111 protein-coding genes, 2 tRNA genes and 2 riboswitches are annotated in these 113,154 nt (G+C 59.5%); of the genes, 70 read left to right on the forward strand and 43 right to left on the reverse strand.

All coding sequences use genetic code 11. The annotated features are described in order from the left end of the window. Positions 1 to 1,217 (forward strand): cobyric acid synthase (locus AC2FF7_RS14685; protein ID WP_496905846.1); only part of this gene is annotated, 1,217 nt, incomplete at its 5' end. A gap of 3 nt (positions 1,218 to 1,220) precedes the next feature. Here the strand turns inward: AC2FF7_RS14685 and AC2FF7_RS14690 are convergent. The 3 genes from AC2FF7_RS14690 to AC2FF7_RS14700 all read right to left on the reverse strand — a co-directional run bounded on the left by AC2FF7_RS14690 (position 1,221) and on the right by AC2FF7_RS14700 (position 4,183). Next, entirely contained in the window at positions 1,221 to 1,940 is a 720-nt protein-coding gene (locus tag AC2FF7_RS14690; protein WP_480865921.1) for a hypothetical protein, read from the reverse strand. A 74-nt stretch (positions 1,941 to 2,014) separates the two neighbouring features. After that, positions 2,015 to 3,433, reverse strand: coding sequence for a TolC family outer membrane protein (locus tag AC2FF7_RS14695; RefSeq protein WP_480865923.1), 1,419 nt, complete (start codon positions 3,431 to 3,433; stop codon positions 2,015 to 2,017). 96 nt (positions 3,434 to 3,529) lie between these two features. Further along, the gene (locus AC2FF7_RS14700; protein ID WP_496848914.1) at positions 3,530 to 4,183 is read right to left on the reverse strand and encodes a protein-L-isoaspartate O-methyltransferase family protein; all 654 of its coding nucleotides are present in this window, start codon (positions 4,181 to 4,183) and stop codon (positions 3,530 to 3,532) included. Between the two features lie 227 nt (positions 4,184 to 4,410). Here AC2FF7_RS14700 and AC2FF7_RS14705 point away from each other — a divergent pair. The 3 genes from AC2FF7_RS14705 (at position 4,411) to AC2FF7_RS14715 (ending at position 5,608) form a co-directional block, all read left to right on the forward strand. Continuing rightward, positions 4,411 to 4,484 (forward strand) — tRNA-Cys (locus AC2FF7_RS14705). Between the two features lie 376 nt (positions 4,485 to 4,860). Further along, positions 4,861 to 5,178, forward strand: coding sequence for an HPF/RaiA family ribosome-associated protein (locus AC2FF7_RS14710; RefSeq protein WP_157707881.1), 318 nt, complete (start codon positions 4,861 to 4,863; stop codon positions 5,176 to 5,178). An 82-nt stretch (positions 5,179 to 5,260) separates the two neighbouring features. Further along, complete coding sequence (locus AC2FF7_RS14715; RefSeq protein ID WP_157707882.1) at positions 5,261 to 5,608, forward strand: hypothetical protein; 348 nt, start codon at positions 5,261 to 5,263, stop codon at positions 5,606 to 5,608. Positions 5,609 to 5,723: 115 nt separating this feature from the next. Here AC2FF7_RS14715 and AC2FF7_RS14720 read toward each other — a convergent pair whose 3' ends face one another. The 8 genes from AC2FF7_RS14720 to AC2FF7_RS14755 form a co-directional block, all read right to left on the reverse strand. Beyond that, entirely contained in the window at positions 5,724 to 6,236 is a 513-nt protein-coding gene (locus AC2FF7_RS14720; RefSeq protein WP_496821965.1) for a hypothetical protein, read from the reverse strand. Positions 6,237 to 6,312: 76 nt separating this feature from the next. Then, positions 6,313 to 6,450, reverse strand: a complete 138-nt coding sequence (locus AC2FF7_RS14725) for a hypothetical protein (protein WP_198389299.1) — start codon at positions 6,448 to 6,450, stop codon at positions 6,313 to 6,315. A gap of 128 nt (positions 6,451 to 6,578) precedes the next feature. Next, the gene (locus tag AC2FF7_RS14730; RefSeq protein WP_217626486.1) at positions 6,579 to 7,385 is read right to left on the reverse strand and encodes a transglutaminase-like domain-containing protein; all 807 of its coding nucleotides are present in this window, start codon (positions 7,383 to 7,385) and stop codon (positions 6,579 to 6,581) included. 367 nt (positions 7,386 to 7,752) lie between these two features. Further along, entirely contained in the window at positions 7,753 to 8,232 is a 480-nt protein-coding gene (locus AC2FF7_RS14735; protein WP_496905847.1) for a hypothetical protein, read from the reverse strand. 219 nt (positions 8,233 to 8,451) lie between these two features. Further along, positions 8,452 to 9,540 carry a protease modulator HflC gene (gene hflC / locus AC2FF7_RS14740; protein WP_496905848.1) on the reverse strand — a complete coding sequence of 363 codons (1,089 nt, stop codon included), beginning with the start codon at positions 9,538 to 9,540 and terminating at the stop codon, positions 8,452 to 8,454. Continuing rightward, entirely contained in the window at positions 9,537 to 10,604 is a 1,068-nt protein-coding gene (gene hflK, locus AC2FF7_RS14745; RefSeq protein ID WP_496668429.1) for an FtsH protease activity modulator HflK, read from the reverse strand. The genes hflC and hflK overlap by 4 nt, the downstream gene beginning before the upstream one ends. 107 nt (positions 10,605 to 10,711) lie before the next feature. Continuing rightward, entirely contained in the window at positions 10,712 to 11,056 is a 345-nt protein-coding gene (locus tag AC2FF7_RS14750; RefSeq protein WP_073038017.1) for a hypothetical protein, read from the reverse strand. Beyond that, on the reverse strand, positions 11,053 to 11,367 hold the full coding sequence (locus AC2FF7_RS14755) for a hypothetical protein (RefSeq protein WP_246162179.1): 315 nt from the start codon (positions 11,365 to 11,367) through the stop codon (positions 11,053 to 11,055). The genes AC2FF7_RS14750 and AC2FF7_RS14755 overlap by 4 nt, the downstream gene beginning before the upstream one ends. 115 nt (positions 11,368 to 11,482) lie before the next feature. Between AC2FF7_RS14755 and AC2FF7_RS14760 the strand changes: the two genes are divergently transcribed. The 3 genes from AC2FF7_RS14760 to AC2FF7_RS14770 all read left to right on the forward strand — a co-directional run bounded on the left by AC2FF7_RS14760 (position 11,483) and on the right by AC2FF7_RS14770 (position 12,879). Next, positions 11,483 to 12,067, forward strand: coding sequence for a hypothetical protein (locus AC2FF7_RS14760; RefSeq protein ID WP_496905849.1), 585 nt, complete (start codon positions 11,483 to 11,485; stop codon positions 12,065 to 12,067). Next, positions 12,064 to 12,477, forward strand: coding sequence for a hypothetical protein (locus AC2FF7_RS14765; protein ID WP_496668433.1), 414 nt, complete (start codon positions 12,064 to 12,066; stop codon positions 12,475 to 12,477). Before AC2FF7_RS14760 ends, AC2FF7_RS14765 begins: the two co-directional genes overlap by 4 nt. A 213-nt stretch (positions 12,478 to 12,690) precedes the next feature. After that, on the forward strand, positions 12,691 to 12,879 hold the full coding sequence (locus AC2FF7_RS14770) for a hypothetical protein (RefSeq protein WP_496905850.1): 189 nt from the start codon (positions 12,691 to 12,693) through the stop codon (positions 12,877 to 12,879). A gap of 56 nt (positions 12,880 to 12,935) precedes the next feature. Here the strand turns inward: AC2FF7_RS14770 and AC2FF7_RS14775 are convergent, their stop codons facing one another. Further along, positions 12,936 to 13,670 (reverse strand): Crp/Fnr family transcriptional regulator, encoded by a 735-nt coding sequence (locus AC2FF7_RS14775; protein ID WP_496905851.1) that lies wholly within the window; start codon positions 13,668 to 13,670, stop codon positions 12,936 to 12,938. Between the two features lie 151 nt (positions 13,671 to 13,821). Here AC2FF7_RS14775 and AC2FF7_RS14780 point away from each other — a divergent pair, with 151 nt between their 5' ends. From AC2FF7_RS14780 to istB, 12 genes are all read left to right on the forward strand, one after another. Next, complete coding sequence (locus tag AC2FF7_RS14780) at positions 13,822 to 14,058, forward strand: hypothetical protein (protein WP_157707891.1); 237 nt, start codon at positions 13,822 to 13,824, stop codon at positions 14,056 to 14,058. 133 nt (positions 14,059 to 14,191) lie between these two features. Continuing rightward, complete coding sequence (locus AC2FF7_RS14785; protein WP_496905852.1) at positions 14,192 to 14,479, forward strand: co-chaperone GroES; 288 nt, start codon at positions 14,192 to 14,194, stop codon at positions 14,477 to 14,479. A gap of 44 nt (positions 14,480 to 14,523) precedes the next feature. Beyond that, positions 14,524 to 16,161, forward strand: coding sequence for a chaperonin GroEL (gene groL / locus AC2FF7_RS14790; protein WP_496905853.1), 1,638 nt, complete (start codon positions 14,524 to 14,526; stop codon positions 16,159 to 16,161). A 105-nt stretch (positions 16,162 to 16,266) separates the two neighbouring features. Further along, positions 16,267 to 16,401, forward strand: coding sequence for a hypothetical protein (locus AC2FF7_RS14795; RefSeq protein WP_263720905.1), 135 nt, complete (start codon positions 16,267 to 16,269; stop codon positions 16,399 to 16,401). 287 nt (positions 16,402 to 16,688) lie between these two features. Continuing rightward, a complete protein-coding gene (nhaA, locus tag AC2FF7_RS14800) occupies positions 16,689 to 17,999 on the forward strand; it encodes a Na+/H+ antiporter NhaA (RefSeq protein WP_496905854.1) in 1,311 nt (436 codons plus the stop codon). Positions 18,000 to 18,394: 395 nt separating this feature from the next. After that, positions 18,395 to 18,520 (forward strand): hypothetical protein, encoded by a 126-nt coding sequence (locus AC2FF7_RS14805; RefSeq protein ID WP_268888901.1) that lies wholly within the window; start codon positions 18,395 to 18,397, stop codon positions 18,518 to 18,520. Positions 18,521 to 18,536: 16 nt separating this feature from the next. Continuing rightward, the gene (locus AC2FF7_RS14810; RefSeq protein WP_496808648.1) at positions 18,537 to 18,923 is read left to right on the forward strand and encodes a DUF302 domain-containing protein; all 387 of its coding nucleotides are present in this window, start codon (positions 18,537 to 18,539) and stop codon (positions 18,921 to 18,923) included. Between the two features lies 1 nt (position 18,924). After that, a complete protein-coding gene (locus AC2FF7_RS14815) occupies positions 18,925 to 19,608 on the forward strand; it encodes a TVP38/TMEM64 family protein (RefSeq protein ID WP_496808647.1) in 684 nt (227 codons plus the stop codon). 64 nt (positions 19,609 to 19,672) lie between these two features. Next, complete coding sequence (locus AC2FF7_RS14820) at positions 19,673 to 22,006, forward strand: heavy metal translocating P-type ATPase (RefSeq protein ID WP_496905855.1); 2,334 nt, start codon at positions 19,673 to 19,675, stop codon at positions 22,004 to 22,006. Positions 22,007 to 22,045: 39 nt separating this feature from the next. After that, complete coding sequence (locus tag AC2FF7_RS14825) at positions 22,046 to 22,525, forward strand: DUF411 domain-containing protein (RefSeq protein ID WP_496905856.1); 480 nt, start codon at positions 22,046 to 22,048, stop codon at positions 22,523 to 22,525. A gap of 622 nt (positions 22,526 to 23,147) precedes the next feature. Next, complete coding sequence (gene istA / locus AC2FF7_RS14830) at positions 23,148 to 24,647, forward strand: IS21 family transposase (protein WP_496905857.1); 1,500 nt, start codon at positions 23,148 to 23,150, stop codon at positions 24,645 to 24,647. After that, the gene (gene istB / locus AC2FF7_RS14835) at positions 24,644 to 25,375 is read left to right on the forward strand and encodes an IS21-like element helper ATPase IstB (RefSeq protein WP_496905858.1); all 732 of its coding nucleotides are present in this window, start codon (positions 24,644 to 24,646) and stop codon (positions 25,373 to 25,375) included. The genes istA and istB overlap by 4 nt, the downstream gene beginning before the upstream one ends. Positions 25,376 to 25,590: 215 nt before the next feature. Here the strand turns inward: istB and AC2FF7_RS14840 are convergent, their stop codons facing one another. From AC2FF7_RS14840 to AC2FF7_RS14855, 4 genes are all read right to left on the reverse strand, one after another. After that, the gene (locus tag AC2FF7_RS14840; RefSeq protein ID WP_496905859.1) at positions 25,591 to 26,883 is read right to left on the reverse strand and encodes a type II toxin-antitoxin system HipA family toxin; all 1,293 of its coding nucleotides are present in this window, start codon (positions 26,881 to 26,883) and stop codon (positions 25,591 to 25,593) included. After that, entirely contained in the window at positions 26,883 to 27,128 is a 246-nt protein-coding gene (locus AC2FF7_RS14845) for a helix-turn-helix domain-containing protein (protein WP_025059995.1), read from the reverse strand. The genes AC2FF7_RS14840 and AC2FF7_RS14845 overlap by 1 nt, the downstream gene beginning before the upstream one ends. Positions 27,129 to 27,225: 97 nt before the next feature. Continuing rightward, entirely contained in the window at positions 27,226 to 28,089 is an 864-nt protein-coding gene (locus AC2FF7_RS14850; RefSeq protein WP_496905860.1) for a hypothetical protein, read from the reverse strand. Positions 28,090 to 29,038: 949 nt separating this feature from the next. Beyond that, entirely contained in the window at positions 29,039 to 30,031 is a 993-nt protein-coding gene (locus AC2FF7_RS14855; RefSeq protein ID WP_170752378.1) for an NAD(P)-dependent oxidoreductase, read from the reverse strand. A gap of 111 nt (positions 30,032 to 30,142) precedes the next feature. Further along, positions 30,143 to 30,351, forward strand: a riboswitch (cobalamin riboswitch). Positions 30,352 to 30,436: 85 nt separating this feature from the next. Between AC2FF7_RS14855 and AC2FF7_RS14860 the strand changes: the two genes are divergently transcribed. From AC2FF7_RS14860 to cobJ, 7 genes are read left to right on the forward strand one after another with little or no spacing between them, the layout of a single operon-like run. Continuing rightward, positions 30,437 to 30,811, forward strand: a complete 375-nt coding sequence (locus AC2FF7_RS14860) for a DUF1636 family protein (RefSeq protein ID WP_170354662.1) — start codon at positions 30,437 to 30,439, stop codon at positions 30,809 to 30,811. Position 30,812: 1 nt separating this feature from the next. Beyond that, positions 30,813 to 31,868, forward strand: a complete 1,056-nt coding sequence (gene cobW / locus AC2FF7_RS14865) for a cobalamin biosynthesis protein CobW (protein ID WP_480865956.1) — start codon at positions 30,813 to 30,815, stop codon at positions 31,866 to 31,868. Between the two features lie 3 nt (positions 31,869 to 31,871). After that, positions 31,872 to 35,165: a cobaltochelatase subunit CobN gene (cobN, locus tag AC2FF7_RS14870; protein ID WP_496905861.1), complete on the forward strand. Its 3,294-nt coding sequence runs from the start codon at positions 31,872 to 31,874 to the stop codon at positions 35,163 to 35,165. Next, complete coding sequence (locus tag AC2FF7_RS14875; RefSeq protein WP_480865960.1) at positions 35,162 to 36,283, forward strand: ferredoxin-like domain-containing protein; 1,122 nt, start codon at positions 35,162 to 35,164, stop codon at positions 36,281 to 36,283. Before cobN ends, AC2FF7_RS14875 begins: the two co-directional genes overlap by 4 nt. Continuing rightward, a complete protein-coding gene (locus AC2FF7_RS14880) occupies positions 36,283 to 36,912 on the forward strand; it encodes a precorrin-8X methylmutase (RefSeq protein ID WP_480865961.1) in 630 nt (209 codons plus the stop codon). The genes AC2FF7_RS14875 and AC2FF7_RS14880 overlap by 1 nt, the downstream gene beginning before the upstream one ends. Further along, entirely contained in the window at positions 36,909 to 37,634 is a 726-nt protein-coding gene (locus AC2FF7_RS14885; protein ID WP_170354667.1) for a precorrin-2 C(20)-methyltransferase, read from the forward strand. The genes AC2FF7_RS14880 and AC2FF7_RS14885 overlap by 4 nt, the downstream gene beginning before the upstream one ends. Beyond that, entirely contained in the window at positions 37,631 to 38,383 is a 753-nt protein-coding gene (gene cobJ / locus AC2FF7_RS14890) for a precorrin-3B C(17)-methyltransferase (protein ID WP_480865963.1), read from the forward strand. The genes AC2FF7_RS14885 and cobJ overlap by 4 nt, the downstream gene beginning before the upstream one ends. Here the strand turns inward: cobJ and AC2FF7_RS14895 are convergent. Then, the gene (locus AC2FF7_RS14895; protein ID WP_480865965.1) at positions 38,356 to 39,105 is read right to left on the reverse strand and encodes a cobalt-precorrin-6A reductase; all 750 of its coding nucleotides are present in this window, start codon (positions 39,103 to 39,105) and stop codon (positions 38,356 to 38,358) included. The genes cobJ and AC2FF7_RS14895 overlap by 28 nt on opposite strands. On the opposite strand from AC2FF7_RS14895, the gene cbiE reads away from it, so the two are divergent. From cbiE to AC2FF7_RS14940, 9 genes are all read left to right on the forward strand, one after another. Next, a complete protein-coding gene (gene cbiE / locus AC2FF7_RS14900) occupies positions 39,104 to 40,303 on the forward strand; it encodes a precorrin-6y C5,15-methyltransferase (decarboxylating) subunit CbiE (protein WP_496905862.1) in 1,200 nt (399 codons plus the stop codon). The two genes, AC2FF7_RS14895 and cbiE, sit on opposite strands and share 2 nt — an antisense overlap. Beyond that, positions 40,300 to 40,668 (forward strand): cobalamin biosynthesis protein, encoded by a 369-nt coding sequence (locus tag AC2FF7_RS14905; RefSeq protein WP_480865969.1) that lies wholly within the window; start codon positions 40,300 to 40,302, stop codon positions 40,666 to 40,668. The genes cbiE and AC2FF7_RS14905 overlap by 4 nt, the downstream gene beginning before the upstream one ends. Then, positions 40,665 to 41,459: a precorrin-4 C(11)-methyltransferase gene (cobM, locus tag AC2FF7_RS14910; RefSeq protein ID WP_480865970.1), complete on the forward strand. Its 795-nt coding sequence runs from the start codon at positions 40,665 to 40,667 to the stop codon at positions 41,457 to 41,459. The genes AC2FF7_RS14905 and cobM overlap by 4 nt, the downstream gene beginning before the upstream one ends. Continuing rightward, positions 41,452 to 42,780, forward strand: a complete 1,329-nt coding sequence (locus AC2FF7_RS14915; RefSeq protein WP_496905863.1) for a cobyrinic acid a,c-diamide synthase CobB — start codon at positions 41,452 to 41,454, stop codon at positions 42,778 to 42,780. The genes cobM and AC2FF7_RS14915 overlap by 8 nt, the downstream gene beginning before the upstream one ends. Continuing rightward, on the forward strand, positions 42,777 to 43,505 hold the full coding sequence (gene cobA, locus AC2FF7_RS14920; protein ID WP_170752361.1) for a uroporphyrinogen-III C-methyltransferase: 729 nt from the start codon (positions 42,777 to 42,779) through the stop codon (positions 43,503 to 43,505). The genes AC2FF7_RS14915 and cobA overlap by 4 nt, the downstream gene beginning before the upstream one ends. Continuing rightward, complete coding sequence (cobF, locus tag AC2FF7_RS14925) at positions 43,498 to 44,241, forward strand: precorrin-6A synthase (deacetylating) (RefSeq protein WP_480865975.1); 744 nt, start codon at positions 43,498 to 43,500, stop codon at positions 44,239 to 44,241. Before cobA ends, cobF begins: the two co-directional genes overlap by 8 nt. A 43-nt stretch (positions 44,242 to 44,284) precedes the next feature. Beyond that, a riboswitch (cobalamin riboswitch) is annotated at positions 44,285 to 44,489 on the forward strand. A 36-nt stretch (positions 44,490 to 44,525) separates the two neighbouring features. After that, positions 44,526 to 44,696 (forward strand): CbtB domain-containing protein, encoded by a 171-nt coding sequence (locus AC2FF7_RS14930; RefSeq protein ID WP_170354675.1) that lies wholly within the window; start codon positions 44,526 to 44,528, stop codon positions 44,694 to 44,696. A gap of 4 nt (positions 44,697 to 44,700) precedes the next feature. Beyond that, positions 44,701 to 45,399, forward strand: a complete 699-nt coding sequence (locus tag AC2FF7_RS14935) for a CbtA family protein (RefSeq protein WP_496905864.1) — start codon at positions 44,701 to 44,703, stop codon at positions 45,397 to 45,399. 65 nt (positions 45,400 to 45,464) lie between these two features. Then, a complete protein-coding gene (locus tag AC2FF7_RS14940; protein ID WP_480865976.1) occupies positions 45,465 to 45,959 on the forward strand; it encodes a hypothetical protein in 495 nt (164 codons plus the stop codon). On the opposite strand, the gene AC2FF7_RS14945 is transcribed toward AC2FF7_RS14940, so the two are convergent. Beyond that, complete coding sequence (locus AC2FF7_RS14945) at positions 45,956 to 46,312, reverse strand: DUF1636 family protein (RefSeq protein WP_234899339.1); 357 nt, start codon at positions 46,310 to 46,312, stop codon at positions 45,956 to 45,958. The two genes, AC2FF7_RS14940 and AC2FF7_RS14945, sit on opposite strands and share 4 nt — an antisense overlap. Before the next feature lie 127 nt (positions 46,313 to 46,439). On the opposite strand from AC2FF7_RS14945, the gene AC2FF7_RS14950 reads away from it, so the two are divergent. The 7 genes from AC2FF7_RS14950 to mdoH all read left to right on the forward strand — a co-directional run bounded on the left by AC2FF7_RS14950 (position 46,440) and on the right by mdoH (position 55,932). Continuing rightward, positions 46,440 to 46,898, forward strand: coding sequence for a DUF302 domain-containing protein (locus AC2FF7_RS14950; protein ID WP_496905865.1), 459 nt, complete (start codon positions 46,440 to 46,442; stop codon positions 46,896 to 46,898). Positions 46,899 to 46,976: 78 nt separating this feature from the next. Continuing rightward, the gene (locus tag AC2FF7_RS14955) at positions 46,977 to 48,596 is read left to right on the forward strand and encodes a thiamine pyrophosphate-binding protein (protein ID WP_496905866.1); all 1,620 of its coding nucleotides are present in this window, start codon (positions 46,977 to 46,979) and stop codon (positions 48,594 to 48,596) included. Continuing rightward, positions 48,583 to 49,767 carry a CaiB/BaiF CoA transferase family protein gene (locus AC2FF7_RS14960; RefSeq protein ID WP_496905867.1) on the forward strand — a complete coding sequence of 395 codons (1,185 nt, stop codon included), beginning with the start codon at positions 48,583 to 48,585 and terminating at the stop codon, positions 49,765 to 49,767. Before AC2FF7_RS14955 ends, AC2FF7_RS14960 begins: the two co-directional genes overlap by 14 nt. Positions 49,768 to 49,947: 180 nt before the next feature. Continuing rightward, positions 49,948 to 51,318, forward strand: coding sequence for a tetratricopeptide repeat protein (locus AC2FF7_RS14965; protein ID WP_496905868.1), 1,371 nt, complete (start codon positions 49,948 to 49,950; stop codon positions 51,316 to 51,318). Positions 51,319 to 51,353: 35 nt separating this feature from the next. Beyond that, positions 51,354 to 52,571, forward strand: a complete 1,218-nt coding sequence (locus AC2FF7_RS14970; protein ID WP_496905869.1) for an OpgC family protein — start codon at positions 51,354 to 51,356, stop codon at positions 52,569 to 52,571. After that, positions 52,568 to 54,067 (forward strand): OpgD/OpgG family glucan biosynthesis protein, encoded by a 1,500-nt coding sequence (locus AC2FF7_RS14975; RefSeq protein ID WP_496905870.1) that lies wholly within the window; start codon positions 52,568 to 52,570, stop codon positions 54,065 to 54,067. The genes AC2FF7_RS14970 and AC2FF7_RS14975 overlap by 4 nt, the downstream gene beginning before the upstream one ends. Beyond that, positions 54,064 to 55,932, forward strand: coding sequence for a glucans biosynthesis glucosyltransferase MdoH (gene mdoH / locus AC2FF7_RS14980; RefSeq protein WP_496905871.1), 1,869 nt, complete (start codon positions 54,064 to 54,066; stop codon positions 55,930 to 55,932). Before AC2FF7_RS14975 ends, mdoH begins: the two co-directional genes overlap by 4 nt. On the opposite strand, the gene AC2FF7_RS14985 is transcribed toward mdoH, so the two are convergent. Both AC2FF7_RS14985 and AC2FF7_RS14990 read right to left on the reverse strand, forming a co-directional pair. Beyond that, positions 55,933 to 56,757 (reverse strand): CE1 family esterase, encoded by an 825-nt coding sequence (locus tag AC2FF7_RS14985; protein ID WP_480865989.1) that lies wholly within the window; start codon positions 56,755 to 56,757, stop codon positions 55,933 to 55,935. It abuts the gene before it with no gap. After that, a complete protein-coding gene (locus AC2FF7_RS14990) occupies positions 56,754 to 57,227 on the reverse strand; it encodes a rhodanese-like domain-containing protein (protein ID WP_496905872.1) in 474 nt (157 codons plus the stop codon). The genes AC2FF7_RS14985 and AC2FF7_RS14990 overlap by 4 nt, the downstream gene beginning before the upstream one ends. A 221-nt stretch (positions 57,228 to 57,448) precedes the next feature. Here AC2FF7_RS14990 and AC2FF7_RS14995 point away from each other — a divergent pair, with 221 nt between their 5' ends. From AC2FF7_RS14995 to selD, 7 genes are read left to right on the forward strand one after another with little or no spacing between them, the layout of a single operon-like run. Continuing rightward, on the forward strand, positions 57,449 to 60,319 hold the full coding sequence (locus AC2FF7_RS14995; RefSeq protein ID WP_480865993.1) for a monovalent cation/H+ antiporter subunit A: 2,871 nt from the start codon (positions 57,449 to 57,451) through the stop codon (positions 60,317 to 60,319). Then, entirely contained in the window at positions 60,319 to 60,678 is a 360-nt protein-coding gene (locus AC2FF7_RS15000) for a Na+/H+ antiporter subunit C (protein WP_480865995.1), read from the forward strand. The genes AC2FF7_RS14995 and AC2FF7_RS15000 overlap by 1 nt, the downstream gene beginning before the upstream one ends. Beyond that, positions 60,675 to 62,210: a monovalent cation/H+ antiporter subunit D gene (locus tag AC2FF7_RS15005; RefSeq protein ID WP_496905873.1), complete on the forward strand. Its 1,536-nt coding sequence runs from the start codon at positions 60,675 to 60,677 to the stop codon at positions 62,208 to 62,210. The genes AC2FF7_RS15000 and AC2FF7_RS15005 overlap by 4 nt, the downstream gene beginning before the upstream one ends. Beyond that, the gene (locus tag AC2FF7_RS15010; protein WP_496905874.1) at positions 62,207 to 62,707 is read left to right on the forward strand and encodes a Na+/H+ antiporter subunit E; all 501 of its coding nucleotides are present in this window, start codon (positions 62,207 to 62,209) and stop codon (positions 62,705 to 62,707) included. The genes AC2FF7_RS15005 and AC2FF7_RS15010 overlap by 4 nt, the downstream gene beginning before the upstream one ends. After that, positions 62,704 to 62,973, forward strand: a complete 270-nt coding sequence (locus AC2FF7_RS15015) for a K+/H+ antiporter subunit F (RefSeq protein ID WP_480866001.1) — start codon at positions 62,704 to 62,706, stop codon at positions 62,971 to 62,973. Before AC2FF7_RS15010 ends, AC2FF7_RS15015 begins: the two co-directional genes overlap by 4 nt. A gap of 7 nt (positions 62,974 to 62,980) precedes the next feature. Then, positions 62,981 to 63,367 carry a Na+/H+ antiporter subunit G gene (locus AC2FF7_RS15020; RefSeq protein ID WP_170354691.1) on the forward strand — a complete coding sequence of 129 codons (387 nt, stop codon included), beginning with the start codon at positions 62,981 to 62,983 and terminating at the stop codon, positions 63,365 to 63,367. A 5-nt stretch (positions 63,368 to 63,372) separates the two neighbouring features. Further along, positions 63,373 to 65,529, forward strand: coding sequence for a selenide, water dikinase SelD (selD, locus tag AC2FF7_RS15025; RefSeq protein WP_496905875.1), 2,157 nt, complete (start codon positions 63,373 to 63,375; stop codon positions 65,527 to 65,529). Here selD and mnmH read toward each other — a convergent pair. Beyond that, complete coding sequence (gene mnmH, locus AC2FF7_RS15030) at positions 65,524 to 66,576, reverse strand: tRNA 2-selenouridine(34) synthase MnmH (RefSeq protein WP_496848834.1); 1,053 nt, start codon at positions 66,574 to 66,576, stop codon at positions 65,524 to 65,526. The two genes, selD and mnmH, sit on opposite strands and share 6 nt — an antisense overlap. 44 nt (positions 66,577 to 66,620) lie before the next feature. After that, positions 66,621 to 67,286: an SOS response-associated peptidase gene (locus tag AC2FF7_RS15035; protein ID WP_170752980.1), complete on the reverse strand. Its 666-nt coding sequence runs from the start codon at positions 67,284 to 67,286 to the stop codon at positions 66,621 to 66,623. A 55-nt stretch (positions 67,287 to 67,341) separates the two neighbouring features. On the opposite strand from AC2FF7_RS15035, the gene AC2FF7_RS15040 reads away from it, so the two are divergent. Next, positions 67,342 to 68,994 (forward strand): tetratricopeptide repeat-containing sulfotransferase family protein, encoded by a 1,653-nt coding sequence (locus tag AC2FF7_RS15040; protein ID WP_480866006.1) that lies wholly within the window; start codon positions 67,342 to 67,344, stop codon positions 68,992 to 68,994. Positions 68,995 to 69,044: 50 nt separating this feature from the next. Here AC2FF7_RS15040 and AC2FF7_RS15045 read toward each other — a convergent pair whose 3' ends face one another. Continuing rightward, entirely contained in the window at positions 69,045 to 70,622 is a 1,578-nt protein-coding gene (locus tag AC2FF7_RS15045; RefSeq protein ID WP_480866008.1) for a bifunctional metallophosphatase/5'-nucleotidase, read from the reverse strand. A gap of 108 nt (positions 70,623 to 70,730) precedes the next feature. Here AC2FF7_RS15045 and AC2FF7_RS15050 point away from each other — a divergent pair, with 108 nt between their 5' ends. From AC2FF7_RS15050 to arsC, 4 genes are read left to right on the forward strand one after another with little or no spacing between them, the layout of a single operon-like run. Further along, a complete protein-coding gene (locus AC2FF7_RS15050; RefSeq protein ID WP_170782747.1) occupies positions 70,731 to 71,069 on the forward strand; it encodes a DUF952 domain-containing protein in 339 nt (112 codons plus the stop codon). Then, positions 71,066 to 71,497, forward strand: a complete 432-nt coding sequence (locus AC2FF7_RS15055) for a DUF1330 domain-containing protein (protein WP_480866011.1) — start codon at positions 71,066 to 71,068, stop codon at positions 71,495 to 71,497. The genes AC2FF7_RS15050 and AC2FF7_RS15055 overlap by 4 nt, the downstream gene beginning before the upstream one ends. Further along, a complete protein-coding gene (locus tag AC2FF7_RS15060) occupies positions 71,494 to 72,552 on the forward strand; it encodes a quinone-dependent dihydroorotate dehydrogenase (protein WP_496905876.1) in 1,059 nt (352 codons plus the stop codon). The genes AC2FF7_RS15055 and AC2FF7_RS15060 overlap by 4 nt, the downstream gene beginning before the upstream one ends. Then, a complete protein-coding gene (arsC, locus tag AC2FF7_RS15065; RefSeq protein ID WP_496905877.1) occupies positions 72,549 to 72,890 on the forward strand; it encodes an arsenate reductase (glutaredoxin) in 342 nt (113 codons plus the stop codon). Before AC2FF7_RS15060 ends, arsC begins: the two co-directional genes overlap by 4 nt. Here the strand turns inward: arsC and AC2FF7_RS15070 are convergent. Genes AC2FF7_RS15070 through AC2FF7_RS15080 form a run of 3 tightly spaced genes read right to left on the reverse strand, consistent with a single transcriptional unit; the run spans position 72,887 to position 75,147 of the window. After that, positions 72,887 to 74,203 (reverse strand): MATE family efflux transporter, encoded by a 1,317-nt coding sequence (locus AC2FF7_RS15070; protein WP_496905878.1) that lies wholly within the window; start codon positions 74,201 to 74,203, stop codon positions 72,887 to 72,889. The two genes, arsC and AC2FF7_RS15070, sit on opposite strands and share 4 nt — an antisense overlap. 6 nt (positions 74,204 to 74,209) lie before the next feature. Next, positions 74,210 to 74,728 carry a PaaI family thioesterase gene (locus tag AC2FF7_RS15075; RefSeq protein ID WP_496905879.1) on the reverse strand — a complete coding sequence of 173 codons (519 nt, stop codon included), beginning with the start codon at positions 74,726 to 74,728 and terminating at the stop codon, positions 74,210 to 74,212. After that, the gene (locus tag AC2FF7_RS15080; RefSeq protein WP_496905880.1) at positions 74,728 to 75,147 is read right to left on the reverse strand and encodes a PaaI family thioesterase; all 420 of its coding nucleotides are present in this window, start codon (positions 75,145 to 75,147) and stop codon (positions 74,728 to 74,730) included. Before AC2FF7_RS15080 ends, AC2FF7_RS15075 begins: the two co-directional genes overlap by 1 nt. Before the next feature lie 113 nt (positions 75,148 to 75,260). On the opposite strand from AC2FF7_RS15080, the gene AC2FF7_RS15085 reads away from it, so the two are divergent. From AC2FF7_RS15085 to AC2FF7_RS15120, 8 genes are all read left to right on the forward strand, one after another. Then, on the forward strand, positions 75,261 to 75,629 hold the full coding sequence (locus tag AC2FF7_RS15085; RefSeq protein WP_170354703.1) for a MerR family transcriptional regulator: 369 nt from the start codon (positions 75,261 to 75,263) through the stop codon (positions 75,627 to 75,629). Between the two features lie 295 nt (positions 75,630 to 75,924). Then, positions 75,925 to 76,326, forward strand: coding sequence for a MerR family transcriptional regulator (locus tag AC2FF7_RS15090; protein WP_170354704.1), 402 nt, complete (start codon positions 75,925 to 75,927; stop codon positions 76,324 to 76,326). A gap of 50 nt (positions 76,327 to 76,376) precedes the next feature. Continuing rightward, a complete protein-coding gene (locus AC2FF7_RS15095; RefSeq protein WP_496905881.1) occupies positions 76,377 to 78,158 on the forward strand; it encodes an acyl-CoA dehydrogenase C-terminal domain-containing protein in 1,782 nt (593 codons plus the stop codon). Between the two features lie 53 nt (positions 78,159 to 78,211). After that, positions 78,212 to 78,424: a hypothetical protein gene (locus AC2FF7_RS15100; RefSeq protein ID WP_170354706.1), complete on the forward strand. Its 213-nt coding sequence runs from the start codon at positions 78,212 to 78,214 to the stop codon at positions 78,422 to 78,424. A gap of 79 nt (positions 78,425 to 78,503) precedes the next feature. Next, positions 78,504 to 79,142: a glutathione S-transferase family protein gene (locus tag AC2FF7_RS15105; protein ID WP_170354707.1), complete on the forward strand. Its 639-nt coding sequence runs from the start codon at positions 78,504 to 78,506 to the stop codon at positions 79,140 to 79,142. A 10-nt stretch (positions 79,143 to 79,152) separates the two neighbouring features. Next, complete coding sequence (locus AC2FF7_RS15110) at positions 79,153 to 80,364, forward strand: acetyl-CoA C-acetyltransferase (protein ID WP_496905882.1); 1,212 nt, start codon at positions 79,153 to 79,155, stop codon at positions 80,362 to 80,364. Next, positions 80,364 to 80,849: a cupin domain-containing protein gene (locus AC2FF7_RS15115; RefSeq protein ID WP_170354709.1), complete on the forward strand. Its 486-nt coding sequence runs from the start codon at positions 80,364 to 80,366 to the stop codon at positions 80,847 to 80,849. Before AC2FF7_RS15110 ends, AC2FF7_RS15115 begins: the two co-directional genes overlap by 1 nt. Further along, positions 80,846 to 83,047 carry a 3-hydroxyacyl-CoA dehydrogenase NAD-binding domain-containing protein gene (locus AC2FF7_RS15120; protein ID WP_170354710.1) on the forward strand — a complete coding sequence of 734 codons (2,202 nt, stop codon included), beginning with the start codon at positions 80,846 to 80,848 and terminating at the stop codon, positions 83,045 to 83,047. The genes AC2FF7_RS15115 and AC2FF7_RS15120 overlap by 4 nt, the downstream gene beginning before the upstream one ends. Before the next feature lie 83 nt (positions 83,048 to 83,130). On the opposite strand, the gene AC2FF7_RS15125 is transcribed toward AC2FF7_RS15120, so the two are convergent. Further along, on the reverse strand, positions 83,131 to 83,790 hold the full coding sequence (locus AC2FF7_RS15125; protein ID WP_496905883.1) for a sulfotransferase family 2 domain-containing protein: 660 nt from the start codon (positions 83,788 to 83,790) through the stop codon (positions 83,131 to 83,133). Beyond that, positions 83,787 to 84,722 carry a DMT family transporter gene (locus tag AC2FF7_RS15130; RefSeq protein WP_480866024.1) on the reverse strand — a complete coding sequence of 312 codons (936 nt, stop codon included), beginning with the start codon at positions 84,720 to 84,722 and terminating at the stop codon, positions 83,787 to 83,789. The genes AC2FF7_RS15125 and AC2FF7_RS15130 overlap by 4 nt, the downstream gene beginning before the upstream one ends. A gap of 148 nt (positions 84,723 to 84,870) precedes the next feature. On the opposite strand from AC2FF7_RS15130, the gene AC2FF7_RS15135 reads away from it, so the two are divergent. After that, a complete protein-coding gene (locus AC2FF7_RS15135; RefSeq protein WP_496905884.1) occupies positions 84,871 to 85,884 on the forward strand; it encodes a hypothetical protein in 1,014 nt (337 codons plus the stop codon). Between the two features lie 6 nt (positions 85,885 to 85,890). Here the strand turns inward: AC2FF7_RS15135 and upp are convergent, their stop codons facing one another. From upp to AC2FF7_RS15170, 7 genes are all read right to left on the reverse strand, one after another. Continuing rightward, positions 85,891 to 86,523: a uracil phosphoribosyltransferase gene (gene upp / locus AC2FF7_RS15140; RefSeq protein ID WP_170354714.1), complete on the reverse strand. Its 633-nt coding sequence runs from the start codon at positions 86,521 to 86,523 to the stop codon at positions 85,891 to 85,893. Then, positions 86,520 to 87,506, reverse strand: coding sequence for an adenosine deaminase (locus AC2FF7_RS15145; RefSeq protein ID WP_496905885.1), 987 nt, complete (start codon positions 87,504 to 87,506; stop codon positions 86,520 to 86,522). Before AC2FF7_RS15145 ends, upp begins: the two co-directional genes overlap by 4 nt. Then, complete coding sequence (locus tag AC2FF7_RS15150; protein ID WP_496905886.1) at positions 87,503 to 88,714, reverse strand: phosphopentomutase; 1,212 nt, start codon at positions 88,712 to 88,714, stop codon at positions 87,503 to 87,505. The genes AC2FF7_RS15145 and AC2FF7_RS15150 overlap by 4 nt, the downstream gene beginning before the upstream one ends. Next, complete coding sequence (locus tag AC2FF7_RS15155) at positions 88,711 to 90,018, reverse strand: thymidine phosphorylase (RefSeq protein WP_480866031.1); 1,308 nt, start codon at positions 90,016 to 90,018, stop codon at positions 88,711 to 88,713. Before AC2FF7_RS15155 ends, AC2FF7_RS15150 begins: the two co-directional genes overlap by 4 nt. A gap of 3 nt (positions 90,019 to 90,021) precedes the next feature. After that, positions 90,022 to 90,408 carry a cytidine deaminase gene (locus tag AC2FF7_RS15160; RefSeq protein WP_480866033.1) on the reverse strand — a complete coding sequence of 129 codons (387 nt, stop codon included), beginning with the start codon at positions 90,406 to 90,408 and terminating at the stop codon, positions 90,022 to 90,024. Positions 90,409 to 90,497: 89 nt separating this feature from the next. Continuing rightward, positions 90,498 to 91,589 (reverse strand): cupin domain-containing protein, encoded by a 1,092-nt coding sequence (locus AC2FF7_RS15165; RefSeq protein WP_480866035.1) that lies wholly within the window; start codon positions 91,587 to 91,589, stop codon positions 90,498 to 90,500. Next, positions 91,564 to 92,232, reverse strand: coding sequence for a hypothetical protein (locus AC2FF7_RS15170; RefSeq protein ID WP_496905887.1), 669 nt, complete (start codon positions 92,230 to 92,232; stop codon positions 91,564 to 91,566). The genes AC2FF7_RS15165 and AC2FF7_RS15170 overlap by 26 nt, the downstream gene beginning before the upstream one ends. A gap of 185 nt (positions 92,233 to 92,417) precedes the next feature. Here AC2FF7_RS15170 and AC2FF7_RS15175 point away from each other — a divergent pair, with 185 nt between their 5' ends. The 3 genes from AC2FF7_RS15175 to AC2FF7_RS15185 all read left to right on the forward strand — a co-directional run bounded on the left by AC2FF7_RS15175 (position 92,418) and on the right by AC2FF7_RS15185 (position 98,385). Further along, positions 92,418 to 94,691: an NADP-dependent malic enzyme gene (locus AC2FF7_RS15175; protein WP_480866039.1), complete on the forward strand. Its 2,274-nt coding sequence runs from the start codon at positions 92,418 to 92,420 to the stop codon at positions 94,689 to 94,691. A gap of 280 nt (positions 94,692 to 94,971) precedes the next feature. Beyond that, a complete protein-coding gene (gene prpE, locus AC2FF7_RS15180) occupies positions 94,972 to 96,864 on the forward strand; it encodes a propionate-CoA ligase PrpE (RefSeq protein ID WP_170724390.1) in 1,893 nt (630 codons plus the stop codon). Between the two features lie 81 nt (positions 96,865 to 96,945). Beyond that, positions 96,946 to 98,385: an amidase family protein gene (locus AC2FF7_RS15185; protein WP_496905888.1), complete on the forward strand. Its 1,440-nt coding sequence runs from the start codon at positions 96,946 to 96,948 to the stop codon at positions 98,383 to 98,385. A gap of 259 nt (positions 98,386 to 98,644) precedes the next feature. On the opposite strand, the gene AC2FF7_RS15190 is transcribed toward AC2FF7_RS15185, so the two are convergent. Further along, positions 98,645 to 99,406: an NAD kinase gene (locus tag AC2FF7_RS15190; protein ID WP_234899338.1), complete on the reverse strand. Its 762-nt coding sequence runs from the start codon at positions 99,404 to 99,406 to the stop codon at positions 98,645 to 98,647. Between the two features lie 166 nt (positions 99,407 to 99,572). Between AC2FF7_RS15190 and glyA the strand changes: the two genes are divergently transcribed. Beyond that, entirely contained in the window at positions 99,573 to 100,868 is a 1,296-nt protein-coding gene (gene glyA / locus AC2FF7_RS15195) for a serine hydroxymethyltransferase (protein ID WP_170354725.1), read from the forward strand. A gap of 48 nt (positions 100,869 to 100,916) precedes the next feature. Here glyA and AC2FF7_RS15200 read toward each other — a convergent pair whose 3' ends face one another. Next, positions 100,917 to 101,291: a hypothetical protein gene (locus AC2FF7_RS15200; protein ID WP_480866043.1), complete on the reverse strand. Its 375-nt coding sequence runs from the start codon at positions 101,289 to 101,291 to the stop codon at positions 100,917 to 100,919. Between the two features lie 91 nt (positions 101,292 to 101,382). Here AC2FF7_RS15200 and AC2FF7_RS15205 point away from each other — a divergent pair, with 91 nt between their 5' ends. Next, a complete protein-coding gene (locus AC2FF7_RS15205; protein WP_496905889.1) occupies positions 101,383 to 102,141 on the forward strand; it encodes an alpha/beta fold hydrolase in 759 nt (252 codons plus the stop codon). Positions 102,142 to 102,216: 75 nt separating this feature from the next. On the opposite strand, the gene AC2FF7_RS15210 is transcribed toward AC2FF7_RS15205, so the two are convergent. From AC2FF7_RS15210 to AC2FF7_RS15230, 5 genes are all read right to left on the reverse strand, one after another. Beyond that, complete coding sequence (locus tag AC2FF7_RS15210; protein WP_480866046.1) at positions 102,217 to 102,594, reverse strand: rhodanese-like domain-containing protein; 378 nt, start codon at positions 102,592 to 102,594, stop codon at positions 102,217 to 102,219. A gap of 80 nt (positions 102,595 to 102,674) precedes the next feature. Next, positions 102,675 to 104,027 (reverse strand): HlyD family type I secretion periplasmic adaptor subunit, encoded by a 1,353-nt coding sequence (locus AC2FF7_RS15215; protein ID WP_496905890.1) that lies wholly within the window; start codon positions 104,025 to 104,027, stop codon positions 102,675 to 102,677. Next, a complete protein-coding gene (locus tag AC2FF7_RS15220; protein ID WP_414478907.1) occupies positions 104,027 to 106,111 on the reverse strand; it encodes a type I secretion system permease/ATPase in 2,085 nt (694 codons plus the stop codon). The genes AC2FF7_RS15215 and AC2FF7_RS15220 overlap by 1 nt, the downstream gene beginning before the upstream one ends. Positions 106,112 to 106,291: 180 nt before the next feature. Further along, positions 106,292 to 108,229 (reverse strand): type I secretion protein, encoded by a 1,938-nt coding sequence (locus tag AC2FF7_RS15225; protein WP_480866051.1) that lies wholly within the window; start codon positions 108,227 to 108,229, stop codon positions 106,292 to 106,294. 139 nt (positions 108,230 to 108,368) lie between these two features. Beyond that, positions 108,369 to 110,828: a beta strand repeat-containing protein gene (locus tag AC2FF7_RS15230; protein ID WP_496905891.1), complete on the reverse strand. Its 2,460-nt coding sequence runs from the start codon at positions 110,826 to 110,828 to the stop codon at positions 108,369 to 108,371. 599 nt (positions 110,829 to 111,427) lie between these two features. Between AC2FF7_RS15230 and AC2FF7_RS15235 the strand changes: the two genes are divergently transcribed. After that, positions 111,428 to 112,168 (forward strand): helix-turn-helix transcriptional regulator, encoded by a 741-nt coding sequence (locus AC2FF7_RS15235; protein ID WP_496905892.1) that lies wholly within the window; start codon positions 111,428 to 111,430, stop codon positions 112,166 to 112,168. Then, positions 112,161 to 112,658, forward strand: a complete 498-nt coding sequence (locus AC2FF7_RS15240; protein WP_170752270.1) for a hypothetical protein — start codon at positions 112,161 to 112,163, stop codon at positions 112,656 to 112,658. Before AC2FF7_RS15235 ends, AC2FF7_RS15240 begins: the two co-directional genes overlap by 8 nt. A 336-nt stretch (positions 112,659 to 112,994) precedes the next feature. On the opposite strand, the gene AC2FF7_RS15245 is transcribed toward AC2FF7_RS15240, so the two are convergent. Then, positions 112,995 to 113,080, reverse strand: a tRNA-Leu gene (locus AC2FF7_RS15245). Between the last annotated feature and the right edge of the window lie 74 nt (positions 113,081 to 113,154).

The following is a 113,154-nucleotide window of genomic DNA, read 5'->3' on the forward strand; positions in this document are numbered from 1 at the left end:
CCGAAACCGACACCGGTGCTCAAATCATCGTTCAGGGTCAAAGGGCGGGCACGATGAAGGCGGGTGACTACCGCAAGGACAAATTCAAGCTGTTGAGCGCCGCGCTGGAAAGCTTTGACCGTTTGTGCGGTGATGCCGACCTTGTCCTGGTCGAGGGCGCAGGCAGTCCGGCTGAAACCAACCTGCGCAAGGGTGATATTGCCAATATGGGATTTGCTTGCGCTGCAGGCGTACCCGTAGTGCTGGTCGGCGACATTCACCGCGGCGGCGTGATCGCGCAGATCGTGGGCACGCAGGCTGTGCTGGATGCCGGTGACCTTGCGATGATCAAGGGCTTTGCAGTGAACCGATTCAAGGGCGATGTGTCCCTGTTCGACGAGGGGCGCGATGACATCGCCGCACGTACCGGTTGGCCATGCCTGGGCGTCGTGCCGTGGTTCCAAGACGCCTGGAAGCTGCCCGCCGAAGACATGATGGACATCCGCTCTCACACCGGTGGGGCATGCAAAGTTGTAGTCCCGCAACTGGAACGCATGGCAAACTTCGACGATCTGGACCCGCTGTCTGCCGAGCCCGGCGTCACGGTCGAGGTCATTCCAGCTGGTCGCCCCCTACCCGGTGACGCGAACCTCGTGCTTTTGCCCGGCAGCAAATCCACCATCGGTGATCTGACCTATTTCCGCGCACAGGGTTGGGACGTTGACCTTTATGCCCATGTGCGGCGCGGGGGGCATGTGCTGGGTCTGTGCGGCGGCTACCAGATGCTTGGCAAGATCATCTCTGACCCCGAGGGCGTGGATGGGCGACCCGGTACTGTCGAAGGTTTGGGTCTTTTGAATGTTGAGACCGTCATGGTCGGACAGAAAAAAGTGACACTCCGAACGGCGCGCGCCCTACCGGGACACGAGCCGGTAACTGGATACGAAATCCACATGGGTCGCACGGATGGCCCCGATTGCGCGCGTGCCTGGCTCGAGGTTGCAGGCCGCGCCGAAGGTGCCACTGATACAACCGGACGCATCCGCGGCAGCTACCTGCACGGCATATTCTCATCAGATGCGTTCCGCGCGCGGTATTTGTCGGAACTAGGCGTAACTTCCGATCTGTCCTATGAGGACGGTGTCGACAAGACATTGGACGCACTGGCCGATCATTTGGAACAGAACATGGACTTGGACCGACTGCTTTCGCTGGCCGAAACACCCCGCAGGGCGTGAGCGTTAGTCGGGCTTGTGTTCCGCCAGCGCGCGGTAGATTTCGCGCCGCACCAGTTTGCGAACGTTGCGCGTGATCCGCTCACCCAATACGCCCTGCAGTTCTTCACGAACCACCTGTGCGATCAAGTCCCGGAGCGCGTCTTCATCCAGCGGTGTGTGCTCCGTTTTAACGTCTTGCACCGGGTCAGCCTTCGCCGTCACCTTCGGATCGCGGATGAAAGTGGCTTTGGTTTCCGAGACGAGCGGTGCGTCAGCGGCAACTGGTTCGTCTTCGTCGGCCTCGGCCTGCCAACTCAACGACTGAGTCAAGGTCCCAGCATAGGCATCTTGACCTTCACCGTCGGGTTCCCACTGATCCTCTGTCTTGGCGATCGCCGCCTCCAGCGCTTCGATCTTCGAGCTCAGGCTTTCAACAGGATCGTTTACGTGATCTGTTGGCTCTTCAATGCGTGGCTCGTTTTCTTTCACTGCGTCGGACGACCGCAGAACCATGGGCTTCACAGAGACCTCGGCCGCATAGCCTGATACCTTCGTATCAGACGGAGTTTCCTTATCACCTTGGGATTCGCTTACGCGTAAGGAATCGGTCAGAACCAACCGGCCAGGCTTACGCGCACGAGTGGATTGCATGATATCCGGGATTTTGCGGCCTTCTTCGCTTACCAACCGCTTAATAGAGGACAGGACGTCCTCTACATTCCCGTTTGCGACATTGTCCGACATTCTTGAATACCACTCTTTCCTCAGGATTGAGTGTAGCCAAACACTTTCAACCTCACAACAGATAGTCGCGGCGTTTAATCACGCCGCAATGCTTTGAGGACGCGATCCAGATCCTTGCTCTGCCTGCTAACCTGTGCTGGGGCTTTCTTCACCAGATTGTAATAAAGCGTCGGATCATAAATCTGCACCGCAAGACCCAGGCGTTCAGCGGTAAGCAAGCCTTGCGCTTGCAGCAGCTGATATGCCGCCCGCGACCGTTCAGTGCGCGAAGCAACTTCGTTCAACTGCGCATCCAGCAGATCTTGCTGCGCATTAAGCACGTCCAGCGTAGTCCGAGCACCCAGTGTTGCTTCTTCGCGGATGCCATCAAAGGCAACTTGCGAGGCCCGAACCTGTTCTGTCGAGGCCCGAAGGCTAGCCGCTGCAGCCTGAAAGTTGGCGTAAGATGCCGAAACGCCCTGAGTGATGTCCTTTTGGACGTTTAGCAAGTTGGCGCGGGATGCATCACGTGTCGCCATAGCGCGACGGACCTGAGCGGCCAACGCACCGCCGGCGTAAATAGGTTGGTTGAAGTTCAACGCGATCGTTGCATCTTCGAGGTCATCATCATTGTCAAAGCTTTCGGTGATACCCGCATCGGCGTTCAGCGACACGTTCGGACCCAGATTGGCCCTTTGCTGCTGAACCAGCAGATCAAAAGCGCGCACTTCATGCTGCGAGGACAAGATCGCCGGGTGGTTGCGTTGCGCAAAAGCAATGGCCTCAGATTCTGAATTGGGAAGGCTCGGCAAATTGGGCTGACCCGCCGTAGCGCCGGGGGCATTACCAACAGCGTTCACATATTCGGCCTGCGCGGTGCTGAGGTTACCGCGCGCGACCGCCAGTTCTGCCTGTGCACTGGCAAGCTGTGCTTCGGACAGCGCCACGTCAGTACGAGTTACTTCACCAACGTCAAATCGGTCCTGCGACGCACGCAGTTCTTCGGCCGAGACTTCGACATCGTTTAACTGAATTTGGACGGTTTCTTCTTGAAGAACTACATCCAGATAAGCGTTCACAGCCCGGAACAAAACGGCTTGTTCGATATCAATCAGATTTTGACGCGTGGACAGAACGATTTCTTGCGCAGACTGTTTGCCCAGCACCGAAAAACCACCATCATAGATCAATTGGCTCAACGTCAGGCCGGTAAAGAAGTTAGTCGGTTCCTGACGGTTCACAACGTCATCAACAGTCGAGCGAGTGTAGTCTTGACTGATTTGCACGGTCCAGTTGATGATCGGCCGCAAAGCTGCCAGCGCAATCGCAACGTCTTCGTCAGCAGCACGCAGCAAAGCCCGGTTCTGCTCGAGCAACCCGCTCGTATTGTATGCCCCGATGAACGCATCCGTCAGATTATCCGCCCAGGCGAACCGCCCGGGTAAAACACTAAGCGCAATTCCGGCCGTCAGCGCCATCGCCTTGACCAGTTTACCTCCCGCTTTGGAACTCATCACGAAATCCTCTCAAATCAAAAATTACGCTGCCCTGTCGACAGTTTGCGTGTTTGTTTTCAACTAATCAAGGCGACAGAAAAAACTATCACGGAATTATAGCGAAAATACACTTTCTGTGGAAAATGCCGCCAAAACCGGTGCATTGGCGTTGAACGCATGACGCCAGGTCACACGGCCATTCGACTTATGACCGATCCGAACGGTGCCCAGTGCACCTTCCATGAACACGCACGCAATTCGACCGTGGTCTTTCAACTGATCAATCAGCCTGTCCGGAATCTGCTCGACCCCTCCTTGCACCATGATCACGTCGTATGGCCCATGCTCGGTCGCGCCTTGCTCGAGCGGCCCGACATGGACGATGGCATTGTCGGCGTCTGCGTCCATAAGAATGGTCTGAGCCTCTGCTGCCAGGTCTTCGTCGTCTTCCACGGCCACGACCAATTCGGCCATCCGCGCTGCAATTGCTGTCGAATACCCCATGGCCGGAGCAATATCCAACACGGCTTCATCATTGGAAATATTCAACACATCCAGCATCTTAGCCAGAGTTCTGGGTTCAAGCATACAGCGACCGTTCCCGAGGTCGATCAGCTCCTCGACATACGCCGCCTCGCGCTGCGAATCCGGGACGAAATTCTCGCGCCGGACGGTAAGCATCGCGTCGATGATAGGAAATTTCGTGACGTCAGAGGGTCGGATTTGCGTGTCAACCATTGTACGGCGACGGGCTGCGAAATCTGTCATTGGATCGCTCGTTCTGTTCCCTAGTGTGCGTGGCTTGTGCCATATCCAGAAGAAACCGGCAACGCCTCAGTGCCTTCAAACTTACGATATCAGGCAATAATTCAGGACAAGAGCACTGCTGTGACAAATAAGCAGACTGAAATTTGCGCCCACCCCTCTGGACGCCCCAGACGAAAGCTGCTAAAACGCCGGTCACACCACGACAAGTATTTGATTTTACTTGAAAAGGCGAGTTGGCGGAGTGGTGACGCAGCGGATTGCAAATCCGTGTACACCGGTTCGATTCCGGTACTCGCCTCCATTTAAAAACAATCACTTAGCCGAATTCTTGTAGCTATACGTGAATTTCAAACACGGATATTTGAAATTATAGCGCCGAGCCGCCCCTGCCGCTCTAACTCGCAACGAAAGCGCATGTGTGAAAAATCGAGGCTATTGCCTTCTCTTGACGGGCAAACAAAGGACCAACACACAGACTTCTTAAGCAATATCTCAGCATCCCTGCCGTTGATCGAGAAACAAACGAATGTCCGGTGCAGGACAAACCTGCCATCAGGGAAGCTCCATTGGCCCGACATTTGATTCAAAGCAACGCACGGCGCTGCCTGTCGTGATAGAGTTGTAAGCTCCACAACGTTATCCCTTTCTTTTTTTGGGATTTTTCGAAGGACGCCAAAATGCATATCGAAGTCAGTACAGATAACAGCATCAAGGGGAGTGAAGCCATCACGGCCCAAATTACGGGATTGGTACAGAACGACCTGGCCTACCTTGCAGAACATATAACCAGAATCGAGGTCCATCTCAGTGATGCCAACGCCGACAAGTCCGGCCCAGATGATATAAAATGTGTTCTGGAAGCACGGCTCAAAGGCCAGCAGCCTATGGCCGTCACGGATTCGGCCTCAAGTTTAGAACAGGCAACGAGGGGCGCAGCCGGCAAGATGAAAAGCGCACTAGAAAGCACTCTCGGGAAACTAACGGACCGTCGCTAACATATTCGGCATCAATCTTTCATTTCACCGATCGATCTACACCCTCGGGCAATAAGGCATCTGACAATGATGGAGTTAGATTATGACAGACGAAGACAAGCTTTGGGCACTTGAAGAGCGGTTTTGGACGGAAGGCGCTGACAATGCGCGGAAGATGACGACAAAGGGCGCCGTATTTGTTCTCCCTTATCCGCCGGGAATACTTCAAGGCGACACTGTGTGGCGCGAGAGCTTAGTCGCGCAGAGGTGGCGGTCCGTCGTATTTTCGGAGCGCTACTATAAACAAGAAAAGAATGTTACCGTTTTGGCCTACCGTGTCTCAGCAGAACGCGGGGACACACCGATCTACGAAGCCCTTTGCACTTCCACCTACCTGCGGGATGAAGGCAAATGGCTTCGAGTTTTGCACCAACAAAGCCCCATAGCATAACTGTTCCACGGCCGCTGTACAGGCTTGCTGTGCGACTGCGACGTTCCGAACGGTCAACGTCCGATTAGGGCACAGGACGAAGACTTGCTGCCGGTTGAGTACTTCCACGTGGTCTTCACTCTCCCATAGCCGACGTCCCTGTCGGTCGTGGAGGCATGCCCTCGTTTTCAGCAGCATGGATTGACGCCATGTCACGTGCACCTAGACGCGCCGGGTTCCGGTCCAGGACATCCCTGTCAGACTGGGGCGTCCGGCGCCCCGAATAGAGATGTCGCATATGTGCTGCAGAGACCCCGTCGGCCTCCATCACGAGGCGCACCATCGGATCAGCCAGCATTTCCTCAAGGAAGAAGTCGGACAACGCTCTGCCCGTCAGCTTGTCCCTGGCGCGGGCATAGTCCAGATCGGCAAGGGAAAGGGTCAGAGACCGCGCAAGCCCCGGATGCGATGTCCGGGGATGAAGTTTCACCAGGACTGAGGCTTTCCAGGCTGCAGGATTCTGTTGATCCGGGGGTGAAACCAACTCCGTTTCGATCTCGTACTCTCCCGCCGGGAGCGTCTCGTCAAAGCCTGGAACGGTGAACGGTCGGGAAAAAACCGCAACGGTCTTGCTCGTCAGTTCTTCCATTGGCGTGATCCTCTCCCTTGTTGCTGCGGGTGGTCCGCGCCCCAGTTAAGAATGGGGCGCGTGGCCTGTGAACGTCTCAAGATGTCTTGGATTTCGCTAGCGCATCCTCGCCGGCGGCCTTCGACTCGTTCTCCTTGGCTGGGGTCTTCGCGGTCTCCGCGGGCTTCGGCTTCATTGCGGCCGCAGCCCTGGCGGTCAGGTCCTTGAAGGACATATCATCGATCCTTTGATTGGCCGACGCCAACTCCTCGTCCATGTCGGACCGGGATGCCTGGCATCGGTACTACCTATATGGGGGCTGACGACCCGATTTACGATGGCGCGCCGCCAAGAAGACAAAGATCACACCAGATCGTCAGTCCAAACCTTGAACTCCGTCAGCGTGTTCTGACCAAATGTCTGGGTCAGAGGGACGTCAGCGGCATCGCGGCCCCGCGCGATCAGAATTCTCGCAAACTTAGGCTTGTTGTTCCGCGGGTCGAACATGTGCCATTCACCAGCGAGAAAGACCTCCATCCACGCCGCAAAGTCCCCGGGCGGATGAGGCAGAGGTTCACCGATGTCGCTCAGATATCCGGTGCAGTAGCGTGCCGGAATATTCATGCAGCGGCACAAGGCGATGGCGAGGTGAGCAAAATCACGGCAGACGCCCTGTCGCTCGGCCATTGACTGCGATGCGGTGCGCGTCGCTTTCGCCTGCATGTAGTCGAAGCGGACATGCCCATGCACGAAATCGCAGATCGCCTGAACGCGTGACCATCCCGGGTCCGTGGTCTCGAAAAGACGCCACGCCTCCTCCGAAAGAAGATCGGTATCGCAATACCGGCTGCCCCGAAGAAACACGAGGGTCTCGAAAGGCAGATCCTGGACCGCGTGCTGCTGCGCGCCAGGGGACGCGGGATCGGGTCGGCCATAGTCGCGGAAGATGCCATCCGTTGACAGCGCGAAGTCGCCCGCCGGAGCCAGGAGGCGCGTACACCAGTTGCCGAAGCCGTCGCGGTAGCTTTCGAGCGGCACGCTTGGCGACGTCACGAGGTAATCGGCACGCTCCAGATCGCCAAAGCGCGAGTAGTGGACGTTCAGCATCGCAATCAGCGGCGTCGGCTGCGGGAAGCTGTATCGCAGACGACACCCGATGCTGACCCGCATGCCAGACACACGGCCGCGCCTGGTCATGTCATGAGTATCTTGCAAGGATGAGCGTTCCGAGGCATCGGGCCGGTGCCATCCTGCGCAAGGACGGGGAAGGCCAGGGACGCTATCACTCCAGCCACGATGGCCAGCCTCGAGATCAACCTTGCCAGCGGGTGTCTCATCGCCGCTTGCTCCTTGGCGGACCAGAGTCCGCCGGTTGCAGCGCGAGTCTTCGATAGCCCAAGCGTGAGCGTTCCAGTCAGCCGTCGCGTGGGCGCGGGCGGCGGCGGGGAGCCCCTGGAATTCGATCTGGATGGCATTCCTTCGTTCTCGGCCACCTGGATCGCGAAGTCCGGCGGAACTGTCCGATGAGTACGACCGGTCATCGGGGCGACAACTTGTGCAGGGCCGCAGCGGCAAGAGCATGTTCCTTCTGGTGGTAGTCGCCGCGGAACTTGCCATCGACCTCCACCTCCCAGATGCCGTTCCTTTCGCGCACCTGAACTCCACCGCGGTGCGGTGGCCAGTTCATGGAAGCCCCCTTTTCTCCTCTGCCTTTCGCCGACACGGGTTTCTTGTCGGTCAATTTCGACTCCTTCGCGATGGGCGCGCGCTCCTCTCCGAGAAGCATCACGGCGCGAATGAATTCTTCCGCGTAGTCGTCGGTTTCGCGGTGGTCATGCTCGTGCTGGGTCAATCTCATCGGTTCTACGAACCGTTCTCGGAGGTGGTCGACGAAACGCGGCTCGGTACGTGCCATGTAAGCGATCAGGGCCTGCAGAATCCGTTCATGGGCCAACACGCGCCGTTCAAGATCGGTCGTCTCTGCTGCCGTCCTGGTTAGATGTTTCACTGATGTCATAGCGTATTGTCCTCCTCGCTGCGCGGTTCGACGCTGGATGTCGTGTGTTCGAGCGAGGCAGGCAGTCCTTCGCCTCGTCGCGATCCAACTCTTGCCATACACCTACCAGCCAAGCGCAAATCGTGTGCTGACGCAGATTAGGGGCACGGAAATTAAGTGGGTGTGTCTCGCTTGGAAGCGGAAAAAAGCCTGGGCAATCCACGTGCCATGACCAAGAAACTATTGCCCCAGCTCGACATCTGTGCGTGTCACGATTGGCGTCGAGGGGTCTTGCGCTGGTCGGGCCCTGCCGGTTGATGCCACGCCACCGTCGTCCGGGACGCTGCCCGGATCGCGGACGGGGTCTGCCTCGCCCTGCATGCCGCGCAGGAACTGGAACAGATCGCTGTCCGTCGTCAGGACAAGCGTCGTGTCATCCGAGATCATGTCGCCGTAGGCCTGCATGGTTCGGGTGAAATCGTAGAATTCGACCGAAACGGCATCGACATTGTAGGCGCCCGCATAGATTACTGCTGCTGCGGCATCGGCGGCACCGCGGATTTCCTCGACAGCGCGATAGGCTTCGGACTGGATCTTGTTCAGATCCCGCACCCTGTTGCCTTGAATACGGGCCGCTTCACCGTTGCCTTCGGACAGGAATCTTTCGGCGATCTGCCGGCGTTCCGAGATCATGCGGTCATAGATCTTGGGTCGCACGCTCTCATTGTAGTTTATGCGCTTGAAACGAATGTCGAGAAGCTCAATCCCGAAGACGCGCACCTTCTCCGCCGCCGCCTCGAAGATCTGCTGCTCGACCAGCGCCCGCCCCTTCGTGATGGGAACCAGTGCGCCAATGTCCTGCGCAAGCTCCTGATCAGTCAGAAGCGTGTCCCGAAGCGGCGTCCGGCCCCTGGTCGTGCGCACAATCTCGATGAGTTCGTGCTTGGCGACGGCGTTCCGCGTCTCGCTACCGAGGATATCATCGAGGCGCGACTGGGCGCTGCGCTCGTCGCGCAGGCGCAGAAAGTACTGCAGAGGATCGGTGATCTTCCAGCGCGCGAAGAGATCGACCGAGATATAGAGCTTGTCTTTGGTGGGCATGTCCGATGGCGAGCCGTCCCACTCCAGAACCCGGCTGTCGATCCGGTTAACCTCCTGAACGAAGGGGAGTTTTATCTTAAGACCGGCCTCGGTGATCGGCGCGCCGACCGGTTTGCCGAACTGGGTGATGATGGCTTGCTCCACCTCCCCGACCGTGTAGATCGCGGATGATGCAGCGGCGAGACCGGCGACGGCGATCCCGGCGGTAATGGTCGAAATGGTCTTCATGGTTGCTCTCCTGTCTGTCGATCCAGGTTCAAAAGCGGCAGGATGCTTGCCGTGGACCCGTCGACAATGATCTTGGAGCCAATTCCCGGCAGAACATCCTGCAGGGTTTCGATGTAGATCCGGCGCCGGGTAACTTCGGGCGCCAGACGGTATTCCGTCAGGAGCGCCGTGAAGCGTGCCGCATCGCCCTCGGCTTCATTGATCCTCCTCAAGCGATAGCCATCGGCTTCGCGGATGCGCTGGTCCTTTTCGCCTTCGGCCAGGGGTATGACGCGGTTGTATTCGCGGCGGGCCTCGTTGATGATCCGCTCCTTCTCTTGTTGTGCCTGGTTGACCTCGTTGAACGAGGCCTGAACCGGCTGGGGCGGATTGATGTTCTTCAGCTGTACCTGATCGATGCTGATGCCCATCGCGTATTTGGTCGCGAGCGCCTGCATCTTCATCAGGGCTTCGCTTTCGATTTCCTGGCGCCCGACGGTGATCACCTCGTCGACTGTGCGGTCTCCCACAACTTCGCGCATGACGGACTCCGAGACGTAACGCAGGGTCGCGCTTGGCTCGCGCACTTCAAACAAGAACTTCCGGGGTTCGGAAATCCGGTACTGCACCACCCACTCCACGAGCGCGGCGTTGAGATCGCCAGTCACCATCTCGGTCTCGCGGCGACCGTCCGTCGGGCTCTGATAGGGATCGGAGGTACCCGGAGTCGTGAACCCGAACTCTTGTTTCAGCTGGCGCTTGACCGGGACCAACGTGGTCACGTCGATCCCGAACGGGATCTTGAAGTGCAGCCCCGGAGGGACCTCGGCCGAGTACTTCCCGAACCGTTGGACAATCGCGACGGAGTCGCTCGGCACGGTGTAATATGAGGACCACGCCCCAAACGCCGCAAGCGCAATGGCGGCCCCGATTGCAAGACGCTTCACCGGTGGCAGACCGTCCGGCAGGATGCCGTGCAGCCGATCCCGACCCCGCCTGAGAATTGCGTCAACCTCAGGGGGAACGCGGGTCTGCTTGTTTTTCCAAGGTCCGCGATCTTCCGGTCCATTGTTATCAGAAGGCATCGCAAGCTCCTATTTCGGTTTTGGCACTCGGTGCGATGCCTGGCTCGCGCGTTTGACGGTGCGAACCGTTTTGCGCCATCACATCGTCGGCTCTGAACAGCATGACCTCAGAGTTCCAGTTCCTTCAGGCAGGCTTGCGCAATGTCTCGGTCTGGGGCATCGGTTCCTGGCATCGTCGCCCAGCCGGCTGTCATGAGAGCGTCGCGCCTCTGGTAGGTTGAGGCTGCCCGGATCGTTGCAAGCTTGTCCACCCGAGCCGGGTCTGACCGCGCCATGTCGAGGCAGACCGGTACCATTGAGGCGACGACATCATTACGGGACATCGCCACCGCCCGGTCATTCGAAGTGCCGCCGGTCACCCAGCCACCCCATGTAAATCCGACGACGCCGACAAAGACAGCACCGATCACGGCACCATAGATGCCGGGTTTGAGCCATTCGGGAGTATTCATTTCAAGTCCTCCTGCGGAGAAGGCGCCGCCTCGCCGTGATTGTTCTTCTCAGTCGCGGCCCGATCCCGGCTCAGCGCCTCTTTCACGTCGCTGTCGGAAATCGCCCGTAACTCGGTACGTCCCGCATGACCGCCCCTTCCGCGCACCGTCAGGTAGGTCGCCGTCCGTCTATAGGCCTCGAAGCTCAGCCCCTGGAGAAGCTCCTCTTCGACGAGAACCTCATAGTCGCCCGCGGGCAAATCGCCCGGGTATCCCGGCAAGGTGAACGGGTTTGAAAACGTCACCGTCGATCTGGTCGACCGCATGTTCATCTCTGGTCTCCGCGATGTTGGCAGATCCGTCGCTCACCACTGTTGACGGCCCCTTGGAGTCCGGGACGGACCAGTCGAACGATTTAGTGTCTTGTACCTCGGGATCGTCCGACTGGTGCTGACGCATGTTAGTCCCGGGCACCGAACCGGCTGCGACCCCGTCCTTTGGGCAGTCGCCCGCACTGACCTGTGTAAGGGCGGCGAGACCGACCTGCGCGTATCCTTTGGGAAACAGGGGCGATCTGCGTTCCTGCAACCCTTGAAAGGATTGGCGATGGCCGACCTCAATGTTCTCAACCCGCACCCGCCCGAGTTTGATCGGTTTCTCCATGCTACCGTCGGCGAGGACCGGAACGGCTATGCCGTGACTGTGCTCTCCACGCTCGCGCGGCTCGGTCTCGATCCATGGAACGAAACCGCTGAACTGGTCACGCTAGGACACGACGGCGCGCGCGCGCGGTTGGGAACGCTGCTTGCCCGGTTTCAGGATGTTCCCACCCTCGCAAGCGATCATGGCAGGGTCGCACGAGACTTGAGCCAGCTGCTTCCTGAAGGCCGGACGTCAGGTGCCCTGCAGCGCACTGCGTCGACGGTGGCCGATGGCCGCCCGGGAACAAGCGGAGCGATCTGGGCGGTGCTCGCGATCATCTTTGTGCTGTTTCAGATGTTCATGGTTGGCGGGTCGGGGTCAGGCGAATGACCGTTTCAACCGCGACCGCGAGGAGACCGGACCATGCAGCGCACAAGTCCGGTACGCTTTCTCCACACGAACAGGGCAAACTCTGGGACATGGAGGAACAGTTCTGGACCAGTGGCGCCGACAGTGCGCAGGCGACCACAGCAACCAACGCCGTTATGGTCTTCCCCTATCCGCCCGGCATCCTCCAGGGCGACCAGATCTGGCCCCATCTTCGCGAAAGGACCGGCTGGCGTTCCGTCGTCATGGCCGAACGGCGCGTGACGCGATGCGGTGACATCGCGATCCTCACTTACCGGGTCTCGGCTGAAAAAACCGACGTGCCGATCTACAAAGCGCTTTGCGCCTCAACGTACCTCAACGATGAGGACACCTGGCTGAGGATTTCCCACCAGCAAACTGTGGTGATTTAAGAACCGCAGAGGCAATCGACCTGCCGCGGGCGCCGGGACTAACCTGCGTCAGTGCGGCGAGGCTCTGGCACGGTTAGATGAGACGTGCCCGCCGAATATTTGGTGGTGCATTTTTCCGAGTACCCGAGAAGCGTGTGGGCGTGTCGATGCCCTAAAGTGTCGGCATGTCGGCACGCTTCTTATTCTCGGAACGTCCAGGAAAGGAAAATTCCAATGACTTCCGAACAGAACAAGACTGCCGAGAAGATGACCTCCGTGAAAGCCGCGTGTGACCAGGCGCCCGCCGGCCCGAAGAAGGATGCGGCGCTGAGGCACTACGAGGCAGCCGAGAAGGCGAACACGGCGAAGAACGACGCCGAGACCAACAAGGAACTCGATGCGGCGAGCGAGAAGCTCTCGTGACATCCGACACCTGATGCAAACCTTGGCCGCCCCTCGCTTTGCGGAGGGCGGCCCTCTCATTTCAGGAGCGGGCCGCTCTGATCCAGATACGCCGGATCGAACTCGGCAAGTGCCACCAGCCCCTCATAGTCGTGAAACGTCACGCGGCCGTCCCGAAAGGTCACCAGTCCGTTCTCGCGAAGCTGCCGCAGGACGCGGTTCACGTGAATCGCACTAAGCCCCAAGGCATCTGCCAGGTAATACTGGGTCAGCGGGCAATCATACCCATCCTCAGTCCCCATGCCCACCAGCGCAAGCCTCGATCCCAGCTCCAGCAGGAAATGCGCCATGCGGGCGTCAGCATCACGCCTGCCGATCCCGACGAGATGCTCCACGACCATCGCCTCGTCCCTTGACGCTGCCCAGAGTATGGCGGTCGCCAAGCGAGGGGTCCGGGCGAACGCTTCCAACAGGTCGCTCTTCAAGACTTCCGCAGCCTCGATGTCGACGATGGGTTCGAAGCTGTGGTCCGACGTGCGCAACAGGACGCTGCGCAATCCCAGAAAATCTCCTGGCACCTGGAAATCGACGATCTGCCGCGTCCCGTCGGCCTGCAGCTTGTATGAACAGACCCAACCCGCGGACAGAATATACGCGGCCTGAGCCGACTGGCCCTGATGCACCATATCACGCCCCGCGACGAAGGAACGACGACGCTGATGCAGTCGTTCAAGCACGGCCAGCTCGACCTCCGACAGGGCGACGAAGGCCGAGAGCTTGCGGGTAAGGGGGCTGTGTTCAACTGATGTCATGGGGTCTCATCGACTGTCGTGGACCAAGAGCGGAGAATCGGTCGGGACACTGCTCTGGATCAGTCCAGTATAGAGCACTTTCTGCGACAAGTACGCGTGTATTAGAGCCTCACCTTCTCTCAGGTTCACGATGCCAAGGAAGGAAACCCGGATGTCCACGGCGAGCGAACATGCAGGCCAGGCCGCCCTATCAATCTGCGAGGCGCTCCTGCTTGCCATGAACGATCGCGGGTTGCTGCCGGAACACGAGATCGTGGGGGTTCTTCGCGACGCCGCGGCGACCCATGAGAACGCGGTCGGTACCGAACTCGAAATGGAAAGGCACCGGGCCGTCGCCGAAATGATCAACACGATCATCGCTGGCGGGAACTCTGTTCGACGCCCGTGAACCGCTCGGGCGGCGGTGTCGATCCGAATTCTCGGAGTGGAGACCGAATAGGATACCGCCGACTTGCGCGCAATGCAGCTATGCATTCGACCAGGCCAGTTTCGCCAACGAAACCTCGACAAGGAGCACATTGATGTCATTCACTCCCCTCCACGACCGGGTGCTCGTTCGCCGCGTCGAAGGCGATGAGACGACGAAGGGCGGCCTCATCATTCCCGATACTGCCAAGGAGAAGCCTCAAGAAGGCGAAGTCGTCGCCGTTGGTGCCGGCGGAAGACGCGAGAACGGCGAGCGCATCCCGATGGACGTCAAAGCCGGCGACCGGATCCTCTTTGGAAAATGGTCCGGCTCAGAGATCAAACTCGATGGCGCAGATCTACTGATCATGAAGGAGAGCGACATTCTCGGCGTGATCGCCTAAGTCCGAAACCTTTCACATCAACCTCAGTCTCAGGAACTCACACCATGTCCGCCAAGGAAGTTCGCTTCAGTACCGACGCCCGCGATCGCATGCTTAAAGGCATCGACACGCTGGCAAATGCCGTCAAGATCACCCTCGGCCCCAAGGGCCGAAACGTCATTCTCGATAAATCCTGGGGTGCGCCGCGCATTACCAAGGACGGTGTGACCGTCGCCAAGGAGATCGAGCTGTCGGACCACTTCGAGAATATGGGCGCCCAGATGGTCAAGGAGGTCGCGCAGCGCACGAACGACGAGGCTGGCGACGGAACCACCACCGCAACCGTACTCGCCCATGCGATTGTCCTTGAGGGCATGAAATCGGTTGCGGCCGGCATGAACCCGATGGATCTCAAGCGCGGGATCGACAAAGCCGTCGCTGCGGTCGTGGCCGAGATCAAGACCATGTCCCGACCGGTGGGCGACAGCGACGAGATCGCCAAGGTCGGGGCCATCTCGGCCAACGGGGAAGCCGAGATCGGTCGGCAGATCGCCGACGCGATGGCCAAGGTCGGCAAGGAAGGCGTGATCACCGTCGAGGAAAACAAAGGGTTGGAGACCGAGACCGAAGTGGTCGAAGGCATGCAGTTCGACCGCGGCTATCTGAGCCCCTATTTCATCACGAATGCTCAGAAAATGATCGTCGAGCTGGATGATTGCGTCGTCTTGCTTCACGAGAAGAAGCTGACCTCTCTTGCGTCCATGGTGCCGCTGCTGGAGGCGGTCATCCAAGCCGACAAGCAGCTTCTGATCGTCGCCGAGGACATCGAGGGCGAGGCATTGGCCACCCTGGTCGTCAACAAGCTCCGTGGCGGCCTGAAAGTTGCGGCCGTCAAGGCACCCGGCTTCGGAGACCGCCGCAAGGCGATGATGGAAGACATAGCCGTGCTGACGGGCGGTCAGGTGATTTCCGTGGAAATGGGCACCAAGCTGGAGAATGTCACCATGGACATGCTCGGGTCCGCCAGAAAGGTCACAATCACCAAGGATGACACGACGATCATCGACGGTGCCGGAGCCAAGGACGCGATCGCGGCGCGCGTCAACCAGATCCGGGCGCAGATCGAGGAGACCACTTCGGACTACGACAAGGAGAAGCTGCAGGAACGGCTCGCCAAGCTTGCCGGCGGCATTGCCGTGATCCGGGTCGGCGGGGCAACTGAGATCGAGGTGAAGGAGCGCAAGGACCGCGTCGACGACGCGCTGAACGCCACCCGCGCTGCGGTTCAGGAAGGTGTCGTGCCCGGCGGCGGCGTGGCCCTGGTTCATGCCGGCAAGGTGCTGGCGACGCTGAAGGGCGAGAACGGCGATCAGAATGCCGGCATCAAGATCGTCCGGCGCGCGATCCAGGCACCATTGCGCCAGATTGCCGAAAATGCCGGGGTCGACGGATCGGTCGTTGTTGGCAAGGTCATCGAGAACGACAGCCGGAGCTTCGGTTTCGACGCGCAAGCCGAGGAGTACGTCGACATGCTGAAGGCCGGCGTTATCGATCCGACGAAAGTCGTTCGGATCGCACTGGAAAACGCCGCGTCCATTGCCGGGCTATTGATCACGACCGAGGCGATGGTCGCGCAAAAGCCCGAAAAGGGCGGCGCCGGTAACGAAATGGCCGATATGGGTGGAATGGGCGGAATGATGTGAATGGGCGGGGCCTGTGCGCAGGAGCCTCGGGACGAGAAATCACATTCCCGATGGACATGAACACCGATCTAGTCAGCACAATAATTCACAATAGGAGAAACGGAAATGACCAAAGGCAACAAGCAACGCGGCAACCGCGAAGCGAAAAAGCCTAAGAAGGTGAAGGAAAAGGTCGTTGCAACAGCCGACTTCACGAAGGGCAAAACCTTGACCAATCTAGGCGAGCACAAGAAGAAATAGGTAGAGGGCCAAGTGATTGGCTATCAGTGAATATTGGCTATCACTGAATACGGAGCCTGATGGCGGCGGGAGACGACGCGCATAACACTTTGGCAGAGCTTCCGCTGCGCAAGGCTGCACCTATGAGACGAGAAGCACCGGAGATTTCTTTCATTCGCGGGGGCCCGGACGCTTGCCGCCTGAGCCGTACGCGACGCGGCTGAGGCGCCGGCAACTGCGTCTCGTGGTCAACGCATCCGCGTTGCGATGACAAAGACTCTGTCGACCCGAAAAGGTATGCTTCTCCCGTGATCGATACTCATCAAGGCCTGCCCCACGAGGCAGCCGACAGCATAACGAAACCATTCGCACGCTTCCTGAAGATCGAAGCGGCAGCTGGTGGGCTCCTGCTCCTGGCTGTTCTGCTGGCTTTGGGGCTGGCCAACTCGCCGTGGCAAGAAGGCTTTCTGCGTTTCTGGGAGACCCCCATCGGTCTCACATTCGGCTCGTTGGATTTCACCCGCTCTCTGCGGCACTGGATCAACGACGGTCTGATGACCCTTTTCTTCTTCGTGCTTTCTCTGGAACTCAAGCGCGAGTTGGTGCTGGGCGAATTGCGAAACCCTCGACAGGCCGCCCTGCCGTTCGCAGGCGCCCTGGGTGGCATGGTCGTGCCGGTCTCTCTGTATCTTGTGCTGATGTCCGGCCAGCCCGGCATACATGGCTGGGGAACCGTGATGGCAACCGATACGGCCTTCGTGATCGGGTGCCTGGCGCTCTTCGGAAGCCGGATCCCGCCCACCTTGCGATTGTTCCTGCTGTCTCTGGCCATCTTTGACGACGTCGGCGCAATCCTTGTGGTCGCCTTCGGTTACGGTGAGGCGTTGAACTGGTCGGCTCTCGGATTGGGCTTTCTGGGGATTGGTATCGTCGCAGGCGCGTCGCGCCTCGGGATCAGAAGCGTACCGGTCTATTTCCTTCTGGGAGCGGCAGTCTGGTTATGCTTCGACGCTTCCGGCGTCCACGCGACTATTGCAGGCGTCATTCTGGGCCTGATGACGCCAACGCGCATATGGGTGAGCGATGCCCGCCTGCGTGCAATCCTTGGGCGGGTACTCGCCGTTCCGGCCGGCGATCGTCGACATGGAGATGCCGCAAGCCACCGCGACCTGCGTCAAGCCGGCAGAGCGGTCACTGAGTCGCTCTCACCAGTCGAACGGCTCGAGATGATGCTGCACCCCTGGGTCGGCTTTGCAATCATGCCGATCTTCGCACTGGCAAATGCCGGCATCAAGGTTGAGGGTGTCGATTTCGTACAACCGGTCTCGCTGGCGATCATTGTCGGCCTGGTGTTGGGAAAACCGATCGGCGTCTTCGTGTTCGGCTGGATTGCCGTACGATCCGGCCTAGCGGCACTCGCGCCGGGCTTGTCGTGGCCTTTCATTCTGGCTGGCTCTTTTCTGACTGGGATCGGTTTCACGATGTCATTGTTCATCGCAGACCTCGCATTCGACAGTTACGTCCTGAATGCGGCAAAGTTGGGTATTCTCGGCGGATCGGCGCTTTCGGCGATACTCGGCATCTCGCTTCTGATTTGGCTCACATTGCGAATGAGGTGACGAAAACACACAGCCGATGCGCTGCGCGACCTCGTTCATGTACCCTTACTATCCATCGTCGATGTCGACGCCGATCAGTTCTGAGATGCTTTTCTGCCCAATGTTGCTGCAACAGCCGACGACGCAGCGCAACGTGCAGCAACTGCCCGTAAGGAAGGGAACACGAATTGGAACGACACGGGAACCGGTATGGGCCTTGGCTGGCTCTGCGCCCTGCTGATCCTCGTACTGGTGGTCGTGGCCATAGAGGCACCGATCAAACTTCTTCGACAATAGGCGCAAGCCGGACAGGGCGCCCCGCCGTCCAGACACCGAGCCTATGTTATACTGCGCATGCAGTAGTGAGGGCTGTTTATTGGGCGACCCTTAGGGGTGCAACCTAGGAGGACGAGAAGATGAATTGGAACGACATGGGCTTCGGAATGGGTTTCGGGATGGGGTTTGGCTGGCTGTTCGGCCTGTTGATCCTTGTGCTGGTGGTTTTGGCCATAGCGGCGCTGATCAAATATCTTCGGAAATAGGAAAAAGGACTTCGCAATGACCTACACGATCAATCGCGTGATCTCCGGCGCAGGTATCGACGACATTGACTCTCGTGCGCGCAAGGCGCTGGCGGATCAGGGTTTCGGCGTTCTGACCGAAATCGACGTCAAGGCGACGATGAAGAAGAAGCTGGATGTCGAGATGCCGGCCTATCGCATCCTCGGAGCCTGCAATCCGAAGATGGCGCATCACGCCATCGGGATCGAGCCGCGTGTGGGTGCGATGCTGCCGTGCAACGTCATCCTGCGCGAGGTCGAGGATGCCGTCGAGGTCAGCGCCATCGACCCGGTTGCGTCGATGCAGGCGATCGAGAACAGCGAATTTACGGCTGTTGCGGGCCAGGTCCGAGACCTTCTCGCGAAGGCCGTTGCCTCGATCTGAGGTGGGGTTGCGCGCAATCATCCTCGTGGTGATGGCGATCCTCGGGATCGCCGTGCTCGGTGCCTGGCTTTTCGCGCCTTCTGCTTTTGACCAGGCACGCGGCCTGATGGGCGGCGAGCGTCTGGAAATGCTGGTGGCGCGCGCCGGGATCTGGGGGCCGGTCCTCATCGTCACGCTTATGACCCTCGCGGTTGTAGCCAGTCCGATCCCGAGCGCGCCGATCGCGTTGGCCGCCGGTGCGGCCTACGGGCATGTTTGGGGAACGGTTCTGGTCGTGATCGGCGCGGAACTCGGAGCACTGATCGCGTTCGGCCTCGCACGGATTCTGGGGCATGATATCCTGCGGCGGGTCTTTGGTGACCGCGTCGATGCCGGGCTGCTCGGCTCGCAGACCGCGTTGACGGCGACGGTTTTCGCCAGCCGCCTGATGCCCTTCGTGTCCTTCGACATGATCAGCTACGCTGCGGGGCTCAGCCGCCTGCACGCCTGGCGGTTCGCCCTCGCGACGCTGGCCGGCATCATTCCGGCAAGCTTCCTGCTCGCCCATTTCGGGGGTGAGGCGGTCAGCGGAGACTTTGAGCGAGCGACCTGGGCAGTGCTCGGTCTCGGCCTCGTGACGGGCTTACCGCTGCTCTGGGTGGCGATGCGGAGTAAGCCTGAAGAGTGCGTTCCCGACCAAGATTGAAAAGGGCTTGACCTTCAAACCGCTGGAGGTCGCAAGCTGAGAAAAAACCGAAAGGCCGACAACCATGGAACACGATCACAACCACGCGTCGCCCGACGTGCCTTCGGTGGCCGAGACGGCGAAGGACCCGGTCTGCGGGATGACGGTTGCAGTCAGGCCCGATGGACGTCACGCCGAGTTCCAGGGCGAGCCCTTCCATTTTTGTTCGGAGAAATGCCAGACGAAGTTCACGGCGGATCCGTGGTTCTATGCCTCGGGAAGGGCCGCCGGACAAAAGAAGGCCGCACCGGCCAACGTCCAGTACACCTGTCCGATGCACCCCGAGATTGTTCGGGATGCGCCGGGGTCATGCCCGATCTGCGGCATGGCGTTGGAACCGATGGTGCCCTCCGACGAGCCCAGCGAGGAGCTGACAGACTTCACACGCCGGATGTGGATCTCGGCTGCCGCCGCGGTGCCGCTTATTATCCTGACGATGGGTGAACTGGTGGCGCTGCCGGTGCGCGACTGGATCGGGCACCGGGTTGCGGGCTATCTGGAATTCCTGCTGGCAACACCGATCGTGCTGTGGGCGGCGCTGCCGTTCTTCAAGCGCGGCTGGGACTCGATCGTGAACCGAAGCCCGAACATGTGGACGCTGATCAGCATCGGCGTGGCGGCGGCCTACCTCTACTCGATTGTCGCCACCTTCCTGCCAGGCGTCTTTCCGGAACAGTATCGGATGGGGCACGGCGTGGGGACGTATTTCGAGGCGGCGGTTGTGATCGTGACACTAGTCTTCGTGGGCCAGGTTCTCGAACTGCGCGCACGCGAGCGCACCGGGGATGCGATCCGCGCGCTCCTCGATCTCGCCCCAAAGACGGCGCGGCGTATCCTGCCAGACGGTACCGAATACGACGCGCCGCTGGAAAACATCATGGAGGGAGACCGGCTGCGCGTGCGACCCGGTGATGCGGTCCCGGTCGATGGGACGGTGATCGAGGGCCGGTCGTCGCTTGACGAGAGTATGCTGACGGGTGAGTCGATGCCCGTCGAGAAAGGCCCGGGCGATGCGGTGACCGGAGCGACGATCAACAAGAATGGCTCTCTGGTTATGGAGGCGGGAAAGGTCGGATCCGACACCGTGCTGGCGCAGATCGTCGCGATGGTGTCGAACGCGCGCCGCTCGCGCGCGCCGATCCAGGGTCTGGCTGACCGGGTGTCGGCGGTATTCGTGCCGACCGTGGTCGCCATAGCCGTCGTCGCCTTCATCGTCTGGCTGACCGTCGGCCCCGAACCTGCGCTGGTCTTCGCGATCGCTTCGGCGGTGTCCGTCCTGATCATCGCCTGCCCGTGCGCGCTTGGGCTGGCCACGCCGATCTCGATCACAACGGCAGCAGGACGCGGGGCACAGGCGGGCGTACTGATCAAGGACGCCGAGGCGCTGGAACGCATGGCGGCCGTCGATACGCTCATCGTGGACAAGACCGGCACTCTGACCTTGGGCAAGCCGAAGCTGACTGACACCGTGGCGCTGGCGGACGTTCCCGAGGCCGCCCTGCTGTCGCTGGCGGCGGCGCTGGAGCGCGGTTCGGAACACCCACTAGCCGAGGCGATCCTCGAGGGGGCAGAAGCACAAGGGGCCCCGCGGGAGGAAGCCACAGACTTCGATGCTGTCACCGGCAAGGGCGTGCGCGGCATGGTCGGCGGCTGTGCCGTGGCGCTCGGCAACGCGGCAATGATGAGGGAGATGGGTCTGGACACGAGCGCAGCCGAGGCGAAGGCCGACACCCTGCGCGCCGAGGGCAAGACGGCGATGTTCGTCGCTCTCGATGGCGCGCTCGTCGGAATCGTGGCGGTCGCTGACCCGATCAAGGACAGCACCGAGCAGGCGATCCGCGAACTTCATGCCCAGGGTCTGCGGGTCATTATGGCGACCGGCGATAACGAGCGCACGGCGCAGGCGGTGGCGGGCAAACTCGGGATCGACGAGGTGCGCTCGGGCGTGCTGCCCGAAGCCAAGAAAGACCTGATCGACCAGTTTCGTCGAGAGGGCCACAAGATCGCGATGGCGGGCGACGGGGTGAACGACGCGCCCGCGCTGGCCGCCGCGGATGTCGGCATCGCCATGGGCACGGGCGCGGATGTGGCGATGGAAAGCGCCGGAATCACCTTGCTGGGCGGTGACCTGATGGGCATCGTCCGGGCGCGCAAGCTCGCGCGCGCCACCCTGCGCAACATCAAGCAGAACCTGTTCTTCGCCTTCGCCTACAACGCCCTTGGCGTCCCCATCGCAGCCGGGTTGCTCTACCCTGTCACCGGACTTCTCCTCTCGCCGATGATCGCGGCGGCGGCCATGAGCCTGTCCTCCGTCTCGGTGATCACCAACGCCCTACGGCTCAGGCGGGTCGATCTCTGACCCGCGCGTCCAAACATGGCACCTCGAAAGGAAAATCCGATGAACCAAGACACTTTTTCCCGCCGCACGCTCCTGGTCGGCGGAGCTGCACTGGCGGCTGCGCCGCCCTTGAGAGCCCTGGCGCAAGGCGCCGGGCCGGCGATCCACGTGATGGAAGACCCCAGCTGCGGCTGCTGCTCGGCCTGGATCGGGATCCTCGAAAACGACGGTTTCATCGTCACGACCGAAGCGAGCGCCGGTACGCTTCTGATGCGCTACAAGCTGGACAACGGCATCCCGCAGGAGATGGTCTTCTGCCATACGGGTCGCGTGAATGGCTACATGATCGAGCGCCACGTCCCTGTTGCCGACATTCGCCGTCTGCTGGTGGAACGCCCCGACGCGGTGGGCCTCGCAGTGCCCGGCATGCCCTACGGCTCGCCCGGGATGGGGCCGGAAAGCGAGCGCGAGGCCTATGACGTGTTCCTGATCCAGCGCGACGGATCGACCGAGGTGTTCACCTGCTACGCTGCCGCGTGACCTTGAAGCTGCGATTCCGCTTCTGATCACGGACGAGAACACAGGCGCGCCTGCTCCCGCATCACGGCGTAGTCGCTCAGAATCTCGGCGTTGGCGGATCCGTCCGGCAGCAAAGCCAACTCCTTGGTCATTGCTCGTCCCCGATGAACACTATGAGGCCCCGAAGAGCCCAATCTCTGCCAGCGCATCGAAATACCCGCTACGCAGTGCGAAATCAAGCGATCTAAACATGAACACACACTGCACACGACACCGCGCAAGCCACTGATATTCTACCGGAATTGCCACCATCCATCACTGAACAGGCGCATAGCACGTCTTCGAACGACCGCTTCGAACCGGACTACAGACCTTGGTGCAGAGCGCAGCATTCGGTAGTATGGGCTCTCACTTAGCCTTCGCTGCAATCCACCTTAAGGTCCGCATTGCCGCCCATCACATGGAAAACCCGCTGCATCGAATAGAGTGGGGCCTCTGCGACCTAACAATTGCGGCGTTCCCTGGATCTGTGAATCGGCATGCAAAACTGACCCACTTGGGTGGGTTATGAGCGAGTAAAATTGACCCACCTGTTTCGTTAACATCCGCGCTTCAAATGCGGAGGAAAGAGCAGGTGTTATTGATGGAAAGTGTGTCGAAGATCCGACGATGGGTATTGGTTGAAGGGCGCAGCATCCGGTCTGTTGCACGGTCGACGGGACTGTCGCGCAACACGATCAAGAAGTATCTGAAGGATGACAGCCCACCGAGCTACCAACGGCAGGCTCCGCCGGTGCGGCACAAGCTGTGCGACGGGTTTGATCTGCGGCTTCAGGAACTGTTCGAGCAAGATTTGAAGCGACCACGTCGGGAGCGGCGGACAGCCCAGAAGCTCTATGAGCAACTCGTAACGGAGGGCTACACCGGGTCTTATTCTCCGGTTCAGCGCTTTGTGCGCAACCTGAAGCGGGCTGGCACTGGTTCGCGCGAAGCGTTTATTCCACTGCATTTTGCGGCAGGTGACGCGCTGCAATTTGACTGGAGCGAAGAACGGGTTGTGCTGGGCGGCGTCGAACAGAAGATCAAGGTTGCCCATTTCCGCCTGTGCCACAGCCGCAAGCCCTTTGTCGTGGCCTACCCCTGCGAAGCCCAGGAGATGGTGCTGGATGCTTTTGTGCAGGCGCTGTCTTTCTACGGTGGCGTGCCGCGCCGGGTGATCATCGGCAACCCCAAGACCATGGTGACCTATGTGTCCCGCTCGAAGGACCGCATCTTCCATCCCCGGTTCCTGGCCTTGATGAACCACTATGTGATGGAGCCGGTGGCCTGCACGCGCGCTGCGGGCTGGGAGAAGGGACAGGTCGAGAACCAGGTCCAGTTCTTGCGGGGCCGGTTGTTTGTGCCCAAGCCCGCTTTTGATGATCTCGATGCGCTGAACGATTGGCTGCGTCTGCGTTGCGAGGAACTGGCCGAGCGTCCCCATCCCGAGCAGCAGAATCGCACGATTGCCGAAGTGTTCGAAGACGAACGCGCCGAGCTGCGCCCTCTGGGCCGGGCATTTGATGGCTACGTGGAGAAGACCGTCCGTGTCCGCTCCACCTGCCTGGTTCAATATGCGTCCAACCGCTACAGCGTGCCCTCCCGGTTCGCTGGACAGCACGTCTCCCTGCGCGCCTATGCTGGCCGGATCGTGCTGGTATCCGGTCAGGATGTCATTGCCGAGCACAAGCGGCGCTTCACCCGCAATGTCAGCTATTTTGAGCCATGGCACTATGTCCCCTTGCTGGACCGCAAGCCGGGTGCCCTACGTGACGGCGCGCCCTTCGTGGGTTGGCAATTGCCCGAGGCCATGCACCGGATCAGGGAACATTACATGGCTGGCAAAGGCGGCGACCGGGAGTTTGTCGATCTGCTCCTGCTGGCGCAGGATCACGGGATCGAGGTGGTCGAGATGGCCTGCGACATGGCGGTGGCGCAAAACACCCTGCGCCTGCCTACCATCATCAACCTGATCAACCAGTTGGTGGAACCGGTCATCACGCCGCTCAGCGAAGCCTATGCCTATCCGCAGCTGACATTGCGGCCCGAGGCCGATTGCAAGCGCTACGAGATGTTGTGCTCGACTGAGGAGGCTGCTGCATGAACGCCCTCATCGACCAACTGACCGCCCTGAGGCTGCACGGGATGGCAGCTTGCGCCCATGATTTGCTGTCCGCGCGCAAGCCACCAAGTCTGACCACAGCGATAAAGCAACTGATCGACGCCGAGACTGTAGAGCGGCGGGTGCGCTCCATCCAGTATCAAATGAGGATTGCGAAGTTCCCCCACCACAAGGACTTCGCCACCTTCGATTATGGCGCGGCCACAATCACCCAGACCCAGATCGACCCTTTTTGCACAGGCCAGTTCACCGAGGAGGCGCACAACCTCATTTTGGTGGGTGGAACAGGCACGGGCAAAACCCATATCGCCATCGCGCTTGGAACGACGCTTATCAATAACGGCAAGAAGGCGCGCTTCTTCAATGCTGTCGATCTGATCAATGCCCTGATCAAGGAACAGGCCGAGGGAAATGCCGGAAAGATCATCCGACAGCTCTCGGCCTTGGATTGCGTCATCATCGACGAGCTGGGCTACATTCCGTTCCCCAAGTCCGGCGGCGCGCTGCTCTTCCATCTGATCAGCAAGCTCTACGAGCAGACCAGTGTCATCATCACGACCAATCTGGAGTTCGGGGAATGGGTCTCGGTCTTCGGTGACGCCAAGATGACAACCGCGCTCCTGGATCGCGTCACGCATCACTGCGCGATCATCGAAACCGGTAATACATCGTACCGGTTCGCCCAGAGCAAACACCGCACGAAAAAGTAAACGTTCCGCAAGCAAAGCCCCCAGACGGACTCGCTATATGAGGGCGGCCCGACTGGGGGCTTTGAGCCACAAACGGTGGGTCAAATTTAAACGCTGAAACCGGGTCAGTTTTAAACGCTCATTGACACCCTGGATCCACATACGTGTTGTTGCAGGAACTCGGCCTGCCACTCGATATGATCTACCGACCATAAAGCGGAAATATGATCTGCGGATCATAAGGCATCAAAGGCAGCTGAGCGACGTCGTGCGCCAGCAACAATGGCTTCGGCCAATGGCTGCGGGAACCCATCCGGCAAGTCTGCAAGTGTCTTGTCCAAGGCGGGTTCAAGCTCCGTCGCGATGTTCGACAAGACCTCTTCCGCCAGCGCCACACCAAAACCAGCCGCCTTTGCAGCCTGCGGGAAATGGCGCGGCACCACCTCGTTGATCCGATAGTGCCCGTCGACCGCCATCGCGAGACGCATCCGGTTTTGGCGAATTTGACCGTCATCCACGGCTTTTTGTGCGCTCAGCACGTCATAAAGCGGGGTCAAAAGGAAACCGCCAGGGCGCAATGCAATACTGAAATTCTTCGCATGCCCATCTGTCGCCCCCAACAGCCAAAACAGCACCTGCGCGCGGAAGAAGGCGCGTTGATCTGCCTCGGGGTCATCACTGCCCGCCAGCAACCCGATCCCTTCGGTGATCCCAGGCCCACCATCCATTTGGTATTTCTGACTGGGCGGGACTGAGAGCGCTTGGCAAAAGTCTTCCTGCGGGAGGCGGATCAAGCGGCCATCCTTGGTCCAGCGCCGGTCGAACCGGGTCACGACAAGGCTCCGCACGTCCTCGAAGTCGGCAATCTCGACCTCCGCGATATCCATGCCCATGGCACGGCAAACGCTCATGCAGAAAAATTCGTTCTCAACACTGTCAGACAAATCGATCCCTGCGGGCAGAACGCCAAGCTGCGTCTTGAGGATATGGGTCGTTGGGGTGAGCCCCGATGGACGGATCCAAGCGCCCTCGTGGCGTAGCAGCGCCGTTTTCTCCTGCGCCCCTGCGATAGAAATGCGGAAGTCGTCTTCCTCGTCTAAGCCAAGGGGGGCACTTGCGAGGTTGCGTAACATATCCGCAATCTGTGCCTCGGAAACGGGCTCTCCCTCGAGTGCGCCAACCTCGGGGATCTCACCCGAAACGAACTGCAAGGCCCCCACACAATCGCGGCCGATCTTCTCCAGCATGTGCCACGCGTCCGTGCCGCCCGCACGCACCCGGGCAGCGACGCGCTCACGTATCGCCTGATTGTCCGGAAGCAGGTTTTCGAGGTAGGCAATGACAGGGCCGCCTTGGTGCGCCTCTTCGCGCAAAGGCAGTGATAACGAGATGGGCATGGCATGTTCCCACGACAGCCAGTCCGGATCATAGGTGAAGCTGATTGCGCCTGAACCAGCGAGACGCAAAGCCCCCACCAACCGTCCGTTCAGAAGCACCTGCATCGCGCCGCTACGCCCGCGTTTCGCCATCAGAAGATATCCTCAATCTCAAGCGAGCCACCGCGCTCCACCAATCGGAACTCAAGCCCAAGTGCCGCCATGACAGCGAGCACCGTGGCGAGCTTGGCTCCCGCGTCGCCATTCTCCAGCGACGAAATCGTCGCGACGCGCAAATTCGTGCGCGCACTGATATCGCTTTGGGTCCAGCCGCGCGCTTTGCGCGTCCGGCGAAGTGCCTCTCCGATTTGCTCGGCCGTTCGTGCTGTGAGATCCATGATGTGGTTCCTTTTACGGCACAGCGTAAATCAAAGTAAATTACGCCACAACGTAAATATTCACTTTTTACGCCATAGCGTAACAATCGAGCCGCACTCATGCCTGCAGCCCCGCAGCGCGCACCTGCTCAGGCGTCACCAACTTTGACAAAATCAAGCCCTCGATCTGTCGGCTTGTAATGTGGCGGCAAAGGGGGTGGCGTTCACGGATCCACTCGGCGAGGCTAGCGCGACCTTTGGCTTCGGCCTCTCGCGCCTTCTCACGGTCCGCCTGCACCTGGGTAAGCCGCTTCTCCCACCGGCGCATCTTGAACCAGTTGTCCGAGAAACAGACCTTGCTGCGCGTGTAGCCCTTGCTTTCGTTAGCATAGGCTTTGACCGCCTGAAACAGGTCATCGGGCTCCACACCGGCTTTCACAGCCGCTGCGATCAGGCGCAGACTGGTCCGCCGGTCTCGGATCCTGTCTTCGGGATAGGCTGCCAAGATCTTCTCAGCTTCAAGATCTTCAACCTCCTCCGCCGCCTCGCGCTTGCGCGTAGGTGGTTTATGGATGGTTTTAGGATGGTTTGGGGTCCACCGTGAACCCCGTACCCCGTTCACCGTGGACCCCGTACCGGGTTCAGGCTGGACGGGGTTCACAGTGACCCCCGTCTCAATGCCGGGCTCCGCCGTGGGCTCAAGCGCGGCCACGCGTTCCAGAACGATGCGGTAAATGACGGTGTAGCCGTTCTTGCAGTGCCGCCGCCCTGTCTCGATCAAGATGCCTTCTCGGAGGAAGTCGATGATGGTGCGCTTCACCGTGCTTTCGCTAAGCTCTGTGTGGCGCTGGATCGTTCCCTTTGAGCACCAGATGCCCGAGCCGTCATCGCTCGCTTTGTCGGCCAGGAACATGATGATCTGCTTGCGCGCGGCGCTGCCGAAGCGACGCTCTGCGCATTCATTTGCAACCGCCCAACTCATCGAATTATCCCAAGGTTAGAAACGATTTTATGAGCATTCTGGCACGCAAACAGCGTTGAAACTTTCGCTTTTTGTTCACTTTTTGTCAGGAGGTGTTTTGCACCCATAAGGCGTTGTTTTTGCGACCGTTCTTTCTGGATTGCAAATCCGTGTACACCGGTTCGATTCCGGTACTCGCCTCCATTTTATTCTAAATCATTGACTTAGCCCTGTGGTGCTCGGGTGTGACACAAAGTGGGACACACCTACGATGAAATTGTCATCCTATCTAACCCTCTCAAGACATGGCGTTTATTACTCCCGGTGGCCAATCCCTCCGTCCATATAACAAAAGCGAACATCTGTAAAAATATCGCTGCTTTAGCGAAAACTACTGGGTTGCCCTCTGCAACGCCCACGTCCTCCGGGATGGATTAAAAACCATAAGTGACAATCTGGATAGCCGAGTGCGCCATTGAACTCAGGGCAACGCTGCGCGCGTTGGCGTGCGCCGATTGATGTTAGGCTTACCGCTTTCAAGCGAAAGTCACAAATACGGTCTTTGATCTGAAAAAAGGACGCTGACTTTCACTAAGACACAAGCGTTTTTCGATGTGCGACTGGAAAAAAGCAACTTGGCATACATGCTTGCACGACCTTGTAATCGCGAAGTAAGCAGGCGAAATCCTACTGAACGCATAGGCATGAACCAAGCGGGCAGTACAGGATCTACGGAAAACGGGCGGCTCGCGGGAATGCAAGCTCGAAACTTGCGACATGATTGGCACTTAGTATCTGAACAGGTTTTCCTAGGGTTTGTCTATTGACGATACTTAGGTTTATCCGCACACAAATTGACTGTTGCCCCGGTGGTTCAGGTAGTTCAGTGACCTGAAAAAGTGGCAGCGAGCCCAACACTCGCCGCCTCTTTTCCAAGCCGGGCAAAGCGTTTTCGCGCAGTGCAATTGCGTCATTCGGCCCGACGTCCCTGAGGAATAACCTCGTATCCGGACGCTTCCGGCTCGTAGTCTTCCATTTCGGACGGGAAGCCGGGGGCCGTGATATCCAGCCCGGTGGCCTCTTCCAACCGCTTGATAATATTAGGTGATAACTCTCGGTCGCCATAGCGGGCGATGCCGTCGTCAAAGATACGCATCATCACCGGGTTGATCTCGAGCGGCACCCCCGCCCGGTCCGCCACATCCTGAAACAGGCCAATGTCCTTTTTCACCAAATCCATCGTGAACGAAATGTCCCGCGAGCCGTTCAGAATGACTTGGCTTTCGGTTTCATGCACGAAGGATGTCCCGGATGAGATCTTGATTGCCTCGTATGTGGTGTTCAGATCCATCCCGGCGGCTTTGGCGGTCACAAGTGCTTCTGCGCAGGTGATCAGGTTGGCGGTGGCGAGGTAATTGGTCAGCACTTTCAACACCGAAGCGGTCCCTAGGTCACCGGTATGCAGAACCCGTCGGCCCATGGTGGTCAGAAAGGGCAGTATGCGCTCGAATGTGGCCCGGTCGCAGCCCGCGAAGATCGAGATATTGCCCGTCGCGGCGCGATGACAGCCACCCGATACAGGACAGTCTACCGCTGCGCCGCCACGTTCGATCACCTGGGCGCCCAATCGCTTGACTTCAGCTTCATCAGTGGTGGACATCTCCATCCAGATTTTGCCGGGGCTGACCTCAGGCAGCATCTCCTGCATCACCGCGTCCGAAGCGGCAGGCGATGGCAGGCAAGTAATAACCGCGTCGCAATCGCGCATCAGCTGGGCCGGGCTTTCGGCGGCCTTGGCCCCCTGTGACACGAAGCCGTCGACGAGGTCAGAGTTCAAATCATGTACCGTCAGTTCGATCCCGTTGCGCAGCAAAGACCCTGACAGTTTGCCGCCCACATTGCCCAAGCCGATAAAGCCCACCTTCATGCGATACACCTCCTTTTTTGGCGTCGTTTTGTTCATGGCACCATGCCGCCCCACCCAAAGTCATGCCGCCCAGCGACGCTGTCAGGTCGCTTTTAACCCGAGGTGCGAAAGATGTTTGCGACTCGCTTGACAAGGGCCTGCCCGGTGCCGCATGTCCGATCCGTTGGTGTCCATCTGCAGATGGATGAAAAGGGAATGCGTCAGCGGGTCATCCGTCAAACGCAGCCGCCCCCGCGACCGTGACCGGAGAGGGTGCCCAAGCCACTGGCCAACAAGGCCGGGAAGGCGGGTCATCCGACAGGGTAACCGCCCTGAAATCCGCAAGCCGGGAGACCTGCCAGCACCCGCGATTGAAACCGGACGGGGTGTTCCGGTGCCGGGTCACGCACGACCCGCATGAAACCCCGTCCCCCACGATGAGGATTTAGGGGGATGAGAGACATGACCGAAACCGCTCCGGTCGAGCTGCTGGTTTGCACCACCTGCCGCCGCGGCCTACCCATTGAAGATGACGCCCAACGCCCAGGCACGTTGCTGCACAAGGCGTTGGAACAGGCTGAACTGCCCGAGGGCGTGGCGCTGAAGGCTGTTGAATGCCTGTCGAATTGCGATCAGGGCTGTTCCATCGTGCTGCGCGGCGGGCCGGAACGCTGGACCTTTGTTTATGAGAACCTGAACGAAGTCGATCATGTCGACGTGATCGTAGACGGTGCCACCAAGTATCTGGCCACCGAAGACGGTCTGGTCAAATGGCGCGAGCGCCCCGAACATTTCCGCAAAAACTGCGCCTCGCGTATTCCCCCGATTGGAGCCTGACATGTCCACTTTGGAAAAACTCCCCGTTACTGTGATCACCGGCTTTTTGGGTTCGGGCAAGACCACGCTGGTGCGACACCTGATGCAGAACCCGCAGGGCAAGCGTCTGGCCGTTGTGGTCAACGAGTTTGGCGATGTCGGCGTGGACGGCGATATCCTGAAATCCTGCGCCATCCCCGATTGCCCGGCGGAAAACATCATGGAACTGGCCAATGGCTGCATTTGCTGCACCGTGGCCGATGATTTCATCCCCACGATCGAGGCGCTGATGGCGCTGGAGCCGCGCCCCGAGCATATCCTGATCGAAACCTCTGGTCTGGCGCTGCCCAAGCCGCTGCTGAAAGCGTTCGACTGGCCCGATATCCGATCCAAGATCACCGTTGACGGCGTGATAGCGCTGGCCGACGCCGAGGCCGTTGCCGCCGGTCGCTTTGCCCCGAATGTCGCGGCGGTGGATGCCCAGCGTCTGGCCGACGATTCCATCGACCACGAAACGCCTCTGTCCGAGGTGTTCGAGGATCAGATCTCCTGCGCCGACATCATCCTGCTGACCAAGCCTGATCTGGCCGGCCCCGAAGGTGTCGCCAAAGCCAAAGAGATCATCGCCGCAGAGGCCCCGCGCCCTCTGCCGGTCGTCGAAGTGGCCGAAGGCGTTGTGGACGTGCGCGTCGTGCTGGGTCTTGAGGCTGCCGCCGAGGATGACATGGAGGCGCGGCCCAGCCATCACGATGGCCACCATGATCACGAGCACGATGATTTCGAAAGCATCATCGTCGAGCTGCCGGAACAGACCGACCCGGCCGATCTGGTCGCGAAAATCGAACGTCTGGCCAAGGAACTGAACATCCTGCGCGTCAAAGGCTATGCCGCTGTTCAGGGCAAGCCAATGCGCCTTCTGGTTCAGGCTGTGGGCGCGCGCGTGCGTCATCAGTACGACCGTCCGTGGCAGCCCGGCGAAGAGCGCCGTTCGCGTCTGGTGGTGATTGCCGAGCATGACGACATCAAAGAGGCTGAAATCCGCGACATCCTCGCGGGCGTCACCGAGGCTGCCGAGTAAACCATGCACGTCGTCTTCCGCGAAAGCCACGGGTTAGAGGAATCCGAAACACCAACCGATCTGGGCCAGAGCCCGGCGGATTTGGTGGTGCTGTCGTTCTCAGACAGCGACCTTGGTGCTTTCGCGGCAGGCTGGCATCGCGGCGGCGGGCCCGAGGGTCGGATGCCGACCTTGCGGCTGGCCAATCTGACGGCACTGAAACATCCCCTCTCGGTGGATACCTATGTCGAGCAGACGCTGGAGGGCGCCAAGGGCATCCTGATCCGACTGATCGGCGGGGTGCCCTATTGGTCCTACGGACTGCAGCAGGTTCTATCGCTTGCGCAGACCAAAGGGATTGCTGTGGCCGTGCTGCCCGCCGACGGGCGCGAGGATACGCGGCTGGATGACTATTCGACCCTGCCCGTCTCCACCCTGCGCCGCTTGGCGCATCTTTGCGACACCGGTGGCGAGGTTGCAGCACAAGCCGCTTTGGCGCAGATGGCATTGGCAGCCGGTCTGTATGCGGGCCCGGTGATGGGCGCCAAGTCCTTGCCCGACTGCGGCGCATGGTGCCCGGACCGCGGCGTGATCCCGGCGGAACAGGCGTTTTCCGGGGATGCGAAACGCATCCTCGTCACCTTCTACCGCGCTTATCTGACATCCGCCGACACCGCCCCCGTGGCCGCCCTAATCCGCAGTCTGCGCGCACGTGGATTTGAAGCCGTGGGGCTCTTCGCCCCCTCTCTGAAAGCCCCGGCTGCTGCCGACTGGCTGCGCGACACCATCGTATCGCTGGCCCCATCCGCGATCATCAACGCCACGTCCTTCTCAGGCAAAGGCGCGTCTGGCACCTCGCCCTTAGATGCTGCGAATGTGCCCGTCTTCCAAGTCGCACTGGCCACTTCGCGCCGCAAAGCCTGGGCCGAAGCGGAACGCGGTCTCTCGCCCGCCGACCTCGCCATGCATGTGGTGCTGCCCGAGGTGGACGGGCGGATTTCAGCAGGCATCGCCTCGTTCAAGGAGCCGGGCAAGCGCGACCAGCATCTGGAATATTCCCGCTTTGCCCACCGGGCCGAAGAGGAACGGATCGAGGCCATCCTTGACCGTGTTACCGGCTGGCTGAACTTGCAAGACAAACCCAAATCCGATCAGGTGCCCGCGCTGGTTCTGTCCACCTATCCCGGCAAAGACTGGCAGATGGCCCATGCGGTCGGTCTGGACGCGCTGGCCTCGGCCGAGGCAATGCTGTCCGACCTACAGGCCGAGGGCTATGACACCGCCCCTGCCGAACCGATTTCTGAAACTCTGTTGGACGCGCGGATCGCATGGCCCCTTGCCGACTATCAGGCCGCGCTGGCCGACCTACCCGAACAGCTACGCACCGACCTGCAAACCGTCTGGGGTGCGCCCGAGAGTGATCCCGCTTTCGCGGATGGTGCCTTCCACTTCACCGCGCTGCGCCGGAGCAAAGTTCTGGTCGCACTGCAACCCGAGCGCGGCGCGCCCGAGCTGCGCGATGACAACTATCACGACCTGTCACGCACCCCGCGCCACAGCTATGTCGCCTTCTACCTGTGGCTGCGCAAAAGCCTGCGCACCGACGCGCTGATCCATATCGGTGCCCATGGCACGTTGGAATGGCTGCCCGGCAAATCCGTCGCGCTCTCAGCCGATTGCTGGCCCGAAGCGCTTATCCGCGATCTGCCGGTGATCTACCCTTTCATCGTCAATGACCCCGGCGAGGCCGCGCAAGCCAAGCGTCGGATCGGAGCCGTCACACTGGGCCACATCCCGCCCGCTTTGAAAGAAAGCGGTACACCGGATCGGATGGTACGGCTGGAGTCCCTGCTGGACGAGTTCTCGAACGCCGATGGTCTGGACCCCAAGCGCCGCGACCGACTGCAAGAGGATATCCGCGACGAGGCACAGGCCATAGGGCTGGAGAGCGATCTGGGTCTGGATCAGGCCACCTGCACCGCCGAGGCGATCACCCGCATCGACCGCTTTGTCTGCGACATCAAGGAAAGCCAGTTCGGCGACGGGCTGCACATCTTTGGCCGGGTGCCCGAGGTCACGGGCAATTTCGACCCCGCGCCCTCGGCCCAGTCTGAACACCGCGCATTGATTGATGCGCTGGCCGGAAAGCGGATTGAGGCCGGGCCGTCCGGCTCGCCCTATCGTGGCCGCTCGGACGTGCTGCCGACGGGACGGAACCTTTATACCACCGACCCGCGATCCGTGCCCACGCGCGCTGCCTATACGCAAGGGGTGAAACTGGCCGAAGAACTGGTGCGGCGGCATCTGCAAGAGGAAGGCGATTATCCCAAGGGCCTGATTGTCGACCTCTGGGGCTCGGCCACCATGCGCACGGCGGGTGAGGAATTCGCCATGGCGCTGCACCTGCTGGGCGTCAAACCGGTCTGGGACAAAGGGTCCGAGCGGGTCTCGGGCATTGAGGTTCTGCCGATCACCGATCTCAGCCGCCCACGTTTGGATGTAACGCTGCGTGTTTCGGGCCTGTTCCGCGACGTGTTCCCGACGCTCTCGGCGCTGTACGGTCAGGCGATCCGGGCCTTGTCGGCGCGCGATGAGGCGGCCGACTGGAACCCCTATGCCGGTCAGGAACCCGTTGCTCGCGTCTATGGTCCTGCCCCCGGAAGCTATGGCGTGAACATGACGCAATTGTCGGAAGTCTACACCGACGAGGCGCGCGCGCAAGCGGGTGAAGCATGGCTGGATGCCAGCTCTTACGCGTTGGAGGGCGAGCACATCGCGCAGGACAAGGACGGCATCACCCAACGCGTCGCCAATGCCGACAGTTTCGTCCACCTGCAGGATCTGACCGAGACCGACCTGCTACTGGCCAATGATTACGCCACGCATGAGGCCGGATTTGCCGCCGCCAAAAAGATCACCGGCGGCACAGCGCAGCTCTATCATCTGGACAACACCAACCCCGACACCCCGCGCGCGCGGACCCTGCCCGAAGAGATCAGCCGCGTGGTCCACGCCCGCGCCGCCAATCCGGGTTGGATCGCCGGGATGCAACGCCACGGATTCCGGGGCGCAGCCGAGATCGCCGCGACGCTGGATCATATGGCCTCATTCGCGCATCTATCTGGCACAGTCGCGCCGCATCTGTTCGACCTCTACCACGATGCCACGTTGGGCAACGAAGACGTCGACGCTTTTCTGGCCGAGGTCAACCCGAAGGCCCATCAGGCCATGCAGGACCGGTTCCGCGCCTTGCTGGAGGCGGGGCTTTGGAACACACGCCGCAACTCGATTCGCGCCGATCTGGAGGGGCTGGGATGAGCGCTCCCATCGTCCAGGGCTGGTGTCCCGGTGCGCACCGTCCGATGATGTCGGGCGATGGGCTGGTGGTCCGGGTGCGGCCGCGACTGGCCCGTCTGACAGCTGAGCAGACCATGGGTCTGTGCGATCTGGCGGAACGCTTCGGCAATGGCACCATCGACCTGACCAACCGCGCTAACCTGCAGCTGCGGGGTGTGTCCGAGACGAATCATCAATCCCTGCTGGCCGAACTGGCCGCGCTGAACCTGCTGGACGCCGAGCCGGGGATCGAGGTGCGCCGCAACATTCTGGTCTCACCTCTGTACAAAGCCGGAGACCTGACCGCCCGGCTGGCGCAAGAGCTTATTGACCGGCTGGTGGAACTGCCCGCCCTGCCCGCCAAGTTCGGCTTTGCCATCGACACCGGACCTGAGCGCCTGCTGGCTGGGAATTCAGCCGATATCCGGCTGGAAACAGCTTCAGATGGCCTGATCCTGCGCGCCGATGGGGCCGAGACCGGACGTCTGGTCCAAGAACCCGAGGCCATCGACCAACTGATCGCCCTGGCCGCATGGTTCGCCCAAACCTACACGCCCGAGACGCGACGCATGTCACGCGTGGTCTCGGTTCTGCCACCGGAGTGGCAGGGCGCAGCTCCGGGATCTATTGGGCCTCCGTTGCGACCCGGCCCCTGCGATCCGGGAAAGCTCTATGGTGCGGCCTTCGGGCAATTGCCTGCGCACGCACTGAAGGACCTGATCGCGCAAAGCGGGGCCGTTGCCTTACGCGTCACCCCGTGGCGGTTGATCCTGTTGGAGGGCGGGGCGGCGATACCCGCCCCAGCCTTTGTCACAGATGGCACCGACCCGCTGATGATCACCGACGCCTGCCCCGGCGCGCCATATTGCCCGCAGGCGCAGGTGGAAACCCGCGACATCGCGCGCGCTTTGGCGGCACGCGTACCGGGCAGCCTGCATGTCTCTGGCTGCGCCAAGGGATGCGCGCGCATAGGCCCGGCCGATGTGACCCTGATCGGCAATGCCGGAAGATTTGATCTTGTCAAACAAGGCCGCGCGGGGGATGAGCCCTGCCAGACCGGCCTGACCGAAGAAACACTTATGAATATGGACTTCACCTGATGCCCTATACTTATGAAACCGATGGCGCGGCGATCTATAAGGAGAGCTTTGCCACCATCCGGTCCGAGGCTGATCTGGCTCGGTTCGACGCCGACGAAGAACAGGTCGCTGTCCGCATGATCCACGCCGCTGGCATGGTGGGGCTGGAGGAGTTCGTGCATTTCTCGCCCGGGTTTGTGGCCGCCGCCCGCGCGGCAATGGAAAACGGCGCACCGATCCTGTGTGACGCGCGCATGGTCAGCGAGGGCGTGACCCGGTTCCGTCTGCCCGCCGACAATGAGGTTATCTGCACACTGCATGACGAACGCGTGCGCCCCTTGGCCGCCGAGATGAGCAACACGCGTTCGGCGGCCGCGCTGGAACTGTGGCGCCCACATCTGGACGGTGCCGTTGTCGCCATCGGCAATGCCCCTACTGCCCTGTTCCATCTGCTGAACATGCTGGAAGACCCCGACTGCCCACGCCCCGCCGCGATCATCGGCTGTCCCGTGGGCTTTGTCGGCGCGGTCGAATCCAAAGACGCCTTGTGGGAGGCACAGCCGGTACCGTCCTGCATCGTGAAGGGTCGTCTGGGCGGCAGCGCCATCACCGTCGCCGCCATCAACGCCATCGCGAGCCGCGCGGAATGAGCGGCACCATCTATGGCGTGGGTCTCGGCCCCGGCGATCCCGACCTTATGAGCGTGCGGGCTGATCGACTGCTGCGCAATGCGCGCCATGTGGCGTTTTTCCGCAAGCCCGGTCGCAGTGGGCAGGCGCGCAAAATCGTCAATGGGATGATCCCCGAAAACGCCGTTGAATTCCCGATGGAATACCCGGTCACGACCGAAATCCCATTGACCGATCCGCGCTATAACGAACTGCTTGCAGCGTTCTACGAAGACTGCGCCGCGCATCTGAAGGCGCTGTCTGATAATGGCGAGGATGTGGTGGTTTTGTGCGAGGGCGATCCGTTCTTCTACGGCTCTTTCATGCACCTTTACAATCGCTTGCGCGATAAAACTGATGTTGAAGTCGTACCTGCCATCACTGGCATGTCCGGCGCGTGGACAGCGACAGGTGACCCGATCACATGGGGCGATGACATCCTGACTGTTCTGGCAGGCACGTTGTCCGAAGACGTTCTGGCCCAACAGATGGCGCAGACCGACGCGCTGGTCGTGATGAAGATCGGCCGCAATATTGACAAAGTGAAACGCGCGCTGAAAACGGCTGGGCTGTATGACCGGGCGTGGATCGTCGAATATGCCCAGATGCCCAATCAACGCGTCTGCAAGCTGTCTGAAAACTGCGACGGCATCACTCCCTATTTCTCGATCATCATCGTGCATGGACAGGGGCGCAGACCATGAGCGGCTGGGTCAAGATCGCCGGTCTTGGACCGGGGGATGAGGCGCTGGTGACGCCCGAGGTGACCGCTGCTTTGGCCGAGGCCACGGACGTGGTCGGCTATATTCCGTACGTGGCACGCGTGGCCGAACGCGAAGGACTGACGCTGCACGCCAGTGACAACCGGGTTGAGATCGACCGCTCGCAGCACGCGTTGCAGATGGCTGCGGAGGGCAAACGCGTGGTCGTTGTGTCCTCGGGCGATCCCGGTGTGTTTGCAATGGCGTCGGCAGTGTTTGAGGCGCTGGAGAATGGCCCGTCCGAGTGGCGCAATATCCAGATTGACGTGCTGCCGGGGATTACGGCGATGTTGGCGGCCTCGGCCCGTGCGGGCGCGCCAATGGGGCATGATTTCTGCGCCATCAACCTGAGTGACAACCTCAAGCCGTGGTCCTTGATCGAAAAGCGCCTGCGGCTGGCCGCGCAGGCAGATTTCTCGATGGCGTTTTACAATCCGCGGTCGAAGTCCCGCCCTGAAGGCTTTGTAAAGACGCTGGAAATCCTACGTGAGGAATGCGAGCCCGAACGGCTGATCCTGTTCGCCCGCGCAGTATCGCGCGCGGATGAGGCCATTCGGATTTCGACACTGGCCGACGCCACACCCGAGATGGCAGATATGCAGACGGTGGTCATCGTCGGCTCGTCCCGCACTCGCGTGATCGAGCGTGACGGCGCGCCGATCGTCTACACCCCGAGGTTCACGCCAGAATGAGCCAGCCAGTCCAGAACCTGAGCGACGCTCGACAGTTCGACCCGCTGCGGCAGGGCCGGACGGTCGATCATCAGCACTGGCAGGCCCAGCGCCCGCGCCGCGTCCAGCTTGGCGCGCGCGCCAAGGCCGCCTGCGTTCTTGGACACGACCAACTGGATCTCATGACGCTGCATCAACGCCTGATCATCGGCCAGAGTGAACGGCCCGCGCGAAACAACCACATCGCAATTAGGCAACGGCAGAGTACCCGGTTCATCGACCAGCCTCAGCAAGTAGCGATGCTGAGGCTGTGTGGCGAACTCCTCAAGATGCATTCGGCCCACGGCCAGAAACACCCGCTGCGGTGCGCCGGACAGGGCGGCCACTGCGCCGTCGATATCCGGAACATGTTGCCAGCGGTCTCCATCCTGTTCCGTCCACGCCGGGCGGGTCAGCGAAGCCAGAGGCACCTCGGCCTGATGGCAGGCGGCCACCGCGTTGGCGCTCATCAGCGCGGCAAAAGGGTGCGTGGCGTCGATCACATGGGTTACAGTATGGTCGCGCAGATAGGCGGCCAGACCGGCAACGCCCCCGAACCCGCCTACGCGCACCAGCAGCGGCTGCGGGCGTGGATTGTCGACGCGACCAGCATAAGAGTAGGTCGCTGGGATGCCCAACTCGGCCACGGTTTTGGCCAGTGCGTTGGCCTCGGTGGTGCCGCCAAGGATCAGGAGATGTGTCATGCATGAAGCTCCGTGGCTGACCGTTCTGGGCCTGGGTGAGGATGGGCTTGATGGCCTGTCGCCCGCAAGCCGTCAAGTGCTGGAGCGCGCTGAAATCATCATGGGACCGCCGCGCCATCTGTCGCTGATCCCCGAGAGCCCCGCCCAAAGGGTCGAATGGCCGGTGCCCTTTGCCGACGGGCTGCCCATGCTGACCGGGTTCCGGGGGCGGCAAACCGTGGTGCTGGCCTCGGGTGATCCGTTCTGGTTCGGCGCGGGGTCTGCCATCGCGCGCAATTTCGAAGCCGGGGAATGGACCGCCCTGCCCGGACAGTCGACCTTTTCGCTGGCCGCCGCCCGGCTTGGCTGGCCGCTGGAGGCAACGCTGACTTTCGGCCTGCACGCTGCCCCCCTGACCCGGCTGCGACCGCATCTGTCGCCGGGTCTGCGCGCCATCCTGCTGCTACGCAACGGGGCTGCGGTGACGGAACTCGCGACCTACCTGACCGAGACCGGTTTTGCTGACACCCGCCTGCATGTGATGGAGGCGCTCGGCGGCCCGCGTGAGCGTTCCCGCAGTGTGTCCCTGACCGAGGCGCTGCTGGGCGGGTTCGATCACCCGGTCTGCGTCGCGATAGAGGTCGCGGGTGATGGGCGCGCACTGCCGAAATCCTCGGGCAAGCCGGATGAGATATTCGAGACTGACGGACAGATCACCAAACGCCCCATCCGCGCCCTGACTCTGTCTGCGCTGGCCCCACAGCGCGGCGAGCATTTGTGGGATATCGGCGGGGGAACCGGCTCGATCAGTATAGAATGGCTGATGTGTGATCCGACACTGACGGCCACCACGATCGAGCCGCGCGCAGATCGAGCCGAGCGTATTCGCCGCAATGCGGATGCGCTGGGACAGGATCGGCTGAGTGTAGTCCACGGCACTGCCCCAGATGACTTGACCGGGCTTGCGTTGCCCAATGTGGTGTTTATCGGCGGCGGATTGAACGCAAACCTTCTGGCATGGTTGCGCGATGCGCTGCCTGAAGGCACGCGGTTGGTCGCTAATGCGGTGACGCTGGAAAGCGAAACGTTACTGGCGCAATGGCACGACGCATTAGGCGGCGACCTTCTGCGGATCGAACTGGCTCAGGCTGCGCCTTTGGGCCCCCGACGCGGTTGGAAATCTGCCTATCCAGTGGTTCAGTGGAGCGTCACGCTATGATCATCGCCGGCCTTGGCTTTTCCTCAGCCGCGACCGCGGACAGCCTGCGCGCGGCCTTTACGGCTGCCGCCGCACTCCACCCCGTCAGCGCCTTGGCGACCGTCGCGGACAAGGAAGGTCACGCCGCGCTTGCAGAATTCGCCGCCGAAACCGCCCTGCCCCTGCATTTCATCGCACCCGCCGATTTGGCCGGGCAGCGCACGCTCACTTGCTCGCCCCGCAGCCGCGCCAGTTACGGCACCGGCAGCGTGTCCGAAGCGTCCGCCCTTGCCGCCGCCGGACTGGGCGCGCGGCTGCTTTCACCCCGACAGATATCAGACGACCGGCTGGCCACCTGCGCCATCGCCATCGGAGGACAAACATGACCGTTCATTTCATTGGCGCCGGACCGGGCGCTGCCGACCTGTTGACCCTGCGCGGGCGCGATATCATCGCGTCCTGCCCCGTGTGTTTGTACGCGGGTTCGCTGGTTCCCGAAGAGATCCTGAGCCACTGCCCCGAGGGGGCCAAAATCATCAACACCGCGCCGATGGATCTGGATCAGATCATGGCCCAGATCGACGCCGCGCATAAGGCCGGTCAGGATGTGGCCCGACTGCATTCAGGCGATTTGTCGGTCTGGTCCGCCATGGGTGAGCAAATCCGCCGGTTGAAAGAAATGGGTATCCCGGTCAGCGTCACGCCCGGCGTTCCCTCTTTCGCTGCGGCGGCCGCCGCTCTGGGCGCCGAACTGACCCTGCCCGGCCTTGCGCAATCGGTGGTGCTGACCCGCACGCCGGGCCGTGCGTCTTCGATGCCCGAGGGTGAGACGCTTGAGAATTTCGCCCGTACCGGCGCGACGCTGGCCATTCACCTTTCGATCGGCAATCTTGACAAGGTCATCGCCGACCTGACTCCGGCATATGGTGCCGATTGCCCGGTGGCCGTGGTCTATCGCGCCAGCTGGCCCGATGAGCGGATCATCCGCGCCACCTTGGAGACGCTGAAAAACGCGCTGGACGACGGCATCGCCCGCACCGCGCTGATCATGGTCGGCCCTGCGCTCACGGGCGAAGGGTTCGACGAAAGCTGTCTGTATTCCAAGGATTACGACCGCCGCTATCGCCCGCAAAGCGCCGATAGCCCGTGGTCCAGTTGGAGCCCCGAGGATGAATGACGCGATGACTAACCCTCCGGGCCTTTTGATTTCCGCGCCGTCCTCGGGAACGGGCAAGACCACGGTCATGCTGGGCTTGTTACGTGCGCTGGCCGAGGATGGTCTGACCGTTCAACCCTTCAAAAGCGGACCCGACTATATCGACCCAGCCTTTCACCGGGCGGCGGCGGGTCGGGCCTCGTTCAATTTGGACAGTTGGGCTATGGGTGAGCCTCTGTTGAATTCAATTTCAGCGCAGGCTGAGGGCGCGGATATCGTAGTCGCCGAAGGTTCGATGGGGCTGTTCGACGGCGTCGCCAAGCCCGGTGAACTGGGTCATGGGTCCAGTGCGGAAACCGCGTTACGGATGGGCTGGCCGGTGGTGCTGGTGCTGGATGTGGGCGGCCAGGCGCAATCGGCGGCGGCGACGGCTTTGGGCTTCAAAATGTATAACCCCGATCTGCCCTTTGCCGGCGTGATCCTTAACCGCTGCGCCAGCCCCCGGCATGAGCGGTTGACGCGGTTGGGAATGGAACGCGCGGGCTTGCCGGTTCTGGGCGTGCTGCCCCGTCGTGGAGACCTGACCCTGCCCGAGCGGCATCTGGGCCTGATCCAGGCGGTTGAACATCCCGATCTGGAAAGCGCAATTGTGGGCTACGCCGCGTTCCTGCGCGAGCATGTCGATCTTGAGGCGATCAAGCGGGCGGCGTCCTCAGGCCCGAATGGGCCATCGTCCGCCGCGCTGCCGCGGCCACCGGCGCAACGGATCGCGCTGGCCCGTGATTCTGCGTTTTCGTTTACCTATCCGCATTTGTTGGAAGGCTGGCGCGCGGCAGGGGCCGAGGTGTTGCCGTTCTCGCCATTGGCGAATGAAGCCCCTGCGGCGGATGCCGATCTGGTTTGGTTACCGGGTGGATATCCCGAGTTGCATGCAGGCACTCTGGCCGCTGCATCAGTCTTTCAGGAGGGGCTACGGAAACATGCGCGGACCAAGCCCGTGCATGGGGAGTGCGGGGGGTACATGGCGCTGGGACAGGCTCTGATCGATAAAGAGGGTATTTCGCATCAGATGGCGGGGTTGTTGGGGCTGGTGACGTCCTATGAAAAGCGCAAGTTCAATCTGGGCTATCGCCGCGCCGAACTGCTGGCCCCGATGCCCGGCTATGCCGTAGGCACGGGCCTGCGGGGGCATGAGTTCCACTATTCCTCGATCATCGAGCAACCTGACGCGCCTTTGGCCCGTGTGTTTGACGCAGAAGGGGCCGAAGGGCCGCAGACCGGATCGGTGCGTGGCAACGTGACCGGCACGTTCTTTCACCTGATCGCGCAGGCCTCAGCATGAGTGGGTTTGTTTCGTTCATTGGCTCAGGCCCCGGCGACCCGGAGCTGTTGACGCTGAAGGCTGTGGACCGGATGCAGAAGGCGGATGCGGTGCTGTTTGATGACCTCAGCAGCGGGCCGATCCTGACCCATGCGCGCGACGATGCCGATCTGGTAGGCGTGGGCAAACGGGCGGGCCGCCCCTCGCCCAAGCAGGACCATGTCAGCCGGTTGCTGGTGGATTACGCCCTGACCGGGCAGCGGGTCGTGCGGTTGAAATCCGGCGATGGCGGCATGTTCGGGCGTCTGGAAGAAGAACTGGTGGCCCTGCGCGCGGCTGGGATCGAATACGAGATCATACCCGGCATCCCCTCGGCCGTCGCGGCAGCGGCGGCGGCGGGCATCCCGCTGACCCGCAGGCTGACCGCGCGGCGAGTACAGTTTGTCACTGGTCATGATGTCAGCGGCAAATTGCCCGAGGACCTGAACCTGCCCGCTTTGGCCGACCCGGATGCGACCACCGTCGTCTTCATGGGCAAGCGGACTTTTCCTCTGCTGGTCGAAACGCTGAACGCCCACGGTCTGCCGCTGGAGACGCCAGCACTAATGGCCGAATCCGTCTCGACCCCCGAACAAAAGCTGCATCGCAGTACTGTAGGCGCGCTGTCCGAAAAACTGGCGGATGAGATAGGCACCGCCCCGGCGCTGATCCTTTATGGCCCGCTGGCAGAGTTTGACGATGTTTGACCTGACCTTGATCGGCATCGGCACCGGGAACCCTGACCACGTGACCTTTCAGGGCGCGCAGGCGATCCGCTCGGCGGACCTGATCCTGATCCCCCGCAAGGGCGAGAATAAGGCCGATCTGGCCGGGCTGCGCGAAAAGGTCATTGCGCAGGTGACCGACACGCCGCCGCAGATCGCCTATTTCGACATCCCCAAGCGCCGCTCGGAAGACGGGTATCTGCGCGGGGTGGACGAATGGCACGAAGCGATTGCGCTGCGCTGGCGCGAGGCGATTGCCGCCCATCCCGGCGCACAGCACGTGGCGCTGCTGATCTGGGGCGATCCGTCGCTATACGACAGCTCACTGCGAATCGCGGCGCGGTTGGACCCTCAACCGACGACGCGGGTGATCCCCGGCATCACAGCGCTGCAGGCGTTGACGGCGGCCCACGCGATTCCGATCAACGAACTGGGTGCCCCCTACATCGTTACCACGGGGCGGCGGATTCGCGACGAAGGGTGGCCGGACGGTGCATCAAACGTGGCGGTCATGTTGGATGGTGAGTGCTCGTTCCAACATCTTCAGATGGCAGATTATGACATCTGGTGGGGGGCTTACGTGGGCATGACTGAAGAAATCCTGATCAACGGCCCTCTGACCGGTGTTGCACAGTCGATTCTGGACACCCGCGCCGCTGCGCGCGCTGATCATGGGTGGATCATGGATATTTATCTTCTCAAAAAGCGCATGATCTGACCTAAAACGTCGCAAATGACGATTGCGCTGCAGCAGATGTAACGGCTAAATGAACCTGTCTGGTCCTGTCGGCAATACCGGCAAGCTAAGAGGGAATGTGGTGAGACCGCGCGCGATCGAATCCACAGCCGCCCCCGCGACTGTAAGCGGTGAGCCCTGTTCAACCAGCCACTCCTGAGTTTCAGGGGGAAGGCGAACAGAGGCATCGACCCGCGAGCCAGGAGACCTGCCAGGCACGAATGAAAACACCAACCGTCGGGTGCGACGGTAAAGGAGAACTAAAAATGGCAACTCAAGCAACAACCGCTTCGACCTCACGCGTTGGTATCCTGCCGGTTATGTTCGCTGTGGTTCTGGGCCTTGGCGTCATCACGCTGACCGGCCACGTTCAGGCCGCGGCCCTGCATGACGCAGCCCACGATGTGCGCCACGCGACCGGCTTCCCCTGCCACTAAACCCATGTTTAGCCGTATCCTGACCAGCGCGTTGTTCGCTGGTGCTGCAGCGGGGCTGATTGCCGCCTTGCTGCAGTTGGTCTTTGTGCAACCTGTGTTGCTGCACGCGGAACTGTATGAATCAGGTGAATTGGTCCATTTCGGCGGTGACGTCGTAAGTGCTCACCCCGAGCTGCCGGGAATGTTCTCGGACCTGTTCCGCGATGCGCTGAGCGTCATTTTCACGATGCTTATCTATACCGGTTATGCGCTGATGATGATTGCGCTGATGTCCGTGGCTGAGGGCAACGGCCACAAGATTGACGGGCGCACCGGCGTTTTGTGGGGGCTTGCGGGGTTCATTGCCGTGCACCTCGCACCCGGATTCTCACTCGCGCCAGAAGTGCCCGGCGTGGCAGCAGCCGATGTCGCTGCGCGTCAGATCTGGTGGTTTGCGACCGTCGCCGCAGCAGGTGTTGCCATGTGGCTGATTGCCTTTGGCGGCACCCTGATCAGCTATGTGATCGCAGCCGCCCTGCTGTTGGCCCCACATCTGATCGGCGCGCCCGAGCCGGACGTGTTTACCGGCCCCGTTCCGACCGAGATCGGCGCGCTGTTTGCCGCACGCGCCTTTGGCATCGGAATGGTAGCCTGGGTTTTGGTCGGGGCATTCGCCGGATACTTCTGGCGACATGAAAGCCAGCGTGCCGAAGCTGCGGCCTGACCAGCACGCTTATGAACACGCCGAGACCAGCTCGGCGTGTTTCTACTACCATCAAGGAACATAAAATGGCACGCTCACTTGCCCTGTTTGCAATTGGCATGGTTTTTGGCAGTGGTGCAGGATTTGTGGTTGCGGCTGCAAATGGCGTCACTTTCGACGGCCGTGACCATGGCGATCCCGCACATCACAGTTCGTCTCACGCCGAGGCAGCCGCACACGATCATTCGACTGCCATCAACCTGCCTGCTGGCGCTGATGCTCCGGGGCTTGAGATCGCTCTTACGCCCGATCCTATGGCGGGCTGGAACCTGCATGTCATGCCGCAGAACTTTCGGTTCTCACCACAAAATGCCTCAAAGACCGATGTCGACGGCGAGGGGCATGCACATGTCTACGTAAATGGAGAGAAACTGGCCCGGCTGTACGGTAACTGGATGCATATCGACCATCTGCCGCAGGGCGAGGTCGAAGTCTCGGTCTCTCTGAACGCAAACAGCCACAGCCCGCTGATGGTCGACAACATCCCCGTCAGCGCGGCGGTCACACTACAGGTCGACTAAAGCGCCGGGATACGCGCCCGCAAACACATCCGGAGCCGCCCGCAAGGCCGGGCGTCTTCGATCCAGCCTTTGGGGCTTTCCAGATAGGTCCGGCAGGTCGCCACGATATCATCGGCGTCCGAAGCGACATCGACCCCTGAAAACACATATGACGCACCGCCATCGGCCTGCAGCGCGATGGCCACGGGTTCAGAGCATCCGCTGAAACAGGCGTGCTGATCGACCGAAACCCTTCCCTCAATCCCCGCGCGGGTCAGGGCTAATTCGACAGCTTTGACCTCAGCCCCGCAATCGCGGGCACCGGCACAGGACGAACATATCAACAGGCGCATCTGATCCAATTCGGACCTCATCGGGTGGCACTTGCCTGTTTCTGGGGGTTTCCGGCCACAGGCGCAATCGGGAAAACGCACAAGATTGTGAGTGCGCCCTGTCCCGCTTTCTGGCATCACAGTCTCAACCCCGTAACAGGAGGCCCCGATGAAAGCCCTTTGGACTGCGATAGCCCTGATAGCGACCCCTGCTTTGGCAGAAGAGCCCCTTTCGGGCTGGGCCAGCTATACAACCGACAAAAGTTATGACGCGTTGGTTGCCGACACCAAGGATGCCATCAAGGCCAATGGTCTGATCGTGGTCACGCAGGCAGGCCCGACCAAGGCCGCCGCATCGCGCGGGATCACCATCCCCGGCAATCGGGTTATCGGGGCCTTCAACAACGACTACGCCGTGCGCGTGCTGGAAACCTCGGTGAACGCGATGATCGAGGCACCGATCCGCTTTTATGTCACCGAGAATGAGGACGGCACCGCCACCCTGTCCTACAAGACTCCCAGTTTTGTCTTCGCGCCCTACGTTTCTGAGGGCGGAGCCCCCCTACGTGAGATCGCCGAGGAACTAGATGGCAAGTTTCAAGCTGTCGCTGAAACAGCAGTCAAATAGTCACACTGGCGTGATCCGCCTTGCGTCTGGGGCCGTCCTCCGCAATCTGCTGTGAAACAGTTTTTCGGAGCATGACTTATGCAAGACCTCTCGCCCCGCGCAGCGGACCTTCTGGCCCAACGTTTGTACGAGGCCGGATGTCGCCACGCCTTTGGAATGCCCGGTGGTGAGGTTCTGACCCTTGTCGATGCGCTGGAACAGGCCGGGATCACCTTTCATCTGACCAAGCATGAAAACGCCGCCGGTTTCATGGCCGAGGCCGTGCATCACCGCGATGGCGCGCCCGCCATTCTGGTCGCCACCCTTGGCCCCGGTGCGATGAACGGGATCAACGTGGTCGCCAATGCTTTGCAAGACCGTGTGCCCATGATCGTTCTGACCGGATGCGTCGATGCCGATGAAGCGCTGACCTACACCCATCAGGTGATGGATCACGCGCAGGTCTATCGCTCGATCACCAAAGGGACGTTTACACTGACCGCCAAAGGCGCAGACATTATTGCCGATAAGGCGGTTACGTTGGCCAATCAGCCGCGCCCCGGTCCCGTGCATATCGACGTGCCGATCTCGGTCGCGGATACCCGCGTGTCGGGCGTGAAACCGCGCCGCCGCGCCAAGATTGCCTCTGTATCCCCTGAGGGCGACTGCGTCGAGAAAGCCCGCCGATGGGTGTCGCAGGCCGAACGGCCCATCGCAATTGTCGGGCTGGATGTTCTCTATGACGACTCGCGCAACGTGGTGCAGGCATTTCTGGAGCATTTCGACATCCCCTTCGTGACGACATACAAGGCCAAGGGCGTCGTGCCTGAGGATCATCCTCTGTGCCTAGGTGGCGCGGGCCTTTCGCCGCTGGCTGACAAACATCTGGTTCCGCTGGTCGAACAGGCTGATCTGGTGCTGTGTCTGGGCTATGACCCGATCGAAATGCGCCCCGGCTGGCGTGAGATCTGGGACCCAGCGGAAAAGCGCGTGATCGACGTCTCGGCTGTGCCCAATGACCATTACATGCATCAGGCGGGGCTGAATTTGGTGGCACATACCGGCGAGACGCTGGAGGCCATCGCCAAAGGCACCCCGTCGCGCAAGACATGGCTGGGTGGCGAACCCGCGCAAGTCAAAGCCGCTTTGGCGCAGGCGTTTCCCACGGATGACGACTGGGGACCCGCGGCGGTTATCGCTGAAACCCGCGTTGCCCTGCCCGCCAACACTCTGGCGACGGCCGACAGCGGCGCGCATCGCATCCTGCTGAGCCAGATGTGGGATTGCTCCGAGGAACGCGGGCTGATCCAATCCTCGGCCCTGTGTACCATGGGCTGTGCCGTGCCGATGGCGATTGGCCTGAAACTGGCCGAACCCGACCGCCCGGTGATCAGTTTCTCGGGCGATGCTGGGTTCCTGATGGTCGCCGGAGAGCTGTCGACCGCTGCCGAGATGGGCGGTAACCCGATTTTTCTGGTCTTTGTCGATGCCAGCCTTGCGCTGATTGAGCTGAAACAGCGCCAGCGCCAGATGGGCAACACAGGCGTAGATTTCGACCGCCACGACTTTGCCGCCATGGGCCGCGCGTTCGGCGGTAACGGCCACACGGTGCGCAACCGCGAAGAACTGCGCGCGGCGCTGGATGCGGCGGTCAAGGCCGACGGCTTTACCGTCATCGCCGCCGAGATCGACCGTGGAGGCTATGATGGCCGGATCTGAGGGGCCGCTGAAGGGTATCAAGGTTCTGGACCTGTCCCGCATTCTGGCAGGACCGACCTGCACGCAATTGCTGGGCGATCTGGGCGCAAACGTGATCAAGATCGAAAACCCAGCAACCGGCGGCGATGATACGCGCCAGTGGGGTCCTCCGTATGTGACTGACGCTGATGGCAATGCATCTGATCTGAGCGCCTACTTCATGTCGGCCAACCGTAACAAGAAATCAGTGGCAATCGACATCACAACAGCCGAGGGTCAGGCGGACATCCGACGTCTCGCCTCGCATGCCGATATCCTGATCGAGAATTTCAAACCCGGCGGGTTGGCGAAGTACGCTCTGGACTATGCAACCCTGTCGCAGGAATTTCCCAGCCTCGTTTATTGCTCGATCTCAGGCTACGGACAGGACGGACCAAACGCGTCGAAGCCCGGATATGACCTGATGGCACAGGGTTACGGCGGGATCATGTCTCTGACCGGTGATCCCGAGGGCGCGCCCATGAAAGTGGGCGTTGGCATCGCTGACGTGATGTGCGGCATGTACGCGACCGTCGGCATTCTGGCCGCGCTGCGCCACCGGGATCAAACAGGCGAGGGCCAGCAGATCGACCTTGCGCTGGTTGACGCGCAAATTGCATGGCTGATCAATGAGGGCGTAAATTATCTGACTTCGGGCAATGTCCCTCAACGGCGCGGAAACGGGCACCCGAATATCGTACCCTATGACGTCTACCAGACGGCAGACGGGCACGTGATCCTGGCCGTTGGCAACGACAGCCAGTTCAGACGGTTTTGTGACTTCATCGGACAGCCTGACCTGGCGGACGACCCCCGTTTTGCAACCAACCCATCACGTCTGGAACATCGTGATGCGCTGAACGCAATTCTGCGCCCAGCCGTGCAAAACTATGACACTGAAACCGTCATTGCCGAGCTTGAGGCGCGCAAAGTGCCTGTGGGCCCGGTGCAGACGTTGGATCAGGTTTTTGCCACCGATCAGGTCGCCGCAAGGCAGATGCAGATCGCCATGCAAGCCGACCCGGCACAGGTGAATCTGATCGGAAATCCACTGAAACTGTCCAAAACGCCTGTAACATATCGCAGTGCTCCACCGACCTTTGGCGCGGACACTCAGGCCGTTCTGAACGCCGAAAACCCGTTTGAAGACTGAAACACAATGCCTAATTCGGCGGCATGTTGCTGAAACATGCCGTTGAATCGGCGGTTTTTTTCACGTTTTGCACACACAGCATTTCACCAATTCGAGAGGTCGGTCGATACTGATACGACCCCGCTAGAGTCTCTGATAAGTCGAATAATGTACTAATTCTCAACGGATCGGACCACGAGCATGAAACAAGACGTTTTCGGACAGATGAACACCCTGAGCCATTCGGCAAGCGCCGAGGCATGGGATGGCGTGCTGCTCGGGTTCATGGCGCATGCGGCGGTGACGCCTCAGCATCTGGGAAAAGTCTTGGAGCTTGAGCCGGATTTTGCCCTGGGCCATGCGATCAAAGGTCTGTTCATGGTTCTGCTGGGCCGCCGCGAGATGATGCCAGTCGCCGTCGATGCTCTGGCCGCCGCCAATGCCGCGATGGAGCGTCAACCGGTAACCGCACGCGAACGCCTTTATGTACAAGCGCTGGAGCTGTATCTGTCCGATCTGCCCTCGCAAGCCGTTCAGAAGTTCGAGGAAATCCTGTGCGCCCATCCGCAAGACTCGCTGGCGATGAAGCTTAGCCATGCCACCCGCTTTGTTCTGGGCGACGCCGAAGGCATGCGTCGCTCGATCGAACGTGTGATGCCGGCTTATGAGCCCGATCATGCGGGCCGTGGATATCTGTTGGGCTGCCATTCTTTCGCGCTGGAAGAAACCGGTGCCTATGAAAAAGCCGAGATTGCAGGCCGTCAGGCGCTGTGGATGGTGTCAGATGACGCATGGGGCCTGCACGCGGTGGCCCACGTGCATGAAATGACCGGCAACGCACAGCTGGGTCTGGATTGGCTGGCCGGGCGCGAGGACGCTTGGGCGCATTGTAACAACTTCCGCTATCACGTCTGGTGGCACAAGGCGCTGATGCACCTGGATCTGGGCCAGGTCGATCAGGTGATGGAGTTGTATGACAACTACATCCGTCAGGACAAAACCGACGATTACCGCGATATCTCGAACGCGACCTCGTTGTTGTCCCGTCTGGAACTTGAGGGCGTAAACGTCGGCAATCGCTGGGAAGAACTGGCTGACCTGAGCGCCAATCGCACCGAAGACGGCTGCCTGATCTTTGCCGACCTGCACTATTTGCTGGCTCTGACTGGCGATAACCGGGACGAAGCAACCGGAAAGATGCTGAAACGCATCCAGAAAGACGCCCAACGCAATCAGGGCGACACCCCGATCCGAATGTCCGATCCGGGCATCGCGGCAGCTAAAGGGTTGGAAGCCTTTGGCGACGGCCTATACGGCCAAGCCTTTGATTTCCTTTCGACGGCACGTGACGGAATGCAGATGGCAGGTGGCAGTCACGCGCAACGTGATGTATTCGAGCGCATCACAATTGATTCCGGCCTGCGCGCCGGGCGTCTGGATGCGGTCGAGCGCATCCTAGATGATCGCCGCGCAAAACGGGCCGGTGGCGAGGACAATTACGCCCTTGCGCGCCGCGCATTGATCGACGCGGCACGCGATGACCGGGATGCACAAAGCGTTCCGGCTGAATAACAAAAATAAAAAGACCAAAGAAGGACAGAACACGTATGGCGACAGCATCGCCCGCTTCTGATTTTGCGCCTGTGGCGGCCCAAGCAGCCGCCCCTGCCCGCGTGCGCGACCCGCGGCTGGATTTCTATCGCGGCATCGCGATGTTCATCATCCTGATCGCACACATCCCGAACGACCCTTGGGCCAGATGGATTCCGGCGCGGTTCGGTTATTCAGATGCAACCGAGATTTTCGTGTTCTGCTCGGGCATGGCCTCGGCCATTGCGTTCGGCGGGGCTTTTGCCCGCAAGGGTTGGTGGATGGGAACGGCTCGCGTGGCGTTCCGCATCTGGCAGGTCTACTGGGCGCATATCTGCCTGTTCTTCTTTGTGGCCATGTCGATGGCGGCGCTGGACCAGTCGGGTTTCTTCGAGAAAACATATATTTCCTCGCTGAACCTCCAGCATTTCTTCAACGATCCAGCGCCACAGATGGTCGGTCTGTTCACGTTGACCTATGTTCCGAACTACTTTGACATCCTACCGATGTATCTGGTGGTTCTGGCGCTGATGCCTGTTTACATGGGCCTGTATCGCATCGGGTTCTGGGCCGTGGCAGCCACGTCGATTGCGATCTGGCTAGTCGCACAAACCGGTGCGCTGGCCCTGCCGGCCGAGCCTTGGTCGGACCGCCAGTGGTTCTTCAACCCCTTCGGCTGGCAGTTGCTGTTCTTTACCGGCTTTGCCTTCATGCGCGGGTGGATCCCTGCCCCCCCTGTATCGAAAACCCTGATCTGGGCTGCCGTACTGTTCCTGATCCTGTCGGCCCCGTTTGGATCGTGGAAGGTCTTCACTTGGATCAACAATGCCGCGCCTGAACTGGGTGCCGTGCTGCGCAAGGGCTGGCCCCTGACCTCGGAACTGCGGGGCAAGACCGAGTTTGGCCTGCTGCGCTATGTTCACTTCCTCTCACTGGCCTATCTGGGCTGGGTCGTCGCGGGTGAGCATGGCCATCGCCTGATCGCAACCGGTCAGGGTGCAGCCGCGAAAGTTTGGGAGTTCCTGCTGGCCGTCATCACCAAGGTCGGGCAGCAATCCTTGGCAGTTTTCGTCTTTTCCATGGCAGCAGCGCGCCTGATCGGCGTTGGGCTGGACCTGAGTGGGCGGGATGTTGCCAGCGTCTTCATCGCCAACATGATTGGCTTTGCCATGATCATCGGCGTGGCCTATCTGGCCGGTTGGTTTAAGTCACACCCCTGGAAGTCTAAAAAATGAATTTCACACGTCGCGCATTTTTGGCCTCAACTTCGGCGCTTGCTTTCGCTCCGGCCACCTTTGCTGCCGGTGGCGAGGTCCCCTTTGACCGCAATGACGTGATCGCACTGGCCCGTGAACTGGCCAGCCAACCCTATGCCGAGCGTGAAATGGTTCCGCAGGAATGGCAGGACTTGACGTATCAACAGTATCGCTCGATCCGGTTCCGGCTGGACCGTGCGCTGTGGTATGAAACCCAGACGCCGTTCAACGTAGATTTCTTTACGCCAGGCCTGTATTTCCCGCGCACTGTTAAGGTTTCAACGGTCGAGGACGGTATGACCACCCCGGTGACGTTCGATCTGTCGATGTTCGACAAATCCGAAGATGTGCCGACCCTGCCCATCGACGACACGCTGGGGTTCTCGGGCCTGCGCCTGCGCACCGAAATGCACCGCCCCGGTAAGACCGATGAGTTCTGCGTCTGGCAAGGCGCCAGCTATTTCCGCGCCATTGGTCTGCACGAGGTTTACGGGCTGTCCGCGCGTGGTCTGGCCCTGAAAACCGGCGATCCGGATGGGGAGGAGTTCCCGGAGTTTATCCGCTTCTGGCTGGAACGCCCCAAACCCGGCCAGCGAAACATGGTCGTGCATGCGCTGATGGACAGCCCCAGCGTGACCGGGGCCTATCGGTTCAACGTCACCGCCGGGGCCGACTGCATCATGGATGTCGAAGCAACGCTCTTCCCCCGCGAAGAGCTGCCCCATGTGGGCATCGCGCCCGGCACCTCGATGTTCCTGTTCGACCAGACCAACCACAGCCGGTTTGACGACTTCCGCCCCGCCGTTCATGACAGCGATGGCTTGATGGTTCGCAATGGCGCGGGTGAGGTGCTGTGGCGGCCTTTGGCCAATCCCACCCGCCTGCAGATTTCGTCGTTCGTGGATACGAACCCACGCGGCTTTGGCCTGATGCAGCGGAAACGCAAGTTCTCGGACTATGCGGATCTTGAAGCGAACTATCACAAGCGCCCCGGCCTGTGGGTCGAACCCAAGGGCGATTGGGGCAAAGGCACTGTGACGCTGGTCGAGATTCCGGCGGATCAGGAGATCTATGACAACATCGTCGCCTATTGGCGCCCGGCCGAGCCCTATGCCGCCGGCAGCCAGATCGACATGTCCTATCGTCTGATCTGGGGTGAAGAACCCCAGCGCACGCCCATGCCACGCGTGATCAACACCGCGATGGGCGACAATACCTTCGGCGAAGGACGCCTGGCAGTGATCGACTTTGAGGACAGCGAGCTGTTCGATGACCCCGATGCGATGACCATCTTTGTTGACTCGCCCCATGCCGAGACCTCGGAAGGCGTGCTGCAACGCAACCCCGATACCAGCGGCTTGCGGCTGGCCTTCTCGTTCCAGCCGGGCGAGCGGAACCACGTAGAGCTGCGCGCGCAGCTTCTGAAGGACAAACAGCCCGCCTCTGAGGTTTGGCTCTACCGTTGGACCACATGAGCCGCGATCTGCATATCATGCCGCCCGAGGCCCCTCTGGCGATGCCCGCGCAGGATTTCAGCGCCGGGTTTCGGGATGCGCAGGTGCCGAATGGCAAGCGCGCCTCGGCCGGGTTCTGGCGTGCGCTGGCCTTTTCGCCTGCGATGGCGGCCACTCTGGGGCTGCTTTGGGTGATGTCCGACTGGTTCGGGGCCGAAGGGATCAACCTGATCGAAGGCATCCTGCTGACGTTGATCTCGTTTAACTTCTTCTGGATTTCTTTCACGGTCTGCACCGTGCTGCTGGGCATGGTGTCCCTATCGCGGCAGGAACAGCCCAAACGCGAAGGCCGTCCGCAACCTTTGCGCGTCGCCCTGTTAACCCCGGTCTACAACGAGGTGCCGTGGAACGTGCTGGGCAATGCCCGCACCATGCTGGAGGATCTGAGTAAGCGCGGTGGTCAGGATCACTATGCCATGTTCATCCTGTCCGACACGCGCGACCCCGAGATCGCCGCGCAGGAGCAGGCCAGTGTCGAGGCGCTGCGCACCACGCTCGCCCCCGGCCTTGAGCTGTATTACCGCCGTCGCCCTGAAAACACTGACCGCAAGGTGGGCAATATCGCCGATTGGGTCAGCCGCTGGGGGGCTGATTGGGACGCCATGCTGGTGCTGGATGCTGACAGTCTGATGACCGGTCGTGCCATCACCCGCCTGACCGACGCTTTGGCACGCGACCCCGGAGCCGGTCTGATCCAGAGCTATCCGCAGCTGATCGGCGCGCAATCGGTCTTTGCCCGGATGCAGCAATTTGCCAACGGTGTCTACGGCATCGCCTTTGCCGAAGGTCTGGCTTGTTGGTGCGGGCAAGAAGGCAATTATTGGGGCCACAACGCCATCATCCGCACGCGCGCCTTTGCTTCCAGCGCGGGTCTTCCCAAGCTGCGCGCTTTAAATGGTCAGGAAAAGCTGATCATGAGCCACGATTTTGTTGAAGCCGGACTGCTGCGCCGCGCCGGGTGGGCCGTGCGCTTCCTGCCGCGCATTCGCGGATCCTATGAAGAGACGCCTCCGACACTGATCGACCACGCGCTGCGGGACCGGCGCTGGTGTCAGGGCAACCTGCAACACCTGAAATTGCTGGGCTCGACCGGGTTCCGCGCGGTGTCCCGCTTCCACATGTTCCACGGCGCAGTCGGTTATCTGATGTCGCCGCTGTGGTTTGCCCTGCTGGTGATGTGGGCGCTGATCGGTCAGGGTGAGGACGCGTCGGTCCTGTATTACTTTAGCCCCGACAACCCTCTGTTCCCGCAATGGCCCGAGATGTCGGAAACCCGCCATGTGCTGATAATCCTAGTCATGTACGCCATGCTGCTGGCGCCCAAGGTGCTGGGCGTTCTGGCCCTGCCGCTGAGCGGTGTGCGCTATGCCGAGTTCGGCGGTGGCTTGAAATTCGTCACCTCGTTTCTTGCCGAAGTGGTGCTGTCAATCCTCTATGCGCCCATCCTGATGGTACAACAGATGATTGCCGTCTTCCGCACCGCCTTCGGTGTTCAAAAGGGGTGGTCTCCGCAGACGCGCGATGGCGGCAGCTATGGCTTGCGCACATTGGTCCTGTGTCACGCACTGGAAACGGTAAGTGGCATTGCGTTGAGTGTGGGCATTCTGTCGGGCCTGGTGTCCATCTGGCTGGCCCCGATAGCGATCAGCCTGGCCTTTGCGATCCCGCTGTCTGCGCTCAGCGGGGTATCTTCGGCTTCTGCGCGCCGCATGGTCGGGATGAGAGAGGACGTCAATGAACCCGGGATCACCCGGTCTGCCCGCCGTCACAGAGACGAGTTGAAGCGCGTGATCGAGGGCAAAGGCGTGATGACCCCGGCAGAATGATCACCCGCCGGGCAAGCCCTCGTACCAATCCACCATCATATCGGACCAGCCTTTAGGTACGGTATGTCCGCCTGGGAACAACGCAAATTCCAGCGCGCTGCCATCTGCGCAACCGCTCCAATAGCGGCGCATAAAGGGACCCGTGGTCGAAAAACCGCTGGGTTTGGTATCAACGCAGCCATTGGCCAAGCGCCAGATTTCCAGCCCGGCAAAGATATCGCCCTGATGGAACCGGCCCCCACCCAACAGCCGCCCTTCCAGCGGCACCACATTGTCAATCCAGCCATGAGTATGGAACAGGCGCACCGGACCTTCGCAGGTTTCGGGATGCGGCCGCCAGAACCCGCCTGACACGGGCACATAGGCCGAAAACGTCTCGGGTGCATCGCAAGCCAGATAATTGACCATGAACCCGCCAGCCGAGAATCCGCCCAAAATCACACGGTCCCTGTCGATACCAAACCGTTCGGCAGCGTCATCTACCACTTCGGTCAGAAAGGCGGTCTCGTCCCGGTCACCGAAACCGGGATAGAAATTCCAGCTTTTGATTCCGGGGCGGCTTGGTCGTTCCAACCCTTCGGGCGCCATCACGGCATATCCCCGTGCAAGCAGGGGCTTGACCATGCTGCGGTTCTTCATGGTGCCAGTACCGCTGCCCCCGTACCCGTGCAGAAACACGACCAGAGGTGGGTTGTCTGCTTTGGGCAGTTCGATGTGATACGCACCCGAGTCGGTCTGACACGCCCCATCCTGATCCGCGCAAGCGGCATAACTGGCCTGCCCCGCAAATACAGCGGCCACCGCCATCGCGACAGCGCGGATCATTGGCCTGCCTCGTCATATGCGCCGACGGGCAGCCCGGCACGCACCCAACCCGGCCCGGCTGCGGAGCCCAACATACCTTCCGGCACGTCGATAATATTGGTGAACCCCGCCTCGCTGAGCCTGTTGCTGAGCCGCGCAGACCGCACTCCGCGCGCGCAAATCAGCGCAACCGGCGCGTTCTTGTTCCCGTCGGTCAATTGATCCAGCGCTACAACGAAATCGTCGCGACGCATGTCCAGCGGATAGGCCCCTTCGCCCACGCCCGTCGCCTGCCATTCCCGAGGCGTTCGGATATCCAGCAGTAAAATGTCGCCAGACAGGGCTTGCTGGTGCGCGGCTTCGACACTGAGATGTCCGCCAGCATAGCTGGGCGGGATCAACCGGTATTCCCGGATTGCGAAACCGGTGGCGACAAGCGCACCACCGCCAACCAATACCCACCTGCGGTTTTTGACTGTTTTGTATGTCACGTCCGACCCTCCTGAACGGTCTTCGACGTTCTATCACACAGAGACAGTCAATTCCGCGCAGAATTTGCGAGTAGGGATCAAGTTCTTGTCAGAGATTTTTTCAAAATATGCATTTGATTGCACCCCTAGAACGAAGTGAAAAACTTGCAATAGCTGGACAGTCGAAAAATTTCCCTTACAAAAACAGTAGTACATTGACCGCCAAGACCGGAGTATCGCACTTGTCCCTATTCCTCATCGCGGCCCTTCCCTTTCTCGGCGCTGTGTTTCCAGCCCTGCTGATCAGGGCAGGACGAAATGCAGCAGCCGCGGCCGCGGGTTTGACCACGTTTCTGGCCCTTGCTGGTCTGCTGATCCACATTCCGTCTGTTATGCGCGGGGATGTCGTAACCGCTCGGTTCGACTGGATACCCCTTCTGGGCCTGAACGCGAATTTCATGCTGGATGGGCTTGGTTTCCTGTTTGCTCTGCTGATTCTTGGCATTGGTCTGCTGATCATTCTCTATGCGCGGTTCTATCTCTCGCGTGAGGACCCAATGGGTCAGTTCTACACCTATCTGCTGCTGTTTCAGGGCGCGATGGTCGGAATCGTCCTCTCCGACAACATTCTTCTTTTGCTTATCTTCTGGGAGCTTACATCTTTAAGCTCATTCCTTTTGATCGGTTATTGGAAACATCTGCCCGAAGGCCGTCAGGGCGCACGAATGGCATTGGCTGTCACCGGTTCGGGCGGTCTGGCGATGATCGCCGGGATGCTGATTTTGGGCAATATCGTCGGGTCGTATGACCTGAGCGTGATCCTTCAGAACAAAGAGCTGGTCCAAGCCTCACCCTATTACCTGCCGGCGTTGATCCTGATCCTTCTGGGGTGTTTCACCAAATCGGCGCAGTTCCCGTTCCATTTCTGGCTGCCCCACGCGATGGCCGCCCCGACGCCTGTTTCGGCCTATCTGCACTCGGCCACGATGGTTAAGGCGGGGCTGTTCCTGATGGCGCGGATGTGGCCGGTTCTGGCCGGGACCGATGCGTGGTTCTATATCGTGGCCACCACCGGGCTGGTGACGATGCTGATGGGCGCGGTGATTGCGCTGTTCAAGGATGACCTAAAGGCGTTGCTGGCCTTTTCGACCGTGTCGCATCTGGGTCTGATCACCATGCTACTGGGCTTTGGTACCAAATTTGCTGCCGTGGCTGCCGTATTCCACATCATCAACCACGCCACGTTCAAAGCGGCGCTGTTCATGACCGCAGGGATCGTCGATCATGAAACTGGCACACGCGACGTAAAGCGGCTGGGCGGTTTGCGTCACCTGATGCCAATCACCTTCACGATTGGCACCATAGCGGCCCTGTCTATGGCCGGTCTGCCACCGTTGAACGGTTTCCTGTCGAAAGAAATGATGCTGGAGGAAACCGTCCACACCACCTGGCTGCATTCGCACTACCTGGTGCCTGGGCTGGCCCTTCTGGCGGCTCTGTTTTCGGCAGCCTACTCCTTCCGCTTTGTCAGCCATGTGTTCCTGGGTCCAAAACGCGACGACTATCCTGCGCATCCGCATGATCCACCTGTAGGTCTTTGGCTGGCCCCTGCGTTTTTGATTGTTTTGGTCGTTCTGATCGGCCTGTATTCTGCAGCGATTGTTGGCCCACTGGTCGCCGTGGTTTCCAGCGCGGTGATTGGCGGTGAAAAACTTCCCTACTATTCGCTGAAACTGTGGCACGGATTCACGCCTGCGCTTTACATGTCAGTCGTCGCAACCTTGGGCGGCTTGTTCCTGCTGTCGCAGCATCGCCGGGCGGAAAGCCTTTGGAACGCCCTGCCCCGCCCCGAGGCCAAGGTGATCTTTGAAGCTGTGATCGCAGCGTTGACTGCGCTTAGCCGCCGGATCACGGACTCACTGCATAATGGCGTGATCAGCCGCTATGCCATGATCCTGATCGTGTTCACCGTGGGTTTGGGATACTATGCCTATGCCACAGGCACGATCGGTCCGGTCACCCGCGAACCGCTTAAGCTTGAGATCATTCCGGTCGTCGGCTGGATCTGTCTGGTCACCGCGACACTGGCTATCATGTGGTTCCACCGCAACCGCCTGCTTTCGCTGGTTCTGATCGGCGTCGTTGGTCTGATTGTTTCGATGGCGTTCAACTATCTGTCGGCACCTGACCTTGCGCTGACTCAGATCTCGGTCGAAGTGGTGACAATGATCCTGCTTTTGTTGTCCCTGAACTTCCTGCCCACGGACACACCATGGGATAGCAGCGCGGCGCGGCGGTGGCGCGATGCAGCAATCTCGGTCGGGGCCGGGATCGGTACAGGCGCTCTGGTCTATGCACTGATGTTGCGAGACTTTGCCTTTCCCACAATCTCAGAGTTCCATCTGGCCAATTCCTACAAAGGTGGCGGGGGAACCAATGTGGTCAACGTGATCCTCGTGGACTTCCGAGGGTTTGATACGTTCGGAGAGATCATCGTGCTGGGCATTGCCGCTTTGATCATCTTTGCGCTGACGGAATCCGTTCTAGCGACCAACGTTCGGGCCTATCTGCTGAACCGCAAGCCGCACTGGCCTCAATCCGGGGATTCGCATCCTTTGATGATGGTGGTGGTGACGCGTATGATGATGCCCATTGCCCTGATGGTGGGTGCCTACATCTTTTTCCGCGGTCACAACCAGCCTGGTGGAGGGTTCATCGCCGGCCTGATCGTGGCAATCGCCTTCCTGATGCAGTACATGGCCAGCGGCTATACTTGGGCGATCGAGCGTCAGCGGTTCTACTACCACGGCACAATCGGTTGGGGTGTTCTGATCGCTGCGGCAACAGGCATCGGCGCCTGGTTCAATGAACGGCCGTTCCTGACCAGCGACTTCGGCTATATTCACTGGCCCCCGCTCGAAGAGTTCGAATGGGCAACAGCAATCCTGTTCGATACGGGCGTTTTCCTGGCGGTTTTGGGTGCGGTCATGCTGGCACTGGACAGCCTGTCTCGTTTTGCGTGGCAGCCGGGTATGGCGCAGGAATTCCCGATGGATATCAACCCGCTGCGTGACGATCCGCCAGAAGAAGAACAAGAGAAGGAGCAGGTCTGATGGAAGCGCTGGTTGCCTCTGCCGTAGGCGTCATGACCACTGCCGGGATTTTCCTGATCCTGCGCCGTCGTACATTCCCGGTTATTCTGGGCCTGTCGCTGATCACCTATGCAGTGAACGTGTTTCTGTTTGCCACTGGTCGGTTGGCGCTGAACGCGCCTGCGGTGCTGAACAAATACGAAGATGTCCCTTACACCGATCCGCTGCCGCAAGCGCTGGTGTTGACGGCAATCGTCATTTCTTTTGGCATGACAGCGGTGATCGTGATGATCTCGTTATCCGCCTATCTGTCGGCGCGTAATGACCACATCGACATGAACGCGCAAGACAATACCGACCCGGCAGGAGATGACGCATGAACCACTGGATCGTAGCGCCGATCGTCCTGCCCGCGATCCTGGCCCCATTCATTATCATGGTCCTGCGCTACCACCTTGACCTGCAGCGCATCTTCTCGGTCGCTGGTGTGGTGGGCCTGCTGGGGATCGCTCTGACCATCACGGCGCAAGCTGCAGGCGGTGATATCCAGGTTTATGAACTGGGCAATTGGCCTGCACCCTTCGGTATCGTTCTTGTGCTGGATAGGCTGTCAGCCATGATGGTCCTGCTGACCGCGCTGCTGGCCTTGCCTATCGTGCTATATGCCATCGCCTCAGGTTGGGACGACAGGGGCAAGCATTTTCACGCGTTGTTTCACTTTCAGCTCATGGGTGTGTGTGGCGCTTTCCTGACGGGTGATGCTTTCAACCTTTTCGTGTTCTTCGAGGTCCTTCTGATCGCGTCCTATGGCCTGATGACCCATGGAGGCGGCGCGGTTCGCCTTAAGGCGGGGGTGCAATACGTCGCCTATAACCTGCTGGGCTCGACCCTGTTCCTGTTCGCGCTGGGCACGCTTTATGCGGTGACAGGCACGCTGAACATGGCGGATATGGCGGTGCGCGTTGCGGAATTGCCTGCCGAGGATACTGCTCTGTTGCGTGTGGGCGCGGTGCTGCTGTTGCTGGTCTTCTGTATCAAAGCCGCTGTTCTGCCTCTGCACTTCTGGCTGCCCGCCAGCTATGCCAACGCGCCACTGCCGGTCGCGGCCTTGTTTGCGATCATGACCAAAGTCGGGGCCTATTCGATCCTGCGGATGTATACGCTTGGCTTTGGCCCCGAGGTCGAAGCCACGCAGGGCCTGGTCGGGACTTGGTTGCAACCCGCCGCACTGGTGACGCTGGCCGTCGGAGCGATTGGTATCCTTGGCGCGCAGCACATCGCCCGGATGGTGGCCTTCTGCGCCATCGCCTCGATGGGGACGCTGCTGGTCGCTATCTCGTTGTTCACCGAAGCGGCAACTGGCGCGGCTCTCTACTACGTCTATCACTCGACACTGGCGACCGCCCTAATGTTCCTGGTGGCCGATCTGGTCGTCGAACGTCGCGGCGGGGCGATCGCCCCGACCGCCCCAATGCCGCAAAGCGGGCTGGTCTCGGCCCTGTACTTCGTCGGTGCGATTGCGTTGGCTGGCATGCCGCCCTTGTCCGGGTTTATCGGCAAGCTGCTGGTACTGGACGCAGCACGGGACGCACCGGACGCAAACGCCATCTGGGCCGTCGTGCTGATCGGGTCCTTCGTGACGATTGTCGGACTGGCCCGTGCCGGGACGCTGATCTTCTGGAAAAGCCACGACGCGCAGCATATCGGCGATGGCAGCCAGGGTGACGTGGCCGAGCAGCCAGCCCCCGAACCCAATCCTGCTCTTGCTCTGACCTCGGTTTTCGGGCTGGTTTTGGGTTTGGTTCTGCTTACTCTTTTTGCCGGCCCTGCCCTGACCTATGCTACGAAAACGGCCGAGCAGCTTTACACGCCTGACGCCTACATCTCAGCCGTATTGGGAGGAGAAGAATGATCAGACTTCTGCGCCGGATTTTCCCCCACCCGCACCTGACGTTTCTGCTTACGGTCGTCTGGGTGTTACTTGCCAACACGGGCTCGTTGAACTCGGTCGTGTTTGGCCTGCTGTTGGGAATTATTATCCCCTTCATCACGCAACCTTATTGGCCCGACCGCCCGAAACTGCGCAACTGGCTAATGATCGCAGAATATATGCTGATTGTGCTGTGGGATATCGTTGTTGCCAACGTCACAGTGGCCATGATCATCCTGTTTAAACGTGACGCGGACCGGAAACCGTGCTGGATCAGTGTCCCGCTGGAGTTGCGCACACCCGAAGCGATCACAGTGCTGGCCGGCACCATCACGATGACGCCCGGAACCGTCAGCAGCGACCTGTCCGCTCAGGGTCACTGTCTTCTGGTTCACTGCCTGGATACGCCGGACCCCGATGCGGTTCGCAACCAGATCAAACAACGTTACGAGCGGCGGCTGAAGGAGATTTTCGAATGATCGACGTGGCGATACAATTTGCCTTTGTCTGTTTCGGTGCCGCCATCATGATGTGTCTTTGGCGGATCATCACTGCTGATGGCGTGGGTACCCGGGTTCTGGCCTTGGATACGATGGTGATCAATACGATCGCTTTGATTGTGCTTTACGGCCTGTATCTCGGCACCGAGATCTTTTTCGAAGCCGCCATGATCATCGCCATGCTCGGCTTTGTCTCAACCGTGGCCTACGCACGCTTTATGCTGCGCGGCAACATTATTGAATGAGGGCGGAATGACATTCATTTTCGAACTGTTGATCGCCTTCTTTCTGGTTATCTCGGGCATCTTTGGATTTGTCGGCTCGTTTGGGATGATCAAGTTAAAAGACCCGATGTCGCGCCTGCATGCACCGACCAAGGCGACCACTTTAGGGGTGGGCGGCGTTTTGCTGGCCTCAATCTGCCACTCGGTACTTCTGGAAGGCAAGCTGTCCCTTCATGAACTGCTGATCACTCTGTTTTTGTTCCTGACTGCCCCGATCACGGCCCTGTTCATTGCCAAATGGCATATTCACCGCCATGAAAAGCCTGACGATCTGCCGGATGCTGGCGAGGATGAGCTTTGGGCCACCCACGCGGTCGAACAGGTCGAAGACGTCCCGGACCACAGCAAGACCTGATAACCATGCACATGCCTCCGCTGCCCCTGACCCGTGATCTGGTTCTCATTGGCGGAGGCCACACGCATGCGCTGCTACTGCGCATGTGGGGGATGAACCCCCTGCCCGGCGCGCGCGTCACCGTGATCAACCCCGGCCCGACTGCGCCATATTCCGGCATGCTGCCGGGGTTTGTCGCCGGTCACTATGAGCGTTGGGAACTGGATATCGATCTTGTTAAACTGGCCCGTTTCGCAGGCGCGCGAGTTATATTGGGGGCCGTTCAGGGCATCGACAGCAAAAACCGTACCGTCCATGTCCCCGGACGTCCTCCGGTCGCGTTCGATGTGGCGTCGGTGAATGTAGGGATCACCTCTGACATGCCGACACTGCCCGGTTTTGCCGAACACGCCATCCCCGCGAAACCGCTTGGCCCCTTTGCTGCACAATGGGCGGCCTATCTGGACGGCACCGGCCCTGCCGCTGTTACCGTGATCGGAGGCGGCGTCGCAGGGGTCGAACTGATCATGGCAATGGCCCACGCCCTAAAGGCCAAAGGTCGAACGGCGCAGGTCACCCTGATCGACAATGCGAAAGCTCTGACCGCGACTGGGGAAAAGGCAGCCGCCACTATCCGCCATACCATGGCTGAGCTTGGCGTCGACGTGATCGAAGACGCCGAAATCGACAGGATCGCAAACGATCATGTCGCACTGAAAGACGGGCGCACTGTTCCCGCAGGTTTCGTGACCGGCGCTGCAGGCGCACGCCCTTACAGCTGGATCGCCGACACAGAGCTTGATCTGCAAGACGGGTTCATTTCCGTAAACGGCCAGTTGCAATCCAGCGATCCGGCTATTTTTGCGGCCGGGGATTGCGCCCATCTGTCCGAAAACCCCCGCCCCAAGGCAGGTGTTTATGCAGTCCGCGAGGCGCCAATCCTGTTCAACAACCTCCGAGCCGCGCTTGGGGCCGGAAAAATGCGCCGCTATGCACCCCAAAAAGACTATTTGAAACTAATCTCGTTGGGCGGAAAATCCGCACTGGGGGAGAGGTTGGGAACATCGTTCAGCGGCCCGTTGATGTGGCGTTGGAAAAACCACATCGACCAGTCTTTTATGAACAAATTCCGCAACCTGCCTGAAATGACACAGACTGCTCTACCGGCACAGCACGCGGCTGGACTTGCCGAAGCCGCTGGTGACAAACCCATGTGCGGTGGTTGTGGAGCCAAGGTTGGTCGTGGCGCATTGCGGTCTGCCCTGTCGGCGCTGCCCCGATCGGAAAGGCCAGACGTCTTATCGCTGCCCGGCGACGACGCCGCAATTCTGACAACCGGTGGCACGCGCCAGGTGATGACCTCGGATCATCTGCGGGCTGTGACCGATGATCCGGTAATGATGACCCTTATCGCCGCAGTTCACGCGTTGGGGGATATCTGGGCGATGGGGGCCGCGCCGCAGGCCGCGACGGCAACGCTTATTCTGCCTCGTATGTCTGCTGACCTGCAGCACCGCACGATGGCCGAGATCATGACGACCGCCCATAAAGTGATGCGACAGGCCGGCGCCGAGATCGTTGGCGGGCACAGCTCGATGGGGGATGAAATGACCATCGGCTTCACGTTGACAGGGCTGTGCGAGCGCGATCCGATCACTCTGTCCGGCGCCCGCGCGCAAGACGCCTTGATCCTGACCAAGCCACTGGGCAGTGGTGTCATCATGGCCGCGGAAATGGCGGGGGTGGCCAAAGGTGAATGGGTGGCGCAAGCCTTTGACCAAATGGTTCATCCGCAGGGTGAGGCCGCCCGGCTTCTGGCCGACGCCCATGCAATGACCGATGTGACGGGGTTTGGGCTGGCCGGGCATCTGCTGGGCATGTGCGAGGCCTCGGGGTGTGGCGCGACACTGGATTTGGACGCAATTCCCTTGATGAAAGGCGCGCTGGAACTGACCCGGACCGGCGTGCGCTCGACCCTGTTTGCAGATAACCGAGTCGCGGCTCCGGATTTGCCCGAAGGCGGCAAGGCCGACCTGCTTTTTGATCCGCAAACCGCCGGAGGCTTATTGGCCGCCGTCCGCGCCGAGCACGCCCATGGAATTTGCGAGCGCCTGCGCGCGGCAGGGTATCCAGCTGTGGTGATCGGACAGATTACGGAAACGGCCGGCGTGCGGCTTTCATAGCTGGTCCAAAACCGCTTTGATCTGATCCGCGGCATTGCTCAGACCAACAGCGTCCAATGACGCAGCATCGATACTTGCGATCACGTTCGACACCCGAGTACGGCTGGACTTGGTATAGGCCGGGTCATAGTGCTGCTGCATCAAAGCGCTGGTCAAAGCACGCTTATCTCCGGCCTCGATCAGTTTGATCCAACCATCGACCACGTCATGGCCCCGGTGGAACCGCAATGGCGACAGGCGATCTTTGAGCCGTTCGGTATCTGCTAGGACATCCTCATAGGCGGACACAAGATAATCCGACCGGGCCGCGATCGATGCCCGCACAAGTATGCGCGATGCATTGCGCAAAGCAGACCAGACCGAGGGCGGCAGGATCAGAGTTCCGATTTTAGACGATTCCGCCTCAACAACGACCGGGCGGCTTGGATCCAGATTGCACAGAGCACAGGCCAGCGCGGATTCGAAGGCCTTTTGACTGGGTTGTCCTCCGGGCATCTCGCCCAGCAAAGATCCTCGATGATTGGCCAAGCCTTCAAGGTCCAGCACTTGAACGCCCTGGGCCTTGAGAAGCGTAAGTAGCTCTGTCTTGGCAGTTCCGGTATAGCCATCCAGCGCATATAGGCAGTGGGGCAACGGATCATCATAGAGGTACCGCTTCACCAGCCTGCGATATGTCCGATAGCCGCCCTCAACCACCTCAGCCCGCCAACCGATCTGTTGCAACATCCAAGTAAACGACCCGGATCGTTGACCGCCGCGCCAGCAATAGACCAGCGGCTTCCAACCGCCTTCGTGATGCGACAGGCTGTTTTCGATATGATTTGCGGCATTTCGGAAGACCAGGGCCGCCCCCAGCTTACGCGCCAGAAATGGGCTTTGCTGAACGTAAATTGTACCGACCCGCGCGCGCTCATCATTGTCCAGAACGGGAAGGCTGATGGCGCCCGGCAGGTGATCCTCGGCGAATTCAGCGGGGCTGCGCACGTCGATCACAGTGTCGAATTCGTGCGCGTAGAGATCGGGCAAACTGTTAAATGTCAAAGCCATGCCAACGATCTATCTTGCGCAAGCGGGCTTGAAAAGGACGGCCGTCATTCGACCAGAGGCTCGATCAGTGACGACCCGCTGGCCCGGTTCGAATTCACGACCGGGTCAACGCGGTGGTATGTCAGGACATCTTCGGCACCCGGCGTCATAAGTCGCGCGGCCCCTTTCCCGGTCTCACCCAGCCACATTGGCCAGTCCTGTTGTTCAAGGATCAATGGCATACGGTGATGAATGGCCCCAAGACGCGTGTTGGCGGGCGTGGTCACGATGGCGCATGTCCCTTGTCGGTTCTCGTCAGAGCCCCAATTCTGCCAGACCCCCGCAAAAGCAATCGGCGCTTGATCCTGACGATGGATATACCATGGCAGGCGGTCACCGTTTGGAGTTTTCGTCCATTCGTAAAACCCTGTCGCTACAATCAGACACCGCCTCTCACGGCAGGCTGCGCGATAGGCAGGTTTTTCAGCCAGGGTTTCTGACCGGGCATTGATTAGCAACGGCCCGGCCGTTTCAGTTTTGTACCAGTGCGGGATAAAACCCCAGCGCAAGGGATCAAGGGTGCGCCCGTCCTGATCCGAGCGGACCACATGCACTTGATTTGTCGGGCAAACGTTAAAGTTGGGCACTGCGGGCAACGTATTCGCGGGCCGCGCTGAAAACAGCTGCGCCATAGCGTCGTTTGGAAGAGTTATTGCAAACCGTCCGCACATAGGAGATGAACCATCAATATTCGTTTCGTTCGGGCAAAGGTTCTCACGGGGTCTCATGCAAAATCAAACAGCGAAAACCATAAAAGGCAAGGCTGTGGCCGCTTTAGAGGCTGGCAAGCTTCAACAGGCACTGAAAAAGGCGCAGTTGGGTCTGAAGAAATTTCCGGCTGACACGGATTTTCACGCCATTTCCGGGTTTGTCCTGACCGAGTTGAAACAGTATCGAAAATCCATTCCACATTTCGTTGAGGCATCCAAACGAAAGCCAAACGATCCCCAGTTTGCGGAAAACCTTGCAAACGCTTTGATGCAGACCGGGCAAATTCCAAAAGCATTGGAGTATGCCGAGCAAAAACTGCAGAAATTTCCCAATAACAAAGAGCTGAGCCGGGTTATTGACGAAATTGAGCTTAAAGGCAGCAACTGGCGTGCCATCATCGACAACGCAACCAAGAAGCTAGAGAGCGACCCGGACAATGCCAGCCTGTTGTCGTCTCGCGCCAGAGCTTATGGGCGCATTGGCTTTGTTGAAGAAAATACGCGCGACATTGCCCGAGCTTTCGAGCTTGCTCCGGACGACGAGAGCATCGCGTTCCAAAAGGCAATCAATTTGCACCAGAGCGGCGACAAGGAAACCGCCGGTGAAATCCTGCGTAAGATTACAGCACAAAACCCCGAGCACGTTTTTTCACTTCTTCAGTTGTCGACAATGGCCAACAAGGACAGTGCGCCCGACTTAATCGAGAAGGTTGAGACAGCCATTGCAAATAGCGAACACAAGCTGTCCGAGCTTGAATTTGCGAAGGCACATTTGCTGTCCAAAACTCAGGGGCTTAACGCTGCGCTGCCTCAATTCGAGCGCGCGAACGCAATTCAACACGAAACAATCCCGTACGATTTCGCGGCAGAAGAGCAAAAGTTCGAAGTGATCACCGGGCAGTTCCGTGAAAACACCGATCTTCCATCCTCTGATATAAGCGAACGCCCTGTACCAATCTTCGTTCTGGGACAGCCCCGTTCGGGTACGACCTTGATGGAGATGATGCTCAGTTCTGCCCCCGGGGTTGCAGGATGTGGCGAGCTGACGGTGGCCGCCGATCTCTCGCGTGATTTTGAGCAGGCGTCTCATGCTTTCAGCTCGCAGAATGCAAGCGAGTTCGCACAGGACTTTCGCGCCCTGATGCCCCCAATCCCAGAAGGATCGGTCGCGTTTGTCGACAAGATGCCACACAATTTCCAGCGAATTGGATTCTTGCTAGCAGCTTTTCCGAACGCAAAGATCATTAACATGCTTCGGGATCCGCGGGACGTCGGTTTGTCAAAATGGATCAGGCGCTTTCCAGCGGGTGGAATGCGGTATGCTTCAAACCAAAAGGCGATCGCTCATACCGCGAATATGTATCGACGCTACATGACGCATTGGAACACGGTGTTTGGCGACCGAATACTGACAGTCCAATACGAAAAACTGGTCGAAGACCCAAAGACTTACAGCCAACAGGTTGCTGCGTTCTGTGACCTCGAGTGGACCGAGACGATGATGCATCCGGAAGAAAACACCAAGCAGGTCAGGACGGCTAGCATCGATCAGGTGCGTAAGAAGATTTCAACTAAGTCGATCGGCGGTTGGCGCAGCGTATCCGACCACCTTCAGCCGATGTTGCAGGGCCTCGATCCCGAGCTTTGGCCAGAATACGATTTTGACTGACCAAAAAAGGCCGCGCAGCATGGCGCGGCCTTTTCCAATAGTATAACGGGTTACTTCTGCTTGATGCGCCCGTCCAGGTACGGCGTGTAAGGCGCGTTTTCCGCAAGATATTCAGCAGTTACATCCGCCAGGTCCGGGCCATAATCATAGGCGTTCTTGTCATCGCCTTCGAACATGTCATAGCCGTCGCCGCCATTACGGACATAGTTGTTGGTCACGACAAGATAGGTCGCCGCCGGGTCAATCGGGACAAAGCCCCCGTCCTTGGCTACCATCACATCGCTGATACGCCCTTCGTTCGGCGCAACCGCAGGATCCCATGTGAAAGTCATACCGGCCACTTGCGGGAAACGGCCCTTGACCTCTTCTACCTGGCTCACACCGTTTTCCAGCGCATCAATGACGCCCTGACCGCTGATCTGGAAGGTTGAGAGCGTGTTCTGGAACGGCAGCACGGTCAGCACTTCGCCCATGGTCACGTCACCCGGATCAATCGAGGCACGCAAACCACCCGAGTTTGCAATTGCAATCTGCACACCCTGATCGGCAACACGGGCCAGCATGGCATCGGCTACAAGATTGCCCATCTGGCATTCTTGCACTCGGCAGACAGCGCGGTCGCCCTCAATCGCGTCAGCAGCACTTGCCACAACCTTGTTGCGAATCTCGTCCAGCGGCACGGCCAGTTCCGCGATGCGATCCAGCGCCGACTGATCCTCGGTCACAGTGTTGTCCATGATCAGCGGCTCGCCCGCGGCTTCGACCACATTGCCATCGTCGTCAAAGGTCACGTTCAGCTCACCCAGGAATTTGCCATAGGCATAGGCCTGAACGATCTGGACCCCGTTCACCACGGTTGGATAGGGACCCGCCGCCTTGTCCGAGACGTTGGACAGATACGTGTTGGAATGTCCCCCCACGATCACATCGACACCGGTTGTTTCACTGGCTACGCGTTGGTCCACGCCAAAGCCCGAATGGCTGAGTACGATGATCTTGTTCACCCCCTCGCCGGTCAGTCTGTCAACTTCGGCCTGCACCGCCGGGACCGGATCCGAGAAGGTTATGTTCGGGCCGGGTGAGGCCAGATCATGGGTGTCTTCCGGGGTCAGGCCGATCAGGCCGATTTTCTCCCCGCCCACTTCAATCACGGTCGATTTCTTGATCTTGTCGGTCAGCAGCTCTTCGTCTTTGACATCGGCGTTCGACATCAGCACTGGAAAATCGACCGAGTCGATGAAACCGCGCAGAACCTCGGGCCCGTCGTCGAATTCGTGGTTGCCCACGGTCATCGCGTCATAACTCAGTTTGTTCATGAACTCAGCCGCGACCTTGCCCTTGTAATAGGTATAGAACAGGGACCCCTGAAATTGGTCTCCGCCATCCACAAGGATCGAGTTCTCGGCACGGCCACGGGCATCGTTCACTGCCGTTACCAAACGGGCCGAGCCACCAAAGCACTCGCCTTCGGCATTGTCTTCGGCGCTGCAGCCGCTGTCATATTTGTTGATGGGTTCGAACCGGGCGTGGAAATCGTTGGTATGCAGGATCGTCAGCTTATATTCGGCTGCTGCCATGCCTGCTGTCAGGCCCAGAACGGCGACCGATGTCAGTAAGCGGGTGAACATGTTCAAACTCCCAATTGTTATTTGTCGTGATCGTGCGCCGTGCCGCGCAAAGAGTCAAAGGGGGAAATCCAGCTTGATTCTACCCGCCGTGCGAGGCATCACGGCCCCATGCTGATTTACAAGATTTTCCGGGCCGACGAATGGGCCGCTTTGCAGTCCGATGGGGCAACGGACGGTGCTCCGATTGATGTCGCAGACGGCTATGTCCATTTCTCGACGGCCGAGCAAGCAGCCGAGACAGCGGCCAAGCATTTCGCCGGGATCGACGGTCTGACCCTGTTGGCCTGCGACGCCGGCGCGATGGGTGACGACCTGAAATGGGAGGTCTCGCGCGGGGGCGCGCTGTTCCCGCATCTCTACCGACAGATCAGGATGACGGATGTGCATTGGGCCAAGCCTTTGCCTTTTGACGGGCAGGCCCACCAGTTCCCCGAGGAGATGGAATGACCCGCTACGTCGACCCCGAGCGCGCTCAGTTCGAGGCGTTCAAGAATCTGGACCGTGATCATCCGATCGAGATGCTCAATCTGGTGAAATTCCGCGTCAAGGCCGCGTACCCGGATGACCACGATCTGGCCGATGCCGGTCTGACCGGCGCGCAGGCCTATCGCAACTACGGGAGCGAAACCGCCCCGATCATCGCTCGTATCGGCGCGCATATTCTATGGAGCGGCGCGTTTCAAACAACCCTGATCGGCCCGCAGGACGAGGTTTGGGACGCAGTCTTTATCGCCCGCTACCCCACCGCCCATGCGTTCATGGAAATGGTCACGGACCCGGATTACCAAAAAGCGGTCGTGCATCGTCAGGCGGCGGTGGACACGTCGCGCCTGATCCGTTGCGCTCCGACCCAAAGCAGAGAGAGCTTCGGATGAAACTGACCGAGAAACTGGGCCTTGCCGCCCTGCACCGGATGGATCCGGAAGCCGCGCATGGGATGTCGATAAAGGCGTTGAAAGCGGGCCTTGCCCCTGCGCCCGGTCCTGTGACCTCGTCCCGATTGCGCACGCAGGTGGCTGGGCTTGACCTGCCCAACCCGGTCGGGCTGGCCGCTGGGTTCGACAAGAACGGCGAGGTTCTGACACCCCTGTCTCGCGTGGGCTTCGGGTTTATCGAGGTCGGCGCCGTGACCCCGCGCCCGCAGCCCGGCACCCCCAAACCCCGCCTGTTTCGCCTGAGCGAAGACAAGGCCGCCATCAACCGCTTTGGCTTCAACAACGAAGGCATGGAGGTCATGGCCCAACGTCTGGCGGATCGTCCCAAAGACGCGGTGATCGGCCTGAACTTGGGTGCAAACAAGGACAGCGACGACCGCCCCGGCGATTTTGCCAAGGTGCTGGCCCATTGCGCGGCACATCTGGATTTTGCGACGGTCAATGTTTCGTCCCCCAATACCGAGAAACTGCGCGACCTGCAGGGCAAGGCCGCGCTAAGCGCGTTGCTGGCTGGGGTGATCGAGACCCGCGATGCTCTACCGCGCATCCTGCCTGTGTTCCTGAAGATCGCCCCCGATCTGACCGAAGACGAGCTGCAGGATATTGCCGAGGTCGCTCGGGAAACCGGCGTGGATGCGGTGATCGCCACCAATACCACCCTGTCCCGCGACGGTCTGCGCAGTGTTCACAAGGATCAAGCCGGAGGTCTGTCCGGAGCACCTCTGTTCGACAAATCCACCCGCGTATTGGCGAGATTGAGCCAGTTGACCGACGGCCAGATCCCCCTGATCGGTGTTGGCGGGATCAGTACGGCGGAACAGGCCTATGCCAAGATTTGCGCCGGAGCCTCTGCCGTGCAGTTCTACACGGCGATGGTTTATGGCGGCATTTCACTGGCCGCGGAGATCGCGCAAGGGTTGGACAAACTTCTGGCGCGCGACGGGTTCGACACGGTCGCACAGGCTATGGGCAGCAAACGTGAGGACTGGCTATGATCGAATATTGGCACAACCCCCGCTGTTCCAAATCCCGCGCAGGGCTGGCGTTGCTTGAGGAAAAAGGCGCGCAGGTCGAGGTGCGGAAATACCTTGAAGACGCGCCCTCGGCGAATGAGTTGCGCGCAACACTGGCCCTTTTGAACGTACCCGCCATCGACATGATGCGAACGGGCGAGAAACAGTTCAAGGAACTCGGGCTGACCAAAACCACGTCAGAGGACGCATTGATCGCGGCCATGGCGAAACACCCGATCCTGATCGAGCGTCCTCTGGCGATCAATGGCGACAAGGCCGCCATCGGCCGCCCGCCCGAGAACCTGCTGGACCTGCTTTAAGCGATCTGCGCCTCAAGCCGGGGATAGCGCCAGCCCAAGGTCAATCCCCGCGCGATGTTCAGAACCATCAACGCGGCCCAAAGGCCGTGATTGCCCAGAGTCGGCACCAGTACGAACAGGGCAACCACGTAGATTGCAACCGACTGGATCATCGCGTTGCGCATATCCCGCGTCCAGGTTGCCCCGATATAGATGCCGTCGAACATCCAGCTAGCCACTCCGATCACCGGGGCCAGCGCCGCCCAGATCAGGTATTCTCGCGCGGCCAGACGGACCTCGGGAGAGGTAGACATAAGGTCGATCAGCGCAGGCCCGGCAAGGTAGAATACCGCGCCCAGCGCGAAAGCACCCCCTACCCCCCACTGCGACGCCATGACCGAAGCCCGCCGCACCTGATACCGGTCCCGCGCCCCCACCGCGCCGCCGACCAGTGCCTCGGCTGAAAAGGCAAAGCCGTCCAGCGCAAAGGCGGTGATCTCAAGAAACTGCAGAAGGACCTGATTGGCCGCCAGATTGACGTCGCCCAGATCCGAGCCCACGAACAGAAAGGTGGTGAAAGAGCCCGTCAACAGGACCGACCGGATCATGATATCTGTATTCACCTGAACCATCCGACGCAGGCGAGCCGAATCGAAAATCCGAGGCCAATCGCGCCATTGACGACCCGAAAACGCGCTGCGGCACAGCCATAGACCCAACGCCAGACCGGTCCACTCGGCGATGAGAGTCGCAACAGCCACACCTTCGACACCCCATCCCAGCCCAAGAACGAACCATAGGTCCAACAGAATGTTCAGCCCGTTCATCCAGATCTGAAGAAGGAACACGCCACGGGTGCGCTCGATAGCAATCAACCAGCCGGTCACGGCATAAAGCGCAATCGTCGCGGGCGCACCCCAGATACGAATTTCAAGGTATGCGCGAGTCAGGGACTCGACCTCGGGACTGGCCGGGGACAGCGCGAAGGCCCCCCAGAACACCCACACTTGCGTAACGATAAAGACAAGACCCGCCGCACCGCCCAGAAGCAGGCCGCGCATCAACAGCGCTCCGGTCTCGGCCGTGTCGCCCGCCCCGCGCGCCTGCGCTGCAAGGCCGGTGGTCCCCATGCGCAAAAACCCGAAGATCCAATAGATCGCAGACAGGATGACAGCACCCATGCCGACGGCTCCGATGGGTGCCGCCTGCCCCATCTGACCCACAACGCCGGTATCGACCGCGCCCAAAATCGGAACGGTTGCGTTTGACAACACGATAGGAAGGGCAATCTTCAGCACCCGTCCATGCGTTATAGGTGCCGAAGCGTCCTGCATGGTGTTCTAGCTATCCTTGGCCTTAGGTTGCGGCATCAGGAAATGCCCCGATGCCTGCGCATAGGGACGCGCGTGGTTGTCCTGCCACGCTTCGACCCTAACCGATGCATAACGCCGCCCCGATCGGCTGACAAAAGAACGGGCATAGGCGTCGCGTGGCAAACCCGATCGCAAATAGTCGACCGTGAAGTCGACCGTTTTTGGAAACCGGATCGACTCGTCCTTGACGATTGCATCGGCGTCCAATTCACCGCTTTCGATACTGGGCAGGAAGTACTCCCAACTCAGCGTGATGACGGCCGTCACTTCGAGAAAAGCGGCAGTGACCCCGCCGTGCAGGGCTGGAAGCAGGGGATTTCCGATCAACTTTTCGTCAAAATTCAGCACTCCGGTCAGCTCGTCCCCGCGCCGGTCGAAGGCAATATTGAGGAACCGGATGTAGGGGACACCATCGACGATCGCGTTCAGTGCCGCATCGCGCCTGTGCTTGACCACCTGCATGGGTTCGGGACGTTGCCGCGCCATCACAAACCCTCCACCGTGAAAGACCCCGAGGCTGTGGCAACAGGCAACTCCTGATCCTCGTCCATCGCGGTCGCGCGCACAAAGGCGACATTGCGGGTCAAGTGGTAGCACGTAGCGTAGGTCGTGATGCTCTGACCCGGCGTCGCAGCCCTCATATAGTCTATTCTCAGGTCAATCGTAGCCGTACCGCCGGGGGCGGCAGGATGGCTCATGACGGCGGCTCCGCAGCACGTATCTAGTACTGCAAAAACCGCACCTCCGTGAATGACGCCAGTGCGTGGATCGCCGACCAGTTCGGCATTATACGGCATCGTTATTTCAGCCTCGCCATTCCCGATTTTGTTCAGCTTCATACCCAACGCGCGAGCATGCGGAATCGCTTCGATGAACCGGCGCGCGATAGCGGCTTTGTCGACCATCTGCTTGTGTCCTCTTGATTTATCCCTTTATGAGCGTGTGACCCGCAAAAGAGCAAGCCCGCCTGTTGCGCTTGAAGCCGACAGGTCATAGGCTGCCGCAGAGGAGATCAGGAATGTCCGACGACCGTTTGTCATTCAAAGAGATGTGTGCCGAGTTCGATGTGACCCCGCGCACCCTGCGTTACTATGAATATATCGAGCTTTTGCAGCCTGATCGTGAAGGCCGCTCGCGGTTTTACGGTCCGCGCGAATGTGCGCGTATGACGTTGATCATGCGGGGGCGCAAATACGGGTTCCCTCTGGAAGACATCCGGCAGTGGTTGCTGATCTATGAAGATCAGGGGAATCAGGCGCAGATGAAGACGTTTGTCGAGATGGCTGACCTTCAACTGATCGAGCTGAATTCACAGAAACAACAGCTTGACGATGCGATCGACGCCTTGAAACAGATGCGCGATCAGACCGCGAAATCCCTGAACTGATCGCGGCCACCCAGCCCTTCGATATAGTGCTATTCCTTTCGACCCTGCTGTCGCGCTGTTGACTGGCAGGGTTATTTTGTTGCGCCTCCACGCCCCAATCTGGTTGTTTCCGACACTATTCGTGACGTGACGTTACGACCGCCCAGCCTCAAATCCACTTGACGCAAACGGAAGTTACGTCAACTTATTTGTGACGTAGCGTTTGGATTACGCGAACGCCATCTCCGTGTTGTAAGTGGCGCACAAACTGCGCAACTGAACCACATCAACGCCAGTGAACAAGAGTGCTGAAGCCATGACCGAAGATCTGATGACCATTCGTGAAATGTGCGAGACTTATGATGTCACGCCGCGAACTTTGCGGTTTTACGAGGCCAAGGAACTGCTGTTCCCGATCCGTGAAGGACAGAAACGTCTGTTCACCAAACGTGACCGCGCCCGTCTGAAACTGATCCTGCGCGGTAAGCGTTTTGGGTTCAGCCTCGAGGAAATCCGGCAGTTGCTGGACCTTTATCATGTGGGTGATCAGCAGATGACCCAGATGACCCGCACATTTGAGATCGCCCGTGAACGCTTAGCCGACATGGAAGCACGCCGGGAAGAACTGACCCAGGCGATCGACGATCTGAAAGAACAGTTGCGTTGGGGCGAGAAAGTGATCGCCTCGATGAAAAACGACAAAAAGGCCGCCGAGTAAATCCCGGCGGTCCCAATCACCGGACATTCGAATTTTAAAGGGAGCTTCAAATGCCCGTCTACAACGCGCCAACCAAAGACATGCAATTCATCCTGCACGAAGTGCTGAACGTATCGGTATCGGACATTCCCGGTTACGACGAACTGGACGCGGATTTCACCGCTGCCGTGCTGGAAGAAGCAGGCAAGATTTCATCAAACGTTCTGCATCCGCTGAACGTGGTTGGCGATACTGAAGGCGTTCGCCACGAAAATGGTGTCGTTTACACCCCTACAGGGTTCAAAGACGCTTTCGAGCAAGTCAAAGAAGGTGGCTGGACCGGTCTGGACATGCCCGAAGAGTTCGGCGGCCAGAACATGCCCTACGTGATCGGCAGTGCGGTGGGTGAGATGTTCTCATCCTCGAACCAGGCGTTCACCATGTATCAGGGCCTGACCCATGGCGCGGCCTCGGCCATTCTGGCCCACGGCACCGACGAGCAGAAAGCGACCTACCTGCCCAACATGGTCAGCTGCGAGTGGACCGGCACCATGAACCTGACCGAACCGCATTGCGGCACCGATCTGGGCCTGATGCGCACCAAAGCTGAACCGCAGGACGATGGCAGCTATAAGGTGTCGGGTCAGAAGATCTTTATCTCGGCCGGTGACCACGACATGGCCGACAATATCATCCATCTGGTTCTGGCCAAAATCCCCGGCGGCCCCGAGGGCATCAAGGGCGTATCGCTGTTCATCGTGCCCAAGTTCATCGTCAACGAAGACGGCTCGCTGGGCGAACGCAACGGCGTTTCGGTCGGCAAAGTCGAAGAGAAAATGGGCATCCATGGCAACTCGACCTGTGTGATGAACTATGACGAAGCCACCGGCTTCCTGCTGGGCGACCTGCACAAAGGTATGCGTGCCATGTTCACCATGATGAACGAAGCGCGTCTGGGTGTAGGTATGCAGGGTCTGGCACAGGCCGAGGCTGCCTATCAGAACGCGGTAGAATATGCCAAGGACCGCCTGCAGGGTCGTGATGTAACCGGCGCCAAGAACCCCGATGGTCCGGCCGATCCGCTGATAGTCCACCCCGACATCCGCCGCAGCCTGATGGATCAGAAAAGCTTTACCGAAGGCGCGCGTGCGTTTGCCCTGTGGGGTGCCACGATGATCGACAAGGCGCATCGCTCGCATGACAAGGATGCGGACGGCCTGATCTCGCTGCTGACGCCGGTCATCAAGGGTTTCCTGACCGATGAAGGCTATGACATGACCGTCAAGGCACAGCAGGTCTACGGCGGCCACGGTTATATCGAGGAATGGGGCATGTCGCAGTATACCCGCGACGCCCGCATCGCGATGATCTACGAAGGTGCAAACGGCGTTCAGGCGCTGGACCTTGTGGGTCGTAAGCTGGCCACGGATGGCGGCAAGCACGTGATGGCCTTCTTCGAGATGGTCAAGAATTTCTGCAAGGAAAACGGTGGCCAGAACGAAGCGCTGGACAAGGCGTTCATCGAACCGCTCAAGGCGGCCTCGAAGGATCTGCAGGCAGCTGGCATGTACTTCATGCAGAACGGCGCCAAGAACCCCAACCACGCGCTGGCCGGTTCGAACGACTTCATGCACATGTTCGGCCATGTCTGCCTGGGCCTGATGTGGGCACAAATGGCAAAAGCGGCTTATGCAGCCCTTGACGGCGGCACCTCGGATACCGAGTTCTACGAGACCAAGATTGCCACCGGTCAGTTCTACATGGCCCGTCGCCTGCCGGCTACTGCGCTGCACCTTGCACGCATTCAGACCGGTGCCGACACCGTCATGGCGCTCGAGGCGGCAAGCTTCTGATCTGAAACCGGCTGCGGGGCTGTTCCCGCAGCCGGGTTTTCGAAAGGATAGACATGCCGAAACGTTTTCGACTGACCCGCCGTTTCCCGGTTGCCATGACCGAAGATGGATATCGCCGCCTCAGGGCCTTTTCCCGCGAGGCCGGTCTGGACGAAGGCGAAGCACTGTCTTTCCTGTTTGAAAACTTCAACAGCGTCATTCACGAGGAGAACCTGACGCACCGCTTGCGTATCTTCAATTCGGAACTCGAAGCGCGCAAACGTTAAAGAACCGCGACCGCCCGACAAAGGGCGGGCGAAAGCCAACGGCACCACTCGGTCGGGCATACGTCAAGGGAGGCTAAGGATGACCATCAAACTGCACTGTTTCAGCGTCAGCGGAAACTCTTACAAGGCTGCGCTGGCTTTGGAGATGTCCGGGTTGGACTGGGAGCCAATCGAAGTTGATTTCTTTAACGGCCAGACCCGCACACCGGAATACAGGGCGAATGTCAACGCGATGGGCGAAGCGCCCGTCTTGGTGGACGGTGATTTCAGCACCAGCCAGTCTGGTGCCATTCAAGCGTATGTGACCGAAAAGACCGGAAAGTTTGGTGGTAATTCTCACGCTGAGCGGTACGAAGTTCTGCGCTGGGTTTTGTGGGACAATCACAAGCTCAGCTCAGGAGCTGGAATGACACGATTTTTGATGAATTTCCTTCCCGCAGAGCATCGGAATGCTGACGTCATTGCCTTTAATCAGGGCCGTTTGAAGTCGGCCTATCAAATTCTGAACGCACATCTGGATGGCCGCGACTGGATCGTGGGCGACGGCGTGACTAACGCCGATCTCAGCTGCTGCGGATACCTGTATTACCCCGAGCCCTTCGGTTTTGACCGTTCCGAATGGCCCAATATCGACAAATGGCTGACGCGGCTGTCTGAACAGCCGGGTTGGCAACACCCCTACGACCTGATGCCCGGCCAAGTGCCGGATCGAGCTTAAGGAGAGCATCATGACCGAAGCTTACATCTATGACGCCCTGCGCACACCGCGCGGAAAGGGCCGCAAGGATGGCAGCCTGCACGAGGTAACCTCGGTGCGACTGTCCGCCGTCGCCCTTAACGCAATGAAAGAGCGTAACAACCTGGAAGGCCACGCCGTTGAAGACGTGATCTGGGGCAACGTCACGCAGGTGATGGAACAGGGCGGCTGTCTGGCCCGTTCTGCAGTTCTGGCATCGGATTTGGATGAATCGATCCCCGGTCTGGCCATCAACCGCTTCTGCGCCTCGGGCATGGAAGCTGTGAACCTGGCCGCCAACCAGATCAAAGGCGGTGCCGGTGACGGCTACATCGCCGGCGGCGTCGAGATGATGGGCCGCGTGGCCATGGGGTCGGACGGTGCGGCGATTGCCGTTGATCCGTCGCTGGCGATGGACACGTATTTCGTGCCGCAGGGGATTTCCTCGGACATCATCGCGACCGAATACGGCTTCAGCCGCGATCAGGCAGACCAGCTGGCGATGGAGTCGCAGCGCCGCGCCGCGCAGGCGTGGGAAGAAGGCCGCTTTGCCAAGTCGATTGTCCCCGTCAAAGACCGCAACGGCCTGACCATTCTGGACCATGACGAATACATGCGCCCCGGCACCGACATGCAGAGCCTCGGCGGCCTGAACCCCGCCTTCCAGATGATGGGCGAGCAGATGCCGGGCTTCGACAAAGTCGCCCTGCTGAAATACCCGCACCTGGAAAAGATCAACCACATCCACCACGCGGGCAACAGCTCGGGCATCGTGGACGGGGCTGCGGCCGTTCTGATCGGCAACAAGGAATTCGGTGAAAAGCACGGCATCAAACCGCGCGCACGGATCAAGGCCACTGCCAAGATCGGTTTGGACCCGACCATCATGCTGACTGGCCCGGTTCCGGTGACCCAGAAAATCTTGGCCGACAACGGCATGCGGATTTCGGATTTAGACCTGTTCGAAGTGAACGAAGCCTTCGCTTCGGTCGTGTTGCGGTTCCAGCAAGCATTTGATGTGGACCCAGAGCTGGTTAACGTCAATGGCGGCTCGATTGCGATGGGTCACCCGCTGGGTGCAACTGGCGCGATGATCATCGGTACTCTGTTGGACGAGCTGGAGCGGCAGGACAAAGAAACCGGTCTGGCCACGCTCTGCATTGCGTCGGGCATGGGTGCCGCGACCATCATCGAGCGGGTCTGATGCCCAAGCTGGATCTCTCTCAGATCCCGTTTATTGGGGGATCGTCCTATCCTGGCAAGCTGGCCGAGGCGACCGCAGGTCGTTTCGTTCAGCGGCTGGGGGATGCGGGCGGTCTGACCCAATATGGGGTCAACATCGTGCGGTTGGAGCCTGCGGGGATGTCCTCGCTGCGGCACTACCACATGGAGCAGGACGAGTTCGCCATTGTGCTTTCCGGCATCTGCACCCTGATCGACGACGATGGTGAGCATGAGATGCAGCCCGGTGATTGTGCGGCCTGGCCCGCAGGTGAGCCCAACGGCCACCACCTTGTAAACAAAACCGATGCGCCCGCGACCTTTCTGGTGGTGGGCACGCGGACCCCGACCGAGACCGGCTTTTATAGCGATATCGACATGATGGTGAAGGACGACGCAGATGGCGAATCCTTCACCCGGAAAGACGGCAGCCCGCTGACGGCTGACCAGATTGGAGACGACGGATGACCGAGTTTACCCTGACCAAAGACGCCGACGGAGTCGGCACGATTACCTGGGATGTTCCCGGCAAATCAATGAACGTGATGTCCTTTGACGGACTGACGCAACTGGACGCCTGTATCGATCAGGCGCTGGCCGATGACGAGATCAAAGGCATCATCATCACCTCGGGCAAGAAGGGTTCCTTTGCCGGCGGCATGGACCTGAACCTGTTGGCCGTGATGAAGGAAGAGGCCGGTGACGATCCCGCCAAAGGCCTGTTCGAAGGCACGATGAAAATTCACGCCCTGCTGCGTAAGATTGAATTGGCAGGCATGGACTTCAAAACCAAGAAGGGCGGCAAGCCGATTGCAGCCGTTCTGCCCGGCACCGCCGCCGGGATCGGCATGGAACTGCCCCTGTCGACCCACCGCATCTTTGCCGGTGAAGATCCCAAAGCCAAATACGGCCTGCCGGAAATCATGGTCGGCATCTTCCCCGGCGCAGGCGGCACCACGCGCATGATCCGCAAGATGGGTACGATTGCTGCAGCGCCGCTGTTGCTGGAAGGCAAGATGCTGGACGTCAAAAAAGCCAAAGGTGCTGGCTATATCGACGAGATCGCCGCCGACCCCATGGCCGCCGCGAAAGAGTGGGTTCTGAACGCCAAGGAGACTGATCTGGTCAAACCTTGGGACGCCAAAGGGTACAAGATGCCCGGTGGTGCCCCCTACCACCCAGCCGGTTTCATGAACTTCGTCGGTGCCTCTGCGATGGTGCACGGCAAAACTCAGGGTGCTTACCCAGCAGCCAAGGCTTTGCTGAGCGCGGTTTATGAAGGCGCGCTGGTCGATTTCGACACCGCCCTGCGGATCGAGGCTCGCTGGTTCACCACTGTGCTGATGAACCCGTCATCAGGTGCAATGATCCGCTCGCTGTTCTTGAACAAAGAGGCACTGGACAAAGGCGCCGTGCGCCCTGCCGGAATCCCCGATCAGTCGGTCAGGAAAGTCGGTGTTCTGGGTGCAGGTATGATGGGGGCCGGTATCGCGCTGGTCTCGATCCAAGCCGGTATGGAGGTTGTCCTGATTGACCGCGATCAGGCTGCCGCGGACAAAGGGAAAGCGTATTCCGAGACCTATCTGGACAAGTCGGTCAAGCGGGGGAAGATCTCAGAAGACAAGAAAGACGTTATGCTGGGCCTGATCACTCCGACACCTGATCTGGAGAAGCTGAAAGGCTGCGATCTGATCATCGAAGCCGTATTCGAAGACCCCGCCGTCAAAGCCGACATGACCAAAAAGGTCGAGGCGATTATCTCGGACGACTGCATCTTTGCCTCGAACACATCGACCCTGCCGATCACCGATTTGGCCAAGGCCAGCGTGCGTCCTGATCAGTTCATTGGTATCCACTTCTTCTCGCCGGTCGAGAAGATGCTGCTGGTCGAGATCATTAAGGGCAAGGAAACTGGTGATCGTGCGGTTGCCAAAGCGCTGGATTATGTGCGCCAGATCCGCAAAACGCCCATCGTAGTCAACGACGCGCGGTTCTTCTACTGCAACCGTTGCATCATCCCCTACCTGAACGAAGGCGCGCGTATGGTGACCGAAGGTGTCAGCCCCGTGCTGGTCGACAACGCCGCACGTCAGCTAGGCTTCCCGGTGGGACCAATTACCCTGACCGATGAAACCTCGATCGATCTGGGGGCCAAGATCGCCCGCGCCACCAAGGCCGCGATGGGCGATGCCTATCCGGCAAGCAGCGCCGACGATCTGATCTTCTGGATGGAAGAACAGGGGCGTCTGGGCCGCAAGTCCAAGGCCGGTTTCTTTGACTATGACGAAAAGGGCAAGCGTCAGGGATACTGGAAAGGTCTGCAGGACAAATTCCCGCTGGCCGAGGACCAGCCCGATCTGATCGAAGTTCAGGAACGCCTGATGTTCGCTCAGGTTCTGGAAGCCGTCCGTGCGCTGGAAGAAGGCGTAGTGGAAGACATCCGCGAGGCCGATGTTGGCGCGATCCTGGCTTGGGGCTTTGCGCCCTGGTCCGGTGGTCCGCTCAGCTGGGTTGACATCATCGGCGCACCTTATGCGGCCGAGCGTTGCGACCAACTGACGGCGAAATACGGTGATCGGTTCGCCTGCCCGCCGCTACTGCGCGAGATGGCCGAGAAAGGCCAGACCTTCTACGGCCGCTTCGACCCCGAAGCGAAAGCAGCCTGAACTAAAAAACTGGCGCATGTTCTGCATGCGCCAGTTTTCCTGTCTGCGGGTTGGCGCAATGTTGACGTCAAATCAACCCGTGATCATATCCCGAAATCATCAAAGCCGTAGCCGAACCTTTCGATATCTTCGGCACACGTCGCAGCAACAGCGGCGCGTGTCGTTGGCGTGAAATAACCTCGGTAATCTGCAACACGGTCTGAACGGTTCGATTGTGGCAGCGACAGCCTGAACCCGAGATGTTCAAACAAAGGCTCGGCGTCTTTCTCGAACTGTTCCAAACGGATATACGCGCTGCAGTGCTCGACCCCGTTCGCCAGAGTCATATAGCGTCGCGCCGGGTTGGCTGCGAAAGACTGCGCTGTATCAGCGTGCAGAACGAACTCTGTGAACGGCAGTTTGCGGGCCAGGCCGACTGCCGGGTGTTCGAAGGTTTGATCCCTTAACCAGTGATAGTAGCTGACCATCCGGTCCCAAGGATTCCGAACCAGAGTGAAGGTGAACATCGACCGAAGTTCGTCCGCGGATACTATCCCGTCGATATCAGACAAAACGCCGTGTTTCCTGAGACGTTCTGCGCCCGTCATCGCCTTTAACCGCTTGCGGCGTCGCAGCGCCTTGGGTGTATCGCCCACAAGGATGTCATCTTTCATAGCCCGGTCTTCCAAAGCCAAAGACAGCGATGTCCCTCCGCTTTTGGGGATATGAACAAACACGTATCGCCGACCCCTGGAAATGATCATGCGATGGCGTTCTCGGGGGATGTGCGCCCGGCTCTCCAGCCCAATACGGCGCCCGCCGTCGCGATCAGGGCAATCCCTGCGATCTGCATAACGCCGATCGACTGGCCAAAGGCAACCCAGGCGAACAGGGGGCCAAAAATCATGACCGAGTATTCGAATACCGCGACATAGGACGGCTCTCCGATCTGATAGGCTCTGATCAGCATGAAAACGGCGATTGTCGATCCAACGGCCTGAACGACAATCCAGGGGATAGCAGGTTGCATCTGCCAAACCCATCCGCGCGTGACGAACCCCTCCGGCCCTTCAGGCGATGTCAGAGGAAACACCGTCAAGGCGATCACACCCGTTGCCCCCGCCAACCCCAAAGTGACGACCATGGCCGCTAATAGAGCGACGGTACTTTCCCCTGCGCAGTGACTGCGCGTGATAACAGCGCTCAGCGCATAGAACAGCCCCCCGGCGACAGGTAACAGCGTCTTTACATCGAACTCATACGGGTTCGGTTGCAGTACGCATAAAATGCCGGTGAACCCCAGAAAAACAGCGAAAATACGCCAGGGCCCGATCTTTTGCCCCAGCGCCAGCGTCGATATCAGAAGCACAAAGATCGGCGAGGTAAACAGCCCCGCCAAGGCCTGTGCAATGGGCATCAGGGCCAACGCGCCAAAATAGAATAACATCGCCAACGTGATCAGCACACTGCGCAACATCACAGGCCCCAGACGATTTGGGCGCAACTTCCCGAAACCCAATAGCGACAATCCTACGATCAACGGCAGCATCAACGCGGCGCGGCTTAGGTGGAACTGCCAAAGGCCGATCGTCTCGGCCAACAAGATCACCACATTATCCACCACCCCAATGATCGCCATCGAGCTTATCATCAGGATCGAGGCCAAGATCGGTGAGGTCTGCGTGTCGGGCGACATGGTATGCCTTGTTGTTAAACCAATAAAGCCTTGCCCCCAAGGCCCTGCACCATCCAGCACATTTACAGAACCAGGCGCAACAGGTTTGCGCCACTGGATTTTTGCGTGCTAAACTGACCTCAATCAATAATGAGCAGTTCTCACCGTGATGACGGCCCTGAAACAGTACCAACGGATCGAGGCCACCGGTCTGTGGCGTCCTTCGCCCGACGTTCAACGGCGCGAGGTAGTGGTTTCCATCGGCGAAGCCACACTGACAATCTCGGATTTCAATGACAAGGCGCTGACACATTGGTCCCTGGCGGCGCTGGAACGGCAGAATCCGGGTGGTTATCCGGCGGTCTTCAACCCCGATGGCGACCCGGACGAGACGCTGGAGCTGGAAGAAACCGAAACCACCATGATCGAGGCGATAGACCGTTTGCAACGCGCCATCGACCGCGCGCGCCCGCATCCCGGGCGTTTGCGGTGGCTCAGCGTGGCGGGTGTCATTGTCGCTGTTCTGGCCTTGCTTTTGCTTTGGGTTCCGGTTGCGCTTCAGAACCACGTGGTCTCGGTTGTTCCCGAGATCAAACGGCATGATATCGGTGGTGCAATCCTTGACCGGATCGAGCGAGTATCGGGGCGGGCCTGCACGTCCGAAGATGCGCAAGAGGCGTTAGATCAACTGGCCGCACGCACAGGTGTACGCGAAGTCGTCATCCTTCCGGCGGGCGTGCAAAGCAGTCTCAGCCTGCCGGGCGGGATCGTGTTGTTAAACCGGGCGCTAGTCGAAGATCACGAGGATCCCTCGGTTGCCGCCGGGTACATCATTGCAGAACGCGCACGAACGCAGGCGCAGGATCCACTTGAGGATCTGCTGAACCGCACCGGAGCAGGCACTGCCTTTAGACTGCTGACAACCGGCGAACTGACCCCAGACATCGTGGATGCCTATACCGAAGAGGTCCTGTCAGAGCCCCGCCCTTCCCTGCCGGATGATGACCTTCTGGAGGTCTTTGCCCAAGCCGCTCTGCCCTCGACACCTTTTGCCTATGCCAAGGATGTAACCGGTGAAACGGTGTTAGGCCTGATCGAGGCTGACCCAATGGCAGGACGTCCCCAACAGCAGGTCCTGCCGGACCGCGATTGGGTCCGGCTGCAGAATATCTGCGGCGGATGATCCGACTTACTTGGTACCGAACATCCGGTCGCCCGCGTCGCCGAGGCCGGGCATGATATAGCCTTTGGAATTCAGCTCTCGGTCCAGTGACGCCGTTACGATGTGCACGTCCGGATGCGCCTCTTTCATCCGCGCAACGCCTTCGGGGGCAGCCAGCAGGCACAGGAATCGGATATCGGTGGCACCCGCCTCTTTCAGCAGATCAATCGCCGCGGCCGAACTGTTACCGGTGGCCAGCATCGGATCAACCGCGATGACCAGACGGTCTTTCAGCCCCTCGGGCGCTTTGAAATAGTACTGAACGGGTTTCAGCGTTTCCTCATCGCGGTAGAGGCCGACAAAACCCACGCGGGCCGAGGGCACCAGCTCCAGCACCCCATCCAGCATCCCGTTTCCGGCCCGCAGGATCGACACCAGCGCCAGCTTCTTACCAGCCAGGATGGGGGCGTCCATCTCCTCCATCGGAGTTTCGATATGGCGGGTGGTCAGCGGCATCTCACGCGTGACCTCATAGGCAAGCAGCTGAGTGATCTCGCGCAGCAACTGCCTGAAGCTGGCGGTCGAGGTGCCCTTGTCCCGCATGAGCGTCAGTTTGTGCTGCACCAGCGGGTGGTCAACGACGGTCAGGTGTTCGCTCATATTCTCTCCAGTCTTGTCTTGACCCGCGCGCGGGTCTCTTCATCGCAAAAAGCCGCGTTCAGTGCGGTTTCGTTAAGCGCGGCAAAAACTTCAGCATCCCAGCCGAACGCCTTGCTCAACATCTCATATTCACGCCGCATTGTGGTGTGGAAAAACGGCGGATCGTCCGTGGAAATTGTGACCTTCACACCCGCATCGCGCAATTTGGCAATTGGATGCGCGGCGAAATCGGGGAAAAGCCCCAGTACCACGTTCGAGCCGGGGCAGACCTCAAGCGTGATGTCGCGGTCCACAATCTCGCGGATCAGGTCTGGGTCTTCGGCGGCGCGTACGCCGTGGCCCACACGTTCCACACGCAAGTCTCGAATAGCATCACGCACGCTTTCGGGGCCACCAAACTCTCCGGCATGCGTGGTCAGGCGCAGACCAGCCTCGCGGGCGCAGTCAAAAGACCACTTATAGTCCCCCTGAGCTCCCATAGCCTCGTTCCCGCCCATGCCAAAGCCGGTGATCCAATCACCAGCGGTTTCCGCTGCACAATGGGCGCTGAGCTTTGCTTTTTCAGGACCGAAATGGCGCACACAGGTCACGACCCCACGCAGGGTGATGTCGTATTTGCGCTCGGCCTCATCCGCCGCGTCCTGGATGGCGGTCAGGTAGTCGCGCCAGGCGTGTAGGTCTCCGCCGCCGCAGAAATCGGGGCTGAGGAAGGTTTCCGAATAAACCACTCCGTTCGCCGCGCTTTCTTCGAGGATGGCCAGTGTCAGGCGGCGGAAATCCTCGGGCGATTTCAGCACTTCGCAGGCGGCCTCATACACGCTGAGGAAATGGGCGAAATCGCGGAAATCATAGCTGCCGTCGGGTTTGAAAATCCCGCTCAGGTCGATGCGCTTTTCATGGGCCAACTGCCGGATAAAGGCGGGCGGGGCCGCGCCTTCGTGGTGCAGGTGCAATTCGATTTTGGGAAGGTCTGCGACGCTCATAGAAAACTCCGCCCCGGCCCCTGCGCCGGGATGTTCAGGTGGTGTGCGATGCTAGCCGCAATATCGGTGAAATTCACCGCGCCGATCTGGCCCGCGCCTCGCCCGGCGATCAGAACGGGCACCTGTTCGCGCGTATGGTCGGTGCCGATCCAGCTGGGGTCATTGCCGTGGTCGGCGGTGAGCAGCATCAAGTCTCCGGGCCGCAGACGGGCGATGATTGCGCCGATCTCACGGTCGAACCATTCCAGCGCGCTTGCATAGCCGCTGATGTCGCGGCGGTGGCCGTACAGGCTGTCGAACTCCACGAAATTGGCGAAGATCAGGCTGCCCTCTTCCGCCTCATCGACCAGATCGGAGAGGTGACGCATCAGCTCGGCGTCCGAGCCTTTGCGCAGCGTGTCGATCCCCTGCATCGAGAAGATATCACCGATCTTGCCGACCGCATGCACGCGCCGCCCGGAATCCTGCGCCCAGTTGGTCAGAACCGGCGCAGGCGGCAGGATGGCGAAATCCTTGCGGTTGGTGGTGCGGGTGAAGCCCTGTTCCGGCGTTCCCACGAATGGTCGCGCGATGACCCGGCCCACTTTCATCTCGTGCAAGCGCGGGGCCAGAGTTCGGCACATTTCCAGCAATCGGTCTAGGCCGAAATGCTCCTCATGCGCGGCGATCTGGAACACGCTGTCAGCCGAGGTATAGCAGATCGGCCAGCCGGTGCGCAGATGTTCGGCGCCCAGGTCTGCAATGATCGCCGTACCCGAGGCGTGGCAATCGCCCAATATGCCGTCGGTTCCTGCAGCCTCGGCGGCGGCCCGGCTGAGGTCGGCGGGAAAGGCTGGCTGCGTATCCGGGAAATAGTGCCATTCCCAAGACACCGGCAGCCCGGCCAGTTCCCAATGGCCCGAGGGCGTGTCCTTACCCGGCGAATGTTCCCGCGCGCAGCCCCACAGGCCGGTCGGTTCCGCCCGCAGCCCCGGCGTGTCTGCGCCCGAGGCCAAACGGGTCGCCGCCCCCAGCCCCAACGCATCCAGATGAGACAAATGCAGCGGGCCCGAGCGCCCATCCTCGGCCCGCCCCTCAGCGCAGGCCTGCGCGATATGGGCCAGCGTGTTGGCCCCCGTATCGGGCACCGTGCCGTTAAAAAATTGATCCGCATCCGGCGCGCCGCCGATGCCGACCGAGTCCATCACGACCAGAAACACGCGGGTCATGCGGTGATCCTTTCATGCACGATCCCCGGCAGCGAGGGGCTGTCCGGCCCGAGGCTGATCGCTTGCAAGACGGCTTGCGCCGCCTGTTGCGCCGCGTCCTCGCGCGCGGCGTGGATCACGGCCAACGGCGTACCTTTGTCCAGCTTGTCGCCCAGTCGGACGATATTGGAAATCCCCACGGCGGGGTCGATCACGTCGCTTTCAACTTGCCGCCCGCCGCCCAGCGCAACGACGGCCAGTCCCAACGCTTCGCCATCCATCGCAGTGACATAGCCCGTGCTTGGCGCAGGAACTTCAAGAATCACGCTGGCCTCGGGCAAGTACCGCGACCAGTTGTCGACGAAATGCAGTGGCGCGCCGACGGCGGCCATCATGCGCCCGAACCTTTCGGCCGCGCGGCCAGAGCGGATAATTTCGGCCAGTTTCTCGCGCCCCTCATCCAAGGTTGCGCACATCCCGGCATCCACCAGCAGCACGCCGCCCAACTCGGCCGAGATTTCGGCCAAGGGCGTATTGCGCCCGCCGGTCATGGCTTTCATGACCTCGCAGATCTCTAACGCGTTGCCCAGCGCCGGTGCCAGAGGTTGGTTCATATCCGTGATCACCGCCGAGGTGCGGCATCCCGCGGCATTCGCGGTCTGGGTCAGGGCCTGTGCCAGATTGCGCGCATCCTCGTGGGTTTTCATGAACGCGCCGCTGCCCACCTTGACGTCCAGCACCAGTGCATCCGGGCTGGCGGCCAGCTTCTTGGACAGGATCGACGCGGTGATCAGGTCGAGGCTTTCCACCGTCGCCGTCACATCGCGGATTGCATAGAGCCGCTTGTCCGCAGGGGCGATCTGCCCCGTTGCACCAACGATGGCCGCGCCGGTTTCGCGCAAAATCTGCGCCAGACGATCTTCGCTGATCTGAGTGGTCACGCCCGGAATCGACTCGAGCTTGTCCAGCGTCCCACCGGTATGGCCCAACCCACGACCCGAGATCATCGGGACATAGGCCCCCATCTCAGCCAGTGCAGGTGCAAGCACCAGACTGACACTGTCCCCCACCCCTCCGGTCGAGTGCTTGTCGATCACCGGGCCATCCACGTCCCATGTCAGAACGTCGCCGCTGTCGCGCATTGCAACCGTCAGGTCAGCGCGGCCCTGCGCGCCCAGACCGCCCATACAGACGGCCATCGCAAAAGCCCCAGCCTGCGCATCACTGACGCCACCATCAGCCAGACCTTGCGCGAACCAGCGCAGTTCCTCGGCCGTGGGCACCTGACCCCGGCGCAGTTTGGCAATGATCGAACGGGCGTCCATGGCTCACTCCATATGCGAGGCGCCAAAGGCCCCCGGCAGCAGATCGCCAATGGTGGTTTCCATCTCAGACCCTTCGACCGATGCCAGTGTCACCTTGACCTCGCGCTTGCCGAACTCAGCCAGTTTCTGACGGCACCCCCCGCAGGGCGGCACGGGCTGAGGCGATGAGGCAACCACATAAACCTCGGTCAGTTCCTGCTCGCCTGCGGCGACCATGGCGGCAATCGCCCCTGCTTCAGCGCAGGTGCCTTCGGGATAGGCCACGTTTTCGACATTGCATCCGGAATAAATCACGCCCGAGGCAGATCGGACCGCCGCCCCGACCTTGAAGTTCGAATAGGGCGCATAGGCGTTTTCGCGAACTAAGAGGGCTGCGTCTTTCAGGCTCATGGCGATTCCCCGATTTTTGATCATCTGGTCAGAAAAATACTGTTCTAGTGAAACGGCGCGCCAAGGTGAAGCCCCGCGCGCCGCAATTCTTACCCCAGCCGTGTGTTGAACGTGCCCGGCAGCGTCACCTCAAGCAGTTCCACATCATCCGACGGGTCCGACAGGCGCGTCCGCATCCCCGGAGGGATCACAAACGCGTCCCCTTGTTCCAGCGGGTATGGCTCGCGCCCTTCACCTTCTAATGTGACCGCGCCGTTCATGACAAAGGTAAAATGGATATCTGTGTCATGGGCAGCCCATTGCGGATCACCCTGCCCTTTGCGCACGACCTGCACCCCGGCCACGCCCTTGGTGTTTTCCGCAATCGTGGTGTCGCGGCAGATATAGCCCGGCAGGCGGAACGGCACCCAATCCGCGCCCTCGGCCTGATTGAAGACGAACTTCTGCCCCTGCCATTCACGATCGGGGCGGTAGTGCGGGGTGGGTAGGTCCATATCGTGATCAATCTCTGTGACGTGCTCGGCAGGCACGCCGATCTCGATCACCTGCACATTGTCCGAGGCCTCAAGCACGCGGTGACGGATTTCGGGCGGTTGGATAAAGCAATCGCCAGCAGTCAGGCGCATCTTGTCGCCCTGATCCTCGTAGACCACATCCACCCAGCCGTGGATGCAGAAGATCAGTTGGAATCCGACCTTGTGGAAATGCACCATGTCCGGCACCGGTCCACCGTCGGGAATGCGGATATGGCTAGCAATGATGGACCCGCCCAGCCGGTCGGGCACCAGATCACGATAGTGCATCCCGGCGCGACCAATGATCCACGGGGCCTGATCCTTGAGCCTGCGCACAACGAAAGAATGCACCGTGTCCGGCATGACCATGGGCGGATTCAGCTCATCAATCTCGACCTTTGTTCCGTTCGGGGCCACTAGGCTGCGCTGTCCGTCGGCAAAGCTGTCGGGGTCATCGGTCAGGATGCGCAACGTGCCGGGGCTTTCCGGCGCGTCCTTTTCAATCCGCAGCCGCAGCCCGTGGCCGGAAAACACCGCCACCCGAGGGTCATCGGCGGGATAGATCATATCCATCCGCATCCCCAGCACCTTGGTAAAAAAGGGGATATCGTCGCGCAGCTCCCGCGTGGGCAGACGAATCTCAGCTTTGGTCTGGTTGTTGGTCATTCACTGTCTCTTCGATCTTGGCTTTCGGCCATCCGATCAGAACAGCGGCCAGAATGCCAATCGAAAAGAACATCTCAAGCGTTTCTTCCAGCACAAACAGGCGCAGTATCATGGTCTGAGACATATCCGCGCCCATCATCCCGGACACCTCTTCCAGCAGTTGCGCGACCACTGCCGACATCCCCGCCAGGAAAAACACCAGCAAAAACGGCGCGCGTGCCTTCAAAGCACGCCAACCCGTCGGGACACCGTGCCAGATCAACCCACCCAACACGATCACCGCCAGCACTATGCGCACGGCAGTCATGTCCAGCATCACGTCCAAACCACTGAGGATCGTATGAGGAAAGGTTCCAACCGAGTAGACATCCGCTTCAAGCTCGCGCTCGGCCAACAGAAGACACACGACGCCGATGTACAGGCGCTTGACGCCGGGAAAGCGGTAAAACGCTGCAAAGCCCGCCGCCAGCAAAGCAAAAGCCGAGCCAGTCTCGATCAAGCCGCCCTCTTGGTTGAAACGCGATGCCTGTTCCGGCCAGATAGAGATAACGACCAACACAAGCGCCATTGCGGCCAGAGCAGCAGGAAGCCCAAAGTAAATATGCCCTTTGGAACCAGTCCGGAGATCCTCATTAAAGCTCATGTCTGGCCTTTGTTCTTGCGTCTGAAAGACAGGTTTTCGAAGATGCTCGAAACTAGTTACTTTGAATTGAAATGCAACTCACGCGCTCATGTCGCCGAAAACATGCTGCAAAATGACGTAACGTAGCCAAGCCGGAAAAAATGGTTTAACGGTCAATCAAATTTCGGAACGGAGATAAATCGCCAATGTCTGACACCCCCAGCCTGCGGCAGGCCGCGCTTGACTACCACGCCCACCCAAAGCCCGGAAAGCTAGAGATCAAAGCCACTAAGCCGATGGCCAACGGTCGCGACTTGGCGCGCGCCTACTCACCCGGCGTGGCCGAAGCGAGCCTTGAAATTAAGGCCGACCCCCAAAATGCCGAGCTTTATACGGCGCGCGGCAACCTTGTGGCGGTGGTCTCAAACGGGACGGCGGTTTTGGGACTGGGCAACATCGGTGCGCTGGCCTCAAAACCAGTGATGGAAGGCAAGGCCGTTCTGTTCAAGAAATTCGCTAATATCGACTGTTTCGATATCGAGGTCGATCAGCCCGATCCCGAAAAGCTGGCTGATATCGTCTGCGCGTTAGAGCCCACTTTTGGTGCGATCAACCTAGAAGACATCAAAGCCCCCGACTGCTTCGTCGTCGAAAAAATCTGCCGCGAGCGGATGAATATCCCCGTTTTTCACGACGACCAGCACGGCACTGCCATCGTTGTGGGGGCGGCCGCCAAGAACGCGCTGCACGTTGCCGGCAAATCGTTCGAAGACATCAAAGTCGTCTCGACCGGCGGCGGGGCGGCGGGGATTGCCTGCCTGTCCATGCTGGTCAAGCTAGGCGTCAAGCGCGAGAATATCTGGCTGTGCGATATTCACGGTCTGGTCTACGAAGGCCGCGCCGAGGATATGAATCCGCACAAGGACCAGTTCGCACAGAAATCCGATCTGCGCACGCTGGATGACGTGATAGGGGATGCGGACCTGTTCCTTGGCCTAAGCGGGCCGAATGTGCTCAAGCCCGATATGGTCGCGAAAATGGCCAGCCGCCCGATCATCTTTGCGCTGGCCAACCCGAACCCGGAAATTCTGCCCGATGCCGCGCGCGAGGTTGCGCCGGATGCAATCATCGCCACGGGCCGCAGCGACTTTCCCAATCAGGTGAACAACGTCCTGTGCTTTCCCTTCATCTTCCGCGGCGCGCTGGATGTTGGCGCAACCGAGATCAACGATGAGATGCAGATCGCCTGTGTCGACGGTATCGCCGAAATGGCCCGCGCCACCACCAGTGCCGAGGCCGCAGCCGCCTATAAGGGTGAACAACTGACCTTCGGTCCCGACTATCTGATCCCCAAACCCTTTGACCCGCGCCTTGTGGGCGTGGTGTCATCCTCGGTGGCCAAGGCCGCTATGGCGAGCGGTGTGGCCAAACGCCCGATTGCCGATATCGAAGCGTATAAAGAACAGCTCAACCAAACCGTTTTCAAATCGGCGCTGATCATGCGACCGGTTTTCGAGGCCGCCTCGGCCGCGTCCCGCAAGATCGTCTTTGCCGAGGGTGAAGACGAACGCGTCCTGCGCGCAGCCCAAGCTATTTTGGAAGAAACCACCGAGACCCCGATTCTGATCGGTCGTCCCGATGTAATCGATGCCCGATGCGAAAGGCTGGGTCTGACCGTCCGGCCGGGTGAGGATTTCCAGATCGTAAACCCGCAAGACGACCCGCGCTATTATGATTATTGGAATACATATCACGGACTGATGCAGCGCCGTGGCGTTACGCCTGATCTGGCCAAGGCGATCATGCGGACCAACAACACTGCTATTGCCTCGATTGCCGTGCATCGGGGCGATGCAGACAGTATGATCTGCGGAACCTTTGGCGAGTACCGCTGGCACTTGAACTATGTGCAACAAATTTTGAGCGACGGAGACTTACGTCCGCACGGCGCGCTGTCGCTGATGATCCTGGAAGACGGGCCGTTGTTTATTGCTGACACCCATGTTCGGCAACTGCCCTCCCCCGAGGAACTGGCCGAAAGCACAATCGGGGCAGCGCGTCACGTGCGCCGCTTTGGGCTTGAACCCAAAATCGCCTTTTGCTCGCAATCCCAGTTTGGCAATCAGGCGGAAGGGTCAGGCAAACGTCTGCGGGCGGCGCTGGATATTCTGGACTCGGAGCCACGTGACTTTACCTATGAGGGCGAGATGAATCTTGACCTTGCGCTGGACCCCGAGCTGCGCTCGCGCATCTTCCCGAATTCCCGCATGGAGGGTGCAGCGAATGTGTTGATCTTCGCGCATTCCGACGCGGCCAGCGGCGTGCGAAACATTCTGAAAATGAAGGCGGACGGGCTGGAGGTTGGGCCGATCCTGATGGGGATGGGCAACAAGGCGCATATCGTGACGCCATCAATCACCGCGCGTGGGTTGCTGAACATGGCCGCAATAGCGGGTACGCCCGTTACCCACTACGGGTAGTCGTGTAACCTGATCTGTCAATAATTCGAACCGGGCGCCAGCTAAGGCGCCCGGTATGATTCTGAGACTTGTTTGCTCAGCCCTCTTTGCAACTTTGCAAAAATTCCCCACGATACCCACCTTACTGCGCCCAAAAAGTGCATTTGCAAAAATTTGCACCTCTACTTCCAAAGATATGCAAATATTTTGCGATAAAGTGACGCTCCGACTTAAGCGTCGCTTGTCCGTTACCCTTCGGCCACTTTACACAAAGCGCACTGAACTATCGGAGGAGATTATCGTGGCTTACCAGGACGTTTTCGACAGCTGGAAATCCAACCCAGAGGAATTTTGGATGGAGGCCGCCAAAAGCATCGACTGGGTGCGTCCACCGACCAAAGCCCTGTTCGACGACAACGCTCCGATCTACGAATGGTTCTCGGACGCCCAAGTCAACACATGCTGGAACGCCGTGGATCGCCACGTGGAAAACGGCCGCGCCGAGCAGACGGCAATAATCTACGACAGCCCTATCACCCACACCAAGCGCGAGATCTCGTATGTCGAGCTGCGCAATCGCGTCGCGATGCTGGCCGGTGCATTGCGGGCCAAGGGCGTGGAAAAAGGCGACCGGGTTATTATCTACATGCCGATGATCCCCGAAGCGTTGGAGGCCATGCTGGCCTGCGCCCGTCTTGGGGCCGTACATTCGGTGGTGTTTGGAGGCTTTGCCAGCAACGAGTTGGCTGTTCGGATCGACGATGCGAAGCCCAAAGCAATCATCGCCGCCTCGTGCGGGATGGAGCCCGGGCGCGTTGTCCACTACAAACCCCTATTGGACGGGGCCATCGATTTGGCCGAGCACAAACCCGATTTCTGCGTTATTTTCCAACGCGAGCAAGAGGTTGCACAACTGATTGAAGGTCGCGACTTCAACTGGCATGGCTTCCAATACGGTGTCGAACCGGCCGAGTGTGTTCCGGTCGCCGGCAACGACCCGGCCTATATCCTCTACACCTCGGGCACGACAGGTGCGCCCAAAGGTGTCGTTCGCCCCACCGCAGGCCATTTGGTGGCGCTGAACTGGACGATGAAGAATATCTACAATGTGGACCCCGGTGACGTGTTCTGGGCAGCATCCGACGTGGGATGGGTCGTGGGTCACTCTTACATTTGTTACGCGCCTTTGATCCACGGAAACACCACGATCGTGTTCGAAGGCAAGCCGGTGGGCACACCCGACGCCGGCACGTTCTGGCGTGTTATTTCCGAACACAAGGTCAAAAGCTTTTTCACCGCACCAACAGCGATCCGTGCGGTCAAACGCGAGGACCCGCAAGGTGAACTGATCAACAATTACGATATGTCCCACTTGGGCGCGCTTTACCTGGCCGGTGAGCGGGCTGACCCGGACACGATCGTCTGGGCGCAGGATGCACTGAAAGTGCCGGTGATCGATCATTGGTGGCAAACTGAAACCGGCTGGCCCATCGCAGGAAATCCGCTTGGGATCGAGGAACTGCCGATCAAACTTGGGTCACCCGCCAAGCCTATGCCTGGTTATGACGTGCAGATCCTGGACGAAGGCGGCCACCCCATGAAAGCCGGAGAGCTGGGCGCAATCGCAGTAAAGCTTCCCCTTCCCCCCGGCACTTTGCCAACACTGTGGAATGCTGAAGAACGGTTCAAAAGCGCATATCTTGAGCATTTCCCCGGCTACTATGAAACCGGCGACGCGGGCATGATCGATGAGGACGGGTACCTATACATCATGGCCCGCACCGATGACGTGATCAACGTCGCGGGTCACCGCCTGTCTACTGGCGGTATGGAAGAGGTTCTGGCCTCTCACCCCGACGTAGCGGAATGCGCCGTGATCGGCGTAACCGATCAGTTGAAGGGCCAGATGCCGGTTGGCTTCCTTTGCCTGAATGCAGGTTGTGATCGTGACCACGGTGAGGTCGTGCAGGATGTGGTTAAGCTGGTACGCGACAAGATCGGCCCAGTCGCAGCCTTCAAACAGGCTGTTGTGGTGGATCGCCTGCCCAAGACGCGGTCGGGCAAGATCTTGCGCGGGACGATGGTGTCGATTGCCGACAGCAAGGACTACAAAACGCCCGCAACCATCGACGATCCGGCCATTCTGGACGAGATCACAGACGCCCTGAAAACACTCGGCTACGCCCAGAAATAGAGCACAGTGCAGCGCTGCTGCACCCCTGCCCTTGCAACCCGCCTTGGGGCCTCTACAGTCTGACTAAGACAGTGAGGCCCCATGACAATACGTGACTTATGGCGTCTGAACGCCACCGACCTGACGAACCTGACCCGCAAGGGCGAGATCAGCACGGAAGACGCTATAAAATCCTCGATCGACAGGTTGCATCAGGTCAATCCCGACCTCAATGCCGTCGTCGAAGACCTTAGTACCGAGGCCGTCAGCCATGCGCGTGAACTGGACAATGCAGTCGCCGGGGGCGCGGAACCCGGCCCACTGCACGGCGTGCCTGTCACCATAAAGATCAACGTCGATCAAAGAGGGCATGCAACCACGAACGGCGTCGTTGCTTTAAAGGATGTGATTGCACCCGATGATGCCCCGGTCGTCAGAAATCTGCAAAACGCAGGTGCTATTGTGATCGGCCGTACCAATACACCCGAATTCTCGTTTCGTGCCGACACGGATAACGACCTGCACGGCCGCACGTATAACCCGTGGGGGCGGCATATCTCGCCGGGTGGATCTTCGGGTGGTGCCGGTGCGGCGGTGATGGCGGGGATCGGGGCCTTGGCGCATGGCAATGATATCGGCGGCAGCCTGCGGTTTCCAGCGGCCGCCAACGGCGCGGTGACCGTGAAGCCAGGTCTGGGCCGCGTACCCGCGTTTAACCCAAGTCAAAAGGTTGAGCGTGGCTTGCTGGCGCAATCCATGTCAGTGCAAGGGCTGATCACCCGTTCGGCTGCGGATTTGCACCTGTCGATGCCCAGCCTGATCGCGGCTGATCCCCGCGATCCGTTTCATGTTGCCGTGTCGTGGCGCGGGGATAAGACCGACGGGCCCATCAAGGTTGCCTTTACCAAGAACACCTACGGCTATGATTTACACCCCGAGGTCGACAAAGCGCTGGACACCGCCCGTGACGCGCTGATGGACGCGGGGTATGACGTGCAAGAGGTGAACACACCCGACGTGTTCGAATGCGGGCGCGGTGGGTATCGCGCGTTGATGGGTGAAGTTCTGACCTTGTTGAAAACAGATATCGAGGCCGCCGGATCGCAAACCATCCGCGATATCTTTGAAGTATACTTCCAGGAATTTCCGCCCATCACCGGAACCGAGTTGATCGGAATGTTGGCCAAGCGAACACAGTATGCGCGGGAATGGGCATTATTCATGCTGGATTATCCGCTGATTCTGTCACCGTTTCTGCCGCAACCCTTTTTCGGCCCCGACCGTGACACCGAAGGCCCCGAAGGCGTCCACGAAGTTCTGGGCTGCGCGGTCTATTCCTACGCGATGAATTTCCTTGGCCTTCCCGCCGCCAGTGTTCCAGCGCGTCTGGCCGATCTACCAAACGGGCCACAACCGATAAACGTCCAGATTGCTGCAGCGCGCTGGCGCGAGGATATGGCCGTAGATGCCGCCGCCGCGATCGAAGCACGTGTGGGACAGATGTGCCTACCGCTGTGGGAAAGGATGGATCAGGTCAACTGACCCCTGCCAAAAGAAATTGACCCCGGGGTTTTGTACCCGGGGCCCACTTTCTAAAATATGCCCGGAGATCCGATAACAAGCGTAGCACCACCTACCCTTGCCAGCGCGAAAACTGCGCGTTCATTTCGAAAACACCGTTGGCGGCCACTCACTCCCGCCGTTGATGTGTCTCCGGGTAAGTTCACATTAATCCATGGTTAATCAATCTCCTGTGAACTGGTTCACACAAGAGTGAGAAAATTGCCAACAGCACGCAAAATCAGGTGAATTGCTCCGAGATCAGCCGCTCTTCCAGCCCATGACCGGGGTCGAAAAGGATGCGATGCTGGATCGAAGGCTCGGACCTGATCTCGACCCAGTCGATATCCGGGAACGAGATAGAATCGGCGTCCGCCATGACCGGGCGTTTATCCGCGTCCAGCACATCAAACCGAACCTTGGCGATCTTGGGCAACAAAGCGCCCCGCCACCTGCGCGGGCGAAACGCGGCGATCGCGGTCAGGGCCAGAACATCGGACCCAATCGGCAGAATCGGACCATGGGCCGAGTAATTATAGGCCGTGGACCCCGCAGGCGTGGACAACAGCGCCCCGTCACAGACCAACTCGTCCATGCGAACCCGTCCGTCCACACTGATCTTGAGGCGTGCGGCCTGCGGACCGGCCCGCAGCAGCGATACCTCGTTGATCGCAAGCGCCTCATGCATCTTGCCGGACTGGTCCATCGCGCGCATGGCCAGTGGATTGATGACCTCTTCTATCGCTACATCAAGGCGTTCCATCAGGTCAGTCTCATGGAACTCGTTCATCAGAAATCCGATGGTGCCACGGTTCATGCCGTAAACAGGTGTATCCAGATGCTGCATGTTGTGCAGCGTGTGCAGCATGAAGCCATCGCCGCCCAGCGCAACGACCACATCGGCATCACGCGGCGCTGCGTTGCCATAACGCCTGACCAGCGTGTCGCGCGCGGTTTGCGCCACTTTCGCGTCGCTGGCAAGAAAAGCGATTCTCTGAATCATCTGTTGCGGTTTCCGGTGCTGCACATTTGGTTCCGAAACAACCATACCTTTCCCCGATAGGCCAGTCTTGACGCCGCAGTTGGCCAAATCGTCGCTTTAAGCCTTTTGCCGCTGGCCAGTTTCCGATAGGAAATCCGCAAATTACCCCCCAGTATGTGGAGCCCCCATGAACGCCAATCTTCGTGATACCGGATTTTTCACCCAATCCCTCGCTGACCGTGATCCCGAGCTGTTCGGCTCGATTACATCCGAGCTGGGACGTCAGCGCGACGAGATCGAACTGATCGCATCCGAGAACATCGTGTCTGCCGCGGTGATGGAAGCGCAGGGTTCGGTGATGACCAACAAATATGCCGAAGGCTATCCGGGTCGTCGTTATTATGGCGGTTGCCAGTTCGTTGATGTCGCCGAAAATCTGGCCATCGATCGCGCCAAAGAACTGTTTGGCTGCGGATTTGCCAACGTTCAGCCGAACTCGGGCAGCCAAGCCAACCAGGGTGTGTTCCAGGCGCTGATCCAGCCCGGCGACACCATTCTGGGCATGAGCCTGGACGCAGGTGGCCACCTGACCCATGGCGCAGCCCCCAACCAGTCCGGCAAGTGGTTCAAGGCTGTTCAATACGGCGTGCGCCAGCAGGACAACATGCTGGACTATGATCAGGTCGAGGCGCTGGCGAAAGAGCACCAGCCCAAGCTGATCATCGCAGGTGGCTCGGCCATCCCGCGCCAGATCGACTTTGCCCGCATGCGCGAGATTGCCGATATGGTCGGCGCTTACCTGCACGTGGATATGGCGCACTTTGCCGGTCTGGTTGCAGCAGGCGAGCATCCGAGTCCCTTCCCGCATGCTCATGTGGCCACCACCACCACCCACAAGACCCTGCGCGGTCCCCGCGGTGGCATGATCCTGACCAATGACGAGGCGATCGCCAAGAAAGTGAACTCGGCCATCTTCCCCGGCATTCAAGGCGGCCCGCTGATGCACGTCATCGCTGGTAAAGCTGTCGCCTTTGGTGAGGCGCTGCGCCCCGAGTTCAAAACCTACATCCAACAGGTCGTGACCAACGCGCAGGCGCTGTCGGACCAGCTGATCAAAGGCGGTCTGGACACGGTCACCCACGGCACCGACACCCATGTGGTTCTGGTCGACCTGCGCCCCAAAGGCGTAAAGGGCAACGCGACCGAGAAAGCCTTGGGTCGTGCGCACATCACCTGCAACAAGAACGGCGTTCCGTTCGACCCCGAAAAGCCAACCATCACGTCGGGCATTCGCCTGGGCTCGCCTGCAGGAACCACTCGTGGGTTTGGTGAGGTCGAGTTCCGCCAGATCGCGGATTGGATCATCGAAGTGGTCGACGGTCTGGCCGCTAATGGCGAAGAAGGTAACGGCGCGGTCGAAGCCAAGGTCAAGGCCGAAGTGGCCGAACTGTGCGCGCGCTTCCCGATTTATCCGAACCTGTAAAGTGTCAGGATATCAAAAAGTTGAACGGCGCCCCAGCGGCGCCGTTTTTCATATGAAGCCCTGCCACCGCAGAAACACAAGCAGCAGAACCGACAGGGCCAACAAGTTGAAAGCCAACCCACCCAGCATTCCCAGAAACCAGCCCAGCCTGCGGTCGGCCAGATTTATGCCGGTCAGATGATCCTGCACCTCATCTGACGCGCGGGCCAGTTTGGGCGTGTCCAGCACCAGCCTCAGCTTGGGATGGGCCGCCATCTGCTCGGCATCCGCCAAAAGCAGCGCCTGTTTGTATATGCGCCGGGGCAGTTGACGTTTGGCTTTTCTGACCGAGGCCGTCAGAGTCTTGTCCTGCACACCCAACTTGTCGCGCAACAACTGCACGGTCTGCGCGATTTGAGTTTGGATGTCGGGGTTTTGCGCCATATCGGGGCCTCCTGCCGCGGCACTGTATCCGGGCCGGACACGCGCCACAATGGGGCTGGCTGTTTGTCGGCACGACAGGTATCACACGGACATGCTGAACACGATCATCCATGGTGAACCGACTTCAAACCCGCCTTTGCTGATTGCCCATGGGCTATATGGCTCGGGTCGAAACTGGGGTGTCATTGCACGCAGACTGTCTGATGAGCGACAGGTCGTGGCCGTCGACATGAGAAACCACTCCAACAGTAAGTGGACGACACAACATGACTACCCGAGCATGGCCGATGACCTGGCAGAGGTGATTGATCATTTTGGTGGACAGGCGGATGTGCTCGGTCATTCGATGGGCGGCAAGGCGGCCATGACGCTGGCCTTGCTGCATGGCGAGAAGCTGCGCAAGCTGGTGGTCGCTGACATCGCGCCCGTTACTTATACGCATAGCCAGATCCAGTTCATCGAGGCAATGCGCGCCGTTGACCTGTCATCTGTCACGCGTCGGTCAGATGCCGAACAGCAACTGGCCGAACAAGGTGTCGAGAAAGCCTTACAGAGCTTTTTCACACAGTCGCTGGACATCAAGGGTCAACGGTGGTTGCTGAATCTGGATACTCTGTCTGCCGAGATGCCGAAAATCATGGGCTTTCCCGAGCTGACAGGCACATGGGACAAGCCGACCCTGTTTCTGTCCGGGGCTGAATCTGACTATGTGCTGCCCGAATACCGCCCCGCGATCCGGGCGCTGTTTCCAACTGCGCGCTTCGCCAAAATACCCGGTGCGGGACATTGGTTGCACGCCGAAAAACCGCGTGAATTCGAGGCTTCGGTTCGGGCCTTCCTGAACGCTTAGGAGAAAGTCCGCAAAAGCGACCGGCGCGGCTGCTACCGCGTCGATCCTTTAACATTCAGCTTCAAGTCATTCGCTTCAGGAGCCCGCGACGTCGCCGCCACCTTCAACCCAGTCTTTGAAACCACCCAGGTTATAAACCTGCGCGTATCCCATATCCTTTAACAACTTGCCCGCCAGCGCCGCGCGCCCTCCGGCTGCGCAATACAGAACAATGGGACGATCCTTACGCAGCTCGGGGTCATGAGATTGCAACGCATCGTCGGCATGAAACTCCAACATCCCCCTTGAGATGTGATGCGCGCCTGCAGCCCGACCCGTTTTCATCAATTCAGCCCCATCACGTACGTCCAGTAGTAAACCACCCTGCCCCAGAACCTCGGCCGCGCGGGCCATATCTATCCGTTCAACAGCGGCGTTCGCGGCTTCCATCATCTCTTTCACGGTTAAGGACATAGGCGTTTCTCCTGTTGGTGTTCCCAACAAGATAACATGCGAAAACTGGAAGGTGTAGGTTGAAGACCCTACACCCGTGATCAATGTTCGCGGAAGGCACGCGACATACTGTCCGTCACCGGTTTGGCGATATAAGCCGCAAAAGTGCGTTCTTCGGTTTGAATCATGATCTCGGCAGGCATACCCGGAGTGGGGATAAAGCCCCGTACCCGGTCAATCTCGTCCGGGGCCAGTGAAATCCGGGCCAAGTATACCTCTTGAGGCGTTCCTGACGAGTCTTCGACCAGAGCATCCGCCGAGACATAGAACACCTCACCGCTTAGTACTGGCGTCGTGCGTTGGTTCAGCGCCACCAAACGCACTGTAGCGTTCTGGCCCTTGCCCACACTGTCAATTTCGGTTCGGGGAATTTGCGCCTCGATGATAAGGGGCGCATCGGCAGGTAGGATTTCAGCAATAGGCTCGCCAGTTTCGATCACGCCCCCAGGTGTGTGATAGTGAAGCCTTACAACAGTCCCAGTGACTGGTGCGCGAACAACGGCACGATCCAGAACACTACGCGCCTGACGTGCCTTTTCGCGGACACTTTCCAGATCGGCTGCAATCACACCCAACTCATCCAACGCGGCTTCGCGATAGGCCGATTGTGTCCGCGTGATCTGTTCGTCATACTTCAGCAACATCTGGTTGATTTCCGCCGTCTCAGCCGCCAGCCTCGCCTGCTGCCCCTCCGCCTCAGCCTGCACGCGACGGATCGTGTTCAAATCTCCCTTTCGAACCAAGCCTTTGTCAAACAACGCTTTTTTGGTTTCAAATTCTTCCTGCAGGATTTCCGCGCGACGTTTCATGCTGTCCAGTTGCGCCTCGAACCCGCTGGACCGGATCCTGAGGGCCTCCATGTTGCGTTCCAACAATGCGATATCATTCAGCAGGGTTTTGCGGGATACTTCGAAGCTGATCTTCTGGCCATCAAGAATGGTCATGACTTCGACATCGTCAGTGGCCGAAAGCAACTCGGCGGAAAACTCCAACTGATCCATCTCGTTGTGTTCGGCCTCAAGACGTTCAGACATGGCTTGCAAGCGGATTTTGCGAATGAACAGTTCTCGTTCATTGGCCTCGGCCGAAGTTTGGTCCAGCGTCATCAACACTTCCCCCGCCTGAACCGACTGACCTTCAATCACTTTGATGTTTTCAATGATCCCGCCCTCAAGATGCTGTACGATCTTGTTGCGACCAGTGGCCACGAAACTTCCCTGCGCAATCACCGCAGCAGCTAGCGGTGCGCTGAAAGACCAGACGCCAAAGCCGCCAAAGCAGACGACCAGCATAACTAAACCAACTACGACCAACCGGTTGATCGAGCGCGGTACTTCAGCGTACCAGACAGTTGGGTCTTTGGGGTCATTATTGACCGGCACGAGATCATTCATTACGCATCCCCTTTCTGCTGGCCTTCAATCCCAGCCTGTTTGCGCGGGCCGTTCAATTGTTGCAGCACCTGTTCACGCTGCCCGAACAAAGCAACACGTCCATCCGTCAGCAGCATGATCTTATCGACCACGTTCAACAGCGTTGGCTTCTGCGTAATCACCACGACCGTAATCTTGTTTTCCTTGGCCTGCGCGATGGCCCGTGCCAGCGCCTGATCTCCGGCCACATCAAGGTTCGAGTTCGGCTCATCCAGAACCACAAGCCGCGGATTTCCAAAGAAGGCACGCGCAAGGGCAATCCGCTGCTTTTGACCGCCGGACAATGGCGAGCCATCGGCGGCCACAACAGTCTCATACCCTTGGGGCAACGTGGCGATCATGTTGTGGACATCAGCTAGAACGGCAGCATCGTGGATCTGTTCGTCCGTTGCATCTTCGCGCATACGGCCAATGTTGTCCTTGATGGTGCCCGGAAACAGCTGCACATCCTGCGGCAGATAGCCGATGCTTTCGCCGAATTGGCGCGGATCCCAGTTGCGGATATCCATCAGGTCCAGACGCACACTTCCGGATGTCGGCAAAATCGATCCGACCAGTGTTTTACCCAACGTGGTCTTACCCGCGCCCGAGTTGCCAATGATCGCCAGAGTCTCACCCGGATTCAGCGCAAAGCTGATCCCATTCAATACAACGCGCTTGGTGCCGCCGGGAACAAAAAGCAGCCGTTCCACATCCAACCGCCCTTCTGGCCGCGGCAAGCGCAGTTTCTCGAACTGAAGCGCCGAGTTGGACAGCAAGTTCTTGATCCGCCCGTAAGCCCCACGTGTCAGCAGGAAACCGTTCCACCCTTCGATGGAGCCTTCGATGGGTGCAAAAGCCCGCCCGGCAATGATCGACGCCGCGATCACCATCCCGCCCGTGATTTCGCCCTGCAGGGCCAGGAATGCCCCCCACCCCAGAATGGCTATCTGTGTCAGCAAACGCACCGCTCGCGAAATAGCGGCGAAAATAACGTTCCGGTCCTGTGCCCGCACTTGCCACGTCAGTGACTGCGCAGTGTCTCGGCCCCAAATACGCACGGCCTCGGGGATCATGGCCAGAGCATTTATAATCTGGCTGTTGCGCGACATCGAATCCAGATGCTGGTTGGCCATGGATTGCGCCCGGTTGGCCTCGGCAAAAGGTCCGGCAGTCATACGTTGGTTGATAAGGGCAATGACCATCAACAACAGCGCTGTGACGATCACGATCATACCCAGCTGGGGATGAACCAGAAAGATCATAAGGATGAACAACGGTGCAAATGGCACGTCCAGAAACGAGATCAAAGTCCCCGATACTAGAAAACCTCGTACCTGCTGAAGATCACCCAATGTCTGATATTCGCGCCCTGTGCCATGCAACGAAGCATGAGCGGCCGCGCTGAGGATCGGAGCGCCCAGCCGTGCATTAACCTCGACCGCGGTTCGCATCAGCATGAAGCGACGCACCGCATCGAAGGCCGACTGAAAGATGACAGCGCCAGCCACGATCGCGGTCAGCATGATCAACGTATCCAACGATCGACTGGTAAGCACGCGGTCACTGATCTGAAACAGGTAAATCGGGATCGCCAGAATAAGGATATTCGTCGCACAGGTCAGGACCAGTACAAAGGCAAGGTTGCGCAGAATCGCACGCAGCGAGACTTGCAGGGTACGCTGAAAATCCTCGGGCGGGGTGCGTTTGTGAAAGGTTTGGGGTGGCCCATTACCATCTCCGCCGCCGCTTTTCTTCAACGGCAAAGGTTGGTTCGCCTTGGCCTCGATAGTGGTGCCAATACTCGCACCGCCTTTGGAGCGCGACAGGGGGGGGACCCGCGCGGTCTCCTTTCTGGCGGTTTCAGGACCGAGCCCTTCAGCATCGGCCACCCCAGCATCGCAGCCCTTAGTACCGTGACCTTGATCAGGCTGCGACGTAGCGCGCCGAAGGGAATATTCAGCGCGTTTCTGAATTTCGTCAGTTTCGGACCTTTGATCGGGGTCCAATCTGATTTTGTTTGCTTCCGGTTTTTCGGGCCCTTTTTTCAAAGGCCGCACACGCATGTCTTCGCTTAATCGTAATTCGGGCAATATGCCGGACGCCATCGCCGTTCGTGCGGCAACTGATTTGACTGGATTGGCCCCACCCCCGCCGTCCATAGGACTTGCAAAGAGAGAGCGACGCGACGAAAACGTTCTCGACATACTCAGACTTTCGGTTCACTCGTAAAAAAAACTGGGAAATTAAGCTAACATTGAGGACAGCGCATCATCCACGCTGGCCATTTCAGAGGGCGTCAGTTTGTTGTGCCCCGGGGCAAGGTCTGACTTACCCGGTCCAGATGTTTCCTGCATCAGGATCGCGATGGCTTCATTGGCCAGCTCTGTACCCAGATCTTCGTCTTGGGTGTCAATCAGGCTCGCCTGATGCAGAACGACGTCCGAATATTCGCCTTCCGATGCCATAACGACCGAGTCCACTCCGATGGTCGAGATACTCGCCGCATTCAGCACCGCATTTCCAGCACCCAGCGCTGAAGCGATGGCACCATTCCCTCCTTGTACGTGAATATCATCCTGGTCCTGCAGGGTAGTCACCTGTTCGACGACGTTGACCTGCACCAGATCACCTTCGATTTTCAGAACCCGCACCTGCTCCATCCCCGCAAATTGAGGATCGTTCAGCAGTGCATCTTCCAAAGCGTCGGTATCCATCTCCTGCAGAGGTAAAACTTCGGCCAGCGTTTCCGACAACTCTTCATGAGTGTCTTCCCCAATGGTCGTCAGTTCTACGTGGTTCATGACAAGGTTGTCATTGTCTTCCTCGGCGATCACCCCCGAGACTACATCGTCATCCACCAACGCAATCGTCTGATGGACAAAATCCACCGAAACCATGTCTCCGCCGATTAAAACCAGATCGTAATAGCTGCCGAGCTGAACGACGCTGACCTCATTCACCAGATCGTTGTCACCCAACACAAACAGGCTGGTCGTGGCGTCGATCTGGGTTTCAATATGGTCGATATCAGTGGCGTTGATTTCTTGTTTCACGAAATTTGTGACGAACAGATCACCCGAAATCCAGGTGATCGCGACAAGAGGATCTTGTCCCTCTTCCGAGACATTATCATCAAGCCAGGACGCCTCATTGGATTCCACTGCAATACTTGACGACTGAACCACCGTGGTTTCGCTTTGACTATCCTCGGGCCCTTCGTCGACATCCGAGACAATCGCCACCTGGCTTACAACGGTTAGGTTGACCGACTGCCCACCGACCGCAATTACCGGAGCATCGACCCAACCGACTGTAATGGCCACCTCGTTTATCGCTAGGTTGCCCCCCGCGATAACGGTGTGACCATCGCCAAAATCTGCATCGTCTGACTGATCCCACTCAGTTGGCAACAAATCAGGGTGGTCACTGTCATCTTCTTCATCAGGAAGATGGTGACTTGGCACCAATTCCAGAAAATCCGGAAGTTCCTCGACATGTTCACCGTTCACAATCGTTCCTATGGCTTCATCGCCTTGAAACTGGTGGACAGTCACATCCTCAGACGGGGCTTCGAACGGGGCCTCCATCTCGGCAACAATCGATTCGAGATGCTCGATCGACTGATAATCGGAAATACTAAAGGATGGGGACGATACCGCGTGTAGAGAAAGCGCAACATCAGCCAGTTCCTGACCTTGCTGCACCAATGAGTCCACATCGCGGAAATCCCCCTGACCGATGGTGTCGTTGTCGTTCAGGTCCAATGTCTGAATCGCATAGGTGACAGCCGAGCCGATCAGTTCGGGGATCAAAACCGGTTTTGCGACTAAGATCGGTATCGAGGTCGACGCGATCGCCGCATCGGGAAGCACTTGATCGGGACCCGGGCCAGTCTGCAATGGACCATCGGGAACCGGCCCCAACGGTTGAGGGTTTGGAGCCAACGGAATGTCAGTGTGACTAACCGATGGCGCATAGGGCAAAGCGTCGTATTTTCCGGGGTCAAGGTTAAGGTCTGCCCGTACTTTCACGGCAGCACCTTCTTCCAGCTCTTCCATCTCAGCCTTGCGCCTGAGAGCAGTAAATTCCTGATATTGATCTCGCAACCGAGCTTGCTCGGTCGTCAGATCAAAAGTTCCGATGAAATGGGCAATCGTCTCACTGATACTATCAAACGACATTTCAATTTCCTTTCCCGCGGCGTTCAAAATCAACTGCCTTGGGTTAAGTTGAGTCGGGGCCATCTGTCCTTGGCCCCGACAGTTTTTCAGAAGTGGTCAGAGCCTGGAAACCCAAGCTCTGACCCGGCCACCACGCAAGTTACGCGTTGGCGTCGTCGCTGGCGAAGCTGGAGGTCATCGAGCCACCGACCATGGTTGTGTCGACCGAGTTGCCAAGAACGTTGGCGCCCATGACAATCGACTGGTTGAACGCCGAAGTGTCGACCACCGCAGCCGCCGAGGCATAGGACTCGCCGTTCACAATGCCGTCTCCGCCGTTGCCGGAGCCCCACTCGCCTGCATGGCCACCGGTCCCGCCAGCACCCGAATAGGCACCCGCAGCGTCACCGCCGTTGACCATTGCGCCGGTCGTCGCACCCGAGGTCGCAGTGCCGATCGCGTCGCCACTGGTTCCGCCGTTACCAGCACCAGCGCCGCCGCCGCCACCAAAGCCGGACATGGCCGACCCGGTCGCGCTGCCCGCGCCCGTCGAGGTTGCGTCATTGTCGGACATCGCGTCACCGCCATACCCTGCAATGGCACTTGCCAGACTGTCTGCAGACCCGTCCGTATCCGCGACCGAGAACAGACCAGAGTCGCCGCCCTCGCCTGCGGTGTTGGTTGCATCAGCAGACCCTGCACCTGTACCGCTGGACATCGCATCCTGCTGGATCGCGCCGCCACCGCCACCGAAACCATCGGCAGTCGCGGTTCCGGTACCGGTACCTGTTGCGGACCCGTCGGTGGTGTTGCTACCGGCCGCGCCACCGTCACCGCTGTTGTTCTGCGGCAGGCTCGCGGTTCCGTTCACATCGCCGGGCGATTGGGTGACGTTCGGGCCAGTCGTGGTTTGATCGCCAACGCCTTGCGCGCCAGAAGTCGCACCCGCGGTACCTCCGGTTGCCATTCCGCCCGAGCCATCGCCGCCCGAACCAACGCCACCGGTCCCGTCACCGCCACCAGCGCCACCGCCAGTTCCGTCGCCACCCGAACCGAAGGCACCTGTGCCATCGCCGCCAGAGCCGACTGCGCCCGAACCAACGCCACCGGTGCCCGGATTACCGTGATTTGTGTCTCCGCCACCATTGCTGGCATCAGCATGACCAGCATTCAGTCCAATCAGACCATTCTGCTGATTCAAAGCTGCCAGAGCTGCGTCAACCTGACCCGAGTCACCACCGGTACCCGCGCCGCCAGTTCCGGCACCGCCAGTTCCAGCTGCACCATTACCGCTGCCGCCCGATCCGGTTGCACCGTTGCCGTTGCCGCCGGTACCGCCACTGCCGTTACCGTTGCCACCAGTGCCACTTGCACCTGTGCCATTCCCGGTATCCGCATCGGCCGCACTGCCAGCCAGGCTTCCTGCAAGCCCAAGGCCCAGATTGCCGGCGTCTGCGTCATTGGCCTCGGTCTCGCTGCTTCCGGCGTTGATCGCGACACCATCGGTGTCGGCATAACCGTCGCCACCATTTGCACCGTTTGCGTCAGAGTCATTGGTCCCCTGACCAGCACCCAGCGCACCAGCATGCGATACGTTATCTCCGCCGCTGGACAGACCGCCGTTCTCGGCACCCGAGAGCCCCAAGCCCAGGCCCAAGCCGACGGATCCGGCATTACCGCCTTCTCCGGCTACGCTGGTGCCATCGGAAACCGAAGCGCCGCTGTTATGCGCGGCCGAGTCACTGATAGCTTGACCACCTGCGCCTGCACTGCTGCTGCCGTTGGACTCCGCACCAGACAAGCCCACGCCCAAACCGACATTAGACGCATCACCCGCGTTACCACCGTCACCACCGACACCGGTACCATCGGCATCACCGGTGTGACCGCCCAGTGCGTATGCATCGCTGCCAGTCGTATTGCCCGAGGCATTCCCCGCATGGGTGCTGCCACCTTGGCCCGAATTGCCGCCGTCGGAATGCGTGCTGATGCCCTCATCGGCTGTCGCGGAGCCGCCGCGCGCGTTACCGTTCTGGTCAAAGCTACCGGTATTGGTTACCGCAGCCGATCCCAGATGATCATCGTCGCTGAGGTTGGCGTACTGGTGGTTGATGGCGGACATGTCGTTGCCCTCACCACTCAGGTCAATATCCAGGTTCAAATCGTCGCCCGGATCGTAGTCGAAATCGTTTCCAACAGTGATCACATCATCAATCGACGACCCGCCGGATACGTCGACGTCGACCAGGTCGTCGTCACGGCCCAAAGGCTCGGCATCGCCAAAGTCGATGTTGACCCAGTTCGAATTGTCATTGTTGCCATTGGTCTGGCTTTGACCCTGGCCCTGATCCTGACCTTGACCCTGGTCTTGGCCTTGGCCCTGATCCTGGCCCTGTCCCTGATCCTGACCCTGTCCATTCTCGACCACGGTCGCCTGACCCTGGATTTGATCCTGGCCTTGACCCTGTTCATTTTCGACATTGGTGTCCTGATCAGTCAGATCAGCTTCAATATAGGCGTCATCAACGTGAACATCTGCGTCCACGGGAACATATGCCGTACCGATGTTAACTTCATCAATGTCTGTGATGCTGTTATGCGGTTGTTGACGTTTACTCATATCAATAATTCCACTTACTGAGCGCACGGACCGTCATTCATCTCCAAAACGGTGACTGGCGCGTTGAAACAATGAGGCACGCAAGCGCAAATCGCGCATGGGTGCGTGTCTTTTCAGTGATTCCTCTCCCACCCTCCTTTCTCGGCCAAGCCGAAACTACGTCTGAAGAAAAACGTCGCGAAAATGCGCGATGAGCAGACGCAATAGGAACTTCAACTCCGCAAATTGGAGTGCAATCATGGTTGCAGCAGTAAGGTGATCTGGATAGCTAGCCGTAAGCGCTAGAACGGTTAACTCTATATTTTATATTGAAAAAATTTCGATCGGCCATTAGCGAGTGGTCGAGACGAAACAAAAAATTGGTTTAAAACCTGCAAGTTACTTCCCGCAACTATCCAGATTTTATTTGGAAAATCGCACCGATGACGCCTATCCGAAAGTTCTAGAACTCTTCACAATTGAACGACCGGACACGGAAGAAAATTCTACTTTCTTCTATGGCCATCTACTCAAGTGCGTTAATATTCAGTTAATATTAATCTAATGTTCAGTTAATGATTTCGCCGCTTGTGTGGCGTGGTAGTGATAAGGGGGAGGTTATGAACATTCCGCTTCAGGATAATACCCTGAATAATCAATATTTATTGGAAGAGTTCTCAATCAATTTCATCGGCAAGGAGCTGTTTTATTCAGAGCAGACCATCGAAAGTGTTCAATCTGAATTTGGTGTCTCTACGCATCGCTTCGAATCGATTGCGTCCCTGCCAATTTACGGCGCGGAAAACAATGGTCCCGGAAGAATTCTGATTGTTGACCAGATGTTGACAGAAGATTTTCTAGCCCGCCCGCGACACTATAAGGACAGTGCAGGGCTAGGTAGCCTCGTATTTGCGTATCGCAAGGAAGATGCGGCTCGGTTTGTATTTGACCGTTGGGATCCCGGTGCACATGGGGACATAGGTTACCTTCCGATGAATATTGCACCCGACGCGTGGCGGTCGATCCTTCGCCTTCTCTTACATGAAGAACTTTATCTTCCCAGTTTTCTCGCCAACTCAGTGTGCAACGCAACCTCTCCAACGCAGAAACATTCGGTTGAGTCGACAGACCCGCACCCGCTTTATTCCAAACTGACGCGAAGGGAAAAGCAGGTGTTGCGATTGGTCTCAAAAGGTCAAAGCAACAAGATTATTGCATCAAATCTAGGGATCACTGAACATACGGTGAAGTTGCATATACACAATGTCGCGGGAAAAATCGGTGTAAGCAATCGAACCGCGGCGGCACAGTTCTTTTTTGAGGTCGCCCCGCAAGAGGCGCAGCACACGACAATTGACTGAAGATTTTGAAGCCCGTTTCGATCGTCTCATCCTGCTTGTCGGCAGGCTGAATTATATGTGGACCAACACCGAAAGCCTTTTGATCCATTTAATCGCCGGCCTGTCTGGCACGCCCAAAGACACAGCCGTCATCATCTTTTTAACCTTGAATACAACAAGGGCGCGCATCGACCTTGTAGAACGTCTGGCCAAAATGGAAGGGCGGCCTGCCGAAATACGGGACCCAATACTCGAGCACACACACCGCCTGTCTAAACTGTCTGGCATCCGGAATCGGTATAATCACTGCATCTATTCCTTCGATCCAGACAGCGGGAATCCAAAAACGATTCTTATGCGCATCGCTGACCGAAAAACCGACATCAGACTGGGACGTGAAGACACAGTCGATGACGAGGCCATGCGGGAAATTGAAAAAGTTGTCACCCAATTGTCCGAAGCCAACCGCGATATCTGGCGACTTATTGGGCAGCTTGGCTTTCCGGTATGACAAATGGTGCGGATGGCTAGGATCGAGCCCGAAAGCCTTAGGGGAATGTATTTTAAGTCGCTGTTTTTAAAACCTTTTATGACTTAATAGAACCTGCTGAGGGTCTGCGCAGTCAAGAAAACAAAACTGGTCGCCTCATAGCACGTCCTGAGGTCTCTCAGGATCCAATTGAAACATGGCCTATAGCGGCGATCAAAGATGACCACGAAACTCACTCAGGCGACAGTGCACCGGCTGGCCGAGGACCATCCATCGGGCACCCAGATTTACGACAGCGAGGCGAAAGGCCTCAGGCTATTCTGAGGCATGCGCAAATCTTACTGTCGCCTAAGAAGTTGGTACCCGCGGCCGGACTCGAACCGGCACGGCCTTCCGGCCCAGAGATTTTAAGTCTCTTGTGTCTACCATTCCACCACGCGGGCGAGCGTGTCGGGCCTAACTCGGTCCTGAAAATCTCAATACGGCCACAAGGCTATGAGTACAATGCGCTTTCGGC

Source organism: Ruegeria sp. YTSC325 (assembly GCF_059609525.1).

Coding starts and splice junctions, on each gene's coding strand:
- AC2FF7_RS14690 (WP_480865921.1), bottom strand. CDS start 1,940: ATGTCGGACAATGTCGCAAACGGGAATGTAGAGGACGTCCTGTCCTCT.
- AC2FF7_RS14695 (WP_480865923.1), bottom strand. CDS start 3,433: ATGAGTTCCAAAGCGGGAGGTAAACTGGTCAAGGCGATGGCGCTGACG.
- AC2FF7_RS14700 (WP_496848914.1), bottom strand. CDS start 4,183: ATGACAGATTTCGCAGCCCGTCGCCGTACAATGGTTGACACGCAAATC.
- AC2FF7_RS14710 (WP_157707881.1), top strand. CDS start 4,861: ATGCATATCGAAGTCAGTACAGATAACAGCATCAAGGGGAGTGAAGCC.
- AC2FF7_RS14715 (WP_157707882.1), top strand. CDS start 5,261: ATGACAGACGAAGACAAGCTTTGGGCACTTGAAGAGCGGTTTTGGACG.
- AC2FF7_RS14720 (WP_496821965.1), bottom strand. CDS start 6,236: ATGGAAGAACTGACGAGCAAGACCGTTGCGGTTTTTTCCCGACCGTTC.
- AC2FF7_RS14725 (WP_198389299.1), bottom strand. CDS start 6,450: ATGTCCTTCAAGGACCTGACCGCCAGGGCTGCGGCCGCAATGAAGCCG.
- AC2FF7_RS14730 (WP_217626486.1), bottom strand. CDS start 7,385: ATGCGGGTCAGCATCGGGTGTCGTCTGCGATACAGCTTCCCGCAGCCG.
- AC2FF7_RS14735 (WP_496905847.1), bottom strand. CDS start 8,232: ATGACATCAGTGAAACATCTAACCAGGACGGCAGCAGAGACGACCGAT.
- hflC (WP_496905848.1), bottom strand. CDS start 9,540: ATGAAGACCATTTCGACCATTACCGCCGGGATCGCCGTCGCCGGTCTC.
- hflK (WP_496668429.1), bottom strand. CDS start 10,604: ATGCCTTCTGATAACAATGGACCGGAAGATCGCGGACCTTGGAAAAAC.
- AC2FF7_RS14750 (WP_073038017.1), bottom strand. CDS start 11,056: ATGAATACTCCCGAATGGCTCAAACCCGGCATCTATGGTGCCGTGATC.
- AC2FF7_RS14755 (WP_246162179.1), bottom strand. CDS start 11,367: ATGAACATGCGGTCGACCAGATCGACGGTGACGTTTTCAAACCCGTTC.
- AC2FF7_RS14765 (WP_496668433.1), top strand. CDS start 12,064: ATGACCGTTTCAACCGCGACCGCGAGGAGACCGGACCATGCAGCGCAC.
- AC2FF7_RS14770 (WP_496905850.1), top strand. CDS start 12,691: ATGACTTCCGAACAGAACAAGACTGCCGAGAAGATGACCTCCGTGAAA.
- AC2FF7_RS14775 (WP_496905851.1), bottom strand. CDS start 13,670: ATGACATCAGTTGAACACAGCCCCCTTACCCGCAAGCTCTCGGCCTTC.
- AC2FF7_RS14780 (WP_157707891.1), top strand. CDS start 13,822: ATGTCCACGGCGAGCGAACATGCAGGCCAGGCCGCCCTATCAATCTGC.
- AC2FF7_RS14785 (WP_496905852.1), top strand. CDS start 14,192: ATGTCATTCACTCCCCTCCACGACCGGGTGCTCGTTCGCCGCGTCGAA.
- groL (WP_496905853.1), top strand. CDS start 14,524: ATGTCCGCCAAGGAAGTTCGCTTCAGTACCGACGCCCGCGATCGCATG.
- AC2FF7_RS14795 (WP_263720905.1), top strand. CDS start 16,267: ATGACCAAAGGCAACAAGCAACGCGGCAACCGCGAAGCGAAAAAGCCT.
- AC2FF7_RS14805 (WP_268888901.1), top strand. CDS start 18,395: ATGAATTGGAACGACATGGGCTTCGGAATGGGTTTCGGGATGGGGTTT.
- AC2FF7_RS14810 (WP_496808648.1), top strand. CDS start 18,537: ATGACCTACACGATCAATCGCGTGATCTCCGGCGCAGGTATCGACGAC.
- AC2FF7_RS14820 (WP_496905855.1), top strand. CDS start 19,673: ATGGAACACGATCACAACCACGCGTCGCCCGACGTGCCTTCGGTGGCC.
- AC2FF7_RS14825 (WP_496905856.1), top strand. CDS start 22,046: ATGAACCAAGACACTTTTTCCCGCCGCACGCTCCTGGTCGGCGGAGCT.
- istA (WP_496905857.1), top strand. CDS start 23,148: ATGGAAAGTGTGTCGAAGATCCGACGATGGGTATTGGTTGAAGGGCGC.
- istB (WP_496905858.1), top strand. CDS start 24,644: ATGAACGCCCTCATCGACCAACTGACCGCCCTGAGGCTGCACGGGATG.
- AC2FF7_RS14840 (WP_496905859.1), bottom strand. CDS start 26,883: ATGGCGAAACGCGGGCGTAGCGGCGCGATGCAGGTGCTTCTGAACGGA.
- AC2FF7_RS14845 (WP_025059995.1), bottom strand. CDS start 27,128: ATGGATCTCACAGCACGAACGGCCGAGCAAATCGGAGAGGCACTTCGC.
- AC2FF7_RS14850 (WP_496905860.1), bottom strand. CDS start 28,089: ATGAGTTGGGCGGTTGCAAATGAATGCGCAGAGCGTCGCTTCGGCAGC.
- AC2FF7_RS14855 (WP_170752378.1), bottom strand. CDS start 30,031: ATGAACAAAACGACGCCAAAAAAGGAGGTGTATCGCATGAAGGTGGGC.
- AC2FF7_RS14860 (WP_170354662.1), top strand. CDS start 30,437: ATGACCGAAACCGCTCCGGTCGAGCTGCTGGTTTGCACCACCTGCCGC.
- cobW (WP_480865956.1), top strand. CDS start 30,813: ATGTCCACTTTGGAAAAACTCCCCGTTACTGTGATCACCGGCTTTTTG.
- cobN (WP_496905861.1), top strand. CDS start 31,872: ATGCACGTCGTCTTCCGCGAAAGCCACGGGTTAGAGGAATCCGAAACA.
- AC2FF7_RS14875 (WP_480865960.1), top strand. CDS start 35,162: ATGAGCGCTCCCATCGTCCAGGGCTGGTGTCCCGGTGCGCACCGTCCG.
- AC2FF7_RS14880 (WP_480865961.1), top strand. CDS start 36,283: ATGCCCTATACTTATGAAACCGATGGCGCGGCGATCTATAAGGAGAGC.
- AC2FF7_RS14885 (WP_170354667.1), top strand. CDS start 36,909: ATGAGCGGCACCATCTATGGCGTGGGTCTCGGCCCCGGCGATCCCGAC.
- cobJ (WP_480865963.1), top strand. CDS start 37,631: ATGAGCGGCTGGGTCAAGATCGCCGGTCTTGGACCGGGGGATGAGGCG.
- cbiE (WP_496905862.1), top strand. CDS start 39,104: ATGCATGAAGCTCCGTGGCTGACCGTTCTGGGCCTGGGTGAGGATGGG.
- AC2FF7_RS14895 (WP_480865965.1), bottom strand. CDS start 39,105: ATGACACATCTCCTGATCCTTGGCGGCACCACCGAGGCCAACGCACTG.
- AC2FF7_RS14905 (WP_480865969.1), top strand. CDS start 40,300: ATGATCATCGCCGGCCTTGGCTTTTCCTCAGCCGCGACCGCGGACAGC.
- cobM (WP_480865970.1), top strand. CDS start 40,665: ATGACCGTTCATTTCATTGGCGCCGGACCGGGCGCTGCCGACCTGTTG.
- AC2FF7_RS14915 (WP_496905863.1), top strand. CDS start 41,452: ATGAATGACGCGATGACTAACCCTCCGGGCCTTTTGATTTCCGCGCCG.
- cobA (WP_170752361.1), top strand. CDS start 42,777: ATGAGTGGGTTTGTTTCGTTCATTGGCTCAGGCCCCGGCGACCCGGAG.
- cobF (WP_480865975.1), top strand. CDS start 43,498: ATGTTTGACCTGACCTTGATCGGCATCGGCACCGGGAACCCTGACCAC.
- AC2FF7_RS14930 (WP_170354675.1), top strand. CDS start 44,526: ATGGCAACTCAAGCAACAACCGCTTCGACCTCACGCGTTGGTATCCTG.
- AC2FF7_RS14935 (WP_496905864.1), top strand. CDS start 44,701: ATGTTTAGCCGTATCCTGACCAGCGCGTTGTTCGCTGGTGCTGCAGCG.
- AC2FF7_RS14940 (WP_480865976.1), top strand. CDS start 45,465: ATGGCACGCTCACTTGCCCTGTTTGCAATTGGCATGGTTTTTGGCAGT.
- AC2FF7_RS14945 (WP_234899339.1), bottom strand. CDS start 46,312: ATGAGGTCCGAATTGGATCAGATGCGCCTGTTGATATGTTCGTCCTGT.
- AC2FF7_RS14950 (WP_496905865.1), top strand. CDS start 46,440: ATGAAAGCCCTTTGGACTGCGATAGCCCTGATAGCGACCCCTGCTTTG.
- AC2FF7_RS14955 (WP_496905866.1), top strand. CDS start 46,977: ATGCAAGACCTCTCGCCCCGCGCAGCGGACCTTCTGGCCCAACGTTTG.
- AC2FF7_RS14960 (WP_496905867.1), top strand. CDS start 48,583: ATGGCCGGATCTGAGGGGCCGCTGAAGGGTATCAAGGTTCTGGACCTG.
- AC2FF7_RS14965 (WP_496905868.1), top strand. CDS start 49,948: ATGAAACAAGACGTTTTCGGACAGATGAACACCCTGAGCCATTCGGCA.
- AC2FF7_RS14970 (WP_496905869.1), top strand. CDS start 51,354: ATGGCGACAGCATCGCCCGCTTCTGATTTTGCGCCTGTGGCGGCCCAA.
- AC2FF7_RS14975 (WP_496905870.1), top strand. CDS start 52,568: ATGAATTTCACACGTCGCGCATTTTTGGCCTCAACTTCGGCGCTTGCT.
- mdoH (WP_496905871.1), top strand. CDS start 54,064: ATGAGCCGCGATCTGCATATCATGCCGCCCGAGGCCCCTCTGGCGATG.
- AC2FF7_RS14985 (WP_480865989.1), bottom strand. CDS start 56,757: ATGATCCGCGCTGTCGCGATGGCGGTGGCCGCTGTATTTGCGGGGCAG.
- AC2FF7_RS15000 (WP_480865995.1), top strand. CDS start 60,319: ATGGAAGCGCTGGTTGCCTCTGCCGTAGGCGTCATGACCACTGCCGGG.
- AC2FF7_RS15005 (WP_496905873.1), top strand. CDS start 60,675: ATGAACCACTGGATCGTAGCGCCGATCGTCCTGCCCGCGATCCTGGCC.
- AC2FF7_RS15010 (WP_496905874.1), top strand. CDS start 62,207: ATGATCAGACTTCTGCGCCGGATTTTCCCCCACCCGCACCTGACGTTT.
- AC2FF7_RS15015 (WP_480866001.1), top strand. CDS start 62,704: ATGATCGACGTGGCGATACAATTTGCCTTTGTCTGTTTCGGTGCCGCC.
- AC2FF7_RS15020 (WP_170354691.1), top strand. CDS start 62,981: ATGACATTCATTTTCGAACTGTTGATCGCCTTCTTTCTGGTTATCTCG.
- selD (WP_496905875.1), top strand. CDS start 63,373: ATGCACATGCCTCCGCTGCCCCTGACCCGTGATCTGGTTCTCATTGGC.
- mnmH (WP_496848834.1), bottom strand. CDS start 66,576: ATGGCTTTGACATTTAACAGTTTGCCCGATCTCTACGCGCACGAATTC.
- AC2FF7_RS15035 (WP_170752980.1), bottom strand. CDS start 67,286: ATGTGCGGACGGTTTGCAATAACTCTTCCAAACGACGCTATGGCGCAG.
- AC2FF7_RS15040 (WP_480866006.1), top strand. CDS start 67,342: ATGCAAAATCAAACAGCGAAAACCATAAAAGGCAAGGCTGTGGCCGCT.
- AC2FF7_RS15045 (WP_480866008.1), bottom strand. CDS start 70,622: ATGTTCACCCGCTTACTGACATCGGTCGCCGTTCTGGGCCTGACAGCA.
- AC2FF7_RS15050 (WP_170782747.1), top strand. CDS start 70,731: ATGCTGATTTACAAGATTTTCCGGGCCGACGAATGGGCCGCTTTGCAG.
- AC2FF7_RS15055 (WP_480866011.1), top strand. CDS start 71,066: ATGACCCGCTACGTCGACCCCGAGCGCGCTCAGTTCGAGGCGTTCAAG.
- AC2FF7_RS15060 (WP_496905876.1), top strand. CDS start 71,494: ATGAAACTGACCGAGAAACTGGGCCTTGCCGCCCTGCACCGGATGGAT.
- arsC (WP_496905877.1), top strand. CDS start 72,549: ATGATCGAATATTGGCACAACCCCCGCTGTTCCAAATCCCGCGCAGGG.
- AC2FF7_RS15070 (WP_496905878.1), bottom strand. CDS start 74,203: ATGCAGGACGCTTCGGCACCTATAACGCATGGACGGGTGCTGAAGATT.
- AC2FF7_RS15075 (WP_496905879.1), bottom strand. CDS start 74,728: ATGGCGCGGCAACGTCCCGAACCCATGCAGGTGGTCAAGCACAGGCGC.
- AC2FF7_RS15080 (WP_496905880.1), bottom strand. CDS start 75,147: ATGGTCGACAAAGCCGCTATCGCGCGCCGGTTCATCGAAGCGATTCCG.
- AC2FF7_RS15085 (WP_170354703.1), top strand. CDS start 75,261: ATGTCCGACGACCGTTTGTCATTCAAAGAGATGTGTGCCGAGTTCGAT.
- AC2FF7_RS15090 (WP_170354704.1), top strand. CDS start 75,925: ATGACCGAAGATCTGATGACCATTCGTGAAATGTGCGAGACTTATGAT.
- AC2FF7_RS15095 (WP_496905881.1), top strand. CDS start 76,377: ATGCCCGTCTACAACGCGCCAACCAAAGACATGCAATTCATCCTGCAC.
- AC2FF7_RS15100 (WP_170354706.1), top strand. CDS start 78,212: ATGCCGAAACGTTTTCGACTGACCCGCCGTTTCCCGGTTGCCATGACC.
- AC2FF7_RS15105 (WP_170354707.1), top strand. CDS start 78,504: ATGACCATCAAACTGCACTGTTTCAGCGTCAGCGGAAACTCTTACAAG.
- AC2FF7_RS15110 (WP_496905882.1), top strand. CDS start 79,153: ATGACCGAAGCTTACATCTATGACGCCCTGCGCACACCGCGCGGAAAG.
- AC2FF7_RS15115 (WP_170354709.1), top strand. CDS start 80,364: ATGCCCAAGCTGGATCTCTCTCAGATCCCGTTTATTGGGGGATCGTCC.
- AC2FF7_RS15120 (WP_170354710.1), top strand. CDS start 80,846: ATGACCGAGTTTACCCTGACCAAAGACGCCGACGGAGTCGGCACGATT.
- AC2FF7_RS15125 (WP_496905883.1), bottom strand. CDS start 83,790: ATGATCATTTCCAGGGGTCGGCGATACGTGTTTGTTCATATCCCCAAA.
- AC2FF7_RS15130 (WP_480866024.1), bottom strand. CDS start 84,722: ATGTCGCCCGACACGCAGACCTCACCGATCTTGGCCTCGATCCTGATG.
- AC2FF7_RS15135 (WP_496905884.1), top strand. CDS start 84,871: ATGACGGCCCTGAAACAGTACCAACGGATCGAGGCCACCGGTCTGTGG.
- upp (WP_170354714.1), bottom strand. CDS start 86,523: ATGAGCGAACACCTGACCGTCGTTGACCACCCGCTGGTGCAGCACAAA.
- AC2FF7_RS15145 (WP_496905885.1), bottom strand. CDS start 87,506: ATGAGCGTCGCAGACCTTCCCAAAATCGAATTGCACCTGCACCACGAA.
- AC2FF7_RS15150 (WP_496905886.1), bottom strand. CDS start 88,714: ATGACCCGCGTGTTTCTGGTCGTGATGGACTCGGTCGGCATCGGCGGC.
- AC2FF7_RS15155 (WP_480866031.1), bottom strand. CDS start 90,018: ATGGACGCCCGTTCGATCATTGCCAAACTGCGCCGGGGTCAGGTGCCC.
- AC2FF7_RS15160 (WP_480866033.1), bottom strand. CDS start 90,408: ATGAGCCTGAAAGACGCAGCCCTCTTAGTTCGCGAAAACGCCTATGCG.
- AC2FF7_RS15165 (WP_480866035.1), bottom strand. CDS start 91,589: ATGACCAACAACCAGACCAAAGCTGAGATTCGTCTGCCCACGCGGGAG.
- AC2FF7_RS15170 (WP_496905887.1), bottom strand. CDS start 92,232: ATGAGCTTTAATGAGGATCTCCGGACTGGTTCCAAAGGGCATATTTAC.
- AC2FF7_RS15175 (WP_480866039.1), top strand. CDS start 92,418: ATGTCTGACACCCCCAGCCTGCGGCAGGCCGCGCTTGACTACCACGCC.
- AC2FF7_RS15185 (WP_496905888.1), top strand. CDS start 96,946: ATGACAATACGTGACTTATGGCGTCTGAACGCCACCGACCTGACGAAC.
- AC2FF7_RS15190 (WP_234899338.1), bottom strand. CDS start 99,406: ATGATTCAGAGAATCGCTTTTCTTGCCAGCGACGCGAAAGTGGCGCAA.
- glyA (WP_170354725.1), top strand. CDS start 99,573: ATGAACGCCAATCTTCGTGATACCGGATTTTTCACCCAATCCCTCGCT.
- AC2FF7_RS15200 (WP_480866043.1), bottom strand. CDS start 101,291: ATGGCGCAAAACCCCGACATCCAAACTCAAATCGCGCAGACCGTGCAG.
- AC2FF7_RS15205 (WP_496905889.1), top strand. CDS start 101,383: ATGCTGAACACGATCATCCATGGTGAACCGACTTCAAACCCGCCTTTG.
- AC2FF7_RS15210 (WP_480866046.1), bottom strand. CDS start 102,594: ATGTCCTTAACCGTGAAAGAGATGATGGAAGCCGCGAACGCCGCTGTT.
- AC2FF7_RS15215 (WP_496905890.1), bottom strand. CDS start 104,027: ATGAATGATCTCGTGCCGGTCAATAATGACCCCAAAGACCCAACTGTC.
- AC2FF7_RS15220 (WP_414478907.1), bottom strand. CDS start 106,111: ATGCGTGTGCGGCCTTTGAAAAAAGGGCCCGAAAAACCGGAAGCAAAC.
- AC2FF7_RS15225 (WP_480866051.1), bottom strand. CDS start 108,229: ATGTCGTTTGATAGTATCAGTGAGACGATTGCCCATTTCATCGGAACT.
- AC2FF7_RS15230 (WP_496905891.1), bottom strand. CDS start 110,828: ATGAGTAAACGTCAACAACCGCATAACAGCATCACAGACATTGATGAA.
- AC2FF7_RS15235 (WP_496905892.1), top strand. CDS start 111,428: ATGAACATTCCGCTTCAGGATAATACCCTGAATAATCAATATTTATTG.